Origin of the sequence: Pseudomonas sp. OF001 (genome assembly GCF_904426495.1) — a bacterium.
In the GTDB taxonomy this organism is placed as follows: domain Bacteria; phylum Pseudomonadota; class Gammaproteobacteria; order Pseudomonadales; family Pseudomonadaceae; genus Geopseudomonas.
Genome location: NZ_CAJGBM010000064.1, coordinates 55,389 through 148,063, shown reverse-complemented (window position 1 = coordinate 148,063; position 92,675 = coordinate 55,389). Strand labels below are relative to the sequence as shown.

Genomic DNA, 92,675 nt, shown 5'->3' with positions numbered 1-92,675 from the left:
TTGGGGCGCAAGCACGATGGGCCACCGGGCCCCAAGGCAATGTGGACCGGGCTGCAGCGGTTGCGGGACTTTGTCATCGCTTTTGAGGCCCGTGACGCGCTCACCGGGACTTGTGTATAACGACGAGCGCAGGAGCGTGGGGACGATCATACCCACACGCCCCAGCCCCGACGTACCGCGCTAGAATGCGCCTCCCGCGTCACCTGCCGCCTCGGCACTACTCCCGAGAATCCCCCGCCCCATGTCCGCTCCAGCCCTGCTGTCCCTGCCCCTGCTGGCCCTCGCCCTCGGCGGCTTCGTGGTCGGCAGCAGCGAATACATCATCATGGGCCTGCTGCCCGAGGTGGCCGGCGACCTCGGCGTCAGCCTGGCCGACGCCGGCCTCCTGGTCAGCGCCTACGCCATGGGCGTGGTGGTCGGCGCGCCGCTGCTCGGCCCGCTGCTCGGCCGCCTGCCGCGCCGGCGGGCGCTGCTGTGGCTGATGGGCGCCTACACCCTCGGCAACCTGGGCTGCGCGCTGGCGCCGGACTACGCCTGGCTGGTCGCCGCGCGGCTGTTCACCGCCATCAGCCACGCCGGCTTCTTCGGCTGCGCCACCCTGCTCGCCGCCGAACTGGCGCCGCCGCAGCGGCGCGCCTCGGCGATGGCCCTGGTGCTCAGCGGCCTGACCATCGCCAACGTGCTCGGCGTACCGCTGGGCGCCTGGTTCGGCCAGGCCAGCAGCTGGCGGATGACCTTCTTCGCCGTGGCCGGCTGCGGCGTCTGCACCCTGCTCGCCCAGTGGGCGTGGCTGCCACGCGGCCAGGGTGTGCCCGGCCATGGCGGCGGCGCCTGGAGCGGCGTGCTGCGCCGGCCGGTGCTGCACGCCCTGGCCATCTGCTGCCTGTCCTCGGTGGCGCTGTTCAGCGTGTTCACCTACATCAGCCCGCTGCTGCGCGAGGCCGGCGGCCTGTCGGCCAATCTGAGCAACAGCGGCCTGCTGGTGTTCGGCGTCGGCCTGACCCTCGGCAACCTGCTCGGCGGGCGCCTGGCCGACCGCGGCCTGCGCCACGCGGTGCCGCTGGCGCTGGGCGCAAGCGCCCTGGCCCTGCTCGGCCTGTTCGCCTTCATCGACACCACCCCGGCGACCATGGCCCTGCTGCTGTGCTGGGGCATGGCCAGCTTCGCCATCTCCTCGCCGCTGCAGCTCTTGCTGGTGGAACAGGCCGGCGACTCGGCGGGCCTGGCCGCCACCCTCAGCCACGCCGCCTTCAACCTCGGCAACGCCAGCGGCGCCTGGTTCGGCGGCCTGTGGCTGGGCGCCCAGCTCGGACTGGCACAGCTGCCGCTGCTCGGCGTCGCCCTGCTGCTGGCGACCATCGCCGCCGCCTGGCCGCTGCCGCACCTGCGCCCGGCGCGCGAGCGGCTGGGACTGCACTGACGCCGCGCGTCCGACCAGCCGCGGGCGCCACCATGGCTGACCTAACCTTGAACTGTTGACCCGACTGCAACGGGCAGCCGGCACCAGGACACCTGCAAACGGGAGGTGGATCATGGACAGAGCGGCACTCAAGCACTTCGGCAAACCGGACGAGGTCCGGGAATTTCCCAAGGGCCGGCTGGAGCTGGTCACCATCGGCGGCGCCACGGTCGGCCGCGCCATCTTCGAGCCCGGCTGGCGCTGGTCGACCTCGGTGCAGCCGATCGCCAAGACCAGAAGCTGCGAGGCGCCGCACTTCCAGTACCACGTCTCTGGCGTGCTGCACATCCTGATGGATGACGGCAGCGAGTTCGACTGCGGGCCGGGCGACCTGTCGCTGCTGCCCTCGGGCCACGATGCCTGGGTGGTCGGCGACGAGCCGGCGGTGGTGGTCGACTTTCAGGGCATGCTCGACTACGCCAAGGCGCACTAGCCATGCTCTGGGGCCTGGCCGCCGACGCCATCCTGGTCGTGCACCTGGCCTTCGTGCTGTTCGCCCTGCTCGGCGGCCTGCTGGTGGCCTGCTGGCGCGGCCTCCTGCTGCTGCACCCGCCGGCGGCGGCCTGGGCGATCTTCGTCGAACTGACCGGCCGCGGCTGCCCGCTCACCGCCTGGGAGCAGCAGCTGCGCCTGCGCGCCGGCGAGGCCGGCTACAGCGAGGGCTTCGTCGAGCACTACCTGCTGCCGCTGCTCTACCCGGACTGGCTGAGCCTGCCGGTGCAGTACGTGCTGGCGGCCTTCGTGCTGGCGGTGAACCTAGCGGTGTACGCCTGGGTGTGGCGCCGCCGGCGCGCCCGCAGCTAGCGCATCTTCGAGGTGGTCTGCACTTCCTCGCCGGCGATCATGAAGCGACCGTAGCCGCGGTGGTGCAGGGTGCGCGGCGCCTGCACCGTCGGGTCGTGCCAGGCCTGCACCACCTCGAGGACGAAGAAGTCGTAGCTGCCGACCAGCTGGCGATCGATCACCCGGCATTCGAGGTTGGCCCAGCACTCCTCCACCCGCGGCACCGCCACCTGCGCCGAGGGCAGCGCGGTGAGGCCGTACCTGGCGAACTTGTCGACCTGGTCGCCATGGCTGTTGCCGCAGGCCACCAGCTGGTCGAGCAGTTCGGCGCTCGGCACGTTGAGCACGCACTCGCCGGTCGCCTCCAGCGCCTTGAAGGAATGGTTGGCCGCGCTGACCACGCAGCCGACCTGCGGCGGCTCGAACTCCAGCATGCAGTGCCAGGACATCGGCATCAGGTTGGCCCGCCCGGCCTGCGCGGTGCTGAGCAGCACCACCGGGCCGGGTTCGAGGATGGCGTAGACTTCGGCCAGAGGCAGGAACTCTTTCATCGGGCAGCTCCGGGCAGGGGAGGATACTGGCCCGATCAACCATAGCCCGGCGGGAGGCATGGCGCGTGGACGACTCGACAGACGCAGCCCCGGAGCGAGAGCGCTGGCTGCTCTACCGCATCGACGACAACGGCAACGAGGTGGCGATGCGCCGCTTCGCCACCCGCGACGCAGCCGAGGCTGCGATGCGCGAATACGAGGCGCGCGGGCACAAGCAGGCGTATCTGGTGCGCGAGGAGCAGAAGGAGGCGTAGGTCGGGTCAGGCCGCAGGCCATGACCCGACGACCAGCCCGCAGGGCTGGCCCACCCACGACAGGCGACCTGCCGGCCGCCATGGCGGGTTACGCCGCGTTGCGGCTAACCCGCCCTGCGCAAGCCCGGCTTCAGCCCTTCAGCTCGAACTCGTCGGCATCCCGGTACGCCGGGAAGCGCGTGCGGAACTTGGCCAGCGCCTGAGCCGACAGGGTGACGTGGAACACGCCCTCGGCCTCGCCGGCATCCAGCAGGCTGTCGCCCATGAAGTCGAGCACCTGGCTGTCGCCGGCGTGCGGGTAGCCGTTGCCGTCGGCGCCGATGCGGTTGACCGCCGCCACGTAACACAGGTTCTCGATGCCGCGCGCCGGCAGCAGGCGGTTCCACGGATTGCGCCGCGCCGCCGGCCAGCTGGCGATGTACAGCAGCAGATCGGTGTCGTGCGGGTCGCGGCTCCACACCGGGAAGCGCAGGTCGTAGCAGACCAGCGGACGCACATTCCAGCCCTTCAGCTCCAGCAGCACGCGCTGCTCGCCCGCCGCATAGTGTTCGTGCTCGCCGGCCATGCGGAACAGGTGGCGCTTGTCGTAGTGGGCGCAGCTGCCGTCCGGGCGCGCCCAGTACAGGCGGTTGCGGTAGCTGCCGTCGGCTGCCTGGGTGATCACGCTGCCGACCACCACCGCGTTCAGCCGCGCGGCCTGGGCCAGCAGCCAGGCGCGGCTCGGGCCGTCCTCGGCCTCGGCCAGCGCGGCGGCGTCCATCGAGAAGCCGGTGGCGAACATCTCCGGCAGGATCACCAGGTCGGCGCCTTCGGCCTGGTCGAGCAGGCGGGCGAAGTGGGCATGGTTGGCGGCCGGGTCCTGCCAGACCGGGGCGGTCTGCACCAGGGCCAGCTTGAGGTCGGGCAAGGCGGTCAGGTCACGCATGGGAATCTCCGTAAATCCTTGATCGTCGGCTGACGTAGGGTGCGCCATGCGCACCATTCATCCGTGGTGCGCATGGCGCACCCTACCGGTCAAACCCGGCACAGCTTGTCGGCGGCCTGGCGCAGGGTGTCCTCGCGCTTGGCGAAGCAGAAGCGCACCAGCCGCAGGCCCTCGGGCGGGGTCTGGTAGAACACCGACACCGGGATGGTCGCCACGCCGTGCTCGCGGGTCAGCCACAGCGACATCTCCACGTCGTTCAGGTCGTCGCGGATCGCCGAGTAGTCGGCCAGCTGGAAGTAGGTGCCGGGGGTGCGCTTGAAGGTGAAGCGCGAACCCTGCAGCAGGTCGCAGAACAGGTCGCGCTTGGCCTGGTAGAAGGCCGGCAGCTCGGCGACGTGCTCGGGATGGGCGGTCATGTAGTCGGCCAGCGCCCACTGCAGCGGGGTGATGCCGCAGAAGGTGACGAACTGGTGGACCTTGCGCAGTTCGGCGCTGAGCACCGGCGGTGCCACCACGTAGCCGGTCTTCCAGCCGGTGACGTGGTAGGTCTTGCCGAACGAGCTGACCACGAAGGCGCGCTGGTACAGCTCCTCGTGGGCCAGCACGCTGGCGTGCTGCACACCGTCGAACACCAGGTGCTCGTAGACCTCGTCGCTGATCAGGTAGATCTCGCGGTCGCGGATCAGCGCGGCCAACTGGTCCAGCTCGGTGCGGGAAATCAGCGCGCCGCTGGGGTTGTGCGGGCTGTTGAGGATGATCAGCCGGGTGCGCGGGCTGATGGCGTCACTGAGCCGTTGCCAGTCGATGGCGAAGTCCGGCAGGGCCAGCGGCACGTGCACGCAGCGCCCGCCGGCCAGTTCCACCGAGGGCTCGTAGCTGTCGTAGCAGGGATCGAAGACGATCACCTCGTCGCCCGGGCGCACCAACGCCTGCGCGGCGCAGAAGATCGCCTCGGTGGCGCCGGGGGTGATGGTCACCTCGCTGTCCATGTCCACGCTGCGGCCGTAGCTGCGGGAGATCTTCGCCGCCACCTGCTCGCGCAGCGCCGGCAGGCCGGTCATCGGCGCGTACTGGTTGTGCCCGGCCATCACGTGGCGACCGACCGCCTCGCGCAGCGCCTGCGGGCCGTCGAAGTCGGGAAAGCCCTGCGACAGGTTGAGCGCGCCGGTCTGCGCGGCGAGCTGGGACATGGTGGTGAAGATGGTGGTGCCGACGCTGGGCAGCTTGCTGACGATCATCGCAGTTCCTGAAGGCATGGAGCGCAAGCGGCGAGGATAGCCGATCCGCCGCCCCGGGGCAGCCGCTGCGCAGCGCGCGGAACTGCCGGCTGCGTCCGGTGCGCCGCCAAGGCGCTGGGCTATGCTGTGACCCGGTCCAGCAAGGAAGGATGCTCCCCATGAACAAGGCCCAGCGCCGCTCCGAGAAGTTCTTCCGCCTCATCCTGTGGGCGGTGGCCGTGGTGTTCGCCGGCTTCCTGGTCAACCTCGGCGGCGCGGTGGTGAAGAACCTGCCGCTGGTCGAGCAGCGCTTCACGGTCGAGGACTTCCTCGACGACGAGGCGAGCCAGCGCATCGAGCAGGAGATCAGGCGCCAGCACGAGCTGGCCCAGGATGCCCAGGACGCCCTGGAGCAGAGCCGCCTCAGGCTGGAGGCGGCGCGGCAGAACAGCCAGACCGCCCGCGACAGCCTGAGCGCCTGGCTGGCCAGCCGCCAGGTGACCCAGCAGGCGGACCGCGACGACGAGCTGCTCAAGCGCACCGAGGCGCTGGAGCACCTGCGCCTGGCCGAGCGCCAGGTGCGCAGCACGGTGGAGGCCGAGCAGCAGCACCTGCTCGACGCCCAGCAGGCGCAACAGCGCGCGCAGCGCCAGCTCGACGCGCTGCGCAGCGCCGCCTTCGATCAGATGAGCAGCCAGCAGAGCGCGCAGGAACTCAGGGTGTTCCTGATCCGCCTGGCGATCACCCTGCCGCTGCTGCTGGTCGCCGGCTGGCTGTTCGCCCGCCAGCGCAAGAGCACCTGGTGGCCCTTCGTGTGGGGCTACATCTACTTCGCGCTGTTCGTGTTCTTCGTCGAACTGGTGCCCTACCTGCCGAGCTACGGCGGCTATGTGCGCAACATCGTCGGCGTGGCGATCACCGTGCTGGTCGGCCGCCAGGCGATAGTCGCGTTCAACCGCTACCGCCAGCGCCAGCTGGAGGCCGAGGCCAAGCCCGATGCCGAGCGGCGCCAGGAGATCTCCTACGACACCTCGCTGCTGCGCCTGGCCAAGAAGGTCTGCCCCGGCTGCGAGCGGCCGGTCGAGCTGGACAACCCGCAGATCGACTTCTGCCAGCACTGCGGTCTCAGCCTGTTCGACCACTGCACGCAGTGCCAGACGCGCAAGAGCGCCTTCGCGCGCTTCTGCTTCGCCTGCGGCAGCAGCGCGCAGCGGCCGTAGCCGCTACTTCTTCTTCGCCGGACGCTTGGCGCCGCCGCCCAGGCTGGGCATCTTGCGCACCGCCTTGACCCTGGGTTCGCTGCTGTCGATCCAGTTGCCCAGCGGCTTGCCGGCCTTGCCCGGCTTGCCCAGTTCGATCTTGGGTTTCTTGGGCTTCTTCGGCTTCTTCACCACCTGGCCGTCGATGGTGGTCTGCGGCACGCGGTGGTCGGGGATGAAGTCCGGCTCGTCGCGGCGCGGCAGCACCTGGCGGATCAGCAGCTCGATGGCGGCGAGCAGCTGCACCTCGTCGGCGCACACCAGCGAGAGCGCCTCGCCGCTGGCGCCGGCGCGGCCGGTGCGGCCGATGCGGTGCACGTAATCCTCGGCGACGATCGGCAGGTCGAAGTTGACCACCAGCGGCAGGTCGTCGATGTCCAGGCCGCGCGCCGCCACGTCGGTGGCCACCAGCACCTGCACCTCGCCGGCCTTGAAGCGCTCCAGCGCGCGCAGGCGCGCCGGCTGCGGCTTGTCGCCGTGGATCGCATCGGCGCTGACGCCCAGATGCTGCAGCTCGCCGACCAGCTCGTCGACGCCCTTGCGGGTCTTGACGAACACCAGCACCTGGCCCCAGCGCCGCGCCTTGAGCAGGTGGCAGAACAGCTCGCTCTTGCGCTTCTTGTCCACCGGGATCAGCCACTGCCTGACCGACTGCGCCGCGGCGTTGCGCGGGCTGACCTCGATGCTCAGCGGGTCGCGCAGCAGCACGCGGGCCAGCTCGCGGATGGTCTCCGAGAAGGTCGCCGAGAACAGCAGGGTCTGCCGCCGCCGCGGCAGCATGGCGAACAGCTCGTTGAGCTCGCGGGAAAAACCCAGGTCGAGCATGCGGTCGGCCTCGTCGAGCACCAGGGTCTCCACCTGCTCGAAGCGCACCGCATTCTGGCGAAACAGGTCGAGCAACCGGCCGGGGGTGGCCACCAGCACGTCGACGCCCTTGCGCAGGCGCATCATCTGCGGGTTGATGCTCACCCCGCCGTAGGCCGCCAGGGTGCGCAGCGGCAGGTGCTGGCCGTAGACGCGGAAGCTCTCGTGGACCTGCTCGGCCAGCTCGCGGGTCGGCACCAGGATCAGCGCGCGCACCGAGTTGGGCGCCACCTGCCCTGCCATGCTCAGGCGCTGCAGCAGCGGCAGGGCGAAGCCGGCGGTCTTGCCGGTGCCGGTCTGCGCCGCCGCCATCAGATCGCGGCCCTTGAGCACGGCGGGGATCGCCTGGCTCTGCACCGGCGTGGGCGTTTTATAGTCGAGGGCGTCGAGGGCGCGCAGCAGCGGCTCGATCAGGCCGAGGGAGGCGAAGGTCATGGCAGGGGCAACCGGCAGGGAAAACAGGGCGCCAGTTTACCTGCAATCGCTCGTTCGTACGGCGTCGATCAGCCGCGCAGCAGCAGGCTGCCCTCGATCGGCACATAGCGGTCGGCGGCGCGCAGCAGCGACTGCGCGGTGAGGCCCGGCACGCCGTAGACGGTGGCCTCGGTGCCGCCACGGCGCACGCGCTCGAGCAGCAGGTCGAAGTCGCCGTCGCCGGAGGCCAGCACCACCTCGTCGACCCGCGCCGCGGCGTCGAGCACGTCGATGGTGATGCCGACGTCCCAGTCGCCCTTGGCGCTGCCGTCGCTGCGCTGGATGTACGGCTTGAGCTTCACGGTGAAGCCGAGCCGGCGCAGGGTCTGCTGGAACTGCTGCTGGCGCGGGTCGCCGCGCTCGATGGCGTAGGCGTAGGCCTCGACGACCTGCCCGCGCGCCGCCACTTCGCGCCACAGCGCGGCGTAGTCGAAGTGGCAGCCGTGGGCCTGGCGCACGGTGTAGTAGAGGTTCTGCACGTCGGCGAACAGGGCGATGGTCTTCAACGGGATTCCTTGTGGCGTGGCGGCCCAACCATTATCCGGCCAATCCGCAGCCTGCAGGGGCGAATTCATTCGCCAGCGCGGCCAGGTCCGGCGAATCGATTCGTCCCTACGAGGGTTTCAGCCCCGACAAGCGCGGCACCAGCAGCCGCTCGAACAGCCGCGGGGCGAGGCGCGCCAGCAGGCGGGCGACCCAGTTGACGTTGGACAGCACCAGCAGGCGCCTGCGGCGCACCGCGCCGCGGTAGATGGCCTCGGCGGTGTCCTGCGGCGCATAGACCTTGCCGACGAAGGGCAGCGGCGACGGCGTCACCGAGCCGTCGCCGACCAGCGCGTGCTTGCGCAGGTCGGTGGCGGTGAAGCCGGGGCACACCAGCATGACGTTGACGCCGCTGCCATCTAGCTCCAGGCGCAGGGTGTCGAACAGGCCGTGCAGGGCGTGCTTGCTGGCGTTGTAGGCGCTGCGGTGCAGCATCGGCGCGAAACCGGACAGCGAGCTCATCACGATGATCTGCCCGCGACGGGCGAGGATGCTCGGCAGCGCCGCCTGGGTGCAGTGCAGCGCGCCGAAGAAATTGACCGCCATGACCCGCTCGAACACGGCCAGATCGGTCCGGGCGAACGGGCTGCTCTGGGCGATGGCGGCGTTGTTGACCAGCACGTCGATGCCGCCGAAGCGCTCCACCGCCAGGGCCACCGCCGCCTGCACCGCCTGGGCGTCGGCGACGTCGCAGCGCAGCGCCAGGGTCTCGGCGTTGTGGTGGTCGGCCAGGTGCTGGGCCAGGCTGTCCAGCGCCGCCTGGTCGAGATCGAGCAGCACCAGGCGCGCGCCGCCCTGGGCGAAGCGCAGCGCCAGCGCGCGGCCGATGCCGGCGCAGGCGCCGGTGATCAGCACCACCTTGCGGTCGAATACCTTGCTGCGGAATACCTTGCGGATGACTCGGCGCATGGGGCCCTCCTGGCGTGTCCGGAACTTCAGCCTACAACAGCTTGTGGCTGCCGTCGCACAGCGGCGGCGTGGCGCTGTGCTTGCAGCCGCAGAAGTACAGGGTCTCGCTGCGCGGAGCGAGGTAGCGCAGCGGGCGGAAGGGCCCGACCTTGTGCGAGCCGTCGCAGAACGGCTGGCTCTGGCTGCGGCCGCAGCGGCACCACCAGTATTCCTTGCCGGCCTCGACCTCCACCGCATAGGGGCCGCGCTGGGCGATATGGGGTTCGGACATGCTGCACCTCCCTCGGGCTGCTGTGCCCTTCCAGCATAGCCGCCCGACGAGCGGTGGGTACGCCACCCGGTGGATCGCCACCCGGTGGATCGCCACCCGGTGGATCGCCACCCGGTGGATACGCCACCCGGTGGATACGCCACCCGGGCGCGCGCTCCTCAGAATCCGCTCGCCTGCCACAGCAGGCGCAGCGCCATCAGGGTCACGACCCAGGCGAAGATGCGCTTGAACTGTGCCGCCGGCATGCGGTCGAGCAGCTTCAGGCCGAGCCAGGTGCCGGCCATGCCGGCGAGGATCATCGCCGCCACCAGCGGCAGCCAGTCCCAGAAGGCGAAGCCGACCGCCGAGAACACCGCCATCTTCAGCAGGTGCTGGGCGCTCATGCAGGCGGCGAAGGTCGCGGTGGTGGCCAGCTTGTCCATGTCGTGGCGGTGGAGGAAACCGGCCACCAGCGGCCCGGTGGCGCCGACGAACATCGACACCAGGGTGGTGAAGCCGCCGGCCAGCAACTGCCCGCCGGCACCCAGGCTGCGCTGCCCCGGCTTGGGCCCCCAGACCAGATAGAGGATGAAGGCGGCGACGCTGAACTGGATCCACTGCAGCGGCAGTTGGACGACGATCAGCGAGGCCAGCAGCGCGCCACCCAGCGCGCCGAGGGCGAAGCGCCCGAGCAGGCCGCGGTCGATGTGCCGGCGGGTCATCCAGGCGCGGTTGCCGTTGGAGCCGAGCTGCACCAGGCCGTGCACCGGGATCAGCGCCGCGGCCGGGACGATGCCGGCCATGATCGCCAGCAGCAGCACCCCGCCGCCGATGCCCATGGCGCCGGTGAGCAGCGAGGTGAAGCCGGCGGTGGCGATCAGGATGCCGGCGTCGAGCAGGGAGAGGGATGCGGGCAGCAGGTCCATGGCATGGCTCGAGACAGGAAAGGAGCGGGCATTGTAGGAAGCTGCCGGGAAAGGGGATAGCGAGAGCGCCTGCCTCCCCGCTCCCGATTGATGGCTCCTACGCTCTGCGTGGGAGCCCGAGCCATGGACGCTCCGCGTCCAGCCGCAGGTGCGGCTCCGGCGTGCATGCCCACGCGGAGCGTGGGCACGATCACCCCTCCTCAGGTCGCCTTGCGCGGCTTGGCCCGCGCGGTGGGCTCGGCGACCAGCGGATCGTCCGGCCAGTAGTGCTTGGGATACCTGCCCTTGAGGTCCTTCTTCACCTCGGCGTAGGTGTTGGCCCAGAAGCTGGCCAGATCCTGGGTGACCTGCACCGGGCGCTGCGCCGGCGACAGCAGGTGCAGCTTGACGCCGAGGCGCCCGCCGGCGATGCGCGGCGTGGCGGCCAGGCCGAACAGCTCCTGCAGGCGCACCGCCAGCACCGGCGGCTCCTCGGCGTAGTCGAGACGGACCTTCGATCCGGATGGCACTTCGAGGGTCCTGGGCGCCAGCTCGTCGAGACGCTGCGGCAGCGGCCAGGGCAGCAGGCCGTGGAGGATCGCCGAAAGGTCCAGGGCGGCGAAGTGGCTGAGGCGGCTGACCCTGCCCAGGTACGGCAGCAGCCAGTCCTCCAGCGTCGCCAGCAGGGCGCTGTCGGAGACGTCCGGCCATTCGCTGGTGCTCCTGTCCGCTAGGTCGAGGCGACGCAGCAGCGCCACGCGCGCCTGCCACTGGCGCAGCTCCGGCGTCCACCCCAGCAGCTCCAGGCCCTTGCGCCGCACCAGATTGATCAGCGCGCGGCCGCGCGCCGCCTCGTCCAGCCCGGCCAGCGCCTCGCTGGACAGCACCAGTTCGCCGACCTTGCGCTGGCGCTCGGCGCGCAGCACGCCCTCGCGCTCGTCCCAGTCGAGCACCTCGCTGGCGCTGACCTGCTCGGCCAGCGGGCCGTCGAACAGCGCCGGGTCGAGGTCGGTCGCCAGGTAGATGCGCTCCTCGCGCTGGCCCTGGCGGCTGCCCAGGTCGGCGATCACCAGCCACTCGTGCTTCATCAGCGCATCGGGCTCACCGAACTGCGCCGCGCGGCCGTTGGCCAGGCGGTAGTCGGCTGAGCCGGCGCGGCGCTGGCGGGCGATGCGGTCGGGATAGGCGAAGGCCAGCAGGCAGCCGAGCCCGCGCGGGTGTTCGGGATCGGCCACCGCCTGTTCGACCTTTCTCGGCAGGAGGCTGCGGAACTGGCGGGCCAGCTGGCGGGCGCGCTGCACGCCGCCTTGGGATGTGCGCGGGCCACGGCTATCGCCACTGAGCAGGGCCAGCCGGCTGTGCAGGTCGGCGCCGGCACCGCGCTGGCCGCCGCGCAGGATATCGCGCTCGGAGAGCAGCGCGGCGAGATCGGCGGCCAGTGCGCCGAGGCCGAGCGCCTGACCACGCAGCAACAGGTGGGCGAGACGCGGATGGGCCGGCAGCGTGGCCATCGCCTGGCCGTGGCCGGTCAGCGCCCAGCCGCTGCCGCGCGGCGCCAACGCGCCGAGGCGCTGCAGCAGCTCGCGGGCCTGGGCCAGCGCGGCGGCCGGCGGCGGGTCGAGCCAGACCAGCTCGCTGGCGTCGTCGACGCCCCAGCGCGCCAGCTGCAGGGCCAGGCCGGCCAGGTCGGCCTGGAGGATCTCGGCGCTGCCGTGGGCGGCCAGCTGCTCGTGCTGGGTCTGCGACCACAGGCGGTAGCACACCCCCGGCTCCAGGCGGCCGGCGCGGCCGGCGCGCTGGGTCGCCGAGGCGCGCGCGATGCGCTGGGTGTCCAGGCGGGTCATGCCGCTGGCCGGGTCGAAACGCGGCACCCGCTCCAGGCCGGCGTCGACCACCACGCGCACGCCGTCGATGGTCAGGCTGGTCTCGGCGATGTTGGTGGCCAGCACCACCTTGCGCGTACCGGCCGGCGCCGGCTCGATGGCGGCGCGCTGGGCGGCCAGCTCCAGCTCGCTGTGCAGCGGGCAGAGCAGGATGTCGGCACGCGTGCCGAGCGCCTCCTCCAGCGCCGCCTGCACGCGGCGGATCTCGGCCTGGCCGGGCAGGAACACCAGCAGGCTGCCGCCCTGCTCGGCCAGCGCCTGCAGCACGGTCTGCACCACCCGCGGCTCCAGCGCCTCGCCGGGCTGGGCGGCGCGGCCCCACTGGATGTCCACCGGGAACATGCGCCCCTCGCTGCGCACCACCGGCGCGTCGCCGAGCAGCGCGGCCAGACGCTCGCCCTCGAGGGTCGCCGACATCGGCAGCACCCTGAGCGGCGGCCCCTCGCGCAGCAGCTCGCGGCCGCTGAGGGCCAGCGCCAGGGCCAGGTCGGCATCGAGGCTGCGCTCGTGGAATTCGTCGAAGATCACCAGGCCGACGCCCTCCAGGCCCGGATCGTCCTGCAGGCGGCGGGCGAGGATGCCCTCGGTGACCACCTCGATGCGCGTGTTCGGCCCCACCCGGCTGTCCAGGCGGATGCGGTAGCCGACCGTCTCGCCGACCTTTTCGCCCAGCTCGCTGGCCAGGCGCTCGGCGGCGGCGCGCGCGGCCAGGCGGCGCGGCTCGAGCATGACGATGGTCTGCCCGACCAGCCACGGCTCGTCCAGCAGCGCCAGCGGCACCCGGGTGGTCTTGCCGGCGCCGGGCGGCGCCTCCAGCACCACCTCGTGGCGCGCGGCGAGCGCGGCGCGCAGTTCGGGCAGCACGGCATCGATGGGCAGGGCGGAGGACAGGCTCATGGGCACTCGCAACGGCTGACGGCAAGGGCGGCGATTATAGCGGCGAAGCGCCAGCCTTCCGGGTGTCATCGGCAAGCGCGTACACTGTGCGCCGTTTTCAGGAGCCGTCCCCCAAGGAGAAGATGCATGCGTACTTCGCAGCGGATCGTCAGCGGCGTGCTCGCCGCCACCCTGCTCGCCCAGCTGAGCGGCTGCGGCACCCTGTTCTATCCCGATCGCCGCGGCCAGCTGAAAGGCCAGATCGACCCGGCCATCGCCGCACTGGACGCCATCGGCATCCTGTTCTTCGTGATTCCCGGACTGATCGCCTTCGCCATCGACTTCGGCACCGGCGCCATCTACCTGCCGGAAGGGCGCTACTCGGTGGCGCCGGAGCGCCTGCAGGAGGCTGTCGGCAGCGACGGCCGCGTCGATCCTGTCCGCCTGCGCGCCATCCTCCAGCAGGAGCTGGCCCGCGACCTGCCGCTGGACGACCCGCGCCTGATCCGCCATGGCGGCAGCGTCGAACAACTGGCCGCCTATGGCCTGTCCCCGGCCGCCTGAGGAGCCCCGCGATGAATCTGAGCCGCGAACACGGCCGCCTGATGCGCCTGGCCTCGGCTGCCGCCCTGGCCACCGCCCTGATTCTGGTGGCCGCCAAGGCCATCGCCTGGTGGCTGAGCGGCTCGGTCAGCCTGCTCGCCGGCCTCACCGACTCGCTGCTCGACGGCGCCGCCTCGCTGGTCAACCTGATCGCGGTGCACTACGCGCTGCAGCCGGCCGACGAGAACCACCGCTACGGCCACGGCAAGGCCGAGGCGCTGGCCGGCCTCGGCCAGGCGGTGTTCATCGCCATCAGCGCGGTGCTGGTCGGCATCCGCGGCTTCGAGCGCCTGCAGGAGCCGCAGCCGGTCGAGGCGACCGGGGTCGGCGTGGCGGTGATCCTGCTGTCGCTGGCGATGACCTTCGGCCTGCTGCTGTTCCAGCGCCACGTGGTCAAGGTCACCGGCTCCACGGCGATCCGCGCCGACTCGCTGCACTACGCCTCGGACCTGCTGCTCAACGCCAGCATCCTCGCCGCCCTGCTGCTCGCCGCCTGGGGCTGGCAGCGCGCCGACGCGCTGTTCGGCATCGGCATCGCCCTGTACATCCTGTGGAGCGCGCTGGGCATCGTCCGCGAGTCGGCCTCGGTGCTGATGGACGAGGAGCTGCCGCTGGAAACCAGCGAGCGCATGCTGCAGCTGGCGCAGAACGTGCCCGGCGTGCTCGGCGCCCACGACCTGCGCACGCGCATGTCCGGCACCCACTGGTTCGTCCAGCTGCACCTCGACCTGCCGGCCAGCCTGACCCTGCAGCAGGCCCACGACCTCTGCGAGGCGGCCGAGCTGGCCATCCGCGCCGAGTTCCCGCGCGCCGAGGTGCTGGTGCACGCCGATCCGCAGCACTGAGCCTGCGCGCGGACAAGAAGAAGGGGCCTGACGGCCCCTTCAAGGTGGTTTCTTCCGGAGTGCGGCGGCGGGTGGCTGCCTGCTCTGCGCAGCGCCTGGTGGGCGGTGCGGGCCTGGGACCGCGACCTCGTGGGTCGGCGGTGGCGCGGTGCCTGATTGGGCTCTGCGCGGGGTGAGCGTCCGGGCCGTGAAACTGATTCAAACTGTACGCTCGCCGATGCAGCAGGTGCTTGCGAAAATTGCACAGAATCCCAGCCCTTGCGCAAGCATCCGCCAATCAGTAAAAGATCAGCGCAATATTTACACAACGAACCATCACCATGAGCAAGCTCGACCGCTACGACCTGCGCATCCTCGCCGAACTGCAGCGCGATGCACGCATCTCCAACCAGGAGCTGGCCGAGCGCATCGGCCTGTCGCCCTCGCCCTGTTCGCGGCGAGTCAGACAACTGGAGGACGACGGCTACATCCTGCGCCAGGTCGCCCTGCTCGACCGCAAGAAGCTCGGCCTGACCCTCACCGTCTACGTGCTGGTCGGCATGGACCGTCACACCCCGGAGCGCTTCGCCCACTTCGAGTCGGTGATCCGCCAGTGCCCGCAGGTGCTGGAGTGCAGCCTGGTCACCGGCATGGAGGCGGACTATCAGCTCAAGGTGGTGGTGCCGGACATGGATCACTACCAGCAGTTCCTGCTCGGCACCCTGACCCGCATCGAGGGGGTATCCAGCGTGCGTTCGAGCTTCGTGCTCAACCAGGTGCTGGCCGGCACCGAGCTGCCGCTGGAGCACCTGCGCTGACCAGCGGCGCTACCGGCCGACGGTTTTGTGACGCTGTCGCATTTTTGAATTTGCCCGCACCAGCGGAGGGTCTATAATCCGCCCGCGTTTTTGTACGCATGCCTGCGTGGCCTGATAGATATAACAACATCGCCCACCCCCTGATCGCTTTCAGACAATCCTGCAGGAGGGATGATGGACCCCGAAGTATTCGAACACTGGATGATGACCGGCCTCATCGTGGCTCTGGTCGGTTTCATGGCTTTCATCGTCTGGGATCTGGCGAAAAAATCCAATGCCGGCAAGTTCGGCACCGCGATTCTCTTCTTTGCCCTCGGTTTGGGCGTACTCGGCTTCGTCATCAAGAGCCTGGTGATCGGCAGCCTCGAAGGCATGTAACCCCCGAAGCACCCGCAAGGCCTTCCCCTGTCGCCAGGATGATGCGACGGGGAGAGCGCCTATTGCCCCGAAGGATAATCATGACCCCCGCCAACCGTGTGATGCAGAGTTACGGACGCTGCTGCGCCAGCCCGAACTTCTTCGATACCTTCTACCAGCACTTCCTTTCCAGTTCGCCGGCGATTCGCGAAAAGTTCACCAACACCGATATGACCGCGCAGAAGCACCTGCTGCGCGCGGGCATCCTCAACCTGGTGCTGTACGCCCGCGGCATGTCCGACACCAAGCTGCGCGCCCTCGGCCAGAGCCATTCGCGCGAAGGCTTCGACATCCGCCCGGAACTCTACGACCTGTGGCTGGACTCGCTGCTGCTGGCGGTCAAGCAGCATGACGCCCAAGCCGCCCAGGAAGACCTGATCGCCTGGCGCGAGGTGCTGGGCAAGGGCATCAACCTGATCAAGTCGTTCTACTGATCGACCGGCCGGCGAGCACTTTCTGCTCGCCGGCTACCCTCTCGCAGCTGCTCACAGCTGCGCCGGCACTTCCCGCCACTCTCCCGGCGCCAGGCCGTCCAGGCTCCACGGCCCGATGCGCACCCGCACCAGACGCAGGGTCGGCAGCCCGACCGCGGCGGTCATGCGCCGCACCTGGCGGTTGCGCCCCTCGCGGATCACCAGCTCCAGCCAGCAGGTCGGCACGCTCTTGCGAAAACGCACCGGCGGATCGCGCTCCCACAGCGCCGGCGTGTCGATGCGCCGCGCCTCGGCCGGCAGGGTCGGCCCGTCGTTGAGCTCGACCCCGGCGCGCAGACGCGCCAGCTTCTCCTCGCTCGCCTCGCCCTCCACCTGCACCCAGTAGGTCTTAGCCAGCTTGTGCTTCGGATCGGCGATGCGCGCCTGCAGGCGGCCGTCGTTGGTCAGCAGCAGCAGGCCCTCGCTGTCGCGATCCAGGCGCCCGGCCGGATAGACGCCGGGCACCGGAACGAAGTCCTTGAGGGTGGCGCGGCCGTCGGCGTCGGCGAACTGGGTCAGCACGTCGAACGGCTTGTTGAGCAGGATCAGTCTCGGCTCGAGCGGCGGCGCCTTGGCCTGACGGCGCTGCGGCTTGGCGGGGACCTGACGCGGCCCGCTACGTCCCGCAGCGGACGGCTTGCGCGGCGGACGGGCCATCACAGGCTGTCACGCAGCCGGCGGCTGCAGCAGTTCTGGTAGCGCCTGCCGCTCCGGCACGGGCACGGGCTGTTGCCGCTGCCGCCCAGCTCCAGCCAGCCCTCCAGGCGCTCGCGGGTCTGCTGCAGGGTATCCCAGCCCGCCTCGTCCAGCCCCGGCCGCCCGAGGGCGGCGCAGACCTTCAGGTAGTCGCCCAGCAGGGCGTCGCGCTCCAGGCTCTGGTAGCGCGGGGCCACCGGCACGCCTTCGTAGCGGCGCGCCGGATCGGGCAGGAACAGCAGGGTGCGGCGGTCGGGCAGCACGTTCCACAGCCGGCCGTCGGCCGCGCGCCAGCAGGCCGTGAAGCAGGCACGCAGCGCCTTGCCCGGCCACTCCTCCAGACACCAGCCATCGACCCGCGCACCGCCGAGCGCGCTCACCGCGCGGCCGACCGAGTACCAGGGCTCGCCGGCGAGGCTTTCCGGCAGCGGCAGCGGCGCCGCCACCAGGGGATCGGCGCCGGGCACCAGGGTGCGGGCGAAGCGGCGCAGGGGGTTGCTGTAGCGGGCGGGATCGACAAAGGCCATGACGGGTTCGCAGGACGGCGCCCCACGGCTCGCACAGGAGCCGCCGCCGACGGGCGGTGCGGGCTGAGGGGCGCATTCTAGCAGCGCCGGCCCCTCAGTCGAGCGCCTGCAGCCGGCTGCGCGCCAGCAGCGCGGCCACCGCCACGCCGCGCGGCAGGCAGCCGTAAGCCAGCGCCGGCGCGTCCAGCTGCGCGGCGAGGAAGGCGTCGCCGACCACCTGCGGCGCGCCCTGCAGCAGCAGGCCGGCCTGCAGCGCCACGGCGATCTCGCCGGCCAACTGGCGGGCGCGGTACTCGAGGCCGTCGCGATCCTGCAGGGCGTGCTTGAGGCGCAGCACCAGCGCCCTGAGGCGCGCCTCGCCGTGGCCGTCGGCCAGCTCGGCGAACAGCGCCTCGGCCACCTCGGGCGTCTTCAGCGCGCGCAGCACGTCGAGGCACTGCACGTTGCCGGAGCCCTCCCAGATCGAGTTGACCGGCGCCTCGCGGTACAGCCGCGGCAGGATGCTCTCCTCGACGTAGCCGGCGCCGCCCAGACATTCCTGCGCCTCGTGGACGAAGGCCGGCGCGCGCTTGCACACCCAGTACTTGCCCACCGCGGTGAGCAGGCGGGCGAAGTGGCGCTCCTGCTCGTCCTCCGGGCGCTCCAGGGCGTGGCCCAGGCGCAGGCTCAGCGCCAGCGCCGCCTCCGACTCCAGCGCCAGGTCGGCCAGCACGTTCTGCATCAGCGGCTGGGCGGCCAGCACGCGGCCGCCGACCTGGCGCTGCGCGCAGTGGTGCAGGGCCTGGCTGAGCGCCTGGCGCATCAGCGCCGCCGAGCCGGTCATGCAGTCGAAGCGGGTCAGCGCCACCATCTCCAGCACGGTGGCGATGCCGCGGCCCTCCGCGCCGACCATCCAGGCCAGCGCGCCGTGGAACTCGAGTTCCGCCGAAGCGTTGCTGCGGTTGCCCAGCTTGTCCTTGAGGCGCTGGATGTGGATGCGGTTGTGGCTGCCGTCCGGGCGCAGGCGCGGCAGCAGGAAGCAGCTGAGGCCGCCTTCGGTCTGCGCCAGGGTGAGGAAGCCGTCGGACATCGGCGCCGAGCAGAACCACTTGTGGCCGAGCAGCTCGTAGGCCTGCCCCGGGCCGCGCGCACCGACGGCGAAGGCGCGCGTGCTGTTGGCGCGCAGATCCGAGCCGCCCTGCTTCTCGGTCAGCGCCATGCCGAGGGTCAGGCCGCGCTTGTCGGCGACCGGCAGCGGCCGCGGATCGTAGTCGAGGCTGAGCAGGCCGGGCAGCCAGGCCTCGCCCAGTTCGCCCTGACGACGCAGCACGGCGATGCCGGCGTGGGTCATGGTCAGCGGGCAGGCGCTGCCGGCCTCGGCCTGGTTGTGCAGGTAGAACAGCCCGGCGCGCAGCACCTGGGCGCCGGGGCGCGGCTCGCGCCAGGGCAGCGCATGCAGGCCGTGGGCGATGCCGGCCTGCATCAGCCGGTGCCAGGCGGGATGGAACTCCACCTGGTCGAGGCGGTGGCCATAGCGGTCGTGGCTGTGCAGCTCGGGAGCATGGCGGTTGGCGGCGAAGCCGGCCACCAGCAACTCCCCGCCGCTCAGCTCGCCGTATTCGGCCAGCCGCGCCGCCCCCCAGTCGGCGCCGAAGCGCTGCAGCCACTCCTGCAGCGGGCGGTCGCCGCGGTACAGGTTGGCGCCGTCCAGCGGCGTCGGCTGGTTGGTCACGGTATGGGTTTCCACGCAGTGCTCGGGAGTCATCGTCCACCTCCTGCCGTTGCATGCCTTGCAGTGAAGCAGAAGCGCGGCGCGCCGCCCGGGCAGGCGGTCGACTTTGGTGGTAAGCTCGGCAGCCATGAACCGATACCCTTCCCGTCCCGTCGTCCTCTGCCTGTCCGGCCACGATCCCAGTGGCGGCGCCGGCCTGCAGGCGGACATCGAGGCCCTGCTCGCCCAGGGCTGCCACGCCGCTCCGGCGGTCACCGCGCTGACCGTGCAGGACACCGTCGACGTCAGCGACTTCCGCGTCCTCGACCGTGCCTGGGTGCTGGCCCAGGCCAACGCGGTGATCGACGATCTGCCGGTCGCCGCGGTCAAGCTGGGCATGCTCGGCTCGCTGGAGATGGTCGACACCGTGGTCGAGATCATGGCCCGCCTGCCCGGCGTGCCGCTGGTCTGCGACCCGGTGCTGCGCGCCGGCGGCGGCGGTGCACTGGGCAAGGACGAGGTCGGCTACGCGATCCGCGAGCGCCTGCTGCCGCTGTGCCGCATCGCCACGCCCAACCTGCCGGAAGCGCGCATCCTCGCCGAGCTGCCGGAGGGCAGCGCCGACGAGTGCGCCGAAAAGCTGCTGCCGCTGTGCGAGCACCTGCTGATCACCGGCGGCCACGGCGACGAGCGCGAGGTGCACAACCGCCTGTACTCGCGCGACGGCAGCCGCCACGACTTCACCTGCGCGCGCCTGCCGGGCAGCTACCACGGCTCCGGCTGCACCCTGGCCAGCACCCTGGCCGGCCGCCTGGCGCTGGGCGAGGAGCTGGTCAGCGCGGTGCGCTCGGCCCTCGCCTACACCTGGCGCACCCTGCGCGACGCCGAGCAGCCCGGCCGCGGCCAGTACGTGCCGCGCCGCCTGCCGCTGGATTTCTGCTCCTGATCCCCTGCCCGAGGAAAGCCCGCCGATGAAGCCGCTGCGCGGACTCTACGCCATCACCGACAGCCAGCTGCTGGCCGATGGCCGCCTGCTGCCCTACGTCGAGGCCGCCCTGCGCGGCGGCGCCCGGCTGCTGCAGTACCGCGACAAGTCCGGCGACGCCGCGCGGCGCCTGCGCGAGGCCGAGGCGCTGGCCGAGCTGTGCCTGCGCCACGGCGCCCGGCTGATCATCAACGACGACCTGGAGCTGGCCACCCGCCTGGGCGTCGGCCTGCACCTGGGCCAGGAGGACGGCTCGCTGTCCGCCGCCCGCGCCCTGCTCGGCCGCGAGGCGCTCATCGGCGCCACCTGCCATGCGCGCCTGGAGCTGGCCGAGCAGGCCCGCCGGGACGGCGCCAGCTACCTGGCCTTCGGCCGCTTCTTCAATTCGCAGACCAAGCCCGGCGCGCCGGCCGCCACCCCCGAACTGCTCGACGAGGCGCGCACGCGCTTCCGTCTGCCGCTGGTGGCCATCGGCGGCGTGACCCTGGACAACGCCCCCGAGCTGATCGCCCGCGGCGCCAGCCTGGTCGCGGTGATCCACGCCCTGTTCGCCGCCCCGAATGCCGCCGAAGTCGAGCGCCGCGCGCACGCCTTCAGCCAACTGTTCGCCGACATCTGACCTTCCTTTCGAGAGACCCTTTCCATGTCCCGCTCCGAAATCCTGTTCAGCAACGCCCAGAAGCACATCCCCGGCGGCGTCAACTCGCCGGTGCGCGCCTTCCGCAGCGTCGGCGGCACTCCGCTGTTCTTCAAGCACGCCGAAGGCGCCTACGTCATCGACGAGGACGACAAGCGCTACGTCGACTACGTCGGCTCCTGGGGCCCGATGATCCTCGGCCACGGCCATCCGGAAGTGCTCGACGCGGTGCGCAGGCAGCTCGAGCACGGCCTGTCCTACGGCGCGCCGACCGCGCTGGAAGTGGAGATGGCCGAGCTGGTCTGCCAGCTGGTGCCGTCCATGGAGCTGGTGCGCATGGTCAGCTCCGGCACCGAGGCGACCATGAGCGCCATCCGCCTGGCCCGTGGCTACACCGGCCGCGACGCCATCATCAAGTTCGAGGGCTGCTACCACGGCCACTCCGACAGCCTGCTGGTCAAGGCCGGCTCCGGCGCGCTGACCCAGGGCGTGCCCAGCTCGGCGGGCGTGCCGGCCGACTTCGCCAGGCACACCCTGACCCTGCCCTACAACGACATCCAGGCCGTCGAGAAGACCCTGGCCGAAGTCGGCAAGGACGTGGCGTGCATCATCGTCGAGCCGGTGGCCGGCAACATGAACTGCGTGCCGCCGGCACCGGGCTTCCTCGAGGGCCTGCGCGCGCTGTGCGACGCGCACGGCGTGGTGCTGATCTTCGACGAGGTGATGACCGGCTTCCGCGTCGCCCTCGGCGGCGCCCAGGGCCACTACGGCATCACCCCGGACCTGTCGACCTTCGGCAAGATCGTCGGCGGCGGCATGCCGGTCGGCGCCTTCGGCGGCAAGCGCGCGATCATGGAATGCATCGCCCCGCTCGGCCCGGTCTACCAGGCCGGCACCCTGTCCGGCAACCCGCTGGCCATGGCCGCCGGCCTGACCACCCTCAGGCTGATCAGCCGTCCGGGCTTCCATGCCGAACTGAGCGACTACACTGCACGCATGCTCGACGGCCTGCAGCAGCGCGCCGCTGCCGCCGGCATCCCCTTCGTCACCACCCAGGTGGGCGGCATGTTCGGCCTGTACTTCAGCGAAGCCGCCGACATCGTCACCTTCGACGACGTGATGACCAGCGATGCCGAGCGCTTCAAGCGCTTCTTCCACCTGATGCTGGACGGCGGCGTGTACCTGGCACCGAGCGCCTTCGAGGCCGGCTTCACCTCCATCGCCCACGGCGAGGCCGAGCTGGCGATCACCCTCGACGCCGCCGAGCGCGCCTTCGCCGCCCTCAGGGGCTGAGCGTCGCGCTGTCCGCCACCCCTGCGGGTCGGCGGACAGCGCCAGCCGGCGGATACTGGCCAATGGCCGGCAGGAAAAGCCGCCGGCCCCCTGTCATGACCCGGCGGGTTATTCCATAATGGAGAACGTCGGCCCAGAGCCGACCGTGCCTCCGCCCGCCGAACCAGGAGAAGTCCGGATCGCCATGAACCGTGCTGGCTGCACCCTGCTGATGGGCTGCCTGTTGTCGATCAATCCGCTGCTCGGCCATGCCGAGAGCAACTCCCTGCTGATTCCGGCGACCAGTCGCTGCGTGCTCGACACCCAACCCCAGGATCTCGATCAGGCGCTGGCCCAGTGCCGCAGCCTCGCCGAGGGCGGCGACGCCCAGGCCCAGTTCGAACTCGGCGAATTCTTCCATGCCGGCCAGCCACCACGCGACCTGCCGGAGGCGCTGCGCTGGTACGAGCAGGCCTCGCTGCAGGGCCATGCCCAGGCCCAGCTGCGCCTCGGCACCCTGTTCTGGCATGGCGAGGGCGTGCCGGCCAACAACGTGCAGGCCTACGTGGTGCTGAAGATGGCGGCGGTCAACGGCGCCGAAGAGGCGCTGGACAGTGCCGACGAGGTGGCCGAGGGCATGAGCCCCGAGCAGCTCGAACAGGCCAACCGCGTGCTCGGCGAGATCTTCCGCAACTACCTGCAGGAGCTGCAGGCCAGCGACCTCGGCCCGCCGTTCGCTCCGCTGCGCTAAGCGCTAGGTGCGCAAGGTGGACGCCTCGCCTCGGCGCTTATCCACCGCCAGGCCTGGCCAGACAGGAACGGTAGAAAATCGCTTCGCGAGTTTTCCACCCTACCCGACTACAGGCAATCCTCGACCACTCAGCGCTCCGGCATCGGCGGCATGGGGAACGGCATCACGTTGCCGCCGCCCTTGGCCTCGCTGATCTTCGCCGTGCCCAGGCGCTCCACCTCGTCGATGCGGATGATCGCGTGCATCGGCACGAAGCTGCGCACCACGCCCTCGAACTGCGCCTTGAGCTTCTCCTCGCTGGGATCGACCACCACCTGGGTGCGTTCGCCGAAGACGAATTCCTCGATCTCCAGGAAGCCCCACAGGTCGCTCTGGTAGATGGCCTTGGCGTACATCTCGTACACCTGACCCTGGTTGAGGAAGATCACCTTGAAGATGGGGGCGGGCTTGCTCATGACTCTCCGGACCGACGGAACTGCGGGGCGCGCATCCTAGCACACCCGCCGGACGGCGAAGCCTAGGAAGCCCCGTCCCTGCCACCTATAATGCGCGGTCCTTGGATTTTCCCGACGAGCACCCATGGCCAAGAAGCTTTTCATCGAAACCCACGGCTGCCAGATGAACGAGTACGACAGCTCGCGCATGGCCGACCTGCTGGGCGAACACCAGGCCCTCGAACTCACCGAGAACCCGGCCGAAGCCGACGTGATCCTGCTCAATACCTGCTCGATCCGCGAGAAGGCCCAGGAGAAGGTGTTCTCCAAGCTCGGCGGCTGGCGCGAACTGAAGCGGCAGAACCCCGAGCTGGTGATCGGCGTCGGCGGCTGCGTGGCCAGCCAGGAAGGCGCGGCGATCCGCGAGCGCGCGCCCTACGTCGACGTGGTGTTCGGCCCGCAGACCCTGCACCGCCTGCCGGAGATGATCGACGCCGCGCGCACCACCAGGAAGCCGCAGGTGGACATCTCCTTCCCGGAGATCGAGAAGTTCGACCGCCTGCCCGAGCCGCGCGTCGACGGCCCCAGCGCCTTCGTTTCGGTGATGGAAGGCTGCAGCAAGTACTGCACCTTCTGCGTGGTGCCCTACACCCGCGGCGAGGAGGTCAGCCGACCGCTGGCCGACGTGCTCGCCGAGATCGTCCACCTGGCCGAGCACGGCGTGCGCGAGGTGACCCTGCTCGGCCAGAACGTCAACGGCTACCGCGGCGACACCGGCGACGGCCGTGTCGCCGACTTCGCCGAGCTGCTCCACGCGGTGGCGGCGATCGACGGCATCGACCGCATCCGCTACACCACCAGCCACCCGCTGGAGTTCTCCGACGCGCTGATCCAGGCCCACGCCGAGATTGCCAAGCTGGTCAAGTTCGTCCACCTGCCGGTGCAGGCGGGCTCCGACCGCATCCTCGCGGCGATGAAGCGCAACCACACCGCGCTGGAGTACAAGTCGCGCATCCGCAAGCTCAAGGCCGCGGTGCCGGACATGTGCATCAGCTCGGACTTCATCGTCGGCTTCCCCGGCGAGACCGACAGGGACTTCGAGCAGACCATGAAGCTGGTCGAGGAGGTCGGCTTCGACTTCTCCTTCTCCTTCGTCTACAGCGCGCGCCCCGGCACCCCGGCCGCGGACCTCGCCGACGACACTCCCGAGGAGATCAAGAAGCAGCGCCTGCAGATCCTGCAGACGCGCATCCACCAGCAGGGCTTCGAGATCAGCCGGCGCATGGTCGGGACCACCCAGCGCATCCTGGTCAGCGACTACTCGAAGAAGGACCCGGGCATGCTGCAGGGCCGCACCGAGAACAACCGCATCGTCAACTTCCGTGCCGACAATCCGCGGCTGATCGGCCAGTTCGTCGACGTGCACATCGACGAGGCGCTGCCGCACTCGCTGCGCGGCAGCCTGGTCGACGAGGCCAGCTACTGATCCCCGCCCGCCGCGCGAGCGCGGCGGGCGCCTCCTGGCCAGTCCACCATCCGCCAATGTCGCGGCGCTTTCCCCCTCGGGGCGCTGCGGTTATTCTTCGTCCATCACCCCCCAGCCGAACGGCGGCCAACAGACGACCTTGAACGCTCCCCTGGAACACCACCGCTTCATCCTCGAACCCCTCGATGCCCGACGCTTCGCCAACCTCTGCGGCCAATTCGACGAGCACCTGCGCCTGATCGAACAGCGCCTGGGCATCGAGATCCGCAACCGTGGCAACCAGTTCGAACTGGTCGGCGACGCCCAGCACAGCCACACCGCCGAGAACCTGCTGCGCCGCCTGTACCGCGAGACCCACGCTACCGAGCTGACCCCGGAACTGGTCCACCTGTTCCTCCAGGAGTCCGGTCTCGAGGATCTGGCCGTGCCCGGCCAGGCGCCGAGCGTCACCCTGAAGACCCGCAAGGCGCACATCACCCCGCGCGGCGCCAACCAGCAGCGCTACGTCAAGGCGATCCTCGACAACGACATCAACTTCGGCATCGGCCCGGCCGGCACCGGCAAGACCTACCTCGCCGTGGCCTGCGCGGTGGACGCCCTGGAGCGCGAGCAGGTGCGGCGCATCCTGCTGGTGCGCCCGGCGGTGGAGGCCGGCGAGAAGCTCGGCTTCCTGCCCGGCGACCTGGCGCAGAAGATCGACCCCTACCTGCGCCCGCTGTACGACGCCCTCTACGAAATGATGGGCTTCGAGCAGGTGGCCAAGCTGATCGAGAAGCAGGTGATCGAGATCGCCCCGCTGGCCTACATGCGCGGGCGCACCCTGAACAACAGCTTCATCATCCTCGACGAGAGCCAGAACACCACCCTGGAGCAGATGAAGATGTTCCTCACCCGGATCGGCTTCGGCTCGACCGCGGTGATCACCGGCGACGTCACCCAGGTCGACCTGCCGCGCGGCACCAAGTCGGGCCTGGCCCACGTCATCGAGGTGCTGCGCGACGTGCCGGGGATCAGCTTCACCCACTTCAAGGCCAAGGACGTGGTGCGCCATCCGCTGGTGCAGCGCATCGTCGAGGCCTACGACCGCCACGAGCAGCGCCTGCAGGGCAAGGCCGCCGAGCGCACCGGGGACAGCCGCCATGCAGGTTGAACTGGATCTGCAACTGGCCAGCACGGCCGCCGAGCTGCCCGGCGAGGCGCAACTGCGCCGCTGGTGCGAACTGGCCCTGCGCCAGCGCACGGCGCCCTCGGAGCTGACCATCCGCATCGTCGACGAGGCGGAGGGCCGCGAGCTCAACCGCACCTGGCGCGGCAAGGACTACGCCACCAACGTGCTGTCCTTTCCCGCCGAGGTCCCCGAAGGCATCCTGGATATCCCGCTGCTCGGCGACCTGGTGATCTGCGCCCAGGTGGTGGCGCGCGAGGCGGCCGAACAGGGCAAGGCGGCGGACGCCCACTGGGCGCACCTGACCATCCACGGCTGCCTGCACCTGCTGGGCTACGACCACATCGACGACGACGAAGCCGAGGAGATGGAAGCCCTGGAACGCCAGCTGCTGGCCGAACTCGGCTACCCCGATCCCTACGCGAGCGACGAAGAGTAAGGACACATGAGCGACGACCGATCGAGCCAGGGGCAGAAGTCCTGGCTGGAAAGAATCACCCAGGCTTTTGCCCATGAGCCGAAGAACCGCGAGGAGCTGATCGAGGTCCTGCGCGACGCCCATGACAACAAACTGCTCGACACCGAAGCGCTGGCGATCGTCGAGGGCGCCATCCAGGTCGCCGACCTGCAGGTGCGCGACATCATGATCCCGCGCTCGCAGATCATCAGCATCAAGGCCTGCCAGAACCCGCAGGAGTTCCTCCCGGCGGTGATCGAGGCGGCCCACTCGCGCTACCCGGTGATCGGCGAGAACCTCGACGAGGTGCTCGGCATCCTGCTGGCCAAGGACCTGCTGCCGCTGCTGCTGCACGGCAACGAGCAGTCCTTCGACCTGCAGAAGCTGCTGCGCCCGGCCACCTACGTGCCCGAATCCAAGCGTCTCAACGTGCTGCTGCGCGAGTTCCGCAGCACCCACAACCACATGGCCATCGTCATCGACGAATACGGCGGCGTCGCCGGTCTGGTGACCATCGAGGACGTGCTCGAGCAGATCGTCGGCGAGATCGAGGACGAGCACGACGTCGAGGAAGACAGCTTCATCAAGGCGCTGCCCAGCGGCGACTTCATCGTCAAGGCGCTGACCCCGGTGGACGAGTTCAACGAGTTCTTCGAGGCCGGCTTCTCCGAGGAGGAATTCGACACCCTCGGCGGCGTGGTGATGAGCGCCTTCGGCCACCTGCCCAAGCGCGGCGAGACCATCGAGCTGGGCGACTTCCGCTTCCGCGTGCTCAACGCCGACAGCCGGCGCATCCACCTGCTGCGCCTGACCCCGCGGGCGCGCTGAGGCACGGACGCTGATCGTCCCCACGCTCCGCGTGGGGATGCCACCCTGGACGCTCCGCGTCCAGCTACCCGCCCGCGCCCGGCTCCGCTAAGCTGCCCGCGCCTGTCTTTCGTCAAGGAATCTTCATGCGCTGGATCTCCCGTCCCGGCTGGCCCGGCCACCTGCTGGCCCTGGCCGCCGGCGCCCTCACCCCGCTGGCCCTCGCCCCCTGGAACCTGTGGCCGCTCGGCCTGCTGTCGCTGGCGCTGTTCTATCTCGGCCTGCGCGGCCTGGCCCCCGGCGCCGCCGCCGGCCGCGGCTGGCTGTACGGCTTCGGCGCCTTCGCCGCCGGCACCAGCTGGGTGTACGTCAGCATCCACGACTACGGCGCCGCCTCGCCGGCGCTGGCCGCGCTGCTGACTCTGGCGTTCTGCGCCGGCCTCGCGCTGTTCTTCGCCCTGCCGGCCTGGGCCTGGGCGAAATGGCTGCGCCGCGAACGCGCGCCGCTGGCCGACGCGCTGGCCTTCGCCGCCATGTGGCTGGCCCAGGAGGCCCTTCGCGGCTGGCTGTTCACCGGTTTCCCGTGGCTGTACGTCGGCTACGCCCAGCTCGACGGCCCGCTGGCCGGCCTGGCGCCGCTCGGCGGCGTCTGGCTGCTGTCGTTCGCCATGGCGCTGACCGCCGCCCTGCTGGCCAACCTGCCGGCGCTGCTGCCGCGCGGGCGCTGCCTGCTGGGCGCCGCCGCACTGCTCGCCGGCCTGTGGGGCGGCGGTCTGTGGTTCAAGGACCACCCCTGGACCACCCCGGCCGGCCCGGCGCTGAAGGTCGCCGCCATGCAGGGCAACGTCGCGCAGAACCTCAAGTGGGACCCCGAGCAGCTCAACGCCCAGCTCGCCCTGTACCGCGACCTGACCTTCGCCGAGGCGCCGGCCGACCTCTACGTCTGGCCGGAGACCGCGGTGCCGGTGCTCAAGGAATACGCCGAGGGCTACCTGGCGGTGATGGGCCGCTTCGCCAGCGAGCGCAATGCCGCACTGGTCACCGGCGTGCCGCTGCGCGAGAAGGACGACGCCGGCCGGGCGCGCTACTACAACGCCCTGCAGGTGGTCGGCCAGGGTGGCGGCACCTACCTCAAGCAGAAGCTGGTGCCGTTCGGCGAGTACGTGCCGCTGCAGGACGTGCTGCGCGGGCTGATCGCCTTCTTCGACCTGCCGATGTCCGACTTCGCCCGCGGCCCGGCCGACCAGGCGCTGCTGACGGCGCGCGGCTACCGCATCGCCCCCTACATCTGCTACGAGGTGGTCTATCCGGAGTTCGCCGCCGGCCTCGCCGCGCGGAGCGAGCTGCTGCTGACGGTGAGCAACGACGCCTGGTTCGGCACCTCGATCGGCCCGCTGCAGCACCTGCAGATGGCGCAGATGCGCGCTCTGGAGAGCGGCCGCTGGATGATCCGCGCCACCAACAACGGCGTCACAGCGCTGATCGACCCGTTCGGCCGGGTGCAGGCGCAGGTGCCGCAGTTCCAGCGCGCCGTGCTGCGCGGCGAGGTGGTGCCGATGCAGGGCCTGACGCCCTACCTGCAGTGGCGCGCCTGGCCGCTGGCCGGCGTCTGCGCCCTGCTGCTGGGCTGGACCGCGCTCACCGCGCGGCGCCAGCGCCGGCTGTTCACTGCCTTGAACTGAGGCGTCAGCCAGCAACGAAAAGGGCGACCCGCGGGTCGCCCTTTGCATTCCAGCGCTGACTGTAGGGTGGGTTACGGCCTGCGGCCTTACCCACCCTACACAGGACTCAGCCGATCTTGTGGCCGTGGGCCTGCTGGTCGGCGTGGTAGGACGAACGCACCAGCGGGCCGGAGGCGACGTTCTTGAAGCCCATCTTCTCACCTTCCTCGGCGAACCAGGCGAAGGTGTCCGGATGGACGAAACGCTGCACCGGCAGGTGGCTGCGCGAGGGCTGCAGGTACTGGCCGAGGGTGAGCATGTCGATGTCGTGCTCGCGCATACGCTGCATGGTCTCGATCACCTCCTCGTCGGTCTCGCCGAGGCCGAGCATCAGGCCCGACTTGGTCGGCACGCCCGGCACGCGCTTCTTGAACTCCTGCAGCAGGTCCAGCGACCACTCGAAGTCCGAGCCCGGACGCGACGACTTGTACAGGCGCGGCACGGTTTCCAGGTTGTGGTTGAACACGTCCGGCGGCTCGGTCGCGGTGATGTCGAGGGCGATCTCCATGCGCCCGCGGTAGTCTGGCACCAGGGTCTCCAGCTGCACGCTGGGCGACAGCGCGCGGATCTCGCGCAGGCAGTCGGCGAAGTGCTGGGCGCCGCCGTCGCGCAGGTCGTCGCGGTCCACCGAGGTGATCACCACGTACTTCAGGCGCAGGTCGGCGATGGCCAGCGCGAGGTTCTTCGGCTCGTCCGGATCCAGCGCGTTGGGCCGGCCGTGGCCGACGTCGCAGAACGGGCAGCGGCGGGTGCAGATGTCGCCCATGATCATGAAGGTGGCGGTGCCGCCGCTGAAGCACTCGCCGAGGTTCGGGCAGGAAGCTTCTTCGCACACGCTGTGCAGCTTGTGCTGGCGCAGCAGCTGCTTGATGCGCTCGACCTCGGGGGTGACCGGGATGCGCACGCGGATCCAGTCCGGCTTGCGCGGCAGCTCCTCGGTGGGAATGATCTTCACCGGAATGCGCGCGACCTTCTCGGCGCCGCGCAGCTTGACCCCGGCCTCGACCTTGGCCGGGCCCTTGGTGGTGTTGTCCACGGTACTCATGTCAGCTCCAGCCCTCCCGCGAGGGTCTCGTATTCAGCGTAGCCAAGCTGGCCGACCAGCTGGCGCACCAGCGCGGCACGCACTTCGGCGAGTTCGATCGGGCCCTGGGCCAGATCCTTGAGTTGGGTCATGGCCATGCCGGCATAGCCACAGGGATTGATGCGGCCGAACGGTTCCAGGTCCATGTCGACGTTGAGCGCCAGGCCATGGAAGGAGCGGCCGTGGCGGATGCGCAGGCCGAGCGAGGCGATCTTCGCCGCGCCGACGTAGACGCCGGGGGCGTCCGGCTTGGCATGGGCCTCGACGCCGTAGCCTTCGAGCAGGGCGACCAGGCTGGCCTCCATGCGGCTGACCAGTTCGCGCACGCCCAGATTCGAGCGGCGCACATCGAGCAGCAGGTAGGCGATCAGCTGGCCCGGGCCGTGGTAGGTCACCTGGCCGCCGCGGTCGGCCTGCACCACCGGGATGTCGCCGGGCATCAGCAGGTGCTCGGCCTTGCCGGCCTGGCCCTGGGTGAACACCGGTTCGTGCTCGAGCAGCCAGATCTCGTCCGGGGTGTCGGGGCCGCGCTCGTTGGTGAAGCGCTGCATCGCCTGCCAGGCCGGCAGGTAGGGCAGCCGGCCCAGCTCGCGCACCCGCAGGGGGCCCATCACAGCACCATGTGCACGCGGCCGGTGGCGCGCAGGTCGACGTGGATCGCCTGCAGCTGCTCGACGCCGGTGGCGCGGATCGCGAGCTGCACCGAGACGAAACGGCCGTTGCTGCTGTCGCGCAGGGTCAGGGTGGTGACGTCGAGGTCCGGCGCATGACGGCGGACGATGTCGATCACCAGGTCGGCGAAGCCCTCGCCGGCGTCGCCGATCACCTTGATCGGGTAGCCGTGGCAGGGAAATTCGATCTTCGGCGCCTGGACTTCGGTAGCGGAGGTCTTGGTATCGGTCATGGTCTCGACGGGCTTGTGGCCCGCAATGCCGGCGCCCCGGGGTCGGGGCGCCGCGCTCAGGTCAATGGATCAGTTGAACAATCCGTAGAAAAACAGTCGGATACTATCCCACAGGCGGCGGAAGATACCACCCTCCTCGACCGCCTCGAGGGCCACCAGCGGCGCGCTGTGCAGCACCTGCTCGCCGAGGCGCACCTCGACCTTGCCGACTTCCTGGCCGGCGGCCACCGGCGCCTCGATCATCGGCTGCAGGGTCATGCTGGCCTGCAGCTTGTCCATCTGGCCACGCGGCAGGGTCAGGGTCAGGTCCTCGGCCAGGCCGGCCTTGAGCTGGCGCTCGGCGCCCTTCCACACCGGGGCCTGGGTCAGCTCGGCGCCCTTGGCGTAGAACTGGCGGGTCTCGAAGAAGCGGAAGCCGTAGGTCAGCAGCTTCTGGGTCTCGGCGGCGCGGGCCTGCTCGCTGTTGGTGCCGAACACCACGGCGATCAGGCGCTGGCCGTCACGCACGGCGGAAGCCACCAGGCAGTAGCCGGCTTCCTCGGTGTGGCCGGTCTTCAGGCCGTCGACAGTCTTGTCGCGCCACAGCAGCAGGTTGCGGTTGGGCTGTTTGATGTTGTTCCAGAGGAACTCCTTCTGCGCGTAGATGGCGTAGTGCGCCGGGTCTTCCTTGATGATCGCGCGCGCCAGCCTGGCCATGTCGTGGGCCGAGGAGTAGTGCTCCGGGTGCGGCAGGCCGGTGGCGTTCATGAAGTGGCTGTTGACCATGCCGAGCTTGCCGGCGGTGGTGTTCATCAGGTCGGCGAAGGCGTCCTCGCTGCCGGCGATGTGCTCGGCCACCGCCACGCTGGCGTCGTTGCCGGACTGGATGATGATGCCGTGCAGCAGGTCGCCCATGGTCACCTGGGTGCCGACCTGGACGAACATGCGCGAGCCGCCGGTGCGCCAGGCGTGTTCGCTGATGGTCACCAGATCCTTCTCGCCGACCTGGCCGCGGTTGATCTCCAGGGTGGCGATGTAGGCGGTCATCAGCTTGGTCAGGCTGGCCGGCGGCAGGCGCTCGTCGGCGTTCTGCTGGACCAGCACGTTGCCGCTGTCGGCATCCATCAGCAGCCAGGCCTTGGCCGCCAGTTGCGGCGGCGCCGGAACGACCTGCTCGGCGGCCCAGGCGGCAGGTGCCGCGGCGAGCAGGACCAGCAGGAACAAGCGGTGCACTAAGGTGGTGATGTTCATCCGTCTCTCGAATAGCTAGGTAGGTGAATCAGGCCCTTGCGGGCATTGCTACGGTGCCGGGCGGCGTCAGTCCGGCCGCACCAGCGTCGGCTGGCCGAGGCTGGCCAGCCGCAGGGAGTCCTGCAGCTGCAGGGCCTCATCCTGAGTGTCGATCGGCCCCAGGCGCACCCGGTGCAGGACCTGCTGGTTGCGCACGACCGAGCTGATAAACACCGGCGCAGTCCCCACCACCGAGCTCAGCTTGGCCTTGAGGAGTTCCGCAGCGTCCGGGTTGGCGAAGGCGCCCACCTGGAGATACAGCCCAGCGGCTGGGGCAGAAGCGTTTTTTTTTACCGCCACCTCGACCGGCAGGACGGCGGCGGCATGCTGCTCCGGCGGCGGCGTCCAGGTCTCGATGGGCGCGGCCACCGGCTGCGGCACGCTGCGCACCTCGCTGGGCGCCGGCAGGCTCATCAGCTTGTTGCTGCGCGGGGCGCCGGCATTGCTGGCCAGCACCATCGGCACCGGCCGGCCCTGCTGGGCCCACCACTGCTGCGGGTCGATGCCCTCGACCTTGACCCGCGCGGTGCCGGTCTCGGCATAGCCGAGCTTCTTCGCCGCGGCGAAGGACAGGTCGATGATGCGGTCGGAGTAGAACGGCCCGCGGTCGTTGACCCGCAGGATCACGCTCCGGCCGTTGTCCAAGTTGGTGACCCGCACGTAGCTGGGCAGCGGCAGGGTCTTGTGCGCGGCGGTCATGCCGTACAGGTCGTAGGTCTCGCCGTTGGCGGTGGCCTGGCCGTGGAACTTGGTGCCGTACCAGGAGGCGGTGCCGGTGGCGCGGTAGTTGCGCGCATCCTGGATCGGATAGTAGGGCTTGCCGAACACCGTGTAGGGACTGGCCTTGACCGGGCCGTTGTGCGGCATCGGCACGGCGTCGGGGATGCGCGACACGTCGACGTCCCACCAGGGCGCGCCGTCGCGGTGCGGGCGGGCGTAGCTGCCCGGGCCGGAAACGGCCTGGTCGCTGTCGACCGGCGCGCGCGAGGTGGTGCAGCTGCTCAGCAGGGCCAGGCTGCACAGTACGGCCAGCGGCAGCCGCGGCAGGGATGGGCGCATGTCAGAACTCCTGGCGCTGCGCATGCAGCGCGCTGGAGAGCTGGTGCACGGCCATGGCGTACATCACGCTGCGGTTGTAGCGGGTGATCACGTAGAAGTTGGGCAGGCCCATCCAGAACTCGTCGCCCTGTTCGCCCTCGAGGCGGAAGGCGGTCACCGCGTAGTTGTCCTCCACCGCATCCAGCGGGGTCCAGCCGAGCTGGCGCAGGTCGCCCACCGACTTGACCGGCTCCAGGCCCTGGGTCAGGCCGTCGGCGAAGCGGGTGCCGGCGACGCGCGCGCGGGTCACCACCGGGTCGCCGGCCACCCAGCCGTGGCGGTGGAAGTAGCTGGCCACGCTGCCGATGGCGTCCACCGGATTGCCCCAGATGTCGATGTGGCCGTCGTGGTCGAAGTCCACCGCATAGGCGCGGAAGCTGCTCGGCATGAACTGCGGCAGGCCCATGGCGCCGGCGTAGGAGCCCTTGAGGCTGAGCGGATCGACCTGCTGCTCGCGGGTCAGCAGGAGGAACTCGCGCAGCTCCTTGCGGAAGAAGTCGGCGCGCGGCGGATAGTCGAAGCCGAGGGTGGCCAGGGCGTCGAGCACCCGCCAGTTGCCGGTGTTGCGGCCGAAGAAGGTTTCCACGCCGATGATCGCCACGATCACCTGGGCCGGCACGCCGTACTCGCGCTCGGCGCGCGCCAGCGACTCGGCGTGCTGGTTCCAGAACGCCACGCCCTGGTCGATGCGCGCCTGGGTGATGAAGATCGGCCGGTACTCCTTCCACGGCTTGACCCGCTCGGCCGGCCGCGAGATGGCGTCGAGGATCGGCTGCTTGCGCTCGGCGGCGCCGAGCAGCGCCTGCAGCTGCGGTGCGGTGAAACCGTGCTCGCGCACCATCTCGCCGATGAAGGCATCGACCGCGGGTGAACTCTGGTAGTCCCCAGCCATGGCCGGCGCGGCGATGCCGAGCAGACCGGCCAGGCCGATCCGGCACACGCCCTGCCGAACCCATGCGCGCACTCTGTGCATTGTGCTTTTCACTCCGAGTCTCAAACCTGGGCGATCCATTTGCGGTGCGTATGGATCGCCATCAAAATGCCGAATCCTGACATCAGCGTCACCAGCGAAGTTCCGCCGTAGCTGATGAAAGGCAGCGGCACCCCCACCACCGGCAGCAAGCCGCTGACCATGCCGATGTTGACGAAAACGTAGACGAAGAAGGTCAGGGTGATGCTCCCCGCCAGCAGCTTGCCGAACAGGGTCTGCGCCTGCACCGTGATCACCAGCCCCCGGGCGATCAGCAGCAGGTAGACCACCAGCAGCAGGCACACGCCGACCATGCCGAACTCTTCGCTGAGCACGGCAATGATAAAGTCCGTATGGCTTTCCGGCAAAAAATCCAGGTGCGACTGGGTGCCCAGCAGCCAGCCCTTGCCGAACACCCCCCCCGAGCCGATGGCCGCCTTGGACTGGATGATGTTCCAGCCGGTGCCCAGCGGGTCGCTCTCCGGATCGAGGAAAGTGTGCACGCGCTGCTTCTGGTAGTCGTGCAGCACGAAGTACCACATGGCCACCGCGACCGGCACCGCCGCGGCGATCGCCCCGCCGATCCACCACCAGCGCAGACCGCCGATGTACAGCACGAAGGCGCCGGAGGCGAGGATCAGCATGGCGGTGCCGAGGTCGGGCTGCTTGAGGATCAGCACGAAGGGCACGCCGATCAGCGCCAGGGCGATCAGCAGGTGCTTGAAGCTGGGGGGCAGGCTGCGGCTGGACAGGTACCAGGCGATGGTCGCCGGCATGATCAGCTTCATGAACTCCGAGGGCTGGAAGCGGATCACCCCGGGAATGTTGATCCAGCGCGTGGCGCCCATCGCCGTGTAGCCGACGAACTCCACCGCCAGCAGCAGCAGCACGCCGCAACCATAGGCCAGCGGCGCCCAGCGCGCCATGAAGCGCGGCTCCAGCTGGGCGATGGTGCACATCGCCACCAGGCCGATGCCGAACGAGGTGGTCTGCTTGAGCAGCAGCTCCCAGTGCTTGCCGCCGGCCGACCACAGCACGAACAGGCCGACCACGCCGAGGGTCACCAGCAGCAGCAGCAGCGGGCCGTCGATGTGCAGGCGCTGCAGCAGGCTGGCGCGGCGGCGCAGCACGTCCTCCCCGGACAGGGTGCGGTCGAAGCTCGGGCTAGTGTTCACGGGCCACCTCTGCCGCCGGCGGCGGCGCGAATTCGGGCTTGAGCCGACGATGCTCGTCGAGCAGCCAGGCGTCCAGCACCTGCTTGGCCACCGGGCCGGCCACGCCGGAGCCGGACTCGCCGTTCTCCACCATCACCGCCACGGCGATCTTCGGGTCGTTGGCGGGCGCGAAGGCGACGAACAGCGCGTGGTCGCGATGGCGCTCGCGCACCTTGTTGCGGTCGTACTTCTCGCCCTGGCGGATCGCCACCACCTGCGCCGTGCCGCTCTTGCCGGCGATCAGGTAGGGCGAGCCGAGGCCGAGCTTGTGCGCGGTGCCGCGCGCGCCGTGCACCACCTCGACCATGCCGCGGGTGACCTGGTCCCAGTAGCGCGGGTTGCTGGCGACGATGTTCGGCGGCGTGTCGCGCTCCTCCAGCAGGCCGGAGGCCATCAGCTGCTCGGCGCTCATGCCGTCGGCGTCCCTGAGCAGGCGCGGGCGCACCCAGCGGCCGCGATTGGCGATCAGCGCGGTGGCCTGGGCCAGCTGCAGCGGGGTGGTCAGCATGTAGCCCTGGCCGATGCCGGTGATCACCGTCTCGCCGGGGAACCAGCCCTGGCGGCGGTTGGCGCGCTTCCATTCGCGCGAGGGCATCAGCCCGGCGGCTTCCTCGGACAGGTCGAGGGACACCCGCTGACCGAGACCGAAGGCGCTCATGTACTGGTGCAGGCGGTCGATGCCGAGCTTGATCGCCAGGTCGTAGAAATAGGTGTCGTTGGAGCGCGCCAGGGCCAGGTTGAGGTCGACCCAGCCGTCGCCGCTGCGGTTCCAGTTGCGGTACTTGTGGCTGTTGCCCGGCAGCTGGTAGTAGCCCGGGTCGTAGACGCGGCTCGCCGAATTGACCACCCCGGCGTCCAGGCCGGCCAGCGCCACCTGCGGCTTGACCGTCGAGCCCGGCGGATACAGGCCGCGCAGCACGCGGTTGTACAGCGGCCGGTCGATGGAGTCGCGCAGCGCCGCATAGTCCTTGAAACCGATGCCGGTGACGAACAGGTTGGGATTGAAGCTCGGCTGGCTGACCATCGCCAGCACGCCGCCGGTGGCCGGCTCGATGGCGATCACCGCGCCACGGCGGCCGCCCAGCGCCGCCTCGGCGGCCTCCTGCAGCTTGAGGTCGAGGTGCAGGCGGATGTCCTTGCCGGGGATCGGGTCGGTGTGCTTGAGCACGCGCAGCACGCGGCCGCGGGCGTTGGTCTCGACCTCCTCGTAGCCGACCTGGCCGTGCAGCACGTCCTCGTAGAACTTCTCCGCGCCGGTCTTGCCGATGTGGTGGGTACCGCTGTAGTCCACCGGATCGAGCCTCTTCAGCTCCTGCTCGTTGATCCGCCCGACGTAGCCGACCGAGTGGGCGAAGTGCTCGCCCTGCGGGTAGTGGCGCACCAGCTGGGCGACCACGTCGACGCCGGGCAGGCGGAACTGGTTGACCGCGATGCGGGCGATCTGCTCCTCGGTCAGCTCGAAGAGGATCGGCACCGGCTCGAACGGCCGCCGCCCCTGGCGCACGCGCTTCTCGAACAGCGCGCGCTCCTCCTCGCCCAGCTCGAGCACCTCGACTATGGTGTCGAGCACCTGACGCCAGTCGTCGGCGCGCTCGCGGCTCACCGTCAGGCTGAAGCTCGGCCGGTTGTCGGCGATGATCACCCCGTTGCGGTCGTAGATCAGCCCGCGGGTCGGCGGCAGCGGCTGCACGTGGATGCGGTTGTTCTCCGCCAGCGTCGAGTGGTGCTCGTACTGGATCACCTGCAGGTAGTACATGCGCGCCACCAGCACGCCGGTGAGCAGCAGCACGAAGATCGCGCCGACGATCGCCCGGCTGCGCACCAGGCGGGCATCGCGTTCGTGGTCCTTGAGCTGGATCGGCTGCGGCATGGAGGCGCGGTTACTTGTGGTACGGATGGCCGGACAGCACGGTCCAGGCGCGGTAGATCTGCTCGCCGAGCAGCACCCGCACCAGCGGGTGCGGCAGGGTCAGCGGCGACAGCGACCAGCGCTGCTCGCTGCGCGCGCACACCTCCGGCGCCAGCCCTTCCGGGCCGCCGACCATCAGGTTGACAGTGCGCGCGTCGAGGCGCCAGCGGTCCAGTTCGGCGGCCAGCTGCTCGGTGCTCCACGGCTTGCCATGGACCTCGAGGGTGACCACGCGCTCCCCGGGCTGCACCCGCGCCAGCATCGCCTCGCCCTCCTGGCGGATCAGGCGGGCGACGTCGGCGTTCTTGCCGCGGGTGTTCAGCGGGATCTCCACCAGTTCGAGGGCCAGCTCGGGCGGCAGGCGCTTGACGTACTCCTGCCAGCCCTCCTCGACCCAGCGCGGCATCCGCGAGCCGACGGCGATCAGTCGGATGCGCATGCCGGGCGTTACTCCTGCGACTGCTGGGCGCGGCTCTGCTCGGCGCCCTGCCACAGGCGCTCGAGGTCGTAGAACTGGCGGGTGGCTGCCTGCATCACGTGCACCACCACGTTGCCGAGGTCGATCAGGCCCCACTCGCCGGAGTCCAGGCCTTCGCTGCCGATCGGCCGCACGCCCTGCTCCTTGGTCTTTTCCAGCACGGTTTCGGCCAGCGACTTGACGTGGCGGCTGGAGCTGCCGGTGGCGATCACCATGAAGTCGGTGATGCTGGTCTTCTCGCGCACGTCGATGGTGAGGATGTCCTGACCTTTCAGTTCTTCCAGGGCGGCGATCACCACCTGGACCAGTTGTTCGGCTTGCATTGTCGGATGTTCACTCTTGGGTAGATGGGGTGGCACGGTACAGACCGTGCGTGTGGATGTAGGCCAGCACCGCGTCGGGTACCAGGAAGCGGATCGAGCGGCCGGCGGCCAGGCGCTCGCGGATGCCGGTGGCGGAGATCGCCAGCGGCATCTGCCAGACGAAGGCGATCTGCCCCGCCGGCCCCCTGAGCGCCTGCGGATCGCTGGCGCTGCGCGCGGCCAGCAGGTCGCGCAGGGCTTCCGGCGCCTCGCTGTCGGCGTCCGGGCGCTGCAGCACGACGATGTGGCAGTGGTCGAGCAACTCCTGCCAGCGGTGCCAGGTCGGCAGGCCGCAGAAGGCGTCCCAGCCGACCAGCAGCAGCAGCTGGACCTCGCCGCCCAGCTCGGCGCGCAGCGACTCCAGGGTGTCGATGGTCCACGACGGCTTGTCGCGCCACAGCTCGCGGTCGTCGACCGCCAGCGGCGGCACGTCGGCCACCGCCAGGCGCACCATGTCCAGGCGCTGCTGCGCGCTCACCTGCGGCGTGCCGCGGTGCGGCGGGCGGGCGCTGGGGATCAGGCGCAACTCGTCGACGGCGAACTGCTCGGCCACCTCGAGCGCGGCACGCAGGTGGCCGATGTGGATGGGGTCGAAGGTGCCGCCGAGCAGACCGATGCGCCGGATCATCAGCCGCGCACGTGACCGTCGCCGAACACCACGTACTTCTCGCTGGTCAGCCCCTCCAGGCCGACCGGGCCGCGGGCGTGCAGCTTGTCGGTGGAGATGCCGATCTCGGCGCCCAGACCGTACTCGAAGCCGTCGGCGAAGCGGGTCGAGGCGTTGACCATCACCGAGCTGGAATCCACCTCGGTGAGGAAACGCCGCGCGTCGGTGAAGCTCTCGGTGATGATCGCGTCGGTGTGGTGCGAGCCGTAGTGATTGATGTGCTCGATGGCTTGCTCCAGCGAGTCGACCACGCGGATCGACAGGATCGCCGCGTTGTACTCGGTGTGCCAGTCCTCCTCGGTCGCCTCCAGCACGTCGGCGCCGAGCAGCGCGCGGGTCGCCGCGCAGCCGCGCAGCTCGACGCCCTTGGCACGGTAGATCTCGGCCAGCGGCGGCAGCACGCGCGCGGCGATGGCCTCGTGCACCAGCAGGGTCTCCATGGTGTTGCACGGCGCATAGCGCTGGGTCTTGGCGTTGTCGGCGACGCGGATCGCCTTGCCCTCGTCGGCGGCGACGTCGATGTAGACGTGGCAGATGCCGTCCAGGTGCTTGATCACCGGCACGCGGGCGTCGCGGCTGATGCGCTCGATCAGGCCCTTGCCGCCGCGCGGCACGATGACGTCGACGAACTCGGGCATGGCGATCAGTTGGCCCACCGCCGCGCGGTCGGTGGTCTCCACCACCTGCACGCAGGCCGCCGGCAGGCCGGCCTCGGCCAGGCCCTGCTGGATGCAGGCAGCGATGGCGCGATTGGAGTGGATCGCCTCGGAGCCGCCGCGCAGGATGGTGGCGTTGCCGGACTTCAGGCACAGGCTGGCGGCGTCGATGGTCACGTTGGGGCGCGACTCGTAGATGATGCCGATCACCCCCAGCGGCACGCGCATCTTGCCGACCTGGATGCCCGAGGGCAGGTAGCGCATGTCGCGGATGGTGCCGATCGGGTCGGGCAGGCCGGCGACCTGGCGCAGGCCCTCAATCATGTCGTCGATGCGTGCCGGGGTCAGCGCCAGGCGGTCGAGCATGGCCTCGTCCAGGCCGTTGGCGCGGCCGTTGTCCAGGTCCTGCGCGTTGGCGCGGATCAGCTCCTCGCGTGCGGCGTCGAGGGCGCGCGCGGCGGCCAGCAGGGCGTTGTTCTTCTGCGCGGTGGTGGCGCGAGCGGTGACGCGCGAGGCCTCGCGCGCGGCGCGACCCAGGCGGGTCATGTAATCGAGTACGGACTCGGTCATGGTCTCGGCGATCCGACGGCTGGAAAAAGTCGTCGATTATAGCCCTGCCAGCCGGGCCGCGCCCAGCAGCAACGGGCGGACGGCAGGAGCCGCTCGTTGCCGGGTGTTGCTATCATGGCCGCCCTTCCGTCACCCGCCCGCGCCAGATGACCGCCTCGCCTGCCCCCGCTACCCTGCCCTGGCCCGGCGCCCGCCCGCTGGCCGACGCCTTCTTCGACCGCGACGCCTGCCTGGTGGCGCGCGAACTGCTCGGCAAGGTGATCCGCCACCGGGTCGACGGCCTGTGGCTGAGCGCGCGGATCATCGAGACCGAGGCCTACTACCTGACCGACCGGGGCAGCCACGCCTCGCTCGGCTACACCCACAAGCGCCGCGCACTGTTCATGGACGGCGGGCACATCTACATGTACTACGCGCGCGGCGGCGACTCGCTGAACTTCAGCGCCCACGGCGCCGGCAACGCGGTGCTGATCAAGTCCGGCGCCCCCTGGCAGGATGCGCTGAGCGGCGCGGATTCGCTGGCACGGATGCAGGCCAACAACCCCGACCGCCAGGGCCGGCCGCGCCCGCCGGAAAAGCTGTGCGCCGGGCAGACCCTGCTGTGCCGCGCCCTCGGCCTCAAGGTGCCGGACTGGGACGGTGCGCGCTTCGACTGGCAGCGCCTGTTCGTCGAGGACGTCGGCGAGCGGCCGGCGCGGATCGTGCAGACCACCCGCCTGGGCATCCCCCGCGGGCGTGACGAGCACCTCGAATACCGCTTCGTCGATGCCGCCTGGGCCCGCCACTGCACGCGCAACCCGCTGCGCCGCGGCCAGCGCGAAGGCAGCGACTTCCATCTGATCGACGTCAAGGAGCAAGACGCATGAGCCAGTGGCTCGACAGCCTCACCGCCTGGCTGGGCGCCCATCCCGAGTGGCTGGGCCTGGCCATCTTCCTGATCGCCTGCATCGAATGCCTGACCATCGCCGGCATCGTGGTGCCGGGTACCGTGCTGCTGTTCGCCGTCGCCGCCCTGGCCGGCGGCGGCGCGCTGACGCTGTGGCAGACCCTGCTGCTCGGCTATGCCGGCGGCCTGCTCGGCGACGCGCTGTCCTACGCCCTCGGCCGGCGCTTCCACGAGGACATCCGCCGCCTGCCGCTGCTGCGCCGCCATCCGGAATGGCTGGCCCAGGCCGAGTTCTACTTCCAGCGCTACGGGGTGATCAGCCTGCTGCTCGGCCGCTTCATCGGCCCGCTGCGGCCGATGCTGCCGACCGTCGCCGGCATGCTCGACATGCCGCTGCCGCGCTTCGCCGCGGTCAGCCTGGTGGCCGCCGCCGGCTGGGCGACGGCCTACCTGCTGCCCGGCTGGATGACCGGCGCAGCCCTGCGCCTGCCGCTGCCGGAAGGCTTCTGGTGGCAGGCCGGCGTGCTGGCCGGCGGTCTGGCCGCGCTGCTGGTGCTGGCCGCCCAGGCCAGCCTGCGCGAACGGCGCGCGGCGGCGCCGCTGGCCGCGACGCTGGGCGCCGCGCTGCTGCTGGCCCTTTTCGCCGGCTGGCGGCACTTCGCCGCCTTCGACCAGGCGCTGCTGGAGCTGGCGCAGCGCCTGCGCACCCCGGCGCTGGACCAGTGGATGGTGGAGCTGACCCGGCTGGGCGACTTCGCCGTGCAGCTGGCCGCCGGCGCGGCGCTGCTCCTGCTGCTGGCGCTGCAGCGCCAGTGGCGCGCCCTGCTGTTCGCCATGCTGGCCCTGGGCGGTACTGCGCTGACCAACCAGGGGCTCAAGCTGCTGTTCGCCCGCGCCCGCCCGGAGATCCTGCTGCAGCCGCTAGACAGCTTCAGCCTGCCCAGCGGGCACAGCTCGGCGGCCTTCGCCCTCTGCCTGGCGCTCGGCGTGCTGGCCGGGCGCGGCGCGCCGGCACGCATCCGCCTGGCCTGGCTGCTGCTCGCCAGCCTGCCGGCCACGGCGATCGCCGTCTCGCGGGTCTATCTCGGCGTACACTGGCCGACCGACGTGCTGGCCGGCGCACTGCTCGCCGGCAGCCTGTGCGCCCTCGCCCTGCTGCTGGTGCAGTGGCGCCAGCCGCTGCCGGCCAGCGGTCGCCTGCGCGGCTGGCTGCTGCTGCCCCTGGCCCTGCTGGCGCTGGCCAGCCTGCTCGGCTGGCTGCCCGGCGCGGAAATGGCGCTGTACCGCCGCTGAGTCAGGCGACCGTGGCCACCACCAGCGGCAGCAGGATGGCGGTGGCGCCGCCCATCAGGCTCATCGCCAGCGCCGAGAAGGCGCCGGTTTCCTCGCCCTCCTGCAGCGCCTGGGCGGTGCCCACCGCATGGGCGGTGAGGCCGAGGGCCATGCCGCGCGCCGCCGGATTGCGCACGCCGATACGGGTCAGCAGGGCCGGGCCGCAGATCGCCCCGATCACCCCGGTGATCAGCACGAACACCGCCGCCAGCGCGGCGATGCCGCCGAGCTGCTCGGCGACCAGCATGGCGATCGGCGAGGTCACCGACTTGGGCAGCAGGGTCATCTGCATCACGTGGTCGGCACCGAACAGCCAGGCGAAGCCGATGCCCAGCGCGGTGGCCAGGCTGCCGGCCAGCGCCAGGGTGATCAGGATCGGCCAGAGCAGTTGGCGGATGCGCTTGAGATTGAGGAACAACGGGATGGCCAGGGCTACGGTGGCCGGGCCGAGGAACACGCTGAGCATGCTGACGCTGGCGCGGTACTCGGCGTAGTCGATGCCGCACAGCAGCAGCACGCCGATCACCAGGGTCATCGACAGCAGCACCGGCTGCAGGAACACCCAGCGGGTGCGCTCGAACAGCGCCAGAGCCAGCTGGTAGGCGCCGAGGGTGATGCCGAAGCCGAACAGCGGATGCTGGAGAATCGCCTGCGCGGCGGCGCTCAGGGAGCCACTCATGCCTCGGGCTCCCGGCGCTGCTGACGGTCGATCAGGCGCTGCATCAGCCAGCCGGCGAACAGCATGGCGATCAGCAGCGACAGCACCAGGGTGCCGGCCAGCGCCCAGAAATCGGCGGCGATCGCCTCGGCGTAGGCCATCACCCCCACTGCCGGCGGCACCAGCAGCAGCGGCAGGTAGCGCAGCAGGGCGCCGCCCGCCTCGCCGACCGGCGCCGGCACCTCGCCGCGCCAGACCAGGAAACCGAACAGCAGCAGCATGCCGATGATCGGCCCCGGCAGCATCGGCAACAGCAGCACGTTCAGCCCCGTACCCAGCAGCTGGAACAGCACCAGCCAGCTAATCCCCCGCAACAGCATCGCAACCCCTCCATGAACTCGACCGCATTATAGGGCCTCGCCCAGCAACTACACTTTGGATGTACTTGACCCTGCGCCGACCGCCATGGTGATCTAGGGCCATAGCCGCCGGCACCGGGCGCGCCGACGCAGAATAACAAACAGAACGAGCAGCCAATGCCGCACTCCAACAGTCCCCACCACCTGCTGATTTTCGGCGCCAGCGGCCTGGCCGGCGAGCACCTGCTCGACCGCACCCTCTGCGAGCCGACCGTGCAGCGCGTGCTGGCCCCCAGCCGGCGGCCGCTGTCGGTTCACCCACATCTGGAGAACCCGCGCGGCAATCTGCTGGAAATCCTCCCTCGCCTCGCCGGTCCCGTCGATACCGCCTTCTGCTGCCTGGGCACCACCCTGCGCCAGGCCGGCTCCGAATCCGCGTTCCGCGCCATCGACCACGACCTGGTGATCGCCTGCGCCCGGCGTGCCCGCGAACTGGGCGCGCGCCACTTGCTGGTGCTCAGCTCACTGGGCGCCGACCCGCATTCCAAGGTGTTCTACAGCCGCATCAAGGGCGAGATGGAGGAGGCGCTGAAGGCCCAGGACTGGCCGCAGCTGACCATCGCCCGCCCCTCCCTGCTGCTCGGCCCGCGCCGCGAACAGCGCCCGCTGGAACAGGCCTTCGCACCCATGGCACGCCTGTTGCTTGGAAAGTGGCGCGCCATTTCGGTATGCGTACTCGCCCGCGCCCTCTGGCGCCTGGCCCTCGAGGAAGGGCGAGGCGTCCGGGTGATCGAGTCGGACGAGCTGCGCCGGCTGGGACGCTGAGCGACGCATCACCGAGCTGTCACAACCGGCCTGTAGGCTGGGCAAACGCCGTACGAAAAGCCGCGAGAACAGCGGCACAACCGCAAAACGACCCGAGGGACTCGAGATGACCGCTTTCAACCCCTGGCAGGAACAAGGACTTCACGGCCGCGCCGTCATCGAGGCGCAGCGCTGCTGGCTGGGCCAGCTGGCGGAAGCCCTCAGCGCCCGCCTGCAGCAGGACTGCTCGCAGCCGGCGATCGGCGAATGCCTGGAGCGCCTGATGAGCGGCCTGCTGCAGTCGCTGGTCAGCGAGGAGGAGGCCTATCTGGAACTCGGCCAGCCGGCCGACGCCGCCCATGTCGATGCCCACAATCAGCTGTGCATGGACGTTCTCGAGCTGATCAAGCGCCACGAGCGCGGCGAACCGGTCGGCCTGCAGCTGCTGCAGCTGCTGCAGGGCTGGCTGGAGCGCCACTGCGCGCAGAGCGACCGCCTCGCCCTGCACTGACAGCCTGCCCGGCGCCGCCCGAACGGACGGCGCGCCCAGCGAATCCCCTTGCCGCGGCGCCCTGCGACCAGCTGGGCGCCGCGTCGGTCAGCGTGCGCCCGGACGCTTGCCGCCCGGCTTCTTCTTGCCGCGGGCGAAGGCCTGCGCCTTGCCCTCCTCGCCCTTGTTCCACGCCTTGCTGCCATCGCTGGCGCGCGGCGGCAGACCGCTGTGCTGGGTGAGCAGCGGCTTGCCCGCGGCGGCGCCGACCTTGCGGCTGCCGGCCGGGGTGGAGTTCTTGCGCCGCGCGCTCTGGTAGCCGCCGTCGCCCGCTGGCTGGGTGGCCGGGATCAGCTGGTGCTTGGCCGGACCGATCAGGTCGGCGCGGCCCATTTCCTTGAGCGCCTCGCGCAGCATCGGCCAGTTCTTCGGGTCGTGGTAGCGCAGGAAGGCCTTGTGCAGGCGGCGCTGGCGCTCGCCCTTGACGATGTACACCTCGTCGCTCTTGTAGGTGACCTTGCGCAGCGGATTGCGCCGCGAATGGTACATGGCGGTGGCGGTGGCCATCGGCGACGGGTAGAAGGCCTGCACCTGGTCGGCGCGGAAACCGTTGCGCTTGAGCCACAGGGCGAGGTTCATCATGTCCTCGTCGGTGGTGCCCGGGTGCGCGGCGATGAAGTAGGGGATCAGGTACTGCTCCTTGCCCGCCTCCTTCGAGAACTTCTCGAACATCTTCTTGAAGCGGTCGTAGGTGCCGATGCCCGGCTTCATCATCTTGTCCAGCGGGCCGCGCTCGGTGTGCTCCGGAGCGATCTTCAGGTAGCCGCCGACGTGGTGGGTGACCAGCTCGCGCACGTACTCCGGCGACTCCACGGCGAGGTCGTAGCGCAGGCCGGAGGCGATCAGGATCTTCTTCACCCCGGGCAGGGCGCGGGCGTCGCGGTACAGCTGGATCAGCGCCGAGTGGTCGGTGTTGAGGTTGTCGCAGATGCCCGGATACACGCACGACGGCTTGCGGCAGGCCGCCTCGATCTCGCGGCTCTTGCAGGCGATGCGGTACATGTTGGCGGTGGGACCGCCCAGATCGGAGATCACCCCGGTGAAGCCCGGCACCTTGTCGCGGATCTCCTCGATCTCGCGCAGGATCGACTCCTCCGAGCGGTTCTGGATGATCCGCCCCTCGTGCTCGGTGATCGAGCAGAAGGTGCAGCCGCCGAAGCAGCCGCGCATGATGTTCACCGAGAAGCGGATCATCTCGTAGGCCGGGATCTTCTCGCCCTGGTAGACCGGGTGCGGCACGCGGGCGTAGGGCAGGCCGAAGACGTAGTCCATCTCCTCGGTGGTCAGCGGGATCGGCGGCGGATTCAGCCAGACGTCCTGCTCGCCGTGGCGCTGCACCAGCGCGCGGGCGTTGCCCGGATTGGTCTCCAGGTGCAGCACGCGGTTGGCGTGGGCGTAGAGCACCGCATCGCTCTTCACCTTCTCGTAGGACGGCAGGCGGATCACCGTGCGCTCGCGGGTCAGTTTCGGATGCGGCAGCAGCTCGACCGGCCTGGCCTCGTTGGGATCTTCCACGCCGCCTTTGCCCTGCTCGATCGCGCAGGCCTCGAGATCCTGGGTGTTGACGTAGGGGTTGATGATCTTGTCGATGCGCCCCGGGCGGTCGATGCGCGTGGAGTCGATCTCGAACCAGCCCTCGGGGGTGCCGCGGCGCACGAAGGCGGTGCCGCGCACGTCGTCGATCGACTGGACCGGCTCGCCGGCGGCCAGCCGCTGGGCGACCTCGACGATGGCGCGCTCGGCGTTGCCGTAGAGCAGGATGTCGGCCTTGGCGTCCATCAGGATCGAGTGGCGCACCTTGTCCTGCCAGTAGTCGTAGTGGGCGATGCGCCGCAAGGAGGCCTCGATGCCGCCGAGCACGATGGGCACGCCCTTGTAGGCCTCGCGGCAGCGCTGGCTGTAGACCATGCTGGCGCGGTCCGGACGCTTGCCGGCCACGCCGCCGGGGGTGTAGGCGTCGTCGGAGCGGATCTTGCGGTCGGCGGTGTAGCGGTTGATCATCGAGTCCATGTTGCCCGCCGCCACGCCGAAGAACAGGTTCGGCGCACCGAGCTTCATGAAGTCGTCCTTCGACTGCCAGTCCGGCTGACTGATGATGCCGACGCGGAATCCTTGCGCCTCGAGCAGGCGGCCGATGATCGCCATGCCGAACGACGGGTGGTCGACGTAGGCGTCGCCGGTGACGATGATCACGTCGCAGGAATCCCAGCCCAGCAGGTCCATCTCCTCCCGGCTCATCGGCAGGAAGGGCGCGGGCCCGAAACATTCGGCCCAGTACTTGGGATAGTCGAACAGCGGCTTGACGGCTTGCATGGCGGTGACCAGGAACTCTCGGCGGGAATTGCGCGGGCGCGGAGGATAGCACAAAAAGTGTACAAATCCGACGCCCGAAGTCGGGATTGGTGCCTCAGTAGCGGTGCCGGCGCGCCACCCGCGCGGTGACCTTGCTGAGCAGTTCGTAGCCGATGGTGCCGCAGGCGGCGGCCACCTCGTCGACCGGCAGCTGCGCGCCCCACAGCTCCACCGGCGTGCCGACCTGCGCCTCGGGCACGGCGGTGATATCCACGGTCAGCAGGTCCATCGACACCCGTCCCACCAGCGGCACGCGCTGGCCGCCGACCAGCACCGGGGTGCCGGCCGGCGCACAGCGCGGGTAGCCGTCGGCATAGCCGCAGCTGATGGTGCCGATGCGCGTCGGCCGCTGCGCCACCCAGCCGGCGCCGTAGCCGACGCTCTCCCCGGCCGGCACCTCGCGCACGGCGGTCAGCGCCCCGCTCAGGGTCATCGCCGGGCGCAGGTCGAACTCGGCTGCCGGGCGCTCGGCGAACGGGCTGGCGCCGTAGAGCATGATCCCCGGGCGCAGCCAGTCCAGGTGCGCTTCCGGGCGGGTGAGGATGGCCGCCGAGTTGGCCAGCGAGCGTTGACTGAACGGCAGGTCGTCGAGACTGCGGAAGCAGTCCAGCTGCGCGGCGTTGAGCGGATGCCCGGGCAGGTCGGCGCAGGCGAAGTGGCTGAGCAAGTTGAGTTCGGCCACCTGCTCGGCGCCGGCCAGGCGCGCATGCCAGGCGCGCAGTTCGTCGGCAGCGAAGCCCAGACGGTGCATGCCGGAATCCAGTTTGAGCCAGACGTTGAGCGGGCGCACCAGGTTGCTGGCGAGCAGCGCCTCGGCCTGCTCGCGGCTCTGCACCACCACGTCGAGGCCGAGCTGGGCGGCCATCAGGTATTCCTTGGCCTCGAAGCAGCCCTGCAGCAGCAACACCCGCGCCCGGCCGTGCAGGCCGCGCACCTCGCCGGCCTCCTCCAGGCAGGCGACCACGAAGCCGTCGGCCTCCGGCAGGGCGCTGACCACCTCGCGCGCACCGTGGCCGTAGGCGTTGGCCTTGACCACCGCGAACACCTGCCGACCCGGCGCGCAGGCCCTGGCCCGCGCGTAGTTGTGGCGGATGGCGGACAGATCGATGGTGGCAACCAGGGGGCGCATGGGCGGGGCCTCGAAACGGAAAACGGGCGTCCATCTTACCCGCTGGACGCCCGTTTTCCTTGATCGGCCACAGTCCGGCGATCATTCGTCCTCGAAGTTGTACATCCCCGGCGCGAGGTTCTCGAAGCGGGTGTACTTGCCGAGGAAGGCCAGACGCACGGTACCGATCGGGCCGTTCCGCTGCTTGCCGATGATGATCTCGGCGACGCCCTTGTGCTCGGTCTCCGGGTGGTACACCTCGTCGCGGTAGACGAACATGATCACGTCGGCGTCCTGCTCGATGGCGCCCGATTCGCGCAGGTCCGAGTTGACCGGGCGCTTGTTGGGCCGCTGCTCCAGCGAGCGGTTGAGCTGCGACAGGGCGATCACCGGGCAGTTGAATTCCTTGGCCAACGCCTTCAGCGAGCGGGAGATCTCGGAAATCTCGTTGGTGCGGTTCTCGCCGCCCGAGCCGCCGATCTGCATCAGCTGCAGGTAGTCGACCATGATCAGCGCCAGGTCACCGTGCTCGCGCACCAGACGGCGGGTGCGCGCGCGCATTTCCGAGGGGCTGATGCCGGCGGTGTCGTCGATGAACAGCTTGCGCTCGTTGAGCAGGTTGACCGCCGAGGTCAGGCGCGGCCAGTCGTCGTCGTCGAGGCGACCGGAACGCACCTTGGTCTGGTCGATGCGCCCCAGCGAGGACAGCATACGCATCACCAGCGACTCGCCGGGCATCTCCAGCGAGTACACCAGCACCGCCTTGTCGCTGCGCAGCACGGCGTTCTCCACCAGGTTCATGGCGAAGGTGGTCTTGCCCATCGACGGGCGGCCGGCGACGATGATCAGGTCGGCCGGCTGCAGGCCGCTGGTCTTCTCGTCCAGGTCAGCGAAGCCGGTGGAGATGCCGGTGATCGCCTCGTGGGTGTTGAACAGGGTATCGATGCGGTCGATGGCCTTGGTCAGCAGCTCGTTGAGGCCGACCGGACCGCCGGTCTTCGGCCGCGCCTCGGCGATCTCGAAGATCTTGCGCTCGGCCTCGTCGAGGATCTCGTCGGCGCCGCGCCCCTGCGGGTTGTAGGCGCTGTCGCCGATCTCGTTGCTGATGCCGATCAGCTGGCGCAGGGTGGCGCGCTCGCGGATGATCTGCGCGTAGGCCTTGATGTTGGCCACCGACGGGGTGTTCTTGGCCAGCTCGCCGAGGTAGGCCAGGCCGCCGACCTGGGCCAGTTGGCCTTCCTTGTCGAGCTGCTCGGACAGGGTGACCACGTCGAACGGCTGGTTGCGCTCGGCCAGCTTGTAGATGGCCCGGAAGATCAGCCGATGGTCGTGGCGATAGAAATCGCCGTCGGAGACCAGATCGAGCACCCGCTCCCAGGCGTTGTTGTCCAGCATCAGGCCGCCGATCACCGCCTGCTCGGCCTCGATGGAGTGCGGCGGCACCTTGAGGGCGGCGGTCTCCAGGTCGTATTGCGCGGGGACGCTGATCTCGTTCATCGCTTCGCTACCCTGTTCACCGTACTGCAGAAAGACAAAGGGCACGCCTGCGGATGCAGGGCGTGCCCGATGTTAGCTGCCCGGCATCAGAGATGCACGGGCATCGATGGCAGCCTTAGGCGGCCACCACCACCACGCGAACGGTGGCATCGACGTCGCTGTGCAGGTGCACGGCCACGTCGTACTCGCCGACCAGACGGATGGCACCGTTGGGCAGGCGGATTTCGCTCTTGGCCACTTCCACGCCGGAGGCGGTCAGGGCGTCGGCGATGTCGTGGGTGCCGATGGAGCCGAACAGCTTGCCTTCATCGCCAGCGGTGGCGGTGATGGTGACTTCCAGCTCGGCCAGCTGAGCGGCGCGGGATTCGGCGTAGGCCTTCTTCTCGGCAGCCAGCTTCTCCAGCTCGGCGCGACGGGCTTCGAACGCGGCAACGTTCTCGGCGGTAGCGGCGGTGGCCTTGCCCTGCGGCAGCAGGTAGTTGCGACCGTAACCGGCCTTGACGTTCACCTTGTCGCCCAGGTTGCCCAGGTTGGCGACTTTTTCCAGCAGGATAACTTCCATTTGGCTTTAACCTCTTAACTTTTAACCTTCACCGTCCGTGGGCCCCGGCGCATCGCGCCCGGCGCGCCCACGGAAATCAAACAGACTGTCGACCACGGCCAACACGACCAACAACGGATACACCAGCTGCATGAACAACAGCAGCGACACGTACATCCCCACCAGCCAGAAGCGCCCGAGGCGCTGCTGGGCCACCAGCCCGTGCACCAGCGCGGCGCCGGCGAAGGCCAGCGGCACGCTGCACAGCGGCGTCAGCATGGCCAGCTCGATGCCCAGCCCCGGCAGCAGGAACACGCCCACCAGCAGGGTCACGGCCAGCGGTGCCGGCAGGCGGATGGCGCGGAACTCGCGACCGAAACCGCCGGGGTTGTACAGCAGGGCCTGCCAGTAACGCCCCAGCAGCAGGCACAACAGGCTGAGCAGCTGCAGCAGCGCGGCCATCAGCCCGGTCAGCACCGGCGCCAGCAGCGCGCCGATGCGGGCCCTGTCGTCCGCGCCCATCTGCTGGTAGGCGTCGCCGAGCATCTGCGGCATCAGCTCGAGCAGCTCGGCGGCGTTGCGCTCGACCGTCTCGCCGAACACCGCGTCGATGACCACGCCATACAGCACGCCGAGCACCACGCTGGCCAGCAGCACCCGCGTCCACGACACGCTGGCGCGCAGCACCACGGCCAGGGCCAGACTGCCGAACAGCACCAGCAGCGGCCGCGGCTCGCCGAAGTGCCACCACAGCAGGGTCGGCAGCAGCGCCCACAGCACGACGCCCAGGGCGTCGCTCAGGCCGCGGCGCAGCAGGACCAGCGCGCCGGCTGCCGCGCCCACCCAGAACAGCATGGGCAGGGCTGCCGCGACGACCACCGCGAGGGTGGCCTGCAGGCGTCCACGCATGACGAAGTCAGCCAGTGCCCGCATGGGTTAATCCGTTGACCTGTCGACGGGCCTGGCCTCAGCGGCCGTGGCTGTCGGTGTAGGGCAGCAGGGCCAGGTAGCGGGCACGCTTGATGGCGGTGGCCAGCTGACGCTGATACTTGGCTTTGGTGCCGGTGATACGGCTCGGAACGATCTTGCCGGTTTCGGAGACGTAGGCCTTCAGGGTGTTGAGATCCTTGTAATCGATCTCGACAACGCCTTCAGCGGTGAAACGGCAGAACTTGCGACGACGGAAGAAACGTGCCATGAAGTGGCTCCTCAATACTGGTTACGAAGATTACTCGTCGGCGCTGTCGCCGTCGCTGCCTTCAGCGGCGCCTTCGGCGCTTTCGCTGCGGTCACGACGCTCGCGGCGCTCGTTGCGGCTTTCTTCGGCCTTGAGCATCTCGGACTGCTCGGTGACGGCGGCGTCACGACGGATCACCAGGTTGCGGATGACGGCGTCGTTGTAGCGGAAGTTGTCTTCCAGCTCGGCCAGGGCAGCGGCGCTGCACTCGACGTTCATCAGCACGTAGTGGGCCTTGTGCACGTTGTCGATGGCGTAAGCCAGCTGACGACGACCCCAGTCTTCCAGGCGGTGAACCTTGCCACCGTCTTCTTCGATGGTCTTGGTGTAACGCTCGACCATGCCGCCAACCTGCTCACTCTGATCCGGGTGAACCAGGAAGACGATTTCGTAATGACGCATAAATGCTCCTTACGGGTATGCAGCCTGCCGCCAGGATAGCGGTCAGGCAAGGAGTGAATGTTTCGTGTGTGCTTGCCGCTGGGCGGACGCGCATGCGCCTGCCGGGACGACAAGGGGCAGCATTGTACGGAGGGCAGGACCGCCCCGCAACCAGGCGGGGCGGGATTTCAGACGCCCGGGAGCGGGCGGCGCTGGCGCACCGCCTCGAACAGGCAGACGCCGGTGGCCACCGAGACGTTGAGGCTGCTGACGCTGCCGCCCATCGGCAGCTTGGCCAGGTAGTCGCAGTGCTCGCGGGTCAGCCGGCGCATGCCCTTGCCCTCGGCGCCCATCACCAGCACGGTCGGCCCGCGCAGGTCGAGATCAAAGATCTCCTGGGTCGCCTCGCCGGCGGTGCCGACGATCCACAGGCCCTGCTGCTGCAGCTTCTCGAGGGTGCGCGCCAGGTTGGTCACCGCCACCAGCGGCACCACCTCGGCGGCGCCGCAGGCGACCTTGCGCACCGTGGCGTTGAGGGTCGCCGACTTGTCCTTGGGCACGATCACCGCCTGCACGCCGGCGGCGTCGGCGGTGCGCAGGCAGGCGCCGAGGTTGTGCGGGTCGGTCACCCCGTCGAGCACCAGCAGCAGCGGCACCGACTCGCCGCGCGCCAGCAGCTCCTCGAGGTAGTTCTCCCCCCACACCTGGCTGGGGCTGACCTCGGCGACCACGCCCTGGTGCACGCCCTCGGCCCACTCGTCCAGCTCGCGCCGCTCGCGCTGACCGACCGGCACGCGCGCCTCACTGGCCAGTTGCACCAGCGCCTGCACCCGCGGATCCTGGCGCCCCTCGGCCAGCCACAGCTGCTTGACCCGCTTGGGGTGATGGCGCAGCAATGCCTCCACAGCATGCACGCCGTAAACCCGTTCCCACTGACTCATTCTTCGACCTTGCGTTTACGTATGGCTCGCCCGGCCGATGCGTCGGTCGCGGGCTTCTTGCTTGCCTTGCTCTTGCCCTTGCCCTTGGCCGCCCCGGAAACCCGGTGCGGCCGGGGAACGGCCTTCTTCTTGTCCGCCGCCGTCTTGGCCTTGGTCTTGCCCTTGTCGGCCTTGGCCGACGGCTTCGTCGACGCCTTGGCCTCATCGAGCAGTTTCTTCTTCACCGCCCGACTCTTCTCGACATCGATGTTGCCGAGCAGCAGGTCGGCCTGCTCGAGCAGCTCCGGAGCCACCTCGGGCAGCGCCTGCACCCGGCCGGTCTTGCCCGCCTCGCGGCGCGAAGGCGCAGGCGAGCCGGTCGCCTCCAGCTCGCGCGGCGCGCCGCGCTTGCGCTCCGGCGCCTTGCCGGCCGCCTCCCGGCCTGTCTTCGCCTGCCGCTTGCGCGCCGGCAGCGCGGTGAGCGGGTTGTCGCTGAGCTCGAAGTCGATCTTGCGCTCGTCGAGATCGACGCGCGCCACCAGCACCCCGACGCTGTCGCCGAGACGGAAGCTGCGCCCGGAGCGCTCGCCGGAGAGGCGATGGTGCACCGGGTCGAAGTGGTAGTAGTCGGCCGGCAGCGCGGTGACGTGCACCAGGCCTTCCACGTAGATGTCGGTCAGCTCGACGAACAGGCCGAAGCCGGTCACCGCGGTGACCACGCCGGGGAAGGTCTCGCCGACGCGGTCGCGCATGTACTCGCACTTCAGCCAGTTGACCACGTCACGGGTCGCCTCGTCGGCGCGCCGCTCGGTCATCGAGCACTGTTCGCCGAACCAGGCCAGGCGCTCCTCGTCGTAGGGATAGATGCGCGCCTTGGGCAGGCTGGCCGCGCCGACCCGCACCACCTTGTCGGTCTGCCGCTTGGAACGGATCACGCTGCGGATCGCCCGGTGCACCAGCAGGTCCGGGTAGCGACGGATCGGCGAGGTGAAGTGGGCGTAGGCCTCGTAATTGAGGCCGAAGTGGCCGGCGTTCTCCGGGCTGTACACCGCCTGGCTGAGCGAGCGCAGCATCACCGTCTGGATCAGGTGATAGTCCGGACGCTCGCGCACCGCCTCGAGCAGATTGAGGTAGTCCTTGGGCGTCGGCTCGCCCTTGCCGCGATACAGGGTCAGCCCCAGTTCGGCGAGGAAGCTGCGCAGCTTCTCCAGCTTCTCCGCCGGCGGAACGTCGTGCACCCGGTACAGCGCCGGGATCTCGTGCTCCTCGAGGAAGCGCGCGGTGGCGACGTTGGCGCACAGCATGCACTCCTCGATCAGCCGGTGCGCATCGTTGCGCTGGGTCGGGCGGATCTCGGTGATCTTGCGGTCGGCGCCGAAGACGATGCGCGTCTCCTGGGTCTCGAAGTCGATGGCGCCGCGCACCTGGCGCGCCGCCAGCAGCGCCTTGTACAGCGCATACAGCTGGCGCAGGTGCGGCACCAGGTGCGGCATCTGCTGACGAAGGAACCGGGCCTCGGTCGAGTTGGGCTTCTCCAGCAACTGGCTGACCTTGGTGTAGGTCAGGCGCGCATGGGAATGGATCACCGCCTCGTAGAACTGGTAGCCGGTCAGCTCGCCGCGCTTCGACACGGTCATGTCGCAGACCATGGCCAGACGGTCGACCAGCGGATTGAGCGAGCACAGGCCGTTGGACAGCTCCTCCGGCAGCATCGGAATCACCCGCTCGGGGAAGTACACCGAGTTGCCGCGCTCGATGGCCTCGGCGTCCAGCGCCGATTCGACCTTCACATAGTGGGACACGTCGGCGATGGCGACGAACAGCCGCCAGCCACCGCCCTTCAGCGCCTCGGCATACACAGCATCATCGAAGTCGCGGGCGTCCTCGCCGTCGATGGTGACGAACGACAGCTTGCGCAGATCGACGCGCTTTTCCTTGTCCTTCTCGTCCACCTCGGGCTTGAGCTTCTTCGCCTCGGCCAGCACGGCCTCCGGCCAGACGTGCGGCAGGTCGTAGCTGCGCAGCGCCACCTCGATCTCCATGCCCGGCGCCATGTAGTCGCCGAGCACCTCGACCACCTCGCCCTGGGCCTGACGGAAGGTGGTCGGCCAGACGTCGATGCGCACCTGGACGAACTGGCCATGCCGCGCCGCACCCTGCTTGCCGGGCAGCACCAGCACCTGCTGCTGGATTTTCGGGTTGTCGGCGACCACCACCGAGACGCCGCTCTCCTCGAAGAAGCGGCCGACCAGGGTCTCGTGGGCGCGACTGAGCACCTCGACCAGCGCGCCCTCGCGGCGACCGCGGCGGTCGACGCCGGAGACGCGTGCCAGCGCGGTATCGCCGTCGAACACCAGGCGCATCTGCGCCGGGCTGAGGAACAGGTCGTCGCTGCCGTCGTCGGGAATCAGGAAGCCGAAGCCGTCACGGTGGCCGCTGACGCGCCCACGGATCAGGTCGAGCTTGTCCACCGGGGCATAGGTGCCGCGGCGGGTATAGATCAGCTGGCCGTCGCGCTCCATGGCGCGCAGCCGGCGGCGCAGGGCCTCCTCGGCCTCCTCGCCAGCCAGCCCCAGCTCCTCGAACAGCTGCGCCCGGCTCGCCGGCGCACCGCGCTCGGCCAGGTGGGCGAGGATCAGCTCGCGGCTGGGAATGGGGTTGTCGTATTTCTCCGCCTCGCGGGCGGCCTCGGGATCGAGGCTTTGCCAATCGGCCATGTGTCGGTTTTCACCCTTGGTTGTCTTGCTCTTGGTCATGCCTATATTGAAGCGCGAAAGCGCCCTGCAGGGCAGCTTCGTCGGCACAATAAATTTTTTTCGCATCAGGGGTTTACAAGCCGACGAGGCCACCCTTATGATGCGCGCCCACAGCAGCAGCAACAACTGCAGGCTGTAACGATAGAGCAGATGAGCAATCATCGCACTATTAGCCCAGGTGGCGGAATTGGTAGACGCGCTGGTTTCAGGTATCAGTGGTGGCAACACCGTGGAAGTTCGAGTCTTCTCCTGGGCACCAATTCCAAGCAGACGCGCAAGCGGATGCTGACGAAAGAAGCAGTCAGGCTTCGCCGGCAACGGCAGACATGGCACGCCCAGGTGGCGGAATTGGTAGACGCGCTGGTTTCAGGTATCAGTGGTAGAAATACCGTGGAAGTTCGAGTCTTCTCCTGGGCACCAATTCCAAGCAGACGCGCAAGCGGATGTTGACGAAAGAAGCAGTCAGGCTTCGCCGGTAACGGCAAACATGGCACGCCCAGGTGGCGGAATTGGTAGACGCGCTGGTTTCAGGTATCAGTGATAGCAATATCGTGGAAGTTCGAGTCTTCTCCTGGGCACCAATTCCCAAAAAACCGGATCGCAAGATCCGGTTTTTTTTCGTCCGCAGAAAAGTCGCACCCCACCCTGCCGGCACACTCCGGCAAACCCGTCACCCGCAAAAAAGAAAAAGGCCGCATCAGCGGCCTTTTCCTCGACAGCGCGCCCCTCAGGCGTACGGATGACGCAGCACGATGGTCTCGTTGCGGTCCGGGCCGGTGGAGATGATGTCGATCGGCGCACCGACCAGCTCCTCCACGCGCTTGATGTAGGCGCGGGCGTTGGCCGGCAGGTCGTCGATGGACTTGGCGCCGACGGTGGATTCGCTCCAGCCCGGCATCTCCTCGTACACCGGCTCGAGGCCGACGTAGCTGTCGGCGTCGGTCGGTGCCTCGCCCATGATCTCGCCGGCGGCGTTCTTGTAGGCCACGCACAGCTTGACGGTCTCGAGGCCGTCGAGCACGTCCAGCTTGGTCAGGCACAGGCCGGAGATCGAGTTGATCTCGATGGCGCGACGCAGGATCACAGCATCGAACCAGCCACAGCGGCGGGCGCGACCGGTGGTCGAGCCAAACTCGTGACCGACCTTGGCCAGACGGGCACCGACCTCGTCGAACAGCTCGGTGGGGAACGGACCGGAACCGACGCGGGTGGTGTAGGCCTTGGTGATGCCGAGGATGTAGTCCAGGTACAGCGGGCCGAAGCCGGAGCCGGTGGCGGTGCCGCCGGCGGTGGTGCTGGAGCTGGTCACGTACGGGTAGGTGCCGTGGTCGATGTCCAGCAGCGAGCCCTGGGCACCCTCGAACATGATGTAGGCGCCGGCCTTGCGCAGCTCGTGCAGGCGGGCGGCCACGTCGGTGACCAGCGGCTTGAGGATCTCGGCGTAGGCCAGCGCCTCGTCCAGGGTCTTCTGGTAGTCGACCGGATCGACCTTGTAGAAGTTCTCGAGAACGAAGTTGTGGTAGGTCAGCAGCTCCTTGAGCTTGACCGCGAAGCGCTCGGGGTTGAACAGGTCGCCGATGCGCAGGCCGCGGCGGGCGACCTTGTCCTCGTAGGCCGGGCCGATGCCGCGACCGGTGGTGCCGATCTTGCCTTCCGAGCGGGCCGCCTCGCGGGCCTGGTCGAGAGCCACGTGGTACGGCAGGATCAGGGTGCAGGCCGGGCTGATGCGCAGGCGCTCGCGCACCGGTACGCCCTTCTCTTCCAGCTTGGTGATTTCCTTGAGCAGCGCATCCGGCGCCACCACCACACCGTTGCCGATCAGGCACTGCACGTTGTCGCGCAGGATGCCGGACGGAATCAGGTGCAGGACGGTCTTCTCGCCGTCGATCACCAGGGTGTGGCCGGCGTTGTGGCCACCCTGGTAGCGCACCACGGCGGCAGCCTGGTCGGTCAGCAGGTCGACGATCTTGCCCTTGCCCTCATCACCCCACTGGGTGCCCAGGACCACGACATTCTTACCCATAACACTTGTCCCCTCGTGGAAGGTCGGTACCGGCGCGAAGCCGGTGAAAGTACTCAGGAAGCCAGCGGCGAAACCTGCCAGCCACCCTCCTGTAAACGCAATTCGCTGTCGCAGCCGGCGGCGCGCGCATCGACCAGGCTCTGCCCCGGCAGCGCCTGCACCACCCGCCGACCACTGCGGCGCAGTTCGAGCACGGCCTGCCACAGGCCGGCCTCGCCGCCCTGCGGCGCCCAGACGCCGCCCGGCGCCTCGGCCTGGATCGCCTGACCGAGGCTGACCAGGGTCTTGAGGTCGGTGGAGAAGCCGGTGGCCGGCCGCGCGCGCCCGAAGTCGGCGCCGATGTCGTCGTAGCGCCCGCCCTGGGCGATGGCCTGGCCGACGCCGGGCACGAAGGCGGCGAACACCATGCCGGTGTGGTAGTGGTAGCCGCGCAGCTCGCCGAGATCGAAGTACAGCGGCAGCGCCGGGTAGTGGGCGGCCAGCTCGTCGGCCACCGCCTCCAGCTCGGCCAGCGCCGCCAGCACGGCGGCCGGCGCCGCGGCCAGCTGCGCGCGCGCCTGGCCCAGCACCTCGCGGCCGCCGCACAGCTCGGCCAGGGCGCGCAGCATGGCGCCCTGCTCGGCCGGCAGGCCGGCGGTCAACTCGGCGATCTCGTCGATGGCCTTGCGCTGCAGGGCGTCGAACAGCTGCTGCTCGGCCTCGCCGGACAGGCCGGCGGCGCGGGCCAGGCCGCGGTAGATACCGACATGGCCGAGATCCATGTGCACGTCGGCGACACCGGCCAGCTCGAGCACCTCGAGCATCAGGCCGATGACCTCGCGGTCGCTGGCGGTGCTGGCGTCGCCGTACAGCTCGGCGCCGATCTGGATCGGGCTGCGCGAGGTGGACAGCGCCCGCGGCCGCGCATGCAGCACGCTGCCGGCGTAGCACAGGCGGCTCGGGCCCTCCTGGCGATGGGTGTGCGCATCGAGGCGCGCCACCTGCGGGGTGATGTCGGCACGGAAGCCCATCTGCCGTCCGGACAGCGGGTCGGTGACCTTGAAGGTGCGCAGGTCGAGATCCTGGCCGGCGCCAGTGAGCAGCGACTCCAGGTACTCGATGTGCGGAGTGATGACCAGCTCGTAGCCCCAGTTGCGGAACAGGTCCAGCACCTGACGGCGAGCCGTCTCTATGCGTGCCGCTTCTGCCGGCAGCACTTCCTCGATTCCGTCCGGCAGCAGCCAGCGGTCCAGCGTTGCCATATTGCCTCTCCCCTTTCGGCCGGGCGTGGTGTTCAACGGAGCCAGTAGAGCAGCGCCGTTCCCAGCAGCATGCTGCCCAGTCCGATCAGCCGCAGCTGGCGATCCTCCAGCCCGGCCAGACTGATGACAGCCTCGCGCCAGCGCCGCGGACAGAGGAAGGGCAGGATGCCCTCCAGCACCAGCAGCAGACAGAAAGCGATGCCGAGTTCTTGCCACATGGTTCCCGCAGACGCAAAAAAGCCGGGAAATCCCGGCTGACTCATGATAACACGTTTTCCCCGCGATCACGCCGGCGGCTGCACGGGCAGCCGCCGGGCGGACCGGTCAGGGCTTGACCTGCTCCAGATAGCGGAAGAAGTCGCCCTTGGGATCCAGCACCATCACGTCGCGCTTGCCGGCGAAGCTCTCGCGGTAGGCCTGCAGGCTGCGATGGAAGGCGTAGAACTCCGGGTCCTGGCTGTAGGCCTTGGCATAGATCGCCGCCGCCTGGGCATCGCCCTGGCCGCGCAGCTCCTCCGCCTCGCGGTAGGCCTCGGCCAGCAGCACGCGGCGCTGGCGGTCGGCGTCGGCGCGAATGCCCTCGGCCAGCTCGCGACCCTTAGCGCGGTGCTCGCGGGCCTCGCGCTCGCGCTCGGTGCTCATCCGCTCGAACACGCTGCGGTTGACTTCCTTGGGCAGATCGATGGCCTTGACCCGCACGTCGAGCACCTCGATGCCCAGCTCGCGGCGCGCCATGCGGTCGAGCAGCTGGGTAATGTCGGCCATCAGCGCATCGCGCTCGCCGGACACCACCTCATGCAGGGAGCGCTTGCCGAACTGGTCACGCAGACCGGACTCCAGTCGGCGCGACAGGCGCTCGTCGGCGATCTGCTTCATGCCCGAGGTGGCGGTGTAGAAGCGCTCGGCATCGGCCACCCGCCACTTGGCGTAGGCGTCCACCATCACCGCCTTCTTCTCCAGGGTGAGGAAGCGCTGGGTCGGCGAGTCCAGAGTCAGCAGGCGGGCATCGAACTTGCGCACCTGGTTGACGTAGGGAATCTTCACATGCAGGCCCGGCGGCACGTCGGCCTGGACGATGCGACCGAACTGCAGCAGCACCGCCTTCTCGGTCTGCAGGACGATGTAGAAGCAGTTCCAGCCCACCAGCGCCAGCACGGCGGCGGCGATCAGGGCGATCAGCGACTTGTTGCTCATCAGCGGCTCTCCCTCGAACGCAGGTCACGCTGCGCATCCGAACCCACCCGTGGCGCCTCCACCGCACCGGACTGGATGCTCGGCATCACCGGCGTCGACAGCGGCGCGCGGCCTTCCATCATCTTGTCCAGCGGCAGATAGAGCAGGCTGTTCTGCCCCTGCTCGCTGCTCATCAGCACCTTGCTGGTATTGCCCAGCAACTCCTGCATGGTCTCCAGGTACAGGCGCTGGCGGGTCACCTCCGGGGCCTTGCGGTATTCGACCAGCAGCTTGCTGAAGCGGTCGGCCTCGCCCTGGGCGCGGGAGACCACTTCCTCGCGATAGCCGTTGGCGTCCTCGACGATGCGCTGGGCCTGGCCGCGCGCCTCGGGGATCACGCCGTTGGCGTAGGCCTCGGCCTGGTTCTTCTCGCGCTGCTCGTCCTCACGGGCCCGGATCACGTCGTCGAAAGCTTCCTGCACCTCGCGCGGGGCGGCGGCGCTCTGGATGTTGACCTGGGTGACGGTGATGCCGGTCTTGTAGGTGTCGAGGAAACGCTGCAGGCGCTCCTTGACGTCGGCGGCCATCTGCTCGCGGCCCTCGGTCAGCACCTGGTCCATCGAGGTCGAGCCGACCACGTGGCGCAGGGCGCTGTCGGTGGCGTGCTGCAGGCTGACTTCCGGCTGGTCGACGTTGAGCACGAACTCCTGCAGGTTGCTGATCCGGTACTGCACGGTCAGCGGCACCTCGATGATGTTCTCGTCCTCGGTGAGCATCTGGCCCTGCTTGCTGTAGGCACGCTCGCGGGTGACGTTTTCCTGGAACTTGCGGTCGATCGGCGGCAGATAGAGGTTCAGGCCCGGCCCGACGGTCTCGTAGTACTTGCCGAAGCGCAGGATCACCGCCTGCTCCTGTTCGTCCACCACGTAGACGGCGCTGTACAGCCAGAGCGCGGCGAGCACGCCGAAGCCGATGGCCACGAGGCCGAGACCGCCGCCCTTGCCGCCCGCGCCGCTGTCGCCGCTGTCGCCGCTGCGCTTGCGACCACCGAACAGGCTGTTCAGGTTGTCCTGCAGCTTGCGCAAGGCTTCGTCCAGATCCGGTGGCCCCTGCCGACCGCCGCCACGGCGGCCGCCCCAGGGATCGTTGTCGTTCGAGTTGCCACCCGGCTCATTCCAGGCCATAGCGTTCTCCCCACTGATAACGCGTAGACGTGCCCACAGGGCACATCCGTCCATGCTACCGAAAGCCTCCGAGCGGCGGCAAAGCCGGGCGCCCGGGCTTTATTGCAAAGTGTGTTGCGCGAGAAAGTCGTCGGACTTCCAGCCCTCGCGACTGACCAGCTTGTTCAGCTCGACCCGCGGCAGGCGTACCTTCAACAGGATGGCACCTTCCTCGTCATGCTGCTCGTCCTGCACCGCACCGAGCGCGAACAGCTGGGCACGCAGGCGGCCGAGCTGCTGCGGCAGGCGCAGGATGCCGACGAACAGGTCATCGCCGAGCAGTTCGGTGATCGCCTGGCGCAGCAGGTCCAGGCCCTGCCCCTCGCGGGCCGACAGCCAGACACGCACCGGCTTGCCGCTGTCGTCGCGCTGGATCTGCGGCGCCACGCCGGGCAACAGGTCGAGCTTGTTGTACACCTCGAGGGTCGGCAGCTGGTCGGCACCGATCTCCTTGAGCACCGAGTAGACCTGCTCGATCTGCAGCTGGCGCTCGGGCTCGTGGGCGTCGATCACGTGCAGCAGCAGGTCGGCGTTGCTCGACTCCTCAAGGGTGGCGCGGAACGCCTCGACCAGCTTGTGCGGCAGGTGGCGGATGAAGCCCACGGTATCGGCGAGGATCACCGGACCGACGTCGGCGAACTCGAGGCGGCGCAGGGTGGGATCGAGGGTGGCGAACAGCTGGTTGGCGGCGTAGACGTCGGCCTCGGTCAGCGCATTGAACAGCGTCGACTTGCCTGCGTTGGTGTAGCCGACCAGCGAGACCACCGGCACCTCGGCGCGCTTGCGCCCGCGGCGCGCCAGCTCGCGCTGGCTGCGCACCTTCTCCAGGCGCTGCTTGATCTGGCGGATGCGCACGCGCAACAGGCGACGGTCGGTTTCCAGCTGGGTCTCGCCCGGGCCGCGCAGGCCGATGCCGCCCTTCTGCCGCTCGAGGTGGGTCCAGCCGCGCACCAGGCGCGTGCTCATGTGCTCGAGCTGGGCCAGTTCGACCTGCAGCTTGCCTTCATGGGTGCGCGCACGCTGGGCGAAGATGTCGAGAATCAGGCCGGTACGGTCGAGCACCCGGCATTCGAACTCGCGCTCGAGGTTGCGCTCCTGACTGGGAGTCAGGGTGTGGTTGAAGATGACCAGTTCGGCCTGCTCGGCCCTGACCTGCTCGCGGATCTCGTCGACCTTGCCGCTGCCGATCAGGAAGCGTGCCGTGGGCTGGTGCCGGGGTACGCTGATGAAGCCAGCGACCTCGGCACCCGCCGAACGGGCCAGTTCGAGAAACTCGTCGGGATCTTCACGCGCCTCGGGCGCCTGGCCGTCCAGATGAATCAGGATGGCCCGCTCGCCACCCTCGTGGCGCTCAAAGAACAAGACCGGCGGCTCCGCTTATTCGGCGTTGCCCGGCTCACCCGACTCGCTGCTGGGCAGACGGACCGGACGGCTGGGAACCACGGTGGAGATAGCGTGCTTGTAGACCATCTGGCTGACGGTGTTCTTCAGCAGGATGACGAACTGGTCGAACGACTCGATCTGGCCCTGCAGCTTGATGCCGTTGACCAGATAGATGGAAACCGGAACGCGTTCCTTACGCAGGGTATTCAGGTAAGGGTCTTGTAGCGAATGCCCTTTTGACATTTTCCACACTCCTTCAGGGGATAAGTAATTGTATTAATCAGGTCGAATTCGACGAAGTCATGGCTTGCGACGGCGCTTTCCCCACAGGATAGCCGGCTGCGGGCCGAAACTCAGCCATTAATGGCGACAGTCTGCAGGTATTTCAAGGTGCGCGCGAGATTGTCTGCGGCCAGGCTGTCGAGCCAGTGCAGCGACGACCAACTGCGCAGCCAGGTGAACTGTCGCTTGGCCAGCTGGCGGGTGGCGATGATGCCGCGTTCGGCCATCTCCTCCCGGGTCAGACGGCCCTCGAGATATTCCCATACCTGCCGGTAGCCCACCGAGCGGATCGACGGCAGCCCCGGGTGCAGGTCGCCGCGCGCATGCAGCGCTTCGACCTCGGCCACGAAGCCCTGTTCCAGCATCAGGTGAAAACGCCGGGCGATGCGCTCGTGCAGCAGCGCGCGCTGCGCCGGGGCGATGGCCAGGTGGGCGACAGTATAAGGGAAAGCCTGTGCGTGCGGCGCGCCGCCGTGCAGATTTTGCAACACCTGCTGGCGGCGGCGATGCTCGCTCATGTTCAGGCCGCTGACCCGGTACACCTCCAGGGCACGGACCAGGCGTTGCGGGTCGTTGGGATGGATGCGCGCCGCCGACTCCGGGTCGACCCGCGCCAGCTCGGCATGCAGCGCGGCGAGCCCCTCGGCGGCGGCCTGCACCTCCAGCTGGGCGCGGACCTGCGGATCGGCCGAAGGCATGTCGGCCAGGCCCTCGAGCAGCGCCTTGAAGTACAGCATGGTGCCGCCGACCAGCAGCGGGATGCGCCCGGCGGCGGTGATCTCGGCCATGGCTGCCAGCGCATCGCTGCGGAACTCGGCGGCCGAGTAGCTCTCGGCCGGGTCGCGGATGTCGATCAGCCGGTGCGGGAACTCGGCGAGCAGCTCGCGCGGCGGCTTGGCGGTGCCGATGTCCATGCCGCGGTAGACCAGCGCCGAGTCGACGCTGACGATCTCGCAGGGCAGCACCCGCGCCAGCTCGATGGCCAGGTCGGTCTTGCCCGAGGCGGTCGGACCCATGAGGAAGATGGCGGGGGGCAGCGCGGACATCGGCGAACTCGGTGTAGGGATGAGGGAAGGCAGGGCGCTCAGCGCCCGCGCAGGAACAGCTTGTCCAGCTCGTCCATGCCCAGCTGGGTCCAGGTCGGCCGGCCGTGGTTGCACTGGCCGCTGCGCTCGGTGCTCTCCATGTCGCGCAGCAGGGCGTTCATCTCGGGCAGGGTCAGGCGGCGGTTGGCACGCACCGCGCCATGGCAGGCCATGGTCGCCAGCAGCTCGTTGAGATGGGCCTGGATGCGGTCGCTGGAGCCGTACTCGAGCAGGTCGCTGAGCACGTCGCGCACCAGCTGGCTGGCCTGCGCCTGCTTGAGCAGCGCGGGAATCTGGCGGATCGCCAGGGTTTCCGGCCCCAGGCGCTGCAGCTCGAAACCGAGGCGGGCGAACCAGGCGGCGTGCTCCTCGGCGCAGTCGGCCTCGCGCTGGCTGAGGGCGATGGACTCGGGCACCAGCAGCGGCTGGCCGCGCAGGCCCTCGCTGGCCATGGCGCTCTTCAGCCGCTCGTAGGTGATGCGCTCGTGGGCCGCGTGCATGTCCACCAGCACCAGGCCGTGGGCGTTCTCGGCGAGGATGTAGATGCCCTTGAGCTGGGCCAGCGCGTAGCCCAGCGGCGGCACGTCGCCCTGCCCCTCGGGCAGCGCCGCCGGCCCGGCCAGCGGAGCGAAGAATTCGCGGTAGGCGCCCTGCAGCTCGGCCTGCGGCTGGGCCGCCGGCGCCTGCACCGGCCGATAGCCGCCTCCACCGCCCGGGCGGCTCTGCCCGCCGAGCGGCGGCTGCCAGGCCGGCTCCGCCGGCGTGGCCGTCGGCACATGCTCGGCCAGCGCCATCTCGTTCTGCCCGGCGAACTCGCCGGCGGCCAGGCCGCTGACCTGCGGCTCGCCGCGCGGCGCAGTGGCGGGGGCCAGCTGGCTCTCCGGGCGCACGTCGGCCAGCGCGCGGTGCAGGGTGCCGTAGAGGAAGTCGTGGACCATCCGGCTGTCGCGGAAGCGCACCTCGTGCTTGGTCGGGTGCACGTTGACGTCGACCACCGCGGGGTCGATCTCGAGGAACAGCACGAAGGCCGGGTGGCGGCCGTTGTACAGCACGTCGCGGTAGGCCTGGCGCACCGCGTGGGCGACCAGCTTGTCGCGCACCATGCGGCCGTTGACGTAGAAGTACTGCAGGTCGGCCTGGCTGCGCGAGAAGGTCGGCAGGCCGACCCAGCCCCACAGACGCAAGCCGTTGCGCTCGAGGTCGAGCGGCAGCGCCTGCTCGAGGAAGGCCGGGCCGCAGACGCTGGCCACCCGCCGCGCGCGGCTGACTTCGTCCTTCGCCGGATGCAGGCCGAGCACGCCCTTGCCGTTGTGGCGCAGGTGGAAGCCGACCTCGAAGTGGGTCAGCGCCAGGCGCTTGATCACCTCCTGCAGGTGGTCGAACTCGGTCTTCTCGGCGCGCAGGAACTTGCGCCGCGCCGGGGTGTTGAAGAACAGGTCGCGCACCTCGACGCTGGTGCCGTCGGGATGCGCCGCCGGCTGCACCCGCGGCGCCATGTCGCTGCCCTCGACCTCGACCTGCCAGGCCTGCGGGGCGCCGCGCCGGCGCGAGGTCAGGGTCAGGCGCGCCACCGAGCTGATCGAGGCCAGCGCCTCGCCGCGAAAGCCGAGGCTGAGCACCCGCTCGAGATCCTCCAGCTCGCGGATCTTGCTGGTGGCATGACGGGCCAGGGCCAGCGGCAGGTCGTCCGGCTCGATGCCGGCGCCGTCGTCGCGCACGCGCAGCAGCTTGATGCCGCCCTGCTCCACCTCGACGTCGATGCGCGTGGCGCCGGCGTCCAGGCTGTTCTCCAGCAGCTCCTTGGCCACCGAGGCCGGCCGCTCGACCACCTCGCCGGCGGCGATCTGGTTGGCCAGCCGCGGGGTGAGCAGCTGGATGCGCGCCGGTGCGCTCATGGCTGGGCCGCCAGGGTCGGCGCCGGGATGGTCAGCATCTGGCCGGCCTTGAGATTGTCGCTGGCCAGACGGTTGGCGCTGCGCAGCGCGGCCTGGCTGACCTGGTAGCGCTGGGCGATCAGCGCCAGGCTCTCTCCCGGGGCCACCCGGTGGGCGCGCTCGCCCACCTTGATCTTGCCCTGGTCGCGCAGCCAGGCGATGTAGGTGCCAGGCGGCGGGTTCTCGTGGAAGAACTGCCGCACACCGCTCTGGATCGAGCGCGCCAGCGCCTGCTGGTGGCTCTTGGTGGCCAGCTTCTGCGATTCGCCGGGGTTGGAGATGAACCCGGTTTCCACCAGGATCGACGGGATGTCCGGCGACTTCAGCACCATGAAGCCGGCCTGCTCGACCCGGCGCTTGTGCAGCGGGGTGATGCGCCCCATGTTCGCCAGCACCTTGTGGCCGACGTCCAGGCTGGAGGACAGGGTGGCGGTCATCGACAGGTCGAGCAGCACCCCGGCGAGCATGCGGTCCTTGTCGTCGAGGCTGACGCTGCCGACGCCGCCGACCAGATCCGAGCGGTTCTCGCTGTCGGCCAGCCAGCGCGCGGTCTCCGAGGTGGCGCCGCCTTCGGAGAGGGCGAACACCGAGGCGCCGAAGGCCGCCGCGCGCGGTGCGGCGTCGGCGTGGATGGAGACGAACAGGTCGGCGCCCTTCTTGCGGGCGATCTCGGTGCGCTTGCGCAGCGGGATGAAGTAGTCGCCGGTACGCACCAGTTCGGCGCGGAAGCCTTTCTCCTGGTTGATCAGGCGCTGCAGTTCGCGGGCGATCTCCAGCACCACGACCTTCTCGCGCAGGCCGCGCGGGCCGATGGCGCCCGGATCCTCGCCGCCGTGGCCGGCGTCGATGGCGATGACGATGTTGCGCTTGCCGCTGGGCAGCGGCGCCGGGCGGGCCGCCGCCTCGCGAACCACGGTCTTCGGCGCTTCGGGCGCGACCGGCGGCGGGGTGTCGGCCGCTGGCGGCGCAGCGCTCCCCTGGGCCACCGCGGGCACTGCCGCGGGCGCCTTGGGCGCCACAGCCGGCGGCGCCTCGCCCTGATCGAACAGGTCGACCACCAGGCGATGGCCGTACTGCTGGTTGGGCGCCAGGCTGAAGCTCTTCGCCTCCACCATCGCGGCGGTGTCGATGACGATGCGCAGCTTGCCGGGGGCCTGCTCGGCGGCGCGCAGGCCGGTGATCGGCGTGTTGGCCGTGGCCAGCTGCTCGAGACGGGTCCTCAGCTGGGCCCCCTCGACGTCGATGACGATGCGCTCCGGCGCGCTCAGGGAGAACACCTTGTGCTGCACCGGCCCGCTGAGGTCGAACACCAGGCGGGTGTTGTCCGGCGCACGCCACAGGCGCACGCCACGAATCTCGCTGGCCGCATGCACCACCTCGGCGGCCAGCATGGCCAGCAGGGTGCCCAGTACGGCAAGCAGCGCCCGGGGGCGAAGGGCCCATCCCATGTTCATTGGACTCCCACAGTCGTCAGGGCGGCGCACCAGGACTCGCCCCGCGCGCCGTGGGGCAGCAGGCGCAACGCCCGTCCCTCGCCATGCACGTCGATGCTGATGTCCAGGTCCGCCTTCGGCAGAATGCCGGCGCCGCGCTCGGGCCACTCGATCAGGCACAGCGCGTCGCCTTGGAAATAGTCGCGGATGCCGAAGAATTCCAGCTCCTCGGGATCTGCCAGGCGATACAGGTCGAAATGGTAGACCCGCCGCTCGCCCAGCTCGTAGGGCTCGACCAGGGTGAAGGTCGGGCTCTTCACCGGCCCTGCATGGCCCAGGCCGCGCAGGATACCGCGCGACAGGGTGGTCTTGCCCATGCCCAGGTCGCCATGCAGGCAGATCACTCCGCGCCCGCCGGTCACCTCGGCCAGGCGCGCTCCCAGGGCCAGCATGGCCGCCTCGTCAGCGGCGTACAGCGTCACTTCAGGCACGGACTGTGCTCCTCCAGCAGTTCACGGATGGTCTCGATCAGGTCGGCGGCCGCCAGGCCGCGTCCGCCGCGGCCCAGGCGCTCGCCGGCGCAGGCATGCAGCCAGACGCCCAGCCGCGCCGCGGCGCCCACTTCCAGGCCCTGCGCCAGCAGGGCGCCGAGCAGGCCGGCGAGCACGTCGCCGAGGCCGGCCCCGGCCATCGCCGGATGACCTCGGTCGCACAGGTGCAGTTCCCCGCCCGGAGTCGCCACCAGGCTGCCGAGTCCCTTCAGGACCACCACCGCATTCAGCCGGCGCGCCAGCTCCAGCGCCGCCGCCGGGCGATCGGCCTGCACCTGGGCGCTACTGCAGCCGAGCAGGCGCGCCGCCTCGCCCGGATGCGGAGTGACCAGCCAGTCGCCGGCCGGCGGCGCCAGCAGCCCGGCGGCCAGCAGGTTGAGCGCGTCGGCGTCCCATACCTGCCGCTTGCCCTGCGCGCCGAGGCCGGCCAGCAGGGTGCGCGCCCAGGGGCCCTGGCCGCAGCCGGGACCGAGCACCAGCACGTCGGCCTGGGCGAGCAGCGCGTGCAGTTCGAAGGACGACTGCACGGCGCGGGCCATCACTTCCGGGCGTCGGACCAGCATGGCCGGCACGTGCTCGGCGCGGGTGGCCAGGCTGACCAGCCCGGCACCACCGCGCAGGCAGCTCTCGGCGGCGAGCAGCGCCGCGCCGCCGTAGCCGAGGTCGCCACCGACCAGCAGGACGTGCCCGAACTGGCCCTTGTGGGCGTTGCGCGGCCGCGGCGGCAGGCGCGGCACGCTGTCCGCCGTCAGGCGCAGCGCCGCCGGCGGCAGCTCGGCGACCAGCGCCGGGTCGGCGCGCAGGTCGTCGAAGGCCAGCTCGCCGCAGTGGTCAGGGCCGTCCAGGCAGAACAGGCCGAGCTTGAGCGCCAGCAGGGTGACCGTCAGTTCGGCGCGGATCGCCACGCCGAGCACCCGCCCGCTGTCGCCGCACAGTCCCGACGGCAGGTCGACCGCCAGCACCGGCTGGCCGCTGGCGTTGGCCAGGCGGATGGCCTGGGCGTAGGGCTCGCGCACCTCGCCCGCCAGACCGGTGCCGAGCAGAGCGTCGACCAGTACGCCGGTCAGCGGCGCGCACTCGCGCCACGGCTCGACGGCCACCCCGGCGGCCTGCGCCGCGGCATGGGCGGCGGCGGCATCGCCGCCCAGCTGCGCCGGATCGGCGACCGCCAGCACCCGCGCGCGCCAGCCGGCGCGCCGGGCCAGCGCGGCGACCAGGTAGCCGTCGCCGGCATTGTTGCCGCGCCCGGCCAGCACGGTGATCTCGCCGGCGTCCGGCCAGCGACGGCGCAGCGCGCACCAGAGGGCATGGGCGGCGCGCTGCATCAGCTCGCTGCCGGGGGTGCCGGCGGCGATCAGGCGCGCGTCCAGCTCGCGGACCTGGGCGGCGCGATGGAGGGCTAGGGGCAAGGCGGGGGCAGTCAGCGGCATGGACCATTCGACTCGAGGCTCTGGCACAATTATACCCACCCTGCCCCCGAGCACCGCCAGCCATGTCGACCAGCGCCCCCGATCCCGCCGCCCTCGCCCAGGCGATCAAGACCTGGGGCCGCGAACTGGGCTTCCAGCAGGTCGGCATCGCCGGCGTCGAACTGGGCGAGCACGAGGCGCACCTCGCGCGCTGGCTGGCCGCCGGCTACCAGGGCGAGATGGACTACATGGCCGCCCACGGCAGCAAGCGCTCGCGGCCGGCCGAGCTGGTCCCCGGCACCCTGCGGGTGGTCTCGCTGCGCATGGACTACCTGCCCGGCGACACGCGCATGGCCGAGGTGCTGGCCAGCCCGGACAAGGCCTACGTGTCGCGCTACGCGCTGGGCCGCGACTACCACAAGCTGGTGCGCAAGCGCCTGCAGCAGCTGGCCGAACGCATCCAGGCGGCGATCGGCCCGTTCGGCTACCGCGCCTTCGTCGACAGCGCGCCGGTGCTGGAGAAGGCCCTGGCGCAGCAGGCCGGACTCGGCTGGATCGGCAAGAACACCCTGCTGCTGAACAAGCAGGCCGGCAGCTGGTTCTTCCTCGGCGAGCTGTTCGTCGACCTGCCGCTGCCGGTCGACGCAGCGCACGAGCGCGAGCACTGCGGGCGCTGCCAGGCCTGCCTGGACGTCTGCCCGACCGCCGCCTTCATCGGCCCGCAGCTGCTGGATGCGCGGCGCTGCATCTCCTACCTGACCATCGAGCTCAAGGGCGCCATTCCCGAGGAACTGCGCGCGCCGATCGGCAACCGGGTGTTCGGCTGCGACGACTGCCAGCTGGTGTGCCCGTGGAACCGCTTCGCCCGGCCGACGCAGCAGGACGACTTCCGCCCGCGCCACGGCCTGGACAACAGCGAGCTGGCCGAACTGTTCCGCTGGAGCGAGGAGGAGTTCCTCGCCCGCACCGAGGGCTCGCCATTGCGCCGCGCCGGCTACGAGCGCTTCCTGCGCAACCTGGCGGTCGGCCTGGGCAACGCGCCCGCCAGCATCCCGGTGCTCGAGGCGCTGCGCCTGCGCCGCGAGTACCCCAGCGAACTGGTCCGCGAGCACGTCGAATGGGCGCTGGCGCGCCACGGCGCGGCCTGATCAGCGATAGAGCAGCGGATAGAGCAGGCGCCCCACCGCCTCGTTGAGCAGCAGGCTGCTCTGCCAGATCGCCACGGCCTCCGGCAGCCAGCCGCCCAGCGGCCGGCCATTGGCCACGCCGAGAAAACCCATGGGCGCGGGAATCACCTCGAAGCCCTGGCGCTCGAAGCACCAGCGCGCCCGCGGCATGTGCCAGGCCTGGGTGACCAGCACGATGCGCCTGACCCCGGCGTCGCGCAGCAGCGGCGCGCTCAGCGTGGCGTTCTCCCAGGTGGTGCGGCTGCGCCCCTCCTGCCAGCGCAGCGCGACGCTGAAGTCCTCGCTGAGCACCGCAGCCAGCAGCTCGGCCTCGCTGGGCGGTTCGCCCCGGTGCAGGCCGCCGCTGGCGAGGATCGGCAGGCCGCTGACCCAGTGCAGGCGCGCCGCCAGGCGGGCGCGCTCCAGCGCCAGCAGGCTCGGCTGGTCGCCGCCCCAACCCGGATCGCCGCGCTCGCGGCCGCCGCCGAGCACCACGATGGCCTCGGCGCGCTGCGCCAGCGTCGGCCACGCCGCCCGCTCCAGCGCCGGCTCGTGCTCGAGCAGGCGCGCGCCCAGCTCGACCACCGCCGGCAGGCTCATCAGCCACAGGCCGCCCAGCCCCAGCACGGCGCAGGCCAGCGCCCGGCGCGGACGGCGCGTCCGCCACCAGAAGGCGAGCAGCAGGAGCAGCAACAGGCCGCCCGGCGGCAGCAGCAACTGCTTGAACAGATAGCGCAACGGCACCGCAATCCTCCTTGTCCCGACCGGCGACGGTCGCGGCATCATAGAGTGGATTCGTTCCGACCCTCCCCCTTAGCATGGCGCTCCATTCGCCACTTCGCAGGAATCCCGCCATGACCACCCGACCCGATGCCCCGGCCCTGGCCGTCGACAGCCACTACGAACTCGACTACCGCGTGGCCGGCAGCGACTCGCCGCGTACCCTGTGCAGCGAGCCCGGCGACGACTTCCCCGACGTGCTGGCCACCGCGCGCATGGTCGGCCTGATGGAGCTGGCCGCCGCCCGCCTGATGCGCCCGCTGCTCGGGGACGGCGAGCTGTCGGTCGGCGTCGGCGTCGACGTCACCCACCTGGCCGCCACCCCGCTGTTCGAGACGGTGCGCGCCCGTGCCACCTTCCTCGGCATGGAGGGCAAGCTGTACGCCTTCCGCGTCGAGCTGTTCGATGCCGGCGGCAAGGTCGGCGAGGGCCGCCATACCCGCGCCATCGTCGCCACCGAGCGTCTGCTGAAGAGCACCGAGAAGCGCCTGCAGGCCGCCCGCGAAGCCCGGGCATGACGCCCGCGCCCCCGCGGATCAGGGTTTCCCCAGATCCGCGGGGGTCATGTATGCTTAGGGGCTTTCGTTACCCCCCTCTTTTCCAGTCCGGCAGAGCCATGCACGAACAGTATCAGCCCCGCGAGATCGAAGCCGCCGCGCAGTCCCACTGGGACGCGCACCAGTCCTTTGAGGTGAGTGAGCAGCCCGGCAAGGACACCTACTACTGCCTGTCGATGTTCCCCTACCCGAGCGGCAAGCTGCACATGGGCCACGTGCGCAACTACACCATCGGCGACGTGATCGCGCGCTACCAGCGCATGCTGGGCAAGAACGTGCTGCAGCCGATGGGCTGGGACGCCTTCGGCATGCCGGCGGAGAACGCCGCGATGCAGAACCAGGTGGCGCCGGCGGCCTGGACCTACGCCAACATCGACTACATGAAGACCCAGCTGAAGAGCCTGGGCCTGGCCGTCGACTGGTCGCGCGAGGTCACCACCTGCAAGCCGGACTACTACCGCTGGGAGCAGTGGCTGTTCACCCGCCTGTTCGAGAAGGGCGTGATCTACCGCAAGAACGGCACCGTCAACTGGGACCCGGTGGACCAGACCGTGCTGGCCAACGAGCAGGTGATCGACGGCCGCGGCTGGCGCTCGGGCGCGCTGATCGAGAAGCGCGAGATCCCCATGTACTACTTCCGCATCACCGCCTATGCGGAGGAGCTGCTCGCCGACCTCGACAAGCTCGACGGCTGGCCCGAGCAGGTCAAGACCATGCAGCGCAACTGGATCGGCAAGAGCTTCGGCGCCGACATCGAGTTCGACTACGACGCCGCGACCTGCGGTGGCGAGGGCCGCCTGAAGGTCTACTCGACCCGCCCGGACACCCTGATGGGCGCCACCTACGTGGCCGTCGCCGCCGAGCACGCGCTGGCCCAGCGCGCCGCCGAGGGCAACGCCGAGCTGGCCGCCTTCATCGCCGAATGCAAGTCCGGCTCGGTGGCCGAGGCCGACGTGGCGACCATGGAGAAGAAGGGCATGGCCACCGGCCAGTTCGTCGTCCATCCGCTGACCGGCGACAAGCTGCCGGTGTTCGTCGCCAACTACGTGCTGGCCGGCTACGGCGAAGGCGCGGTGATGGCGGTGCCGGCCCACGACGAGCGCGACTTCGAGTTCGCCAACAAGTACGGTCTGCCGATCGTGCAGGTCTACCGCCAGGCCGAGGGCGACGCCACCTTCGACGCTGCCCAGTGGCAGGACTGGTACACCGACAAGGCGAACCTGGTCACCGTCAACAGCGGCAAGTACGACAACCTGGAGTTCCAGGCCGCCTTCGACGCCATCGTCGCCGACCTGGAAGCCGCCAACCACGGCGAGAAGCAGACCCGCTTCCGCCTGCGCGACTGGGGCATCAGCCGCCAGCGCTACTGGGGCTGCCCGATCCCGATCATCCACTGCGACGCCTGCGGCGACGTGCCGGTGCCGGAAGACCAGCTGCCGGTGGTGCTGCCCGAGAACGTGGTGCCGGACGGCGCCGGCAGCCCGCTGGCACGGATGCCCGAGTTCTACAGCTGCAGCTGCCCGAAATGCGGCGCGCCGGCCAAGCGCGAAACCGACACCATGGACACCTTCGTCGAGTCGTCCTGGTACTACGCCCGCTACGCCTCGCCGCAGTTCGCAGGCGGCATGGTCGACAAGGCCGCGGCCAACCACTGGCTGCCGGTCGACCAGTACATCGGCGGCATCGAGCACGCCATCCTGCACCTGCTCTACGCGCGCTTCTTCCACAAGCTGATGCGCGACGAGGGCCTGGTCGACAGCGACGAGCCGTTCACCAACCTGCTGACCCAGGGCATGGTGATCGCCGAGACCTACTACCGCCTGCAGGAGAACGGCAGCAAGCTGTGGTTCAACCCGGCCGACGTCGAGGTCGACACCGACGCCAAAGGCAAGGCCATCGCCGCGCGCCTGAAGAGCGACGGCCTGCCGGTGGAAATCGGCGGCACCGAGAAGATGTCGAAGTCGAAGAACAACGGCGTCGACCCGCAGACCATGATCGAACAGTACGGCGCCGACACCTGCCGCCTGTTCATGATGTTCGCCGCTCCGCCGGAAATGAGCCTGGAGTGGTCCGACTCCGGCGTCGAGGGCGCCTCGCGCTTCCTGCGCCGCGTCTGGCGCCTGGCCCAGGCCCACGTCGCCGCCGGCCTGCCGGGCGCGCTGGACAGCGCCAGCCTGAACGATGCTCAGAAGGACGTCCGCCGCGCCATCCACCAGGCCATCAAACAGGCAAGTACCGATATCGGCCAGTTCCGCAAGTTCAACACCGCCATCGCCCAGGTGATGACCCTGATGAACGTGCTGGAGAAGGCACCGACCTCGAGCGCGCAGGACCGCGCCCTGCTGCAGGAAGGCCTGGAGGCCGTGACCCTGCTGCTGGCGCCGATCACCCCGCACATCAGCCATGCCCTGTGGCAGGCGCTCGGCCACGGCGACGCGGTGATCGACGCCGCCTGGCCGGCGGTCGACGAGTCCGCCCTGGTGCAGGACACCCTGACCCTGGTGGTGCAGGTCAACGGCAAGCTGCGCGGCGAGATCCAGGTCGCCGCCGGGGCCAGCCGCGAGGAGGTCGAGGCCGCCGCGCGCGCCAACGAGAACGTGCTGCGCTTCACCGAAGGCGCGACCATCCGCAAGGTGATCGTGGTCCCCGGCAAGCTGGTCAACATCGTCGCCAACTGACCGACACCGTCCAACCTGCCGCCCGCCCCGCGCGGGCGGCGTTTCACACGAGGGATGCCTGATGAAACGTAGCCTGTCCGGCCTGCTGCTGGTGATGCTGACCACCCTGCTCACGGCCTGCGGCTTCCAGCTGCGCGGCACCGGCAGCGACGACTTCGCCCTGCAGGAGCTCGGCCTGAGCGCCCGCGACGCCTACGGCGAGACGGTCAAGGACGTGCGCCGCATGCTGGAAAGCAGCGGCGTGCGCGTGCACGGCGGCGCGCCCTACCAGCTGGTGCTGGTGCGCGAGGACCAGCGCCAGCGCGCCGCCAGCTACACCAGTGCGGCGCGCAGCGCCGAGAACGAGCTGAGCGCCAGCCTCGACTACGAGGTGCGCAGCGGCAACCTGCTGCTGCTCGCCGACCGCCTCGAGGTGCAGAAGGTCTACGTGCACGACGCCAACAACCTGATCGGCTCCGACCAGGAGGCCCAGCAACTGCGCGTCGAGATGCGCCGCGAGCTGGTCCAGCAACTGGCCATGCGCCTGCAGCAGCTGAACCCGGCGCGCCTCGCCAGGCTGGAGGAAACCGCCCGCGCCAAGGCCGAAGCCGAGGCCCGCGCCGCCGCGGAAGCCGAGCGGCAGAGCGCGCCGACGGCTCCGGCCCACTGATCGGACACGGGGCCTGCGGGCCCCGTTTTTCCTGCCGATGAAACTCAACCCCGCCCAACTGGCCAAGCACCTGCAGGGTCCGCTCGCCCCGGTCTACGCGGTCAGCGGCGACGACCCGCTGCTGTGCCAGGAGGCCTGCGACGCCATCCGCGCCGCCTGCCGCGCCCGCGACTTCAGCGAACGCCAGGTGTTCCACGCCGACGCCGGCTTCGACTGGAACCTGCTGCGCGAGGCCGGCGCCAGCCTGTCGCTGTTCGCCGAGAAACGCCTGCTCGAGCTGCGCCTGCCTTCCGGCAAGCCGGGCGACGACGGCGTCGCCGTGCTGCTCGACTACCTCGCCCGCCCGGCCGAGGACACCGTGCTGCTGCTCAGCCTGCCCAGGCTCGACGGCAAGGCGCAGAAGAGCAAGTGGGCCAAGGCGCTGATCGACGGCGAGCACTGCCAGTTCGTGCAGGTCTGGCCGGTGGATGCCGCGCAGCTGCCGCAGTGGATCCGCCAGCGCCTGGCCCAGGCCGGCCTGTCGGCGAGTGCCGAGGCCATCGACCTGCTGGTGGCGCGCATCGAAGGCAACCTGCTGGCCGCGGTGCAGGAGATCGAGAAGCTCAAGCTGCTGGTCGAGGGCAACCAGCTGGATGCCGCCACCGTGCAGGCCAGCGTCGCCGACAGCGCGCGCTTCGACCTGTTCGGCCTGCTCGACGCGGCGCTGGCCGGCGAGGCGGCGCACGCCCTGCGCATGCTCGAGGGCCTGCGCGGCGAAGGCGTGGAGGCGCCGGTGATCCTCTGGGGCCTGGCGCGCGAGCTGCGCCTGCTCGCCGGCCTGGCCCAGCAGCATGGCCAGGGTCTGCCGCTGGAGCGGCTGATCGCCCAGGCCAGGCCGCCGATCTTCGGCAAGCGCCAGGGCCTGGTCGGCCGTGCCGTGCAGCGCCATCCGGCCAGCCGCTGGAACCAGCTGCTGCGCGACGCCCAGCGCATCGACGAGCAGATCAAGGGCCAGGCGCCCGGCAACGCCTGGAACGGCCTGGCGCAACTGACCCTGGCGATCGCCGGCGTGCGCCTCAACCTGCCCAGCGAATAGTTCCGCTCGATTTGCGCACGACATCACTGGACATTTTTCGTACAGCGGCCGATGATGCGCGCGCCGGCACGCTCGCCGGCTCCGCACGAGGAAAGGTCATGGCCAAGCCACGCAAAGCCGGCCCGAACAAGGCCAAATCCCTGGTCGCCCAGCCCCTGTTCCGCTGCCGCCAGGAACGACCCGCCAAGGGCAAGGGCAGCTACCGCCGCGAAGCCTTCCGGTTCACCGACCGGGAGGCTTCTTGCTATGCGGGCCCGGAAAAGCGCGCAGCCTGAGCCTCAGCTCCCACCGTCCTCCTCCTTCCTGTCCTTGTCCTCCTCCTTCCACGGCGCCTGCAGGTAGCGGGTGCGGTTGAAGGTCTCCAGCCACTCCGGGTAGTACACCACCAGCGCGGTGACCACCGTGCCGTTGATGAACGCCTCGGGGAACATGATCAGCCACAGGTAGCCGGCGAAGTCGTCCAGCCAGGGCGGCATCTGGTAGATGCCGTCCACCAGCAGCACGCCGAGGCCGGCCAGCAGCACCAGCACGGCCACCAGCGCCGCCGGGAAGAAGCCGCTGAAGAAGATGTAGACGAACAGGTTGCGCGGCTGCAGGCGCTCGACGCCGCGCGCGCAAGCCTCGGTGACCAGCACCGGGATGAGGATCAGCAGCACCGCGTTGACCCCCAGCGCCGCGGCATCCTGGCGGCCGAGGCCGACCAGCGCCAGCTGCGCGACGAAGGCCGACAGCACCGCCAGCGGCCAGTCGAGCAGCAGGGTCACCGCGGTCATGCCGATGAAGTGGAAGGACAGCCCGGAGGCGAAGTCGCGGCGCACCAGCCACAGCAGGAACAGCGCCAGCACGGTGCCGAACAGCAGGTGCTGGCGGCGGAAGTCGCTGAACAGCTCGACCCAGGGCGCATGCCACAGCGCCGCCAGCAGCAGCGGCAGGAACAGCAGGGCGCCCAGCCACAGGCTGGATTCGCTGAGCAACGCGGCGGCGATCACGGCGCGACCTGCTCCAGCGCCGCGCGCAGCGCGAGCGCGTCGCTGAAGGTGCGCCGCTCGCGCAGCACGCCCTGCTCCAGCTGCAGCCAGAGCACGCCCTCCTCGGGGGCGGCGTACTGCGGCACCACCTGCGCCTCGCGGTCGAGCAGCACGCGATAGCTGTAGTCGCGCATGGCCGGAATGGCGAACAGCTTGCCGATCAGCCCGGGCATGCGGCTGATGTCGGCGACGAACAGCGCCCGGCGTGCCTCCAGGTAGCCCTTGGGCCGCCCCTCCAGTGCGGCGTCGAGCAGCTTGGCGCCATCCATGCTGCGCGCCACCAGCAGGATGCGCAGGTCGTCGTTCAGGGTGTAGGGCGCATCGAACTGATCGCTCAGGGTCCAGGGCGCCAGGCGCTCGCCGCTCTCCAGCGCCTGCGCGCTGCCGGCCAGCAGGGCCAGGCCCAGCCATATCCAGGGTTTCATCGTGGTTGCTCCAGGGTGGAAAAGACGCGGATGTCGTGGCGCTCGCCCCAGCCGCGGCGGGCGCGCCAGAAGGCCAGCGCCGCGGGCACGCCATCGAGGACGAACACGTGGCTCTTGGCGATGCCCTGCGCCGCCAGGCGCGCCAGCACCGCGGCGATCAGTGCCGAGGCGATGCCGCGGCGCCGGTAGTACGGATCGACCGCCAGATGCTGCAGGTAGCCGCGCCGGCCGTCGTGGCCGGCCAGCAGGCTGCCGACGATGGCGCCATCCACCTCGGCCACCAGGCTGAGGCCGGGATTGCGCGCCAGGTAGGCGCAGTAGGGCTCCAGGGCGTCCTCGGCGCGCAGCTGGATGCCCGGCGTGCGCACCCACAGGGCGTGGAGGACGGCGTGATCGGCGGGGGTGGCTTCGCGCAGCTGCATGGCTACTCCGGGGGTCGCTATGCCGAGTTTACACCGCAGCCGCAGCGGCCAGAGCGGCTGCGACAACCTGGCGGGGCCGCCGGCGACTACACTTGCGGCATGGACGAACGCGACTACCTGCACCATCTGGTGCGCCAGGCCGAGGCGGCCACCGACTTTCTCTCCAACGGCCGCAAGTGGGAGCGCGAACGCTGGGTCTGCCAGCGCCTGCTGCAGGCGCTGAACATCGCCCACCGCACCGAGGACTTCGCCGCACCGGCCCAGCAGCCGCCGGACGTGCTGTACCGCGACGCCTGCTTCGAGGTGTTCTTCGTCATCGACGAGGGCCGGCGCCTCAACGACGAATGGCGCGAGGAGCTGGAGCGCCGCCGCGCCGCCCGCACCCTGGCCCAGCTGCAACGCCACGAACCCCGGCCGCGGCGCATCCCGCTGAGCGAGGTGCAGCAGCGTCTCGGCCCGACCCTGCGCAAGAAGGCGCACAACTACGACGAGCGCGGCATCGACCTCGGCGAGCTGGACCTCCTCGCCTACATCAGCTTCAAGCGCGAGATCCCCGACTTCAACAGCGCCTTCCCGCCCCCCAGCGAGTACCTGCGCCAGGGCTGGCGCTCGCTGTCGATCGTCGGTCCCAACTACGCCCGCGTGCTGTTCGCCCACGCCGACGCCCCGGCCTTCCTGCGCGACAACCAGGCGCGCACCCTGCTGTTCGACGTGGAGATGGGGCTGTGAGCCTCTCCTCCCGGAGTCTCTCCTCCCAATGCGGCATTGAGTCGCACATGACGCAACGCCTAGAATGGTCGCATTGCCTTTTTTCGAGACTGCCATGTCCAGCCGTCTGAACCCCGAGGACCAGCGCCGGGTCGAGCACTATCTCAGCTCCCCGCAGCATCAGGTCAAGCGCCAGCCGTTCCGGCCCTGGCGCCTGATGCTCGCCCTGCTGGCCGTGGTCGTCGGCCTGGGCCTGCTGAGCCGCCTGCTGAGCTCGCTGGTCACATGATCGCCCTGCAGGCCGCCGCTAGTCGCTCCCGGTTTTTCCAAGCCTTGTGAGACATCCCCATGACCCATCACATCGTGATCGTCGGCGGCGGCGCCGGCGGGATCGAACTCGCCACCCGCCTGGGCCGCAGCCTGGGCAAGCGCGGCCAGGCGCGCATCACCCTGGTTGACGCCAACCTCACCCACATCTGGAAGCCGCTGCTCCATGAGGTGGCCGCCGGCTCGCTGAACTCATCGGAGGACGAGCTGAACTACGTGGCCCAGGCCAAGTGGAACCACTTCAAGTTCCAGCCCGGGCGCATGTGCGGCCTCGACCGCGCGCGCAAGACCATCCTGCTGGCCGCCAAGCATGACCAGAACGGCGTCGAGCAGGTGCCTGCGCGCGAGATCGCCTACGACACCCTGGTGCTGGCGGTCGGCAGCAAGACCAACGACTTCGGCACCCAAGGCGCCGCGGAACACTGCCTGTTCCTCGACTCGCGCGACCAGGCCGAACGCTTCCACGACCTGCTGCTCGACCAGTACCTGTGCGCCCACGCCCAGGCCCGCCAGCACGGCAGCGCGCAGATCAACCTGGCGATCGTCGGCGCCGGCGCCACCGGCGTCGAGCTGGCCGCCGAACTGCACCATGCCGCCCTGCTGCTGGCCGACTACGGCCTGGATGGCATCCGCCCGGAAAACCTCAACCTGACCCTGATCGAGGCCGGCCCGCGGGTGGTGCCGGCGCTGCCCGAGCGGCTCAGCGGCATCGTCCACGGCACCCTGGAGAAGCTCGGCATCAAGGTGCTGGTCAACTCGCCGGTCCGGGAAGTCACCGCCGAGGGCCTGCATACCGCCGACGGCCAGTTCGTGCCGGCCAGCCTCAAGGTCTGGGCCGCCGGCATCCGCGCTCCGGGCTTCCTGCGCGAGCTGGACGGCCTGGAAAGCAACCGCATCGACCAGCTGGTGGTGCTCCCGACCCTGCAGACCAGCCGCGACGAGAACATCTTCGCCCTCGGCGACTGCGCTGCCTGTCCGATGGCGGACGGCAAGAACGTGCCGCCGCGCGCCCAGGCGGCGCACCAGCAGGCCTCGCTGCTGGCCAAGTCGCTGGCGCGCCGCCTGCAGGGCGAACCGCTGCTGGAGTACCGCTACCGCGACTACGGCTCGCTGATCTCGCTGTCGAGCTTCAGCGCGGTGGGCAACCTGATGGGCAACCTGACCGGCGACGTGATGCTGGAGGGGCGTCTGGCCCGCTGGTTCTACATCTCGCTGTATCGCCTGCACCAGATGGCGCTGTACGGCCCGTTCCGCACCCTGCTGCTGATGCTCAGCGACCGCCTCGGCCGCAGCACCGAGCCGCGTCTCAAGCTGCACTGACGGCAGCACCCGACCGGCGGCACAACCGCCGGTCGACCCACTCAGACGGGCAAAAAACGCGCGCAAACAAAAAAGCCGGAAGGCCTCGCGGCACTTCCAGCTTCTTGTCCTTCCGAGGAAGGGAATGTGGTGGGTCGTGTAGGGGTCGAACCTACGACCAATTGGTTAAAAGCCAACTGCTCTACCACTGAGCTAACGACCCAAAACTGGTCGGGGTAGAGAGATTCGAACTCCCGACATCCTGCTCCCAAAGCAGGCGCGCTACCGGACTGCGCTATACCCCGCCTGGAAGTTGGCTCCGCGACCTGGACTCGAACCAGGGACCCAGTGATTAACAGTCACTTGCTCTACCGACTGAGCTATCGCGGAACGTCGAGACTTCCAACCCTCTACGGTGATCGGTGTTGCCGATTTCCCGTGTCAGTGGCGCGGCATTCTACGGATTTATATTTCTCCGTCAACCCCCTGCGGCATTTTTTTTCCATGCTTGGCAGAGCCCCCGGCACTTGTTATATGTGCACTCCTTTCGAGAGTACAGGGCGCGGGCCCGCCAGATCCTCCATGAGCCACACGCCACCGCCAGATTCTCCCGTTCCCCTCGCCCTTGCCGGGCGCAGCATCCGCCCACGCTTCGGCCAGCTGGAGCAGGGCTGCCGCCAACTGGTGATGAACCACCTCGACCAGCAGCTGGCATGCGCCTTCGAACAGGTCGACGACGCCCTGTTCGCCCAGGCCGAAAAGGCCGCCAACAACCTCGAGCAGGCGCTGTACTTCGACGGCATGCGCGCGGTGCGCCAGCAGCGCACGCAGATCGTGCGCCGCTTCCACCAGCAGCTCGCCGGCGGCTTCGCCGCCTACCTCGAGGGCCTCAATCCCAACAGCGCCACCCCGCCTCCCGAGGAGCGCCAGCCGCTGTCGCTGCTGGCCCACGAGGAGCTCGAGGAGAACGTGCTGCTGACCAACATGGTCAAGCGCTGCCGACACCACTGCCAGGCGCTGCTGCCCGCGCTGGAGGAGCGCCTGGCCCAGCTGTGCCCGGACCCGCAGGCCGCCCTGCACGAGGACAGCCCCTTCTCTCCCGAGGCCGTCGCCGGGGCCTTCCGCCTGGCCCTGCCTGGCGAAGGCCTGCCGCTGGCGATCCGCCGCGTCCTCTATGCGCTGTTCGAGCAGCAGGTCATGGCCTCGCTGGACGAGCTGTACACGGCCCTCGACCGGCGCCTGCGCGAGGCCGGCATCCTGCCCCGCCAGGAAGAGCGGCCGACCCGGCCTCGCCACCCGGCGCCGCCCGTGCAGCGCAGCGAGCGCCCGGCCGCCCAGCTGGCGCCGGTCGCCACCGCGACGACGGCGCAGCCCGCCAGCGAGAGCGCCCAGCTGTTCCAGGGCGTCACCCGCCTGCTCGGCCGGCGCCACCAGGGACCGCCGGCCGCCACAGCGGAGGCGCCGCCCCGCGCCGCGCTGCCGCTCCCCGAGCTGCCCCGGGCCGGCACCTACAGCGAGTCCGAACTGCTGGCGGCACTCAACCGCCTGCAGCAGATCAGCGCGCGCGACATCGATAGCCAGCTGCAGCAGCCTCAGGACGTGACGCAACTGCGGGCACGCCTGCAGGCCGAGCTGGAGGCGGCCTGCACCCTGCCCGGCCAGCAGCTGCGCGCCGACGATGCCGACATCATCGACCTGGTCGGCATGCTGTTCGCCTTCATCCTCGACGACCCCGGCCTGCCGGACCGCTGCAAGACGGTGCTGTCGCACCTGCACACGCCCTATCTGAAGCTGGCGCTGCGCGACCGCGAGCTGTTCACCCGCGACGACCATCCGGCGCGGCGCCTGCTCGACAGCATGGCCCGGGCCGGCGCCCGCTTCGTCGAGGACAGCGACGCCTCCGGGCTGCTGGCGAAGATGCAGGACATCGTCGAGCACATCATCCAGGACCTCGGCGGCGAGCGCGCCGGCTTCGAGCGCCTGCTCGAGGAGTTCGAGACGCACCTGCGCCGTCTGCAGCAGCGCGTCGAGCTGCGCGAGCACCGCACCCTGAGCGCCGCCCGCGGCCGCGATCGCCTGTACGCCGCCCGCCGCCGGGCCGGCGAGCAGATCCGCCAGACCCTGATCGGTCGCTCGCTGCCACCGCTGATCCAGGCACTGCTGGAGAACAGCTGGCACGACCTGCTGGCGCTGATCCACCTGCGTCAGGGCGAGCAGAGCGAGGAATGGCGGCGCGCCTGCCTGACCGGCGAACAGCTGGCCTGGAGCGTCACGCCGCTCGACCGCAGCGGTCGCGAGCGTCTGCAGCGCGAGCGCCTGGAACTGCTGGAAGCGCTGCGCGGCGGCCTGATGCAGCTGGGCTGCCTGAGCGACGAGGAGATCCGCCGCCTGCTGCAGGACGTGGTCACCTGCCAGCACGCCGTGCAGGCCCGCCAGCCCGAACTGGCCGCCCGCCTGCTGGCCCGGCTGCCCGACAGCCCGCTCGGCGCGCTGCTGCACGAGCAGGGCGAGAACGCCGAGGCCGCGGCCGGCGAGGGACAACTGTCGGCGGAGCTGGAAGCCCAGCTGGAGCAGCTGCGGGCCCTGCCGTTCGGCAGCCTGTTCGCCTTCCACGAGGACGGTCAGGTACACCGCCTGCGCCTGTCCTGGGTCAGCCCGGCGACCCGCCACTATCTGTTCATCGACCCCTGCGGCGAGCACAGCCGCACCTGGCCGGCGGCGCGCCTGGCCCGCGCCCTGCAGGACGGCAGCGTGCGCCTGCTCGGCGAACCGAGCGACACCCCGCTGATGGAGCGCGCCCTGCAGGCGATCTACCGGGTGCTGCAGCGCCTGGAAGAGCCCCGGCCGGCCGGCGACTGAGCCCTGCAGACGACGACGGCGCCCTGCGGCGCCGTCGTCGTTTTCCATGAACCCGCCGCGGGGCGGGGCGCCCCGCGACGCGGCGCATTCTCAGGCGAAGACGATCTGCTCGCCCTCGACCCGCGCGTGGATGGTCGCCCCGGGGGCGAACTCGCCGGCGAGGATCTGCTGCGCCAGCGGGTTCTCGATCCAGCGCTGGATCGCACGCTTGAGCGGACGCGCGCCATACACCGGGTCGTAGCCGACGGCGATCAGCTTCTCCAGCGCCTCCGGGGTCAGCTCCAGGCTCAGCTCGCGCTCGGCCAGCCGGCTACGCAGGCGCGACAGCTGGATCTCGGCGATGCCGCCGATCTGCTCCTTGCCCAGCGGATCGAACACCACCACCTCGTCGATGCGGTTGATGAACTCCGGGCGGAAGTGGTGGCTGACCGCATCCATCACCGCGGCGCGCTGCGCCTCCGGATCGCCGACCAGCTCCTGGATCTGCGCCGAGCCGAGGTTGGAGGTCATCACCACCACGGTGTTCTTGAAGTCCACGGTGCGGCCCTGGCTGTCGGTCAGCCGGCCGTCTTCGAGCACCTGCAGCAGCACGTTGAACACGTCCGGGTGGGCCTTCTCCACCTCGTCCATGAGGATCACCGAGTACGGCTTGCGGCGCACCGCCTCGGTCAGATAGCCGCCCTCCTCGTAGCCGACGTAGCCGGGCGGCGCGCCGATCAGGCGGGCCACCGAGTGCTTCTCCATGAACTCGGACATGTCGATGCGCACCATCGCCTCCTCGGTGTCGAAGAGGAACTCGGCCAGCGCCTTGCACAGCTCGGTCTTGCCCACCCCGGTCGGGCCGAGGAACAGGAACGAGCCGCTCGGCCGATTCGGGTCGGCCAGGCCGGCGCGCGAGCGGCGCACCGCGTTGGACACCGCCACCACCGCCTCGTGCTGGCCGATCACCCGCCTGTGCAGCTCGGCCTCCATGCGCAGCAGCTTGTCGCGCTCGCCCTCCATCATCTTGGCCACCGGGATGCCGGTCCACTTGGACACCACCTCGGCGATCTCCTCGTCGGTCACGCGGTTGCGCAGCAGCTGCTTCTCCCTCTGCTCGCCGCTGTCGACGCTGGCCAGCTTGCGCTCCAGCTCCGGGATCACCCCGTACTGCAGTTCGGCCATGCGCTGCAGGTTGCCCTGGCGGCGGGCGGTCTCCATGTCGGCGCGGGCCTGCTCGAGCTGCTGCTGGATCTGCGCCGAGCCCTGCACCTCGGCCTTCTCCGACTTCCAGATCTCCTCGAGGTCGGCGTACTCGCGCTCCAGCTTGGCGATGTCCTCCTCCAGCTTGGCCAGGCGCTTCTTGGTGGCCTCGTCGGTTTCCTTCTTCAGCGCCTCGCGCTCGATCTTCAGCTGGATCAGCCGGCGATCCAGGCGGTCCAGCTCCTCGGGCTTGGAGTCGATCTCCATGCGGATGCGGCTGGCCGCCTCGTCGATCAGGTCGATGGCCTTGTCCGGCAGCTGGCGGTCGGTGATGTAGCGGTGGCTCAGTTTCGCGGCGGCGATGATCGCGCCGTCGGTGATGGTCACCCCGTGGTGCACCTCGTAGCGCTCCTTGAGGCCACGCAGGATGGCGATGGTGTCCTCCTCGCTCGGCTCGTCGACCAGCACCTTCTGGAAGCGGCGCTCCAGCGCGGCGTCCTTCTCCACGTACTGGCGGTACTCGTCGAGGGTGGTGGCGCCCACGCAGTGCAGCTCGCCGCGCGCCAGCGCCGGCTTGAGCATGTTGCCGGCGTCCATCGAGCCCTCGGCCTTGCCGGCCCCCACCATGGTGTGCAGCTCGTCGATGAACAGGATGACCCGGCCTTCCTGCTTGCCCAGTTCGTTGAGCACCGCCTTGAGGCGCTCCTCGAACTCGCCGCGGAACTTGGCGCCGGCGATCAGCGCGCCCATGTCCAGCGACAGCAGGCGCTTGTCCTTGAGGCCGTCGGGCACCTCGCCGTTGACGATGCGCTGGGCCAGCCCCTCGACGATGGCGGTCTTGCCGACGCCCGGCTCGCCGATCAGCACCGGGTTGTTCTTGGTCCGGCGCTGCAGGACCTGGATGGTGCGACGGATCTCGTCGTCGCGGCCGATCACCGGATCGAGCTTGCCGTCCTCGGCGCGCTTGGTCATGTCGATGGTGTACTTGTCCAGCGCCTGGCGCGACTCCTCGGCGTTGGGGTCGTTGACCGCCTCGCCACCTCGCAGGTTGGCGATGGCGTTCTCCAGCGCCTGCTTGCTCACCCCCTGGGCCAGCAGCAGCTTGCCGAGGCGGGTGGCGTTGTCCAGCGCGGCGAGCAGCACCAGCTCGCTGGAGATGTACTGGTCGCCTTTCTGCTGGGCCAGCTTGTCGGCCAGGTTGAGCAGGCGGGCGAGGTCCTGCGACATGTTCACGTCGCCGGTGGGGTTCTGGATCTTCGGCAGGTCGTCGAGCGCCTTGGCCAGCGCCTGGCGCAGGGCGGCGATGTCGAAGCCGACCTGCATCAGCAGCGGGCGGATCGAGCCGCCCTGCTGCTCGAGCAGGGCGGACATCAGGTGCAGCGGCTCGATGGCGCTGTGGTCGCGGCCCACGGCCAGCGACTGGGCATCGGACAGGGCCAGTTGCAGTTTGCTGGTCAAACGGTCGATACGCATGGGGTCGTCCTTCGCAAGCAGCGGCGGAGCGAGCGGCCGGCACCCGGCTACAACCCGATCCGCCAGGGGAATTGGGTTGCAGGATAGATGAGGCCGATTACAGGCGATTCAAGGGGCGGGCATTTGACCGGGATCAAGCGGGGCGCAACGCGTCCCGGCGGCGCATCAGACCGGCTCCAGCCAGATCAGGCTGGCCTGGCGCCCGGTGCGCGGCGCGCGGCGGTAGGAGTAGAAGCGTTCGGCGTCGGTGAAGGTGCACAGCCCGCCGCCGTACACCATGGTGACGCCGACGGCGGCCAGGCGGATGCGCGCCAGCCGGTAGAGGTCGGCCATGTAGCGCCCGGCGCTGGCGCTGGGCACGAAGGCCGCGGCGGCCTCGGCATGCTGCGCGACGAAGGCCTCGCGCACCTCGGCGCCGACCTCGAAGGCCTGCGGGCCGATGGCCGGGCCCAGCCAGGCCAGCACCTGATCGGCCGGGCAGCCCAGCGCGGTGACGGTGGCCTCCAGCACCCCGGCGGCCAGCCCGCGCCAGCCGGCATGGGCCGCGGCGACCCGCGTGCCGTCACGGTCGCAGAACAGCACCGGCAGGCAGTCGGCGGTCATGCTGGTGCAGGCCACCCCGGGGGTGGCGCTCCAGCAGGCGTCGGCCTCGGCCACCTGCGCCGGGTCGGCCTCGACCACGCTCACGCCATGCACCTGGCTGAGCCAGGCGGTGCGGCAGCCGAGCAGCGCCTGCAGGCGGCGACGGTTCTCGGCCACCGCGGCCGGCTCGTCGCCGACATGGTCGCCGAGATTGAGCGCATCGAAGGGTACGGCGCTGACGCCGCCGGCCCGCGTGGTCACGCAGGCGCGCACTCTGGCCGGTGCCGGCCAGTCGGGGATCAGCAGATCACCGAGGCTCAGGCTCATCCGATGAAGGCCTCGCGGTCGCCGCGCAGCAGGTTGAGCAGCTCGACGAAGTCGTCCGGAAGCTCCGACTCCCAGCCCATGCGCTCGCCGGTGACCGGGTGATCCAGTTCGAGGAAGCGCGCATGCAGGGCCTGGCGCGGGTAGTCGCGCAGCGACTGCACCAGCAGCGGGTTGGCCGCCGGCGGAATGCGGAAGCGCCCGCCGTAGACCGGATCGCCGACCAGCGGGAAATGCACGTAGGCCATGTGCACGCGGATCTGGTGGGTACGCCCGGTCTCCAGCTTGACCCGCACGTGGGTGTGCGCGCGGAAGCGCTCGAGCACCCGGTAGTGGCTGACCGCCGGCTTGCCGGTGCTGGTCACCGCCATCTTCTGGCGCTGCTGCGGATGGCGGCCGATGGGGGCATCGACCTTGCCGCCGGAGGTGACCACGCCGACCACGATGGCCTCGTAGATGCGGCTGACGCTGCGCTCCTGCAGCTGGGCGACCAGCTGGGTGTGCGCCTCGAGGGTCTTGGCCACCACCATCAGGCCGGTGGTGTCCTTGTCCAGGCGGTGGACGATACCGGCGCGCGGCACGCTGGCCAGGCCCGGCACATGGTGCAGCAGGGCGTTGAGCAGGGTGCCGTCGGCATGCCCGGCGGCCGGATGCACCACCAGGCCGGCCGGCTTGTCGATCACCAGCAACTGCTCGTCCTCGTAGACGATGTTGAGGGCGATGTCCTGGGCCAGATGCTCGACCTGGGCCTCGCGCTCGGCCTCGAGCTGCAGCACGGCACCGCCGTGGACGATGTCGCGCGGGCGCAGCACGGCGCCGTCGACGGTGAGGCGGCCGTCCTTGATCCACCCGGCCAGGCGCGAGCGCGAATGTTCGGGGAAGAGCTGGGCGGCGATCTGGTCGAGGCGTTGCCCGCCCAGCTCGGACGGCACCTCGGCACGCAATTGGATGAGTTCGGACATGGCGGACATCGGGAGGGCCGTGCGGCTTTGGTTGGCCACAGGCTTGTGGTTAAATACGGCGTCTTTTGCCCAGAGGATTCTGGGCTGCCAATCATATCAGGCCGGTCCCCGTCACGCACCCGGCCCCAGGGAACCCAAGCGCCATGCAAGTGAAACACCTGCTGCTGATCGCCACCCTCGCCCTCACCGCGGCCTGCTCCTCCAAGCAGGTGATCGACGAGAACCTCAGCGAGACCGAGCTGTACCAGCAGGCGCAGGAACACCTGAGCAACGATAGCTACACCAGCGCCGTCGACACCCTCAAGGCCCTGGAATCGCGCTACCCGTTCGGCCGCTACGCCGAACAGGCCCAGCTCGAACTGATCTACGCCTACTACCAGAACCAGGAGCCGGAAGCCGCCAAGGCCGCCGCCGAGCGCTTCATCCGCCTGCATCCGCAGCACCCGGACGCCGACTACGCCTGGTACCTCAAGGGCCTGTCGTCGTTCGACAAGGACCGCGGCCTGCTGGCCCGCTTCCTGCCGCTGGACATGACCAAGCGCGACCCGGGCGCGGCGCGCGACTCGTTCAACGAGTTCGCCCAACTGGTCGCCCGCTACCCGAACAGCCGCTACGCCCCGGACGCCAAGGCGCGCATGATCTACCTGCGCAACCTGCTGGCCGCCTACGAGATGCACGTGGCGCACTACTACCTCAAGCGCCAGGCCTACGTCGCCGCGGCCAACCGCGGCCGCTACGTGGTGGAGAACTTCCAGGAAACCCCGGCGGTCGGCGACGGCCTGGCGGTGATGACCGAGTCCTACCAGCGCCTCGGCCTCGACGACCTGGCGGCCACCAGCCTGGCCACCCTCAAGCTCAACTATCCGGAGCACCCGACCCTGGAAAGCGGCGAGTTCGTGCCGACCGAGCAGGAAGCCGACACCCGCTCCTGGCTGAGCAAGGCGACCCTCGGCCTGATCGAGAGCGAGGCGCCGCTGCCGCCCGGCCAGACCCGCGCCAGCCAGGACATGGAGCGCCAGTACCAGGAAGCGCTGGACGCCCTGCCCGCGGAACTGGAGCCGGAAGACGCCGCCGAGGCCCCCGCCGCCGAGGAAGCCGAAGCACCCAGGCGTTCCTGGCGCAGCCGCCTGACCTTCGGCCTGTTCGACTGAACCCGAAGCGCGACCACAAAAAAGGGAGACTCGTTCGAGTCTCCCTTTTTCATTGGCGGCTGCCTGTCACTCGCCGAGGTGCCAGCCCGAGGTGATCGGGTAGCGGCGGTCGCGACCGAAGCCGCGCTGGGTGATGCGCGGGCCGACCGCGGCCTGGCGGCGCTTGTACTCGTTGAGATCGACCAGGCGCAGGATCTTGCGCACGGTGTCGGCGGCGAAGCCGCGGGCGATGATGGCGTCGGCCGACAGGTCCTCCTCGACGTACAGACGCAGGATCTCGTCGAGCACCGGATAGGGCGCCAGCGAATCCTCGTCCTTCTGGTCCGGCGCCAGCTCGGCCGATGGCGGACGGTCGATCACCCGCTGCGGGATCACCTCGCCGGCCAGGCTGTTGCGGTACTGGCAGAGGCGGAACACCAGGGTCTTGGGCACGTCCTTGAGCACGTCGAAGCCGCCGGCCATGTCGCCGTACAGGGTGCAGTAGCCCACCGCCACCTCGCTCTTGTTGCCGGTGGTCAGCACCAGGTAGCCCTTCTTGTTGGAGATCGCCATCAGCAGGGTGCCGCGGCAGCGCGCCTGCAGGTTCTCCTCGGTGGTGTCGCGGCCGAGACCGGCGAACACCGGCGCCAGGGTGTCCATGAACGCCTCGACCATCGGCGCGATCGGCAGCACCTGGTAGCTCACGCCCAAGGTGCGCGCCTCGGCCTCGGCGTCCTCGAGGCTCATCTGCGCGGTGTAGCGGTAGGGCATCATCACCGCCTCCACCTTGTCGGCGCCGAGGGCATCCACGGCGATGGCCAGGGTCAGCGCCGAGTCGACGCCGCCGGACAGGCCGAGCACCACGCCCTTGAAGCCGTTCTTGTGCACGTAGTCGCGCACGCCGAGCACCAGCGCGCCGTACACGCTGGCCTCCTCGCCGGCCAGCGCCGCGCAGGCGCCGGGCTGCGGCTGCACCAGCTCGTCGTCGACCCGCAGCTCGGCGAGGAACAGCCCCTCCTCGCAGGCCGGCGCACGCTGCAGCACGTGGCCGCCGGGGGCCACCACGCAGGAGCCGCCGTCGAACACCAGCTCGTCCTGGCCACCGACCTGATTGACGTAGACCACCGGCATGCCGCCTTCGGCAGCGCGTGCCGCCAGGGTCGCCTCGCGCTCGGCCTGCTTGCCGCGGTGGAACGGCGAGGCATTCATGTTCAGCATCAGCCGCGCACCGGCATCGCGCGCCGCGGCCATCGGCTCGGGGTGCCAGATGTCCTCGCAGATGCTCAGCGCCACCGGCACGCCGGCGATGTCCACCACGCAGGGCGCCTCGCCGGCGTCGAAGTAGCGCTTCTCGTCGAACACCTGGTAGTTGGGCAGTTTCTGCTTGTGGTAGCGCGCCACCACGGTGCCGTCGTCGAGCAGGGCACAGGCGTTGTAGCGCCGCTCGCCGTCGACCCACGGGAAGCCGACCAGCAGGCGGATGCCGCGCACTTCGCGGCACAGGCGCTCCAGCGCCGCCTCGATGCGCAGCTGCATGCTGGCGCGCAGCAGCAGGTCCTCCGGCGGATAGCCGCACAGCGACAGCTCGGGGAACACGATCACGTCGGCCTGCCACTGCGCCCGGGCGCGCCCGGCCGCCTCGATGATGCGCTCGACGTTGCCGTGGACATCGCCGACGCGCAGGTTGAGCTGGGCCATGGCGACCCGCAGGACTTGACTCATGCTGCTCTCCAGTTGATGGCGCGCGCCGGGGTCGTCCACCCCGCCCGCCGCGCCTGATGCGAGGGCAGCATTGTCCCGCAACGGCCACAGCCGACACAACGCACAGTCGCGGCGGACGGTGCTGGGCTCGCCCCGCCGGCGACGCTACACTGGCGCCCGTTTCCGTCCAGCCACGAGAGCACCATGGCTCGCCTACTGTCCCTGATCGCCCTGCTGGCCATCGCCTGGTGGCTGTGGCGGCGCTTCACCCGGCCGCAGCGCCCGCAGCCGCCCGCCGCCGCCAAGGCCCAGCCGATGGTGCGCTGCGCCCAGTGCGGCGTGCACGTGCCCCGCGCCGAGGCCCTCGCCCACGACAACCGCTGGTACTGCAGCCGTGCCCACCTCGAACAGGACAATCCCCCTGAGCAGCGCTGAACTCTGGGCGCCGAGCGCCGAGCAGGGCCAGCGCATCCTGCGTCTGTACCACCTGTACCGGCTGAGCGTCGGCCTGGCCCTGGTGCTGCTGATCTCCAGCGACATGCACCGCGAGCTGCTGGAGATGGCCGATCCCCAGCTGTTCCGCTTCGGCAGCTGGGCCTACCTGGCGATCAACGTGGTGCTCGGCGTGCTGCTGCAGCAGACCTGCCGCTCGCTGGCGCTGTTCGCCCTGGCGCTGTTCGACGTGACCCTGCTCAGCACCCTGTTCTACGCCGGCGGCGGCCTGTCCAGCGGCCTGGCGCCGCTGCTGGTGATCTCGGTGGCGATCGCCAACAGCATGCTGCGCGGGCGCCTGGGCCTGGTGATCGCCGCGCTGGCCAGCAGCGGGCTGATCTACCTGACCTTCTACCTCAGCCTCAGCAAGTCGGCCGCCGCCAGCCAGTACGTGCAGGCCGGCGCCCTCGGCGCGCTGTGCTTCGCCGCCGCGCTGATCATCCAGGCCCTCGGCCGCCGCCTGCAGCAGAGCGAGAGCCTGGCCCGCCGCCACGCCGCCGACGTCGCCGACCTGCAGGCGCTCAACGCGCTGATCCTGCAGCGCATGCGCACCGGCATCCTGGTCCTCGACCCGCAGCGCCGCGTGCTGCTGGCCAACCCCAGCAGCCTGACCCTGCTCGGCCAGCGCCAGCTGGTGACCCAGCCGCTCGACGAACACTGCCCGGCCCTGCTCGAGTGCCTGCACCAGTGGCAGGAAAACCCCGCGCTGCGCCCGCAGACCCTGCAAGGCTTCGCCGAAGGCCCGGCGCTGCAGCCGAGCTTCGTCCCGCTGCAGCGCAAGGGCGAGCGCAACCTGCTGATCTTCCTCGAGGACGTCTCGCAGATCGCCCAGCAGGCGCAGCAGCTCAAGCTGGCCGCCCTCGGCCGCCTCAGCGCCGGCATCGCCCACGAGATCCGCAACCCCCTGGGCGCCATCAGCCACGCCGCCCAGCTGCTGCAGGAAGCCGAGGATCTCGGCCCGGCGGACCGCCGTCTGACCCAGATCATCCTCGACCACTCGCGGCGTATGAACCTGGTGATCGAGAACGTCCTGCAGCTGTCGCGCCGCCGCGAGGCCGAGCCGCAGCTGCTCGACCTGCGCTACTGGCTGCACCGCTTCGCCGGCGAGCTGCGCGAAAGCCGGCGCGGCGACGCGGTGCTGCACCTGGAGTGCGCGACCGGCTCGATCCAGACGCGCATGGACCCGCAGCAGCTGACCCAGATCCTCACCAACCTGGTGCAGAACGGCCTGCGCCACAGCGCGCGCAAGCACGACAAGGGGCAGGTCTGGCTGCGCCTGTTCCGCGACGAGCAGACCCAGCTGCCGGTGCTCGAGGTGGTCGACGACGGCGACGGCATCCCGCCGGAGCAGCGCGGCAACCTGTTCGAGCCCTTCTTCAGCACCGAGAGCAAGGGCACCGGCCTCGGCCTGTACATCTCCCGCGAGCTGTGCGAGAGCAACCGCGCCCGCCTCGACTACGTGCCCCGCGAAGGCAGCGGCGCCTGCTTCCGCATCACCTTTGCCCATCCGAAGACCGCGAGCTGACCATGGCGCAACGAGCCCTGATCGTCGACGACGAACCCGACATCCGCGAACTGCTGGAAATCACCCTCGGCCGCATGAAGCTGGACACCCGCTGCGCGCGCAACGTCAAGGAAGCGC

Annotated in this window: 93 protein-coding genes and 6 tRNA genes (1 of these 99 only partly in view); 40 read left to right on the top strand and 59 right to left on the bottom strand. The window is 69.9% G+C overall.

All coding sequences use genetic code 11. The features are described from left to right. Window positions 1-241: 241 nt before the first annotated feature. From RA210_RS21035 to RA210_RS21025, 3 genes are all read left to right on the top strand, one after another. Window positions 242-1,420, top strand: a complete 1,179-nt coding sequence (locus tag RA210_RS21035; RefSeq protein WP_201487900.1) for an MFS transporter — start codon at window positions 242-244, stop codon at window positions 1,418-1,420. A 112-nt stretch (window positions 1,421-1,532) separates the two neighbouring features. Beyond that, window positions 1,533-1,892: a cupin domain-containing protein gene (locus RA210_RS21030; RefSeq protein ID WP_201487899.1), complete on the top strand. Its 360-nt coding sequence runs from the start codon at window positions 1,533-1,535 to the stop codon at window positions 1,890-1,892. Window positions 1,893-1,894: 2 nt separating this feature from the next. Beyond that, on the top strand, window positions 1,895-2,263 hold the full coding sequence (locus RA210_RS21025; RefSeq protein ID WP_201487898.1) for a DUF2784 domain-containing protein: 369 nt from the start codon (window positions 1,895-1,897) through the stop codon (window positions 2,261-2,263). On the opposite strand, the gene RA210_RS21020 is transcribed toward RA210_RS21025, so the two are convergent. After that, window positions 2,260-2,793 (bottom strand): flavin reductase family protein, encoded by a 534-nt coding sequence (locus RA210_RS21020; protein WP_201487897.1) that lies wholly within the window; start codon window positions 2,791-2,793, stop codon window positions 2,260-2,262. The two genes, RA210_RS21025 and RA210_RS21020, sit on opposite strands and share 4 nt — an antisense overlap. A gap of 65 nt (window positions 2,794-2,858) precedes the next feature. On the opposite strand from RA210_RS21020, the gene RA210_RS21015 reads away from it, so the two are divergent. After that, window positions 2,859-3,047 (top strand): hypothetical protein, encoded by a 189-nt coding sequence (locus RA210_RS21015; protein WP_201487896.1) that lies wholly within the window; start codon window positions 2,859-2,861, stop codon window positions 3,045-3,047. Between the two features lie 130 nt (window positions 3,048-3,177). Here the strand turns inward: RA210_RS21015 and RA210_RS21010 are convergent, their stop codons facing one another. Continuing rightward, complete coding sequence (locus RA210_RS21010) at window positions 3,178-3,972, bottom strand: amidohydrolase (protein WP_201487895.1); 795 nt, start codon at window positions 3,970-3,972, stop codon at window positions 3,178-3,180. A gap of 89 nt (window positions 3,973-4,061) precedes the next feature. Continuing rightward, complete coding sequence (locus RA210_RS21005; RefSeq protein ID WP_201487894.1) at window positions 4,062-5,210, bottom strand: pyridoxal phosphate-dependent aminotransferase; 1,149 nt, start codon at window positions 5,208-5,210, stop codon at window positions 4,062-4,064. A gap of 158 nt (window positions 5,211-5,368) precedes the next feature. On the opposite strand from RA210_RS21005, the gene RA210_RS21000 reads away from it, so the two are divergent. After that, window positions 5,369-6,409 carry a double zinc ribbon domain-containing protein gene (locus RA210_RS21000; RefSeq protein ID WP_201487893.1) on the top strand — a complete coding sequence of 347 codons (1,041 nt, stop codon included), beginning with the start codon at window positions 5,369-5,371 and terminating at the stop codon, window positions 6,407-6,409. Window positions 6,410-6,412: 3 nt separating this feature from the next. On the opposite strand, the gene RA210_RS20995 is transcribed toward RA210_RS21000, so the two are convergent. The 6 genes from RA210_RS20995 to hrpB all read right to left on the bottom strand — a co-directional run bounded on the left by RA210_RS20995 (window position 6,413) and on the right by hrpB (window position 13,173). Beyond that, the gene (locus RA210_RS20995) at window positions 6,413-7,747 is read right to left on the bottom strand and encodes a DEAD/DEAH box helicase (RefSeq protein WP_201487892.1); all 1,335 of its coding nucleotides are present in this window, start codon (window positions 7,745-7,747) and stop codon (window positions 6,413-6,415) included. Window positions 7,748-7,815: 68 nt separating this feature from the next. After that, window positions 7,816-8,292 carry a LabA-like NYN domain-containing protein gene (locus tag RA210_RS20990; RefSeq protein WP_236574830.1) on the bottom strand — a complete coding sequence of 159 codons (477 nt, stop codon included), beginning with the start codon at window positions 8,290-8,292 and terminating at the stop codon, window positions 7,816-7,818. Between the two features lie 106 nt (window positions 8,293-8,398). Beyond that, window positions 8,399-9,238 (bottom strand): SDR family oxidoreductase, encoded by an 840-nt coding sequence (locus RA210_RS20985; RefSeq protein ID WP_201487890.1) that lies wholly within the window; start codon window positions 9,236-9,238, stop codon window positions 8,399-8,401. Window positions 9,239-9,269: 31 nt separating this feature from the next. Next, window positions 9,270-9,509: a CDGSH iron-sulfur domain-containing protein gene (locus RA210_RS20980; RefSeq protein WP_201487889.1), complete on the bottom strand. Its 240-nt coding sequence runs from the start codon at window positions 9,507-9,509 to the stop codon at window positions 9,270-9,272. A gap of 158 nt (window positions 9,510-9,667) precedes the next feature. Further along, the gene (locus RA210_RS20975) at window positions 9,668-10,414 is read right to left on the bottom strand and encodes a sulfite exporter TauE/SafE family protein (protein ID WP_136489640.1); all 747 of its coding nucleotides are present in this window, start codon (window positions 10,412-10,414) and stop codon (window positions 9,668-9,670) included. A gap of 200 nt (window positions 10,415-10,614) precedes the next feature. Beyond that, window positions 10,615-13,173 (bottom strand): ATP-dependent helicase HrpB, encoded by a 2,559-nt coding sequence (hrpB, locus tag RA210_RS20970; protein ID WP_201487888.1) that lies wholly within the window; start codon window positions 13,171-13,173, stop codon window positions 10,615-10,617. A gap of 126 nt (window positions 13,174-13,299) precedes the next feature. On the opposite strand from hrpB, the gene RA210_RS20965 reads away from it, so the two are divergent. The 5 genes from RA210_RS20965 (at window position 13,300) to RA210_RS20945 (ending at window position 16,248) form a co-directional block, all read left to right on the top strand. Next, window positions 13,300-13,716 carry a polyribonucleotide nucleotidyltransferase gene (locus tag RA210_RS20965; protein ID WP_136491733.1) on the top strand — a complete coding sequence of 139 codons (417 nt, stop codon included), beginning with the start codon at window positions 13,300-13,302 and terminating at the stop codon, window positions 13,714-13,716. Window positions 13,717-13,727: 11 nt separating this feature from the next. Then, window positions 13,728-14,600 carry a cation diffusion facilitator family transporter gene (locus tag RA210_RS20960; RefSeq protein WP_136491734.1) on the top strand — a complete coding sequence of 291 codons (873 nt, stop codon included), beginning with the start codon at window positions 13,728-13,730 and terminating at the stop codon, window positions 14,598-14,600. A gap of 320 nt (window positions 14,601-14,920) precedes the next feature. Further along, complete coding sequence (locus RA210_RS20955) at window positions 14,921-15,397, top strand: Lrp/AsnC family transcriptional regulator (protein WP_136491735.1); 477 nt, start codon at window positions 14,921-14,923, stop codon at window positions 15,395-15,397. Window positions 15,398-15,571: 174 nt separating this feature from the next. Next, complete coding sequence (locus RA210_RS20950) at window positions 15,572-15,775, top strand: DUF2788 domain-containing protein (RefSeq protein WP_136491736.1); 204 nt, start codon at window positions 15,572-15,574, stop codon at window positions 15,773-15,775. A gap of 80 nt (window positions 15,776-15,855) precedes the next feature. Beyond that, window positions 15,856-16,248, top strand: a complete 393-nt coding sequence (locus RA210_RS20945) for a globin (RefSeq protein ID WP_136491737.1) — start codon at window positions 15,856-15,858, stop codon at window positions 16,246-16,248. A gap of 51 nt (window positions 16,249-16,299) precedes the next feature. On the opposite strand, the gene RA210_RS20940 is transcribed toward RA210_RS20945, so the two are convergent. From RA210_RS20940 to RA210_RS20930, 3 genes are all read right to left on the bottom strand, one after another. After that, window positions 16,300-16,944 carry a pseudouridine synthase gene (locus RA210_RS20940; protein WP_236574829.1) on the bottom strand — a complete coding sequence of 215 codons (645 nt, stop codon included), beginning with the start codon at window positions 16,942-16,944 and terminating at the stop codon, window positions 16,300-16,302. Continuing rightward, a complete protein-coding gene (locus tag RA210_RS20935; RefSeq protein ID WP_201487887.1) occupies window positions 16,944-17,510 on the bottom strand; it encodes a YecA family protein in 567 nt (188 codons plus the stop codon). Before RA210_RS20935 ends, RA210_RS20940 begins: the two co-directional genes overlap by 1 nt. Window positions 17,511-17,604: 94 nt before the next feature. After that, entirely contained in the window at window positions 17,605-19,254 is a 1,650-nt protein-coding gene (locus RA210_RS20930) for an acyl-CoA dehydrogenase family protein (RefSeq protein WP_201487886.1), read from the bottom strand. Between the two features lie 94 nt (window positions 19,255-19,348). On the opposite strand from RA210_RS20930, the gene RA210_RS20925 reads away from it, so the two are divergent. The 4 genes from RA210_RS20925 to RA210_RS20910 all read left to right on the top strand — a co-directional run bounded on the left by RA210_RS20925 (window position 19,349) and on the right by RA210_RS20910 (window position 22,845). Further along, on the top strand, window positions 19,349-20,146 hold the full coding sequence (locus RA210_RS20925) for a hydroxymethylpyrimidine/phosphomethylpyrimidine kinase (protein WP_201487885.1): 798 nt from the start codon (window positions 19,349-19,351) through the stop codon (window positions 20,144-20,146). A 25-nt stretch (window positions 20,147-20,171) separates the two neighbouring features. Then, window positions 20,172-20,804 carry a thiamine phosphate synthase gene (thiE, locus tag RA210_RS20920; protein WP_201487884.1) on the top strand — a complete coding sequence of 211 codons (633 nt, stop codon included), beginning with the start codon at window positions 20,172-20,174 and terminating at the stop codon, window positions 20,802-20,804. A 24-nt stretch (window positions 20,805-20,828) separates the two neighbouring features. Continuing rightward, window positions 20,829-22,115, top strand: coding sequence for a glutamate-1-semialdehyde 2,1-aminomutase (gene hemL / locus RA210_RS20915; RefSeq protein WP_201487883.1), 1,287 nt, complete (start codon window positions 20,829-20,831; stop codon window positions 22,113-22,115). 184 nt (window positions 22,116-22,299) lie between these two features. Next, window positions 22,300-22,845 carry a tetratricopeptide repeat protein gene (locus tag RA210_RS20910; RefSeq protein ID WP_136490756.1) on the top strand — a complete coding sequence of 182 codons (546 nt, stop codon included), beginning with the start codon at window positions 22,300-22,302 and terminating at the stop codon, window positions 22,843-22,845. A gap of 128 nt (window positions 22,846-22,973) precedes the next feature. Here the strand turns inward: RA210_RS20910 and RA210_RS20905 are convergent, their stop codons facing one another. Continuing rightward, window positions 22,974-23,300 carry a DUF1820 family protein gene (locus RA210_RS20905; RefSeq protein WP_201487882.1) on the bottom strand — a complete coding sequence of 109 codons (327 nt, stop codon included), beginning with the start codon at window positions 23,298-23,300 and terminating at the stop codon, window positions 22,974-22,976. A gap of 124 nt (window positions 23,301-23,424) precedes the next feature. On the opposite strand from RA210_RS20905, the gene miaB reads away from it, so the two are divergent. From miaB to lnt, 5 genes are all read left to right on the top strand, one after another. After that, entirely contained in the window at window positions 23,425-24,765 is a 1,341-nt protein-coding gene (miaB, locus tag RA210_RS20900) for a tRNA (N6-isopentenyl adenosine(37)-C2)-methylthiotransferase MiaB (protein ID WP_201487881.1), read from the top strand. A gap of 139 nt (window positions 24,766-24,904) precedes the next feature. Then, window positions 24,905-25,915 carry a PhoH family protein gene (locus RA210_RS20895; RefSeq protein ID WP_201487880.1) on the top strand — a complete coding sequence of 337 codons (1,011 nt, stop codon included), beginning with the start codon at window positions 24,905-24,907 and terminating at the stop codon, window positions 25,913-25,915. Next, window positions 25,905-26,369 carry an rRNA maturation RNase YbeY gene (ybeY, locus tag RA210_RS20890; protein WP_201487879.1) on the top strand — a complete coding sequence of 155 codons (465 nt, stop codon included), beginning with the start codon at window positions 25,905-25,907 and terminating at the stop codon, window positions 26,367-26,369. The genes RA210_RS20895 and ybeY overlap by 11 nt, the downstream gene beginning before the upstream one ends. Window positions 26,370-26,375: 6 nt before the next feature. Further along, window positions 26,376-27,215 carry an HlyC/CorC family transporter gene (locus RA210_RS20885; protein WP_136490751.1) on the top strand — a complete coding sequence of 280 codons (840 nt, stop codon included), beginning with the start codon at window positions 26,376-26,378 and terminating at the stop codon, window positions 27,213-27,215. 125 nt (window positions 27,216-27,340) lie between these two features. Then, a complete protein-coding gene (gene lnt, locus RA210_RS20880; RefSeq protein ID WP_201487878.1) occupies window positions 27,341-28,876 on the top strand; it encodes an apolipoprotein N-acyltransferase in 1,536 nt (511 codons plus the stop codon). A gap of 106 nt (window positions 28,877-28,982) precedes the next feature. On the opposite strand, the gene lipA is transcribed toward lnt, so the two are convergent. The 12 genes from lipA to RA210_RS20820 all read right to left on the bottom strand — a co-directional run bounded on the left by lipA (window position 28,983) and on the right by RA210_RS20820 (window position 40,096). Further along, window positions 28,983-29,960 (bottom strand): lipoyl synthase, encoded by a 978-nt coding sequence (gene lipA, locus RA210_RS20875; RefSeq protein WP_090349475.1) that lies wholly within the window; start codon window positions 29,958-29,960, stop codon window positions 28,983-28,985. Next, window positions 29,957-30,610: a lipoyl(octanoyl) transferase LipB gene (gene lipB, locus RA210_RS20870; protein ID WP_414153848.1), complete on the bottom strand. Its 654-nt coding sequence runs from the start codon at window positions 30,608-30,610 to the stop codon at window positions 29,957-29,959. The genes lipA and lipB overlap by 4 nt, the downstream gene beginning before the upstream one ends. Further along, window positions 30,610-30,903: a DUF493 domain-containing protein gene (locus RA210_RS20865; RefSeq protein WP_136490748.1), complete on the bottom strand. Its 294-nt coding sequence runs from the start codon at window positions 30,901-30,903 to the stop codon at window positions 30,610-30,612. The genes lipB and RA210_RS20865 overlap by 1 nt, the downstream gene beginning before the upstream one ends. Window positions 30,904-30,972: 69 nt before the next feature. After that, complete coding sequence (locus RA210_RS20860; RefSeq protein WP_201487876.1) at window positions 30,973-32,133, bottom strand: D-alanyl-D-alanine carboxypeptidase family protein; 1,161 nt, start codon at window positions 32,131-32,133, stop codon at window positions 30,973-30,975. Window positions 32,134-32,199: 66 nt separating this feature from the next. Then, on the bottom strand, window positions 32,200-33,231 hold the full coding sequence (locus RA210_RS20855; protein ID WP_136490746.1) for a septal ring lytic transglycosylase RlpA family protein: 1,032 nt from the start codon (window positions 33,229-33,231) through the stop codon (window positions 32,200-32,202). Between the two features lies 1 nt (window position 33,232). Continuing rightward, on the bottom strand, window positions 33,233-34,243 hold the full coding sequence (gene mltB, locus RA210_RS20850; RefSeq protein ID WP_136490745.1) for a lytic murein transglycosylase B: 1,011 nt from the start codon (window positions 34,241-34,243) through the stop codon (window positions 33,233-33,235). Window positions 34,244-34,263: 20 nt separating this feature from the next. Next, window positions 34,264-35,367: a rod shape-determining protein RodA gene (rodA, locus tag RA210_RS20845; RefSeq protein WP_168772539.1), complete on the bottom strand. Its 1,104-nt coding sequence runs from the start codon at window positions 35,365-35,367 to the stop codon at window positions 34,264-34,266. A 37-nt stretch (window positions 35,368-35,404) separates the two neighbouring features. After that, window positions 35,405-37,324 (bottom strand): penicillin-binding protein 2, encoded by a 1,920-nt coding sequence (gene mrdA, locus RA210_RS20840; protein ID WP_201487875.1) that lies wholly within the window; start codon window positions 37,322-37,324, stop codon window positions 35,405-35,407. Window positions 37,325-37,334: 10 nt separating this feature from the next. Then, window positions 37,335-37,802, bottom strand: a complete 468-nt coding sequence (gene rlmH, locus RA210_RS20835) for a 23S rRNA (pseudouridine(1915)-N(3))-methyltransferase RlmH (RefSeq protein WP_136490742.1) — start codon at window positions 37,800-37,802, stop codon at window positions 37,335-37,337. An 8-nt stretch (window positions 37,803-37,810) separates the two neighbouring features. Then, window positions 37,811-38,164, bottom strand: coding sequence for a ribosome silencing factor (gene rsfS / locus RA210_RS20830; protein WP_201487874.1), 354 nt, complete (start codon window positions 38,162-38,164; stop codon window positions 37,811-37,813). A gap of 10 nt (window positions 38,165-38,174) precedes the next feature. Continuing rightward, window positions 38,175-38,831, bottom strand: coding sequence for a nicotinate-nucleotide adenylyltransferase (gene nadD, locus RA210_RS20825; RefSeq protein ID WP_201487873.1), 657 nt, complete (start codon window positions 38,829-38,831; stop codon window positions 38,175-38,177). Further along, complete coding sequence (locus RA210_RS20820; protein WP_201487872.1) at window positions 38,831-40,096, bottom strand: glutamate-5-semialdehyde dehydrogenase; 1,266 nt, start codon at window positions 40,094-40,096, stop codon at window positions 38,831-38,833. Before RA210_RS20820 ends, nadD begins: the two co-directional genes overlap by 1 nt. 146 nt (window positions 40,097-40,242) lie before the next feature. Here RA210_RS20820 and RA210_RS20815 point away from each other — a divergent pair, with 146 nt between their 5' ends. Both RA210_RS20815 and RA210_RS20810 read left to right on the top strand, forming a co-directional pair. Next, window positions 40,243-40,962 carry a DNA-3-methyladenine glycosylase gene (locus tag RA210_RS20815; RefSeq protein WP_201487871.1) on the top strand — a complete coding sequence of 240 codons (720 nt, stop codon included), beginning with the start codon at window positions 40,243-40,245 and terminating at the stop codon, window positions 40,960-40,962. Then, window positions 40,959-42,275 carry a bifunctional DedA family/phosphatase PAP2 family protein gene (locus RA210_RS20810; RefSeq protein ID WP_201487870.1) on the top strand — a complete coding sequence of 439 codons (1,317 nt, stop codon included), beginning with the start codon at window positions 40,959-40,961 and terminating at the stop codon, window positions 42,273-42,275. The genes RA210_RS20815 and RA210_RS20810 overlap by 4 nt, the downstream gene beginning before the upstream one ends. A 1-nt stretch (window position 42,276) precedes the next feature. Here the strand turns inward: RA210_RS20810 and RA210_RS20805 are convergent, their stop codons facing one another. Further along, window positions 42,277-42,993, bottom strand: a complete 717-nt coding sequence (locus RA210_RS20805; protein WP_136491133.1) for an LrgB family protein — start codon at window positions 42,991-42,993, stop codon at window positions 42,277-42,279. Then, window positions 42,990-43,352, bottom strand: a complete 363-nt coding sequence (locus tag RA210_RS20800; protein WP_136491134.1) for a CidA/LrgA family protein — start codon at window positions 43,350-43,352, stop codon at window positions 42,990-42,992. The genes RA210_RS20805 and RA210_RS20800 overlap by 4 nt, the downstream gene beginning before the upstream one ends. A 156-nt stretch (window positions 43,353-43,508) precedes the next feature. Between RA210_RS20800 and RA210_RS20795 the strand changes: the two genes are divergently transcribed. Continuing rightward, a complete protein-coding gene (locus RA210_RS20795) occupies window positions 43,509-44,156 on the top strand; it encodes an oxidoreductase (RefSeq protein ID WP_136491135.1) in 648 nt (215 codons plus the stop codon). 106 nt (window positions 44,157-44,262) lie between these two features. Then, window positions 44,263-44,646, top strand: a complete 384-nt coding sequence (locus RA210_RS20790) for a hypothetical protein (protein WP_136491136.1) — start codon at window positions 44,263-44,265, stop codon at window positions 44,644-44,646. An 87-nt stretch (window positions 44,647-44,733) separates the two neighbouring features. On the opposite strand, the gene RA210_RS20785 is transcribed toward RA210_RS20790, so the two are convergent. The 9 genes from RA210_RS20785 to rnr all read right to left on the bottom strand — a co-directional run bounded on the left by RA210_RS20785 (window position 44,734) and on the right by rnr (window position 55,438). Continuing rightward, window positions 44,734-46,998: a YgiQ family radical SAM protein gene (locus RA210_RS20785; RefSeq protein WP_201487869.1), complete on the bottom strand. Its 2,265-nt coding sequence runs from the start codon at window positions 46,996-46,998 to the stop codon at window positions 44,734-44,736. A 94-nt stretch (window positions 46,999-47,092) separates the two neighbouring features. Beyond that, window positions 47,093-48,166 (bottom strand): alanine racemase, encoded by a 1,074-nt coding sequence (gene alr, locus RA210_RS20780; RefSeq protein ID WP_201487868.1) that lies wholly within the window; start codon window positions 48,164-48,166, stop codon window positions 47,093-47,095. Window positions 48,167-48,247: 81 nt separating this feature from the next. After that, on the bottom strand, window positions 48,248-49,642 hold the full coding sequence (dnaB, locus tag RA210_RS20775) for a replicative DNA helicase (RefSeq protein WP_136491139.1): 1,395 nt from the start codon (window positions 49,640-49,642) through the stop codon (window positions 48,248-48,250). Between the two features lie 115 nt (window positions 49,643-49,757). Beyond that, window positions 49,758-50,204, bottom strand: a complete 447-nt coding sequence (rplI, locus tag RA210_RS20770; RefSeq protein WP_090351833.1) for a 50S ribosomal protein L9 — start codon at window positions 50,202-50,204, stop codon at window positions 49,758-49,760. A 21-nt stretch (window positions 50,205-50,225) separates the two neighbouring features. Next, complete coding sequence (locus RA210_RS20765) at window positions 50,226-51,116, bottom strand: hypothetical protein (RefSeq protein WP_201487867.1); 891 nt, start codon at window positions 51,114-51,116, stop codon at window positions 50,226-50,228. A 34-nt stretch (window positions 51,117-51,150) separates the two neighbouring features. Further along, window positions 51,151-51,381 carry a 30S ribosomal protein S18 gene (rpsR, locus tag RA210_RS20760; RefSeq protein WP_136491141.1) on the bottom strand — a complete coding sequence of 77 codons (231 nt, stop codon included), beginning with the start codon at window positions 51,379-51,381 and terminating at the stop codon, window positions 51,151-51,153. Between the two features lie 30 nt (window positions 51,382-51,411). After that, the gene (gene rpsF, locus RA210_RS20755; RefSeq protein WP_136491142.1) at window positions 51,412-51,822 is read right to left on the bottom strand and encodes a 30S ribosomal protein S6; all 411 of its coding nucleotides are present in this window, start codon (window positions 51,820-51,822) and stop codon (window positions 51,412-51,414) included. Between the two features lie 167 nt (window positions 51,823-51,989). After that, complete coding sequence (gene rlmB, locus RA210_RS20750; RefSeq protein WP_136491143.1) at window positions 51,990-52,742, bottom strand: 23S rRNA (guanosine(2251)-2'-O)-methyltransferase RlmB; 753 nt, start codon at window positions 52,740-52,742, stop codon at window positions 51,990-51,992. Continuing rightward, on the bottom strand, window positions 52,739-55,438 hold the full coding sequence (gene rnr / locus RA210_RS20745; protein WP_201487866.1) for a ribonuclease R: 2,700 nt from the start codon (window positions 55,436-55,438) through the stop codon (window positions 52,739-52,741). Before rnr ends, rlmB begins: the two co-directional genes overlap by 4 nt. 211 nt (window positions 55,439-55,649) lie before the next feature. On the opposite strand from rnr, the gene RA210_RS20740 reads away from it, so the two are divergent. From RA210_RS20740 to RA210_RS20730, 3 genes are all read left to right on the top strand, one after another. After that, window positions 55,650-55,736, top strand: a tRNA-Leu gene (locus RA210_RS20740). Between the two features lie 74 nt (window positions 55,737-55,810). Then, window positions 55,811-55,897 (top strand) — tRNA-Leu (locus RA210_RS20735). Window positions 55,898-55,971: 74 nt separating this feature from the next. Beyond that, a tRNA-Leu gene (locus RA210_RS20730) sits at window positions 55,972-56,058 on the top strand. A gap of 146 nt (window positions 56,059-56,204) precedes the next feature. Here the strand turns inward: RA210_RS20730 and RA210_RS20725 are convergent. From RA210_RS20725 to RA210_RS20670, 12 genes are all read right to left on the bottom strand, one after another. After that, entirely contained in the window at window positions 56,205-57,500 is a 1,296-nt protein-coding gene (locus RA210_RS20725; protein ID WP_136491145.1) for an adenylosuccinate synthase, read from the bottom strand. A gap of 53 nt (window positions 57,501-57,553) precedes the next feature. Then, the gene (locus tag RA210_RS20720; RefSeq protein WP_201487865.1) at window positions 57,554-58,741 is read right to left on the bottom strand and encodes an ATP phosphoribosyltransferase regulatory subunit; all 1,188 of its coding nucleotides are present in this window, start codon (window positions 58,739-58,741) and stop codon (window positions 57,554-57,556) included. A gap of 32 nt (window positions 58,742-58,773) precedes the next feature. Further along, the gene (locus tag RA210_RS20715; protein WP_136491415.1) at window positions 58,774-58,959 is read right to left on the bottom strand and encodes a DUF2065 domain-containing protein; all 186 of its coding nucleotides are present in this window, start codon (window positions 58,957-58,959) and stop codon (window positions 58,774-58,776) included. Between the two features lie 106 nt (window positions 58,960-59,065). Beyond that, window positions 59,066-59,935: a protease modulator HflC gene (gene hflC, locus RA210_RS20710; protein WP_136491406.1), complete on the bottom strand. Its 870-nt coding sequence runs from the start codon at window positions 59,933-59,935 to the stop codon at window positions 59,066-59,068. Next, window positions 59,935-61,098, bottom strand: coding sequence for an FtsH protease activity modulator HflK (gene hflK / locus RA210_RS20705; RefSeq protein ID WP_201487864.1), 1,164 nt, complete (start codon window positions 61,096-61,098; stop codon window positions 59,935-59,937). Before hflK ends, hflC begins: the two co-directional genes overlap by 1 nt. A gap of 99 nt (window positions 61,099-61,197) precedes the next feature. Further along, window positions 61,198-62,499, bottom strand: a complete 1,302-nt coding sequence (gene hflX, locus RA210_RS20700; RefSeq protein WP_201487863.1) for a ribosome rescue GTPase HflX — start codon at window positions 62,497-62,499, stop codon at window positions 61,198-61,200. Between the two features lie 15 nt (window positions 62,500-62,514). Next, the gene (hfq, locus tag RA210_RS20695; RefSeq protein WP_136491409.1) at window positions 62,515-62,763 is read right to left on the bottom strand and encodes an RNA chaperone Hfq; all 249 of its coding nucleotides are present in this window, start codon (window positions 62,761-62,763) and stop codon (window positions 62,515-62,517) included. 110 nt (window positions 62,764-62,873) lie between these two features. Further along, the gene (miaA, locus tag RA210_RS20690) at window positions 62,874-63,848 is read right to left on the bottom strand and encodes a tRNA (adenosine(37)-N6)-dimethylallyltransferase MiaA (RefSeq protein ID WP_201487862.1); all 975 of its coding nucleotides are present in this window, start codon (window positions 63,846-63,848) and stop codon (window positions 62,874-62,876) included. Between the two features lie 38 nt (window positions 63,849-63,886). Continuing rightward, window positions 63,887-65,782 (bottom strand): DNA mismatch repair endonuclease MutL, encoded by a 1,896-nt coding sequence (mutL, locus tag RA210_RS20685; RefSeq protein WP_201487861.1) that lies wholly within the window; start codon window positions 65,780-65,782, stop codon window positions 63,887-63,889. Continuing rightward, window positions 65,779-67,269 carry an N-acetylmuramoyl-L-alanine amidase gene (locus RA210_RS20680; RefSeq protein ID WP_201487860.1) on the bottom strand — a complete coding sequence of 497 codons (1,491 nt, stop codon included), beginning with the start codon at window positions 67,267-67,269 and terminating at the stop codon, window positions 65,779-65,781. The genes mutL and RA210_RS20680 overlap by 4 nt, the downstream gene beginning before the upstream one ends. A 2-nt stretch (window positions 67,270-67,271) precedes the next feature. Beyond that, window positions 67,272-67,745 carry a tRNA (adenosine(37)-N6)-threonylcarbamoyltransferase complex ATPase subunit type 1 TsaE gene (gene tsaE, locus RA210_RS20675; RefSeq protein WP_201487859.1) on the bottom strand — a complete coding sequence of 158 codons (474 nt, stop codon included), beginning with the start codon at window positions 67,743-67,745 and terminating at the stop codon, window positions 67,272-67,274. Next, entirely contained in the window at window positions 67,733-69,235 is a 1,503-nt protein-coding gene (locus RA210_RS20670) for an NAD(P)H-hydrate dehydratase (protein WP_201487858.1), read from the bottom strand. The genes tsaE and RA210_RS20670 overlap by 13 nt, the downstream gene beginning before the upstream one ends. Before the next feature lie 62 nt (window positions 69,236-69,297). Here RA210_RS20670 and queG point away from each other — a divergent pair, with 62 nt between their 5' ends. Next, entirely contained in the window at window positions 69,298-70,362 is a 1,065-nt protein-coding gene (gene queG, locus RA210_RS20665; RefSeq protein WP_201487857.1) for a tRNA epoxyqueuosine(34) reductase QueG, read from the top strand. On the opposite strand, the gene RA210_RS20660 is transcribed toward queG, so the two are convergent. Then, a complete protein-coding gene (locus RA210_RS20660) occupies window positions 70,363-71,124 on the bottom strand; it encodes a YdcF family protein (protein ID WP_201487856.1) in 762 nt (253 codons plus the stop codon). It lies immediately after the preceding gene. Window positions 71,125-71,234: 110 nt separating this feature from the next. On the opposite strand from RA210_RS20660, the gene RA210_RS20655 reads away from it, so the two are divergent. The 5 genes from RA210_RS20655 to arfA all read left to right on the top strand — a co-directional run bounded on the left by RA210_RS20655 (window position 71,235) and on the right by arfA (window position 76,394). After that, window positions 71,235-71,678 (top strand): thioesterase family protein, encoded by a 444-nt coding sequence (locus tag RA210_RS20655; RefSeq protein ID WP_136491403.1) that lies wholly within the window; start codon window positions 71,235-71,237, stop codon window positions 71,676-71,678. A gap of 98 nt (window positions 71,679-71,776) precedes the next feature. Continuing rightward, complete coding sequence (gene leuS / locus RA210_RS20650) at window positions 71,777-74,395, top strand: leucine--tRNA ligase (protein ID WP_201487855.1); 2,619 nt, start codon at window positions 71,777-71,779, stop codon at window positions 74,393-74,395. A 61-nt stretch (window positions 74,396-74,456) separates the two neighbouring features. After that, a complete protein-coding gene (locus RA210_RS20645; RefSeq protein WP_136491401.1) occupies window positions 74,457-75,044 on the top strand; it encodes an LPS-assembly lipoprotein LptE in 588 nt (195 codons plus the stop codon). Window positions 75,045-75,081: 37 nt separating this feature from the next. Beyond that, the gene (gene holA, locus RA210_RS20640) at window positions 75,082-76,119 is read left to right on the top strand and encodes a DNA polymerase III subunit delta (RefSeq protein WP_136491400.1); all 1,038 of its coding nucleotides are present in this window, start codon (window positions 75,082-75,084) and stop codon (window positions 76,117-76,119) included. A 98-nt stretch (window positions 76,120-76,217) separates the two neighbouring features. Then, on the top strand, window positions 76,218-76,394 hold the full coding sequence (arfA, locus tag RA210_RS20635; RefSeq protein ID WP_136491399.1) for an alternative ribosome rescue factor ArfA: 177 nt from the start codon (window positions 76,218-76,220) through the stop codon (window positions 76,392-76,394). 3 nt (window positions 76,395-76,397) lie between these two features. Here arfA and RA210_RS20630 read toward each other — a convergent pair whose 3' ends face one another. From RA210_RS20630 to RA210_RS20620, 3 genes are read right to left on the bottom strand one after another with little or no spacing between them, the layout of a single operon-like run. Continuing rightward, on the bottom strand, window positions 76,398-77,108 hold the full coding sequence (locus RA210_RS20630) for an energy-coupling factor ABC transporter permease (RefSeq protein WP_201487854.1): 711 nt from the start codon (window positions 77,106-77,108) through the stop codon (window positions 76,398-76,400). Further along, window positions 77,105-77,572 (bottom strand): FAD/FMN-containing dehydrogenase, encoded by a 468-nt coding sequence (locus RA210_RS20625; RefSeq protein WP_201487853.1) that lies wholly within the window; start codon window positions 77,570-77,572, stop codon window positions 77,105-77,107. The genes RA210_RS20630 and RA210_RS20625 overlap by 4 nt, the downstream gene beginning before the upstream one ends. Beyond that, window positions 77,569-77,994 (bottom strand): GNAT family N-acetyltransferase, encoded by a 426-nt coding sequence (locus RA210_RS20620; protein WP_201487852.1) that lies wholly within the window; start codon window positions 77,992-77,994, stop codon window positions 77,569-77,571. Before RA210_RS20620 ends, RA210_RS20625 begins: the two co-directional genes overlap by 4 nt. A gap of 99 nt (window positions 77,995-78,093) precedes the next feature. On the opposite strand from RA210_RS20620, the gene RA210_RS20615 reads away from it, so the two are divergent. The 3 genes from RA210_RS20615 to RA210_RS20605 all read left to right on the top strand — a co-directional run bounded on the left by RA210_RS20615 (window position 78,094) and on the right by RA210_RS20605 (window position 80,349). Beyond that, the gene (locus RA210_RS20615) at window positions 78,094-78,723 is read left to right on the top strand and encodes a DUF1780 domain-containing protein (protein WP_136491395.1); all 630 of its coding nucleotides are present in this window, start codon (window positions 78,094-78,096) and stop codon (window positions 78,721-78,723) included. Between the two features lie 94 nt (window positions 78,724-78,817). After that, window positions 78,818-78,991 (top strand): DUF3094 family protein, encoded by a 174-nt coding sequence (locus RA210_RS20610; protein WP_136491394.1) that lies wholly within the window; start codon window positions 78,818-78,820, stop codon window positions 78,989-78,991. Window positions 78,992-79,050: 59 nt separating this feature from the next. Beyond that, window positions 79,051-80,349, top strand: coding sequence for an NAD(P)/FAD-dependent oxidoreductase (locus tag RA210_RS20605; RefSeq protein WP_201487851.1), 1,299 nt, complete (start codon window positions 79,051-79,053; stop codon window positions 80,347-80,349). Between the two features lie 127 nt (window positions 80,350-80,476). Here the strand turns inward: RA210_RS20605 and RA210_RS20600 are convergent. The 3 genes from RA210_RS20600 to RA210_RS20590 form a co-directional block, all read right to left on the bottom strand. Beyond that, window positions 80,477-80,551 (bottom strand) — tRNA-Lys (locus tag RA210_RS20600). A 5-nt stretch (window positions 80,552-80,556) separates the two neighbouring features. After that, a tRNA-Pro gene (locus RA210_RS20595) sits at window positions 80,557-80,633 on the bottom strand. Between the two features lie 9 nt (window positions 80,634-80,642). Continuing rightward, window positions 80,643-80,718: transfer RNA gene (locus RA210_RS20590), tRNA-Asn, on the bottom strand. Between the two features lie 192 nt (window positions 80,719-80,910). Here RA210_RS20590 and RA210_RS20585 point away from each other — a divergent pair. Then, window positions 80,911-83,187: a DUF1631 domain-containing protein gene (locus tag RA210_RS20585; protein WP_201487850.1), complete on the top strand. Its 2,277-nt coding sequence runs from the start codon at window positions 80,911-80,913 to the stop codon at window positions 83,185-83,187. A gap of 90 nt (window positions 83,188-83,277) precedes the next feature. On the opposite strand, the gene clpB is transcribed toward RA210_RS20585, so the two are convergent. From clpB to rluD, 3 genes are all read right to left on the bottom strand, one after another. Beyond that, window positions 83,278-85,842, bottom strand: coding sequence for an ATP-dependent chaperone ClpB (gene clpB, locus RA210_RS20580; protein ID WP_201487849.1), 2,565 nt, complete (start codon window positions 85,840-85,842; stop codon window positions 83,278-83,280). A 165-nt stretch (window positions 85,843-86,007) separates the two neighbouring features. Beyond that, complete coding sequence (gene pgeF / locus RA210_RS20575; protein WP_201487848.1) at window positions 86,008-86,751, bottom strand: peptidoglycan editing factor PgeF; 744 nt, start codon at window positions 86,749-86,751, stop codon at window positions 86,008-86,010. Next, window positions 86,748-87,710 (bottom strand): 23S rRNA pseudouridine(1911/1915/1917) synthase RluD, encoded by a 963-nt coding sequence (gene rluD / locus RA210_RS20570; RefSeq protein ID WP_201487847.1) that lies wholly within the window; start codon window positions 87,708-87,710, stop codon window positions 86,748-86,750. The genes pgeF and rluD overlap by 4 nt, the downstream gene beginning before the upstream one ends. Before the next feature lie 143 nt (window positions 87,711-87,853). Here rluD and RA210_RS20565 point away from each other — a divergent pair, with 143 nt between their 5' ends. Then, a complete protein-coding gene (locus RA210_RS20565; protein WP_201487846.1) occupies window positions 87,854-88,861 on the top strand; it encodes an outer membrane protein assembly factor BamD in 1,008 nt (335 codons plus the stop codon). A gap of 66 nt (window positions 88,862-88,927) precedes the next feature. Here the strand turns inward: RA210_RS20565 and RA210_RS20560 are convergent, their stop codons facing one another. Further along, window positions 88,928-90,562, bottom strand: a complete 1,635-nt coding sequence (locus RA210_RS20560) for an NAD+ synthase (RefSeq protein WP_201487845.1) — start codon at window positions 90,560-90,562, stop codon at window positions 88,928-88,930. A 183-nt stretch (window positions 90,563-90,745) separates the two neighbouring features. Between RA210_RS20560 and RA210_RS20555 the strand changes: the two genes are divergently transcribed. The 3 genes in view from RA210_RS20555 to RA210_RS20545 are tightly spaced (at most 2 nt apart) and all read left to right on the top strand, a layout consistent with a single transcriptional unit that may run on beyond the window. Next, window positions 90,746-90,976, top strand: a complete 231-nt coding sequence (locus RA210_RS20555) for a PP0621 family protein (protein ID WP_201487844.1) — start codon at window positions 90,746-90,748, stop codon at window positions 90,974-90,976. Beyond that, window positions 90,963-92,558: a sensor histidine kinase gene (locus RA210_RS20550; protein WP_236574833.1), complete on the top strand. Its 1,596-nt coding sequence runs from the start codon at window positions 90,963-90,965 to the stop codon at window positions 92,556-92,558. Before RA210_RS20555 ends, RA210_RS20550 begins: the two co-directional genes overlap by 14 nt. Before the next feature lie 2 nt (window positions 92,559-92,560). Then, window positions 92,561-92,675 carry the beginning of a sigma-54-dependent transcriptional regulator gene (locus RA210_RS20545; RefSeq protein ID WP_136490842.1) on the top strand. It continues 1,235 nt past the right edge of the window, so 115 of the gene's 1,350 nt are visible here — the first part of the coding sequence; its start codon is at window positions 92,561-92,563; the stop codon falls past the right edge of the window.

Coding starts and splice junctions, on each gene's coding strand:
- hrpB (WP_201487888.1), bottom strand. CDS start 13,173: ATGAGCCTGTCCTCCGCCCTGCCCATCGATGCCGTGCTGCCCGAACTG.
- RA210_RS20725 (WP_136491145.1), bottom strand. CDS start 57,500: ATGGGTAAGAATGTCGTGGTCCTGGGCACCCAGTGGGGTGATGAGGGC.
- RA210_RS20585 (WP_201487850.1), top strand. CDS start 80,911: ATGAGCCACACGCCACCGCCAGATTCTCCCGTTCCCCTCGCCCTTGCC.
- RA210_RS20805 (WP_136491133.1), bottom strand. CDS start 42,993: ATGAGTGGCTCCCTGAGCGCCGCCGCGCAGGCGATTCTCCAGCATCCG.
- RA210_RS20680 (WP_201487860.1), bottom strand. CDS start 67,269: ATGGGATGGGCCCTTCGCCCCCGGGCGCTGCTTGCCGTACTGGGCACC.
- RA210_RS20940 (WP_236574829.1), bottom strand. CDS start 16,944: ATGGCCCGTCCGCCGCGCAAGCCGTCCGCTGCGGGACGTAGCGGGCCG.
- lnt (WP_201487878.1), top strand. CDS start 27,341: ATGCGCTGGATCTCCCGTCCCGGCTGGCCCGGCCACCTGCTGGCCCTG.
- RA210_RS20820 (WP_201487872.1), bottom strand. CDS start 40,096: ATGACCGAGTCCGTACTCGATTACATGACCCGCCTGGGTCGCGCCGCG.
- rlmH (WP_136490742.1), bottom strand. CDS start 37,802: ATGCGCATCCGACTGATCGCCGTCGGCTCGCGGATGCCGCGCTGGGTC.
- RA210_RS20620 (WP_201487852.1), bottom strand. CDS start 77,994: ATGCAGCTGCGCGAAGCCACCCCCGCCGATCACGCCGTCCTCCACGCC.
- RA210_RS20610 (WP_136491394.1), top strand. CDS start 78,818: ATGTCCAGCCGTCTGAACCCCGAGGACCAGCGCCGGGTCGAGCACTAT.
- RA210_RS20975 (WP_136489640.1), bottom strand. CDS start 10,414: ATGGACCTGCTGCCCGCATCCCTCTCCCTGCTCGACGCCGGCATCCTG.
- rsfS (WP_201487874.1), bottom strand. CDS start 38,164: ATGCAAGCCGAACAACTGGTCCAGGTGGTGATCGCCGCCCTGGAAGAA.
- RA210_RS20605 (WP_201487851.1), top strand. CDS start 79,051: ATGACCCATCACATCGTGATCGTCGGCGGCGGCGCCGGCGGGATCGAA.
- RA210_RS20950 (WP_136491736.1), top strand. CDS start 15,572: ATGGACCCCGAAGTATTCGAACACTGGATGATGACCGGCCTCATCGTG.
- nadD (WP_201487873.1), bottom strand. CDS start 38,831: ATGATCCGGCGCATCGGTCTGCTCGGCGGCACCTTCGACCCCATCCAC.
- RA210_RS20955 (WP_136491735.1), top strand. CDS start 14,921: ATGAGCAAGCTCGACCGCTACGACCTGCGCATCCTCGCCGAACTGCAG.
- RA210_RS20855 (WP_136490746.1), bottom strand. CDS start 33,231: ATGCGCCCATCCCTGCCGCGGCTGCCGCTGGCCGTACTGTGCAGCCTG.
- lipA (WP_090349475.1), bottom strand. CDS start 29,960: ATGAGTACCGTGGACAACACCACCAAGGGCCCGGCCAAGGTCGAGGCC.
- RA210_RS20560 (WP_201487845.1), bottom strand. CDS start 90,562: ATGAGTCAAGTCCTGCGGGTCGCCATGGCCCAGCTCAACCTGCGCGTC.
- RA210_RS20925 (WP_201487885.1), top strand. CDS start 19,349: ATGAACCGATACCCTTCCCGTCCCGTCGTCCTCTGCCTGTCCGGCCAC.
- RA210_RS20885 (WP_136490751.1), top strand. CDS start 26,376: ATGAGCGACGACCGATCGAGCCAGGGGCAGAAGTCCTGGCTGGAAAGA.
- hflC (WP_136491406.1), bottom strand. CDS start 59,935: ATGAGCAACAAGTCGCTGATCGCCCTGATCGCCGCCGCCGTGCTGGCG.
- RA210_RS20810 (WP_201487870.1), top strand. CDS start 40,959: ATGAGCCAGTGGCTCGACAGCCTCACCGCCTGGCTGGGCGCCCATCCC.
- rpsR (WP_136491141.1), bottom strand. CDS start 51,381: ATGGCACGTTTCTTCCGTCGTCGCAAGTTCTGCCGTTTCACCGCTGAA.
- RA210_RS21030 (WP_201487899.1), top strand. CDS start 1,533: ATGGACAGAGCGGCACTCAAGCACTTCGGCAAACCGGACGAGGTCCGG.
- RA210_RS20715 (WP_136491415.1), bottom strand. CDS start 58,959: ATGTGGCAAGAACTCGGCATCGCTTTCTGTCTGCTGCTGGTGCTGGAG.
- RA210_RS20965 (WP_136491733.1), top strand. CDS start 13,300: ATGCGTACTTCGCAGCGGATCGTCAGCGGCGTGCTCGCCGCCACCCTG.
- RA210_RS20615 (WP_136491395.1), top strand. CDS start 78,094: ATGGACGAACGCGACTACCTGCACCATCTGGTGCGCCAGGCCGAGGCG.
- holA (WP_136491400.1), top strand. CDS start 75,082: ATGAAACTCAACCCCGCCCAACTGGCCAAGCACCTGCAGGGTCCGCTC.
- leuS (WP_201487855.1), top strand. CDS start 71,777: ATGCACGAACAGTATCAGCCCCGCGAGATCGAAGCCGCCGCGCAGTCC.
- RA210_RS20860 (WP_201487876.1), bottom strand. CDS start 32,133: ATGAACATCACCACCTTAGTGCACCGCTTGTTCCTGCTGGTCCTGCTC.
- RA210_RS20625 (WP_201487853.1), bottom strand. CDS start 77,572: ATGAAACCCTGGATATGGCTGGGCCTGGCCCTGCTGGCCGGCAGCGCG.
- RA210_RS20720 (WP_201487865.1), bottom strand. CDS start 58,741: ATGGCAACGCTGGACCGCTGGCTGCTGCCGGACGGAATCGAGGAAGTG.
- queG (WP_201487857.1), top strand. CDS start 69,298: ATGTCGACCAGCGCCCCCGATCCCGCCGCCCTCGCCCAGGCGATCAAG.
- thiE (WP_201487884.1), top strand. CDS start 20,172: ATGAAGCCGCTGCGCGGACTCTACGCCATCACCGACAGCCAGCTGCTG.
- RA210_RS20815 (WP_201487871.1), top strand. CDS start 40,243: ATGACCGCCTCGCCTGCCCCCGCTACCCTGCCCTGGCCCGGCGCCCGC.
- clpB (WP_201487849.1), bottom strand. CDS start 85,842: ATGCGTATCGACCGTTTGACCAGCAAACTGCAACTGGCCCTGTCCGAT.
- rplI (WP_090351833.1), bottom strand. CDS start 50,204: ATGGAAGTTATCCTGCTGGAAAAAGTCGCCAACCTGGGCAACCTGGGC.
- miaA (WP_201487862.1), bottom strand. CDS start 63,848: ATGTCCGCGCTGCCCCCCGCCATCTTCCTCATGGGTCCGACCGCCTCG.
- RA210_RS20670 (WP_201487858.1), bottom strand. CDS start 69,235: ATGCCGCTGACTGCCCCCGCCTTGCCCCTAGCCCTCCATCGCGCCGCC.
- RA210_RS20565 (WP_201487846.1), top strand. CDS start 87,854: ATGCAAGTGAAACACCTGCTGCTGATCGCCACCCTCGCCCTCACCGCG.
- ybeY (WP_201487879.1), top strand. CDS start 25,905: ATGCAGGTTGAACTGGATCTGCAACTGGCCAGCACGGCCGCCGAGCTG.
- RA210_RS20645 (WP_136491401.1), top strand. CDS start 74,457: ATGAAACGTAGCCTGTCCGGCCTGCTGCTGGTGATGCTGACCACCCTG.
- RA210_RS20910 (WP_136490756.1), top strand. CDS start 22,300: ATGAACCGTGCTGGCTGCACCCTGCTGATGGGCTGCCTGTTGTCGATC.
- RA210_RS21035 (WP_201487900.1), top strand. CDS start 242: ATGTCCGCTCCAGCCCTGCTGTCCCTGCCCCTGCTGGCCCTCGCCCTC.
- hflK (WP_201487864.1), bottom strand. CDS start 61,098: ATGGCCTGGAATGAGCCGGGTGGCAACTCGAACGACAACGATCCCTGG.
- RA210_RS21010 (WP_201487895.1), bottom strand. CDS start 3,972: ATGCGTGACCTGACCGCCTTGCCCGACCTCAAGCTGGCCCTGGTGCAG.
- rlmB (WP_136491143.1), bottom strand. CDS start 52,742: ATGAGTCAGTGGGAACGGGTTTACGGCGTGCATGCTGTGGAGGCATTG.
- mrdA (WP_201487875.1), bottom strand. CDS start 37,324: ATGCCGCAGCCGATCCAGCTCAAGGACCACGAACGCGATGCCCGCCTG.
- RA210_RS20905 (WP_201487882.1), bottom strand. CDS start 23,300: ATGAGCAAGCCCGCCCCCATCTTCAAGGTGATCTTCCTCAACCAGGGT.
- RA210_RS20960 (WP_136491734.1), top strand. CDS start 13,728: ATGAATCTGAGCCGCGAACACGGCCGCCTGATGCGCCTGGCCTCGGCT.
- RA210_RS21020 (WP_201487897.1), bottom strand. CDS start 2,793: ATGAAAGAGTTCCTGCCTCTGGCCGAAGTCTACGCCATCCTCGAACCC.
- hfq (WP_136491409.1), bottom strand. CDS start 62,763: ATGTCAAAAGGGCATTCGCTACAAGACCCTTACCTGAATACCCTGCGT.
- RA210_RS20995 (WP_201487892.1), bottom strand. CDS start 7,747: ATGACCTTCGCCTCCCTCGGCCTGATCGAGCCGCTGCTGCGCGCCCTC.
- RA210_RS20935 (WP_201487887.1), bottom strand. CDS start 17,510: ATGGCCTTTGTCGATCCCGCCCGCTACAGCAACCCCCTGCGCCGCTTC.
- RA210_RS20980 (WP_201487889.1), bottom strand. CDS start 9,509: ATGTCCGAACCCCATATCGCCCAGCGCGGCCCCTATGCGGTGGAGGTC.
- pgeF (WP_201487848.1), bottom strand. CDS start 86,751: ATGAGCCTGAGCCTCGGTGATCTGCTGATCCCCGACTGGCCGGCACCG.
- rpsF (WP_136491142.1), bottom strand. CDS start 51,822: ATGCGTCATTACGAAATCGTCTTCCTGGTTCACCCGGATCAGAGTGAG.
- RA210_RS20795 (WP_136491135.1), top strand. CDS start 43,509: ATGCCGCACTCCAACAGTCCCCACCACCTGCTGATTTTCGGCGCCAGC.
- RA210_RS20865 (WP_136490748.1), bottom strand. CDS start 30,903: ATGACCGATACCAAGACCTCCGCTACCGAAGTCCAGGCGCCGAAGATC.
- rluD (WP_201487847.1), bottom strand. CDS start 87,710: ATGTCCGAACTCATCCAATTGCGTGCCGAGGTGCCGTCCGAGCTGGGC.
- rnr (WP_201487866.1), bottom strand. CDS start 55,438: ATGGCCGATTGGCAAAGCCTCGATCCCGAGGCCGCCCGCGAGGCGGAG.
- RA210_RS20800 (WP_136491134.1), bottom strand. CDS start 43,352: ATGCTGTTGCGGGGGATTAGCTGGCTGGTGCTGTTCCAGCTGCTGGGT.
- RA210_RS20655 (WP_136491403.1), top strand. CDS start 71,235: ATGACCACCCGACCCGATGCCCCGGCCCTGGCCGTCGACAGCCACTAC.
- alr (WP_201487868.1), bottom strand. CDS start 48,166: ATGCGCCCCCTGGTTGCCACCATCGATCTGTCCGCCATCCGCCACAAC.
- RA210_RS20945 (WP_136491737.1), top strand. CDS start 15,856: ATGACCCCCGCCAACCGTGTGATGCAGAGTTACGGACGCTGCTGCGCC.
- dnaB (WP_136491139.1), bottom strand. CDS start 49,642: ATGAACGAGATCAGCGTCCCCGCGCAATACGACCTGGAGACCGCCGCC.
- RA210_RS20765 (WP_201487867.1), bottom strand. CDS start 51,116: ATGCGGGCACTGGCTGACTTCGTCATGCGTGGACGCCTGCAGGCCACC.
- arfA (WP_136491399.1), top strand. CDS start 76,218: ATGGCCAAGCCACGCAAAGCCGGCCCGAACAAGGCCAAATCCCTGGTC.
- lipB (WP_414153848.1), bottom strand. CDS start 30,610: ATGGGCCCCCTGCGGGTGCGCGAGCTGGGCCGGCTGCCCTACCTGCCG.
- hemL (WP_201487883.1), top strand. CDS start 20,829: ATGTCCCGCTCCGAAATCCTGTTCAGCAACGCCCAGAAGCACATCCCC.
- mutL (WP_201487861.1), bottom strand. CDS start 65,782: ATGAGCGCACCGGCGCGCATCCAGCTGCTCACCCCGCGGCTGGCCAAC.
- RA210_RS20790 (WP_136491136.1), top strand. CDS start 44,263: ATGACCGCTTTCAACCCCTGGCAGGAACAAGGACTTCACGGCCGCGCC.
- RA210_RS20555 (WP_201487844.1), top strand. CDS start 90,746: ATGGCTCGCCTACTGTCCCTGATCGCCCTGCTGGCCATCGCCTGGTGG.
- miaB (WP_201487881.1), top strand. CDS start 23,425: ATGGCCAAGAAGCTTTTCATCGAAACCCACGGCTGCCAGATGAACGAG.
- RA210_RS21005 (WP_201487894.1), bottom strand. CDS start 5,210: ATGATCGTCAGCAAGCTGCCCAGCGTCGGCACCACCATCTTCACCACC.
- RA210_RS20785 (WP_201487869.1), bottom strand. CDS start 46,998: ATGCAAGCCGTCAAGCCGCTGTTCGACTATCCCAAGTACTGGGCCGAA.
- RA210_RS21025 (WP_201487898.1), top strand. CDS start 1,895: ATGCTCTGGGGCCTGGCCGCCGACGCCATCCTGGTCGTGCACCTGGCC.
- RA210_RS20985 (WP_201487890.1), bottom strand. CDS start 9,238: ATGCGCCGAGTCATCCGCAAGGTATTCCGCAGCAAGGTATTCGACCGC.
- RA210_RS20930 (WP_201487886.1), bottom strand. CDS start 19,254: ATGACTCCCGAGCACTGCGTGGAAACCCATACCGTGACCAACCAGCCG.
- RA210_RS21000 (WP_201487893.1), top strand. CDS start 5,369: ATGAACAAGGCCCAGCGCCGCTCCGAGAAGTTCTTCCGCCTCATCCTG.
- mltB (WP_136490745.1), bottom strand. CDS start 34,243: ATGCACAGAGTGCGCGCATGGGTTCGGCAGGGCGTGTGCCGGATCGGC.